104 protein-coding genes, 1 tRNA gene and 2 pseudogenes (1 of these 107 cut by a window edge) are annotated in these 113170 nt (G+C 70.5%); 67 read left to right on the top strand and 40 right to left on the bottom strand.

Translation table 11 applies throughout. From position 1 onward, the window contains the following. Together ABIA32_RS09920 and ABIA32_RS09915 are read right to left on the bottom strand one after the other, a co-directional pair. A protein-coding gene (locus ABIA32_RS09920) for a Z1 domain-containing protein (RefSeq protein ID WP_370093624.1) crosses the window boundary here: on the bottom strand, positions 1-614 show its beginning. It extends 1945 nt beyond the left edge of the window; the window shows 614 of its 2559 coding nt (coding positions 1-614); it begins with the start codon at positions 612-614; the stop codon falls past the left edge of the window. 242 nt (positions 615-856) lie between these two features. After that, positions 857-1297 carry a very short patch repair endonuclease gene (locus ABIA32_RS09915; RefSeq protein WP_370093801.1) on the bottom strand — a complete coding sequence of 147 codons (441 nt, stop codon included), beginning with the start codon at positions 1295-1297 and terminating at the stop codon, positions 857-859. Between the two features lie 129 nt (positions 1298-1426). Here ABIA32_RS09915 and ABIA32_RS09910 point away from each other — a divergent pair, with 129 nt between their 5' ends. The 4 genes from ABIA32_RS09910 to ABIA32_RS09895 all read left to right on the top strand — a co-directional run bounded on the left by ABIA32_RS09910 (position 1427) and on the right by ABIA32_RS09895 (position 3040). Continuing rightward, the gene (locus tag ABIA32_RS09910; RefSeq protein ID WP_370093623.1) at positions 1427-1561 is read left to right on the top strand and encodes a hypothetical protein; all 135 of its coding nucleotides are present in this window, start codon (positions 1427-1429) and stop codon (positions 1559-1561) included. A 241-nt stretch (positions 1562-1802) separates the two neighbouring features. Then, a complete protein-coding gene (locus ABIA32_RS09905; protein WP_370093622.1) occupies positions 1803-2090 on the top strand; it encodes a hypothetical protein in 288 nt (95 codons plus the stop codon). Continuing rightward, the gene (locus ABIA32_RS09900; protein ID WP_370093621.1) at positions 2087-2503 is read left to right on the top strand and encodes a type II toxin-antitoxin system VapC family toxin; all 417 of its coding nucleotides are present in this window, start codon (positions 2087-2089) and stop codon (positions 2501-2503) included. Before ABIA32_RS09905 ends, ABIA32_RS09900 begins: the two co-directional genes overlap by 4 nt. Positions 2504-2806: 303 nt before the next feature. Then, a complete protein-coding gene (locus ABIA32_RS09895) occupies positions 2807-3040 on the top strand; it encodes a hypothetical protein (RefSeq protein WP_370093620.1) in 234 nt (77 codons plus the stop codon). A 168-nt stretch (positions 3041-3208) separates the two neighbouring features. On the opposite strand, the gene ABIA32_RS09890 is transcribed toward ABIA32_RS09895, so the two are convergent. Next, positions 3209-3358: a hypothetical protein gene (locus tag ABIA32_RS09890; RefSeq protein WP_370093619.1), complete on the bottom strand. Its 150-nt coding sequence runs from the start codon at positions 3356-3358 to the stop codon at positions 3209-3211. A gap of 172 nt (positions 3359-3530) precedes the next feature. On the opposite strand from ABIA32_RS09890, the pseudogene ABIA32_RS09885 reads away from it, so the two are divergent. Then, a pseudogene (locus ABIA32_RS09885) lies at positions 3531-3851 on the top strand (site-specific integrase); the annotation flags it as partial. A 3-nt stretch (positions 3852-3854) separates the two neighbouring features. After that, positions 3855-4475, top strand: coding sequence for a site-specific integrase (locus ABIA32_RS09880; protein ID WP_370093618.1), 621 nt, complete (start codon positions 3855-3857; stop codon positions 4473-4475). 14 nt (positions 4476-4489) lie between these two features. Here the strand turns inward: ABIA32_RS09880 and ABIA32_RS09875 are convergent. After that, positions 4490-4561 (bottom strand) — tRNA-Arg (locus ABIA32_RS09875). A 114-nt stretch (positions 4562-4675) separates the two neighbouring features. Here ABIA32_RS09875 and ABIA32_RS09870 point away from each other — a divergent pair. From ABIA32_RS09870 to ABIA32_RS09740, 27 genes are all read left to right on the top strand, one after another. Further along, positions 4676-5182, top strand: coding sequence for a PleD family two-component system response regulator (locus ABIA32_RS09870; RefSeq protein ID WP_370093617.1), 507 nt, complete (start codon positions 4676-4678; stop codon positions 5180-5182). A 90-nt stretch (positions 5183-5272) separates the two neighbouring features. Then, positions 5273-6934 carry an arginine--tRNA ligase gene (argS, locus tag ABIA32_RS09865; protein ID WP_370093616.1) on the top strand — a complete coding sequence of 554 codons (1662 nt, stop codon included), beginning with the start codon at positions 5273-5275 and terminating at the stop codon, positions 6932-6934. A gap of 82 nt (positions 6935-7016) precedes the next feature. Continuing rightward, a complete protein-coding gene (gene lysA, locus ABIA32_RS09860) occupies positions 7017-8414 on the top strand; it encodes a diaminopimelate decarboxylase (RefSeq protein WP_370093615.1) in 1398 nt (465 codons plus the stop codon). A gap of 165 nt (positions 8415-8579) precedes the next feature. Continuing rightward, positions 8580-9875 carry a homoserine dehydrogenase gene (locus ABIA32_RS09855; RefSeq protein WP_370093614.1) on the top strand — a complete coding sequence of 432 codons (1296 nt, stop codon included), beginning with the start codon at positions 8580-8582 and terminating at the stop codon, positions 9873-9875. Positions 9876-9881: 6 nt separating this feature from the next. Beyond that, positions 9882-10958, top strand: a complete 1077-nt coding sequence (thrC, locus tag ABIA32_RS09850; protein ID WP_370093613.1) for a threonine synthase — start codon at positions 9882-9884, stop codon at positions 10956-10958. 338 nt (positions 10959-11296) lie between these two features. After that, on the top strand, positions 11297-12241 hold the full coding sequence (gene thrB, locus ABIA32_RS09845; protein ID WP_370093612.1) for a homoserine kinase: 945 nt from the start codon (positions 11297-11299) through the stop codon (positions 12239-12241). A gap of 432 nt (positions 12242-12673) precedes the next feature. Next, complete coding sequence (gene rho / locus ABIA32_RS09840; RefSeq protein WP_370093611.1) at positions 12674-14791, top strand: transcription termination factor Rho; 2118 nt, start codon at positions 12674-12676, stop codon at positions 14789-14791. Positions 14792-14905: 114 nt separating this feature from the next. Continuing rightward, on the top strand, positions 14906-15967 hold the full coding sequence (locus ABIA32_RS09835; RefSeq protein WP_370093610.1) for an LCP family protein: 1062 nt from the start codon (positions 14906-14908) through the stop codon (positions 15965-15967). A gap of 268 nt (positions 15968-16235) precedes the next feature. Next, positions 16236-16460, top strand: a complete 225-nt coding sequence (rpmE, locus tag ABIA32_RS09830) for a 50S ribosomal protein L31 (protein WP_370093609.1) — start codon at positions 16236-16238, stop codon at positions 16458-16460. A 130-nt stretch (positions 16461-16590) separates the two neighbouring features. Continuing rightward, positions 16591-17667 (top strand): peptide chain release factor 1, encoded by a 1077-nt coding sequence (prfA, locus tag ABIA32_RS09825; protein WP_370093608.1) that lies wholly within the window; start codon positions 16591-16593, stop codon positions 17665-17667. A gap of 63 nt (positions 17668-17730) precedes the next feature. Beyond that, positions 17731-18597, top strand: coding sequence for a peptide chain release factor N(5)-glutamine methyltransferase (gene prmC / locus ABIA32_RS09820; protein ID WP_370093607.1), 867 nt, complete (start codon positions 17731-17733; stop codon positions 18595-18597). A gap of 17 nt (positions 18598-18614) precedes the next feature. Next, the gene (locus tag ABIA32_RS09815; RefSeq protein ID WP_370093606.1) at positions 18615-19262 is read left to right on the top strand and encodes an L-threonylcarbamoyladenylate synthase; all 648 of its coding nucleotides are present in this window, start codon (positions 18615-18617) and stop codon (positions 19260-19262) included. A gap of 17 nt (positions 19263-19279) precedes the next feature. Beyond that, positions 19280-19939 carry a protein-tyrosine-phosphatase gene (locus ABIA32_RS09810; protein WP_370093800.1) on the top strand — a complete coding sequence of 220 codons (660 nt, stop codon included), beginning with the start codon at positions 19280-19282 and terminating at the stop codon, positions 19937-19939. A gap of 216 nt (positions 19940-20155) precedes the next feature. Continuing rightward, entirely contained in the window at positions 20156-21436 is a 1281-nt protein-coding gene (glyA, locus tag ABIA32_RS09805; protein ID WP_370093605.1) for a serine hydroxymethyltransferase, read from the top strand. Between the two features lie 119 nt (positions 21437-21555). Further along, a complete protein-coding gene (locus tag ABIA32_RS09800) occupies positions 21556-22956 on the top strand; it encodes an MraY family glycosyltransferase (protein WP_370093604.1) in 1401 nt (466 codons plus the stop codon). 135 nt (positions 22957-23091) lie between these two features. After that, entirely contained in the window at positions 23092-23535 is a 444-nt protein-coding gene (locus tag ABIA32_RS09795; RefSeq protein ID WP_370093603.1) for a hypothetical protein, read from the top strand. A 185-nt stretch (positions 23536-23720) separates the two neighbouring features. Next, positions 23721-24533: a F0F1 ATP synthase subunit A gene (gene atpB, locus ABIA32_RS09790; RefSeq protein WP_370093602.1), complete on the top strand. Its 813-nt coding sequence runs from the start codon at positions 23721-23723 to the stop codon at positions 24531-24533. A gap of 80 nt (positions 24534-24613) precedes the next feature. Then, complete coding sequence (gene atpE / locus ABIA32_RS09785) at positions 24614-24865, top strand: ATP synthase F0 subunit C (protein WP_370093601.1); 252 nt, start codon at positions 24614-24616, stop codon at positions 24863-24865. A 38-nt stretch (positions 24866-24903) separates the two neighbouring features. Further along, entirely contained in the window at positions 24904-25452 is a 549-nt protein-coding gene (locus ABIA32_RS09780; protein WP_370093600.1) for a F0F1 ATP synthase subunit B, read from the top strand. Further along, complete coding sequence (locus ABIA32_RS09775) at positions 25449-26264, top strand: F0F1 ATP synthase subunit delta (protein ID WP_370093599.1); 816 nt, start codon at positions 25449-25451, stop codon at positions 26262-26264. Before ABIA32_RS09780 ends, ABIA32_RS09775 begins: the two co-directional genes overlap by 4 nt. A gap of 156 nt (positions 26265-26420) precedes the next feature. After that, positions 26421-27995 carry a F0F1 ATP synthase subunit alpha gene (atpA, locus tag ABIA32_RS09770; protein WP_370093598.1) on the top strand — a complete coding sequence of 525 codons (1575 nt, stop codon included), beginning with the start codon at positions 26421-26423 and terminating at the stop codon, positions 27993-27995. Between the two features lie 25 nt (positions 27996-28020). Further along, complete coding sequence (locus tag ABIA32_RS09765; protein WP_370093597.1) at positions 28021-28932, top strand: F0F1 ATP synthase subunit gamma; 912 nt, start codon at positions 28021-28023, stop codon at positions 28930-28932. Between the two features lie 2 nt (positions 28933-28934). Next, entirely contained in the window at positions 28935-30380 is a 1446-nt protein-coding gene (gene atpD, locus ABIA32_RS09760) for a F0F1 ATP synthase subunit beta (protein ID WP_370093596.1), read from the top strand. 107 nt (positions 30381-30487) lie between these two features. Further along, on the top strand, positions 30488-30859 hold the full coding sequence (locus ABIA32_RS09755; protein ID WP_037607743.1) for a F0F1 ATP synthase subunit epsilon: 372 nt from the start codon (positions 30488-30490) through the stop codon (positions 30857-30859). Positions 30860-31003: 144 nt separating this feature from the next. Further along, complete coding sequence (locus tag ABIA32_RS09750) at positions 31004-31453, top strand: DUF2550 domain-containing protein (protein ID WP_370093595.1); 450 nt, start codon at positions 31004-31006, stop codon at positions 31451-31453. Positions 31454-31576: 123 nt separating this feature from the next. Next, on the top strand, positions 31577-32023 hold the full coding sequence (locus tag ABIA32_RS09745; RefSeq protein ID WP_370093594.1) for a MarR family winged helix-turn-helix transcriptional regulator: 447 nt from the start codon (positions 31577-31579) through the stop codon (positions 32021-32023). 9 nt (positions 32024-32032) lie between these two features. Beyond that, on the top strand, positions 32033-32605 hold the full coding sequence (locus ABIA32_RS09740) for a cob(I)yrinic acid a,c-diamide adenosyltransferase (RefSeq protein ID WP_370093593.1): 573 nt from the start codon (positions 32033-32035) through the stop codon (positions 32603-32605). Between the two features lie 6 nt (positions 32606-32611). Here the strand turns inward: ABIA32_RS09740 and ABIA32_RS09735 are convergent, their stop codons facing one another. Continuing rightward, positions 32612-33049 carry a MarR family winged helix-turn-helix transcriptional regulator gene (locus ABIA32_RS09735; protein WP_370093799.1) on the bottom strand — a complete coding sequence of 146 codons (438 nt, stop codon included), beginning with the start codon at positions 33047-33049 and terminating at the stop codon, positions 32612-32614. Positions 33050-33163: 114 nt separating this feature from the next. Between ABIA32_RS09735 and ABIA32_RS09730 the strand changes: the two genes are divergently transcribed. Next, positions 33164-33988, top strand: coding sequence for an alpha/beta fold hydrolase (locus ABIA32_RS09730; protein ID WP_370093592.1), 825 nt, complete (start codon positions 33164-33166; stop codon positions 33986-33988). On the opposite strand, the pseudogene ABIA32_RS09725 reads toward ABIA32_RS09730, so the two are convergent. Further along, a pseudogene (locus ABIA32_RS09725) lies at positions 33976-34470 on the bottom strand (Uma2 family endonuclease); the annotation flags it as partial. The gene ABIA32_RS09730 and the pseudogene ABIA32_RS09725 sit on opposite strands and share 13 nt — an antisense overlap. Positions 34471-34578: 108 nt before the next feature. Here ABIA32_RS09725 and murA point away from each other — a divergent pair. Continuing rightward, a complete protein-coding gene (gene murA / locus ABIA32_RS09720) occupies positions 34579-35859 on the top strand; it encodes a UDP-N-acetylglucosamine 1-carboxyvinyltransferase (protein ID WP_370093591.1) in 1281 nt (426 codons plus the stop codon). On the opposite strand, the gene ABIA32_RS09715 is transcribed toward murA, so the two are convergent. Beyond that, a complete protein-coding gene (locus ABIA32_RS09715) occupies positions 35856-36755 on the bottom strand; it encodes an SDR family oxidoreductase (RefSeq protein ID WP_370093590.1) in 900 nt (299 codons plus the stop codon). The two genes, murA and ABIA32_RS09715, sit on opposite strands and share 4 nt — an antisense overlap. A gap of 88 nt (positions 36756-36843) precedes the next feature. On the opposite strand from ABIA32_RS09715, the gene ABIA32_RS09710 reads away from it, so the two are divergent. Next, positions 36844-37401, top strand: a complete 558-nt coding sequence (locus ABIA32_RS09710) for a TetR/AcrR family transcriptional regulator (RefSeq protein ID WP_370093589.1) — start codon at positions 36844-36846, stop codon at positions 37399-37401. 156 nt (positions 37402-37557) lie between these two features. Here ABIA32_RS09710 and ABIA32_RS09705 read toward each other — a convergent pair whose 3' ends face one another. Beyond that, positions 37558-37863 carry a hypothetical protein gene (locus tag ABIA32_RS09705; RefSeq protein ID WP_370093588.1) on the bottom strand — a complete coding sequence of 102 codons (306 nt, stop codon included), beginning with the start codon at positions 37861-37863 and terminating at the stop codon, positions 37558-37560. A gap of 109 nt (positions 37864-37972) precedes the next feature. Between ABIA32_RS09705 and ABIA32_RS09700 the strand changes: the two genes are divergently transcribed. The 3 genes from ABIA32_RS09700 to ABIA32_RS09690 all read left to right on the top strand — a co-directional run bounded on the left by ABIA32_RS09700 (position 37973) and on the right by ABIA32_RS09690 (position 41816). After that, positions 37973-38830 (top strand): 3-hydroxyacyl-CoA dehydrogenase family protein, encoded by an 858-nt coding sequence (locus ABIA32_RS09700; RefSeq protein WP_370093587.1) that lies wholly within the window; start codon positions 37973-37975, stop codon positions 38828-38830. 216 nt (positions 38831-39046) lie between these two features. Next, entirely contained in the window at positions 39047-39379 is a 333-nt protein-coding gene (locus ABIA32_RS09695; protein ID WP_370093586.1) for an STAS domain-containing protein, read from the top strand. A gap of 97 nt (positions 39380-39476) precedes the next feature. After that, entirely contained in the window at positions 39477-41816 is a 2340-nt protein-coding gene (locus ABIA32_RS09690; RefSeq protein WP_370093585.1) for an ATP-binding protein, read from the top strand. Between the two features lie 23 nt (positions 41817-41839). Here the strand turns inward: ABIA32_RS09690 and nucS are convergent, their stop codons facing one another. After that, positions 41840-42499: an endonuclease NucS gene (gene nucS, locus ABIA32_RS09685; RefSeq protein WP_370093584.1), complete on the bottom strand. Its 660-nt coding sequence runs from the start codon at positions 42497-42499 to the stop codon at positions 41840-41842. A gap of 382 nt (positions 42500-42881) precedes the next feature. Here nucS and ABIA32_RS09680 point away from each other — a divergent pair, with 382 nt between their 5' ends. Then, on the top strand, positions 42882-43274 hold the full coding sequence (locus tag ABIA32_RS09680; protein ID WP_370093583.1) for an SCO5389 family protein: 393 nt from the start codon (positions 42882-42884) through the stop codon (positions 43272-43274). Between the two features lie 56 nt (positions 43275-43330). On the opposite strand, the gene ABIA32_RS09675 is transcribed toward ABIA32_RS09680, so the two are convergent. Then, positions 43331-44533, bottom strand: coding sequence for an LLM class flavin-dependent oxidoreductase (locus ABIA32_RS09675; RefSeq protein ID WP_370093582.1), 1203 nt, complete (start codon positions 44531-44533; stop codon positions 43331-43333). Between the two features lie 230 nt (positions 44534-44763). Here ABIA32_RS09675 and ABIA32_RS09670 point away from each other — a divergent pair, with 230 nt between their 5' ends. Continuing rightward, positions 44764-45093: an ATP/GTP-binding protein gene (locus tag ABIA32_RS09670; RefSeq protein ID WP_370093581.1), complete on the top strand. Its 330-nt coding sequence runs from the start codon at positions 44764-44766 to the stop codon at positions 45091-45093. A gap of 4 nt (positions 45094-45097) precedes the next feature. Here ABIA32_RS09670 and ABIA32_RS09665 read toward each other — a convergent pair whose 3' ends face one another. After that, the gene (locus tag ABIA32_RS09665) at positions 45098-45862 is read right to left on the bottom strand and encodes an ABC transporter permease (protein WP_370093798.1); all 765 of its coding nucleotides are present in this window, start codon (positions 45860-45862) and stop codon (positions 45098-45100) included. After that, positions 45859-46818: an ABC transporter ATP-binding protein gene (locus ABIA32_RS09660; RefSeq protein ID WP_370093580.1), complete on the bottom strand. Its 960-nt coding sequence runs from the start codon at positions 46816-46818 to the stop codon at positions 45859-45861. The genes ABIA32_RS09665 and ABIA32_RS09660 overlap by 4 nt, the downstream gene beginning before the upstream one ends. 69 nt (positions 46819-46887) lie before the next feature. On the opposite strand from ABIA32_RS09660, the gene ABIA32_RS09655 reads away from it, so the two are divergent. Then, the gene (locus ABIA32_RS09655) at positions 46888-47682 is read left to right on the top strand and encodes an alpha/beta fold hydrolase (RefSeq protein ID WP_370093579.1); all 795 of its coding nucleotides are present in this window, start codon (positions 46888-46890) and stop codon (positions 47680-47682) included. A 144-nt stretch (positions 47683-47826) separates the two neighbouring features. Here ABIA32_RS09655 and ABIA32_RS09650 read toward each other — a convergent pair whose 3' ends face one another. The 3 genes from ABIA32_RS09650 to mce all read right to left on the bottom strand — a co-directional run bounded on the left by ABIA32_RS09650 (position 47827) and on the right by mce (position 54272). Further along, the gene (locus tag ABIA32_RS09650; RefSeq protein ID WP_370093577.1) at positions 47827-48762 is read right to left on the bottom strand and encodes a cellulose-binding protein; all 936 of its coding nucleotides are present in this window, start codon (positions 48760-48762) and stop codon (positions 47827-47829) included. 123 nt (positions 48763-48885) lie between these two features. Then, positions 48886-53517, bottom strand: coding sequence for a hypothetical protein (locus tag ABIA32_RS09645; RefSeq protein WP_370093575.1), 4632 nt, complete (start codon positions 53515-53517; stop codon positions 48886-48888). A gap of 317 nt (positions 53518-53834) precedes the next feature. Further along, positions 53835-54272: a methylmalonyl-CoA epimerase gene (gene mce, locus ABIA32_RS09640; protein WP_370093574.1), complete on the bottom strand. Its 438-nt coding sequence runs from the start codon at positions 54270-54272 to the stop codon at positions 53835-53837. A 224-nt stretch (positions 54273-54496) separates the two neighbouring features. On the opposite strand from mce, the gene ABIA32_RS09635 reads away from it, so the two are divergent. Together ABIA32_RS09635 and meaB are read left to right on the top strand one after the other, a co-directional pair. Further along, positions 54497-55705 carry an acetyl-CoA C-acetyltransferase gene (locus ABIA32_RS09635; protein ID WP_370093573.1) on the top strand — a complete coding sequence of 403 codons (1209 nt, stop codon included), beginning with the start codon at positions 54497-54499 and terminating at the stop codon, positions 55703-55705. A gap of 156 nt (positions 55706-55861) precedes the next feature. Then, positions 55862-56815: a methylmalonyl Co-A mutase-associated GTPase MeaB gene (gene meaB, locus ABIA32_RS09630; protein ID WP_370093797.1), complete on the top strand. Its 954-nt coding sequence runs from the start codon at positions 55862-55864 to the stop codon at positions 56813-56815. On the opposite strand, the gene ABIA32_RS09625 is transcribed toward meaB, so the two are convergent. Continuing rightward, positions 56805-57080, bottom strand: a complete 276-nt coding sequence (locus ABIA32_RS09625) for a hypothetical protein (protein ID WP_370093572.1) — start codon at positions 57078-57080, stop codon at positions 56805-56807. The two genes, meaB and ABIA32_RS09625, sit on opposite strands and share 11 nt — an antisense overlap. Positions 57081-57127: 47 nt before the next feature. Beyond that, positions 57128-57262, bottom strand: a complete 135-nt coding sequence (locus ABIA32_RS09620; protein WP_370093570.1) for a hypothetical protein — start codon at positions 57260-57262, stop codon at positions 57128-57130. A gap of 121 nt (positions 57263-57383) precedes the next feature. Here ABIA32_RS09620 and ABIA32_RS09615 point away from each other — a divergent pair, with 121 nt between their 5' ends. Further along, positions 57384-57986, top strand: a complete 603-nt coding sequence (locus ABIA32_RS09615; protein ID WP_370093568.1) for a helix-turn-helix domain-containing protein — start codon at positions 57384-57386, stop codon at positions 57984-57986. Continuing rightward, positions 57983-58939, top strand: coding sequence for an MBL fold metallo-hydrolase (locus ABIA32_RS09610; protein ID WP_370093567.1), 957 nt, complete (start codon positions 57983-57985; stop codon positions 58937-58939). Before ABIA32_RS09615 ends, ABIA32_RS09610 begins: the two co-directional genes overlap by 4 nt. A 77-nt stretch (positions 58940-59016) precedes the next feature. Here ABIA32_RS09610 and ABIA32_RS09605 read toward each other — a convergent pair whose 3' ends face one another. Further along, entirely contained in the window at positions 59017-59538 is a 522-nt protein-coding gene (locus ABIA32_RS09605; protein ID WP_370093566.1) for a MarR family winged helix-turn-helix transcriptional regulator, read from the bottom strand. A 35-nt stretch (positions 59539-59573) separates the two neighbouring features. Beyond that, positions 59574-60437: a DUF2127 domain-containing protein gene (locus ABIA32_RS09600; RefSeq protein WP_370093565.1), complete on the bottom strand. Its 864-nt coding sequence runs from the start codon at positions 60435-60437 to the stop codon at positions 59574-59576. Between the two features lie 104 nt (positions 60438-60541). On the opposite strand from ABIA32_RS09600, the gene ABIA32_RS09595 reads away from it, so the two are divergent. The 4 genes from ABIA32_RS09595 (at position 60542) to ABIA32_RS09580 (ending at position 63669) form a co-directional block, all read left to right on the top strand. Next, positions 60542-60850, top strand: coding sequence for a DUF3817 domain-containing protein (locus ABIA32_RS09595; RefSeq protein WP_370093564.1), 309 nt, complete (start codon positions 60542-60544; stop codon positions 60848-60850). Between the two features lie 43 nt (positions 60851-60893). Beyond that, entirely contained in the window at positions 60894-61454 is a 561-nt protein-coding gene (locus ABIA32_RS09590; protein WP_370093563.1) for a MarR family winged helix-turn-helix transcriptional regulator, read from the top strand. 34 nt (positions 61455-61488) lie between these two features. After that, positions 61489-61830, top strand: a complete 342-nt coding sequence (locus ABIA32_RS09585; RefSeq protein WP_370093562.1) for a DUF3817 domain-containing protein — start codon at positions 61489-61491, stop codon at positions 61828-61830. Between the two features lie 144 nt (positions 61831-61974). Next, complete coding sequence (locus ABIA32_RS09580; protein ID WP_370093561.1) at positions 61975-63669, top strand: methylmalonyl-CoA mutase; 1695 nt, start codon at positions 61975-61977, stop codon at positions 63667-63669. A 343-nt stretch (positions 63670-64012) separates the two neighbouring features. Here ABIA32_RS09580 and ABIA32_RS09575 read toward each other — a convergent pair whose 3' ends face one another. Continuing rightward, entirely contained in the window at positions 64013-64651 is a 639-nt protein-coding gene (locus ABIA32_RS09575; RefSeq protein WP_370093560.1) for a TetR/AcrR family transcriptional regulator, read from the bottom strand. 304 nt (positions 64652-64955) lie between these two features. On the opposite strand from ABIA32_RS09575, the gene ABIA32_RS09570 reads away from it, so the two are divergent. The 5 genes from ABIA32_RS09570 to ABIA32_RS09550 all read left to right on the top strand — a co-directional run bounded on the left by ABIA32_RS09570 (position 64956) and on the right by ABIA32_RS09550 (position 69983). Beyond that, positions 64956-65936: a tetratricopeptide repeat protein gene (locus ABIA32_RS09570; protein WP_370093558.1), complete on the top strand. Its 981-nt coding sequence runs from the start codon at positions 64956-64958 to the stop codon at positions 65934-65936. 550 nt (positions 65937-66486) lie between these two features. Then, the gene (locus tag ABIA32_RS09565; RefSeq protein ID WP_370093557.1) at positions 66487-67119 is read left to right on the top strand and encodes a DUF6230 family protein; all 633 of its coding nucleotides are present in this window, start codon (positions 66487-66489) and stop codon (positions 67117-67119) included. Between the two features lie 116 nt (positions 67120-67235). Next, positions 67236-67844: a DUF6114 domain-containing protein gene (locus ABIA32_RS09560; protein ID WP_370093556.1), complete on the top strand. Its 609-nt coding sequence runs from the start codon at positions 67236-67238 to the stop codon at positions 67842-67844. Continuing rightward, positions 67834-69261 carry a hypothetical protein gene (locus ABIA32_RS09555; RefSeq protein ID WP_370093555.1) on the top strand — a complete coding sequence of 476 codons (1428 nt, stop codon included), beginning with the start codon at positions 67834-67836 and terminating at the stop codon, positions 69259-69261. The genes ABIA32_RS09560 and ABIA32_RS09555 overlap by 11 nt, the downstream gene beginning before the upstream one ends. An 80-nt stretch (positions 69262-69341) precedes the next feature. Further along, on the top strand, positions 69342-69983 hold the full coding sequence (locus ABIA32_RS09550) for a spherulation-specific family 4 protein (protein ID WP_370093554.1): 642 nt from the start codon (positions 69342-69344) through the stop codon (positions 69981-69983). Between the two features lie 10 nt (positions 69984-69993). Here ABIA32_RS09550 and pyk read toward each other — a convergent pair whose 3' ends face one another. The 5 genes from pyk to ABIA32_RS09525 form a co-directional block, all read right to left on the bottom strand. After that, the gene (gene pyk / locus ABIA32_RS09545; RefSeq protein ID WP_370093553.1) at positions 69994-71418 is read right to left on the bottom strand and encodes a pyruvate kinase; all 1425 of its coding nucleotides are present in this window, start codon (positions 71416-71418) and stop codon (positions 69994-69996) included. A gap of 63 nt (positions 71419-71481) precedes the next feature. Next, the gene (locus ABIA32_RS09540) at positions 71482-72693 is read right to left on the bottom strand and encodes an acetate kinase (protein ID WP_370093552.1); all 1212 of its coding nucleotides are present in this window, start codon (positions 72691-72693) and stop codon (positions 71482-71484) included. Further along, positions 72690-74840 (bottom strand): phosphate acetyltransferase, encoded by a 2151-nt coding sequence (pta, locus tag ABIA32_RS09535; protein WP_370093551.1) that lies wholly within the window; start codon positions 74838-74840, stop codon positions 72690-72692. The genes ABIA32_RS09540 and pta overlap by 4 nt, the downstream gene beginning before the upstream one ends. A gap of 249 nt (positions 74841-75089) precedes the next feature. Beyond that, the gene (locus ABIA32_RS09530) at positions 75090-76064 is read right to left on the bottom strand and encodes a hypothetical protein (protein ID WP_370093550.1); all 975 of its coding nucleotides are present in this window, start codon (positions 76062-76064) and stop codon (positions 75090-75092) included. Positions 76065-76188: 124 nt separating this feature from the next. Next, positions 76189-77682, bottom strand: coding sequence for an APC family permease (locus ABIA32_RS09525; RefSeq protein ID WP_370093549.1), 1494 nt, complete (start codon positions 77680-77682; stop codon positions 76189-76191). A 381-nt stretch (positions 77683-78063) separates the two neighbouring features. On the opposite strand from ABIA32_RS09525, the gene ABIA32_RS09520 reads away from it, so the two are divergent. Further along, positions 78064-78672 carry a pyridoxamine 5'-phosphate oxidase family protein gene (locus tag ABIA32_RS09520; RefSeq protein ID WP_370093547.1) on the top strand — a complete coding sequence of 203 codons (609 nt, stop codon included), beginning with the start codon at positions 78064-78066 and terminating at the stop codon, positions 78670-78672. Between the two features lie 108 nt (positions 78673-78780). Here the strand turns inward: ABIA32_RS09520 and aroA are convergent, their stop codons facing one another. From aroA to ABIA32_RS09495, 5 genes are all read right to left on the bottom strand, one after another. Beyond that, positions 78781-80019: a 3-phosphoshikimate 1-carboxyvinyltransferase gene (aroA, locus tag ABIA32_RS09515; protein ID WP_370093545.1), complete on the bottom strand. Its 1239-nt coding sequence runs from the start codon at positions 80017-80019 to the stop codon at positions 78781-78783. A gap of 29 nt (positions 80020-80048) precedes the next feature. Further along, positions 80049-82292: a 1,4-alpha-glucan branching enzyme gene (gene glgB, locus ABIA32_RS09510; protein ID WP_370093796.1), complete on the bottom strand. Its 2244-nt coding sequence runs from the start codon at positions 82290-82292 to the stop codon at positions 80049-80051. Positions 82293-82355: 63 nt separating this feature from the next. Then, the gene (locus tag ABIA32_RS09505) at positions 82356-83936 is read right to left on the bottom strand and encodes a maltokinase (protein WP_370093544.1); all 1581 of its coding nucleotides are present in this window, start codon (positions 83934-83936) and stop codon (positions 82356-82358) included. 143 nt (positions 83937-84079) lie between these two features. Further along, the gene (gene treS, locus ABIA32_RS09500; RefSeq protein ID WP_370093543.1) at positions 84080-85891 is read right to left on the bottom strand and encodes a maltose alpha-D-glucosyltransferase; all 1812 of its coding nucleotides are present in this window, start codon (positions 85889-85891) and stop codon (positions 84080-84082) included. Further along, positions 85888-87876, bottom strand: a complete 1989-nt coding sequence (locus ABIA32_RS09495; protein WP_370093795.1) for an alpha-1,4-glucan--maltose-1-phosphate maltosyltransferase — start codon at positions 87874-87876, stop codon at positions 85888-85890. The genes treS and ABIA32_RS09495 overlap by 4 nt, the downstream gene beginning before the upstream one ends. Before the next feature lie 697 nt (positions 87877-88573). Here ABIA32_RS09495 and glgP point away from each other — a divergent pair. The 3 genes from glgP (at position 88574) to ABIA32_RS09480 (ending at position 94301) form a co-directional block, all read left to right on the top strand. Further along, the gene (glgP, locus tag ABIA32_RS09490) at positions 88574-91291 is read left to right on the top strand and encodes an alpha-glucan family phosphorylase (RefSeq protein ID WP_370093542.1); all 2718 of its coding nucleotides are present in this window, start codon (positions 88574-88576) and stop codon (positions 91289-91291) included. 90 nt (positions 91292-91381) lie between these two features. Continuing rightward, complete coding sequence (locus ABIA32_RS09485) at positions 91382-92359, top strand: NAD-dependent epimerase/dehydratase family protein (RefSeq protein ID WP_370093541.1); 978 nt, start codon at positions 91382-91384, stop codon at positions 92357-92359. Positions 92360-92480: 121 nt separating this feature from the next. Beyond that, positions 92481-94301 (top strand): bifunctional UDP-sugar hydrolase/5'-nucleotidase, encoded by a 1821-nt coding sequence (locus ABIA32_RS09480; RefSeq protein ID WP_370093540.1) that lies wholly within the window; start codon positions 92481-92483, stop codon positions 94299-94301. Positions 94302-94424: 123 nt separating this feature from the next. On the opposite strand, the gene ABIA32_RS09475 is transcribed toward ABIA32_RS09480, so the two are convergent. The 4 genes from ABIA32_RS09475 to ABIA32_RS09460 form a co-directional block, all read right to left on the bottom strand. After that, positions 94425-96335, bottom strand: a complete 1911-nt coding sequence (locus ABIA32_RS09475; protein WP_370093538.1) for an ABC transporter ATP-binding protein — start codon at positions 96333-96335, stop codon at positions 94425-94427. Further along, on the bottom strand, positions 96332-98167 hold the full coding sequence (locus tag ABIA32_RS09470) for an ABC transporter ATP-binding protein (RefSeq protein ID WP_370093537.1): 1836 nt from the start codon (positions 98165-98167) through the stop codon (positions 96332-96334). Before ABIA32_RS09470 ends, ABIA32_RS09475 begins: the two co-directional genes overlap by 4 nt. A gap of 110 nt (positions 98168-98277) precedes the next feature. Then, entirely contained in the window at positions 98278-98955 is a 678-nt protein-coding gene (locus ABIA32_RS09465) for an anti-sigma factor (protein WP_370093536.1), read from the bottom strand. Next, positions 98952-99485, bottom strand: a complete 534-nt coding sequence (locus ABIA32_RS09460; RefSeq protein ID WP_370093534.1) for a sigma-70 family RNA polymerase sigma factor — start codon at positions 99483-99485, stop codon at positions 98952-98954. The genes ABIA32_RS09465 and ABIA32_RS09460 overlap by 4 nt, the downstream gene beginning before the upstream one ends. Before the next feature lie 136 nt (positions 99486-99621). Between ABIA32_RS09460 and ABIA32_RS09455 the strand changes: the two genes are divergently transcribed. After that, complete coding sequence (locus ABIA32_RS09455; RefSeq protein ID WP_370093533.1) at positions 99622-100305, top strand: hypothetical protein; 684 nt, start codon at positions 99622-99624, stop codon at positions 100303-100305. A 25-nt stretch (positions 100306-100330) separates the two neighbouring features. On the opposite strand, the gene glgX is transcribed toward ABIA32_RS09455, so the two are convergent. Beyond that, a complete protein-coding gene (gene glgX / locus ABIA32_RS09450) occupies positions 100331-102565 on the bottom strand; it encodes a glycogen debranching protein GlgX (protein ID WP_370093532.1) in 2235 nt (744 codons plus the stop codon). Positions 102566-102863: 298 nt separating this feature from the next. On the opposite strand from glgX, the gene ABIA32_RS09445 reads away from it, so the two are divergent. From ABIA32_RS09445 to ABIA32_RS09425, 5 genes are all read left to right on the top strand, one after another. After that, on the top strand, positions 102864-104084 hold the full coding sequence (locus ABIA32_RS09445; RefSeq protein ID WP_370093531.1) for an Ig-like domain-containing protein: 1221 nt from the start codon (positions 102864-102866) through the stop codon (positions 104082-104084). A gap of 143 nt (positions 104085-104227) precedes the next feature. Continuing rightward, entirely contained in the window at positions 104228-105457 is a 1230-nt protein-coding gene (locus ABIA32_RS09440; protein WP_370093530.1) for an Ig-like domain-containing protein, read from the top strand. An 85-nt stretch (positions 105458-105542) separates the two neighbouring features. Continuing rightward, complete coding sequence (locus ABIA32_RS09435) at positions 105543-106319, top strand: enoyl-CoA hydratase/isomerase family protein (protein WP_370093529.1); 777 nt, start codon at positions 105543-105545, stop codon at positions 106317-106319. 181 nt (positions 106320-106500) lie between these two features. Further along, on the top strand, positions 106501-106989 hold the full coding sequence (locus ABIA32_RS09430) for an ATP-binding protein (RefSeq protein ID WP_370093528.1): 489 nt from the start codon (positions 106501-106503) through the stop codon (positions 106987-106989). 307 nt (positions 106990-107296) lie between these two features. Next, positions 107297-108217 (top strand): oxygenase MpaB family protein, encoded by a 921-nt coding sequence (locus tag ABIA32_RS09425; RefSeq protein WP_370093527.1) that lies wholly within the window; start codon positions 107297-107299, stop codon positions 108215-108217. On the opposite strand, the gene ABIA32_RS09420 is transcribed toward ABIA32_RS09425, so the two are convergent. Beyond that, the gene (locus ABIA32_RS09420; RefSeq protein WP_370093526.1) at positions 108141-108482 is read right to left on the bottom strand and encodes a MazG-like family protein; all 342 of its coding nucleotides are present in this window, start codon (positions 108480-108482) and stop codon (positions 108141-108143) included. The genes ABIA32_RS09425 and ABIA32_RS09420 overlap by 77 nt on opposite strands. A 267-nt stretch (positions 108483-108749) precedes the next feature. Between ABIA32_RS09420 and rho (ABIA32_RS09415) the strand changes: the two genes are divergently transcribed. Then, positions 108750-109880 (top strand): transcription termination factor Rho, encoded by a 1131-nt coding sequence (gene rho, locus ABIA32_RS09415; RefSeq protein WP_370093525.1) that lies wholly within the window; start codon positions 108750-108752, stop codon positions 109878-109880. A gap of 25 nt (positions 109881-109905) precedes the next feature. Here rho (ABIA32_RS09415) and ABIA32_RS09410 read toward each other — a convergent pair whose 3' ends face one another. Continuing rightward, positions 109906-110160, bottom strand: coding sequence for a hypothetical protein (locus ABIA32_RS09410; RefSeq protein ID WP_370093524.1), 255 nt, complete (start codon positions 110158-110160; stop codon positions 109906-109908). 188 nt (positions 110161-110348) lie between these two features. Here ABIA32_RS09410 and ABIA32_RS09405 point away from each other — a divergent pair, with 188 nt between their 5' ends. Next, a complete protein-coding gene (locus ABIA32_RS09405) occupies positions 110349-110687 on the top strand; it encodes a hypothetical protein (protein ID WP_370093523.1) in 339 nt (112 codons plus the stop codon). 108 nt (positions 110688-110795) lie between these two features. Here the strand turns inward: ABIA32_RS09405 and ABIA32_RS09400 are convergent, their stop codons facing one another. The 3 genes from ABIA32_RS09400 to ABIA32_RS09390 form a co-directional block, all read right to left on the bottom strand. Beyond that, a complete protein-coding gene (locus tag ABIA32_RS09400) occupies positions 110796-111008 on the bottom strand; it encodes a hypothetical protein (protein ID WP_370093522.1) in 213 nt (70 codons plus the stop codon). Positions 111009-111170: 162 nt separating this feature from the next. Next, positions 111171-111770, bottom strand: coding sequence for a hypothetical protein (locus ABIA32_RS09395; RefSeq protein ID WP_370093521.1), 600 nt, complete (start codon positions 111768-111770; stop codon positions 111171-111173). A gap of 351 nt (positions 111771-112121) precedes the next feature. Next, positions 112122-112469, bottom strand: coding sequence for a hypothetical protein (locus tag ABIA32_RS09390; RefSeq protein ID WP_370093520.1), 348 nt, complete (start codon positions 112467-112469; stop codon positions 112122-112124). Positions 112470-113170: the final 701 nt, after the last annotated feature.

Here is a 113170-nt window from a genome sequence, read left to right as displayed (position 1 = left end):
CGCCCGAAGTATGAAGCCGGGTTCTCTTGCGGGGTGAAGTCCTTGTCGAGTCCTGTCAGCTGAGACCACATCGATGGGTTCGGCTCGACGAGTTGCTGCACCAGCCGGGCCTGCGTCTGGCGCCGGAGCCCGTTGTGAATGCCCGCGAGGACGATGAACAGCTTGTAGCCGCGATCCGCTGCCTTGGCCACCACCGAGGTGAAGTTGGTCGTTTTGCCTGACTGCACATATCCGACGACGAGCCCCCGAGTGGAGAACGTCTTCTCCTTCGGGTGGTTCAGCAGCGAGACGACACGAGTGGAGGAGTCGTCGAGGCTCCGGATCGCGGGCTCTTCGGGCCAGCCGTCCTTGCGGAGGAGATCCGTGATCGCCGGCCAGCACTTGTCCTTGGCCTGCGGGCCGGTGTACCACGTGTCGCGGTTATCGAGCACCACCGCATGCGGCTCCTCGAGCTCCCTCACGCGGATGGTCTGTTCCTCGTGCCGCTCGCGGATCCGGTCCACGATGTCAGGACTGATGCCGAACTGTTCCAGGCGTTTCACGGCCTCCGACGGCGGAAATGCGTCCAGGAGCGCCTTGAATGTGTCGTACATTGCATCGAGCTCATCCGCCATGGGAGTTGACCGCTTCCCGTTCTCACTTGGTGCGACAGCCGGGCAAAGTAGGACGCGTCGGCCTCCAGGCCCGTCCCACGGTGGGCGAGGGCGTTGAGCGTGTCATATGCCGTCTCGCACAACTCCTACACACTAGTGACCCGAACGCCTGCCAACCATGGGCTTGGACCTGAAACCCCGACACTGGCTCACGGGGTGCCTCCTGCCCTCGAAGCCTGAACATCAAAGGCAGTTGACTTCGCTCATACGCCGGCGCCCTCCTCTCGCTCGCCCAACTGTCGTTCGTGCGGGAGATGACCCCGCTTCTGGGGGCGAGAAGCGGCCACGGCATGGGCAACTGCGGTTGCGACGGCTTCAGGCGTCTCGTGCTCCCAGAAGCGCAGTACCGTCCACCCGGCGGCGGTCATGTGTTCGGTGGTCTCACGATCTCTCGCTACGTTCCGGTCGAGCTTGGTCCGCCACCACTCGGCGTTGGCCCTCGGTTGGGTCGCGTGGTCGGGACAGCCATGCCAGAAGCAGCCATCGAGAAAGACCGCGACCCTCGACGGACCGAAGGCGATGTCTATCGTGCGCCGTCTCATTCCGGGTACGGGGACGTTCACTCGGTAGCGCAGTCCAGTTCGATGCAGGATTCGGCGCACGGCCAGCTCCTGCGCGGTATTACGGGATGCCTGACGGCTCATGCGAGCGGCAACCGCGGGGGAGGATGGATCAATACTGGCCACAGCTCCAGTGTGCAGTGTTGGGCTGAGGGCTTGTTTCCCCAGTCCATCTGGCACGGATGTGGCATGGATAGACACAGCGCTGGGGTAGTGCTAATCCTCACCGAGGCGGCTGTCGGCTTCGTTCGACGCCTGGGCGAGGCAATCCTCGACCTGGTCCGGGCGAGCCTGCGCGACGGACGGGAACACGCAGTCGACTTCGACACCTTCACCCTTGGAGCGTGAGCTCGTCGGCAGCGTGGCCTCGGTCGCGGAGGCAGCGCCCGGCGTCCGGGAGCTCGTAGAAGCCTGGAAACGAGCTGGACAGCCGTTACCCGTCCGCTGCCGTGCTTCCTGGCCTCATCACCGCGGCAGAGAGGGCCGGCCGAGCGTCCTCGCGCGGTGCCGAATCCGGTGCGGAGCTCAGCATGCCCTACGAGGGTGGCTTCCCGTACCACGGCGTGGTACGGAGGGCTACTCTGGTCTCATGGCTCTTCCGCATCGTCACCCCACAGACGTCAGCGTGCGCCAGTTCGTCGCTGACTCCGGCAGCGTCACCCGAGGCCTGCGCCAGGGGCACCCCTACATATTGACGCTCAACGGCGAACCCCTCGCTCAGATGATCCCCATCCGCCGCCGTCGCTCAGTCCCCAGGGACGAGGCGCTGGCGATCTTCGCCACTGCCCCCGTGCTCGACCCTGATGAGCTGCGCGAAGACCTCGCGCGCGCAGTCGACCAGGACCTGCGCGACCCGTTCGAGGGAACTGACCTGTGACGCATCAGGAGGGAGTGCTCGACACCAACATCATCGCGGCGCTGTCGGCGTACGACCCCGCAGAGCTCCCGGATGAACTCCTCATTACGTCCGTGACGCTCGGCGAGCTGTCGCACGGGCCACATGCGACGGATGACCCCGTCAAGCGGGCCCGGCGTATGGCGGTCCTCCAGCATGTCGAGGGTGCCTTCGATCCGCTCCCGTACGACCGTGACGCGGCGAGGATCTACGGTCAGATGTGCGCGGCCGTGATTGCCATTGGGCGTCAGCCTCGGGGGCGTTCGTCCGACCTGATGATCGCGGCGACGGCGGCAAGCAACGGGCTCCCGCTGTACACCTCGAACCCCAAGGACTTTCAGGGGCTGGAGGATCTGGTGGAGATCGTCGCCATCACACGTCCAAGCGGAGCCTGACTGTGCCCCGGATATGACGAAGGCCCAGTTCCGCGGGAGATCCCGCTGACCTGGGCCTTAGTCGCGTTCGTTGCGAAGTGCCCTTGGTTCCCCGATCCCCCCGGTCGAATGGGCACCCTCGGGGCACGCTCACCTCACGCGTCGGTGCCCCTAGAGTGACGGTCGTGAAGACCGATCGTCGGCTGCGGCGTCTCGTCGTGGGCGATACCACCTGGCTGTGGTCCGTGCGTCAGAAGGTCGACCGTTCGGGTCCCGGTAACTACCAGCTAGCGCTCTCTGCGCAGGCAGGACTTGCCTGCTCGGTTGGCAATCGTGTTCAAGCCGCAGGCCGACCGGATCGTCTCCAAGGACTATTTTGAGGCCGGCACAGTGGTAGCCCTCCCAAGCCGTGACTGGTTGAACCTGTACGAGCCCAGGACGGTTCGGCGTCTCCTTGATGCGGTCGCGGAGCGCGGCGGGCTCCCGACCAAGGACTGCACAAAAGAGGTTGACGGCTGGCCACTGTTCTTCGCTGTGGTTGGCGCCGATTCCGCTTAGGCCTCTCTTGCCAGGGGCAGCTTCCCAGGCCAAGACGAGCGGCTTCACAGGCGGCTACACAATCTCAGGTACGCCACTTGACCTGCGCTGCAGCAAGCCGCACGCGCTCCAGCATGACGCTTGGTTCGTGGCTGGTCCGGATCTTGGTCGCCGCTCGACCCGACCGCTTCAGTAGTACGTCCCCCAGGTCACCGCGAGCAGGCCGAGCACGAGGATGAACGCCAGAGTGATGGCCACAATGGCTCCTACGACGAGACAGAAGATCCGTGCTCGTTCGCGGCAGAGCTCCTGCTGAATGTCCTGACCATGTTCCGGCATCTCGTACCCCCTCGGCGGAGAGTAGCGCACGCGCTCACTACCAGTTCTGTGAGGAGGGACCGCCCCACGGCCCACCCCCTTACTCCCACCCTCCCGCACCTTCTCCCCTTCACCGCGCTCCTCCGGCTCGTGGGTCGACCTCCGTGCGGGCAAGGTCAACTTCGGTGCCTACGCGGACTACTGGTTGCGCGATCGGGAGCTGGCTGACCGGACCCGTGAGCGCTACGAGGGAGTGATCCGGATGCACATCCGGCCGACCTTCCGGGTGCTGCCGGTGACTGCGGTCACTCCGGCCCGCGCCCGGGCTTGGCGCTCCGGACTGATGGCCGGGGGAGTGGGTGAGGCGACCGTGGCCAAGGCGTACCGAGCGCTGCGGGCGATCCTGAACACGGCCTTGGACGACGGGCCGATCCAGCGGAACCCGTGCCGGATCAAGGGCGGAGGGGAGGAGAACTCGCCGGAACGGCCGGTGCTGATGGTCGATGAGGTCTAGGCCGTGGCCGACGCGATCCAGCCCCGGTACCGGGCCCTGGTGCTGCTGGCGGCCTTCGCCAGTCTGCGGTTCGGGGAGCTGGCCGGGCTGCGTCGCGCGGATATCGACCTGGAGCAGCGGATCATCCGGGTCCGCCAGGCCCAGGCGGAGCTGGCGACCGGAACGCTGCGGCTGAAGCTGCCCAAGAGCGCGGCGGGCGTCCGGCCGGTGGCCTTCCCGGAGCCAATCGCCCGTGACCTGGAGACGCATCTGCGCTGGTTCGCGGAGGACGGTCCCGATGGCAGGGTCTTCGTTGGCCCGCGCAGCGGCCTGCTGCGACGGAGCAACTTCCACCACCTGTGGACAGGCGCGCTGACGAAGGCCAAGGTCCGGCGGGTGCGGTTCCACGACCTGCGGCACTTCGGCAACGCCATGGCGGCCGACGCCGGAGCGAGCACCCGCGAGCTGATGCACCGAATGGGGCACTCGACCATGGGCCAAGGCGCTGGCTCCGAAGCGCCGCAAGCCGGGCCAGAAAGGCACTCCGCCCGAGGGTTGGGCACGCAAGGGCACGGGCTTGATCCGGCCTCAGAAACGACAATGGCCCAGGCTGGCCGGATATCCCGGTTGACCTGGGCCTTGTGATGCTTGCTGCGAAGTGCCCCCGGTAGGATTCGAACCTACGCACCCGCCTCCGGAGGGCGGTGCTCTATCCCCTGAGCTACGGGGGCGCACTGTCTTGCGACGTGCAGAACACTACCAGTCCCCACCCCCTCCTCGTGCACAGGGTTTTCGGAAGGTCGCGTAACCGGTTCCGGCGGAAGTGCCGAAAACGGAGACGGAGGGTGGTGCAGCCGCATACCCTCAGTGATGTGTCAGGCGAGTCGGGGCGGGTGCTCGTTGTCGATGACAGCGCGGTGATCCGCCAGCTGATCAGGGTCAATCTGGAGCTCGAGGGCTTCCAGGTGGTGACCGCCGCGGACGGGGCCGAGTGTTTGGACGTGGTGCATGCGGTGCGGCCGGATGTGATCACGTTGGACGTGGTGATGCCCCGCCTGGACGGTCTGCGGACGGCGGCGCGGTTGCGGGCCGATCCGCGGACGAGTCATCTGCGGATAGCGATCGTCAGCGCCTGTACGCAGCTGGATCTGGAGCGCGGGGAGTCCGTCGGGGTGGACGGGTATCTCGCGAAGCCGTTCGAGCCGATGGATCTGGTCGCGCTGGTGCGGCGGCTCGCGGACGGGCGGGTGCCCACTGAGGAGGGGGCATCCGCGCTGTTCGGTCAGGGGCCGGCGGGCCGGGCGTCGGTGGCTGAGGGGCGGCATGGCGTTCGCTCTCGGCGAACGCAGTGAGGGGTCCACGGCCCCAGCAGGCGTGGACGCCGCGTCTCACCCGGCAGAACTGATGCCAGGGATTTCGCCCCTCTCGCCTAGGCTTGCCCCGTGACACCCGCAGAGCTTTCCCAGGCAGTCCAGGCCGCCGTTCGCGCCGCCATCGAGGCGGGCGAGCTGACCGTCGCCGTCCCCGAGACCGTGAACGTCGAGCGGCCCAAGAACCGCGACCACGGCGACTACGCCGTCAACGTCGCGCTCCAGTTGGCCAAGGCCGCCGGCAAGCCGCCGCGACAGGTGGCCGAGTCGGTCGCGGCCCGACTGCGAGAGCTGCCCGGGATCGCGAAGATCGACATCGCCGGGCCGGGCTTCCTCAACATCACCCTCGACGCCGCGACGCAGGGCGAGCTCGCCCGGACGATCGTCAGCGAGGGCGCGCAGTACGGCCATGGCGACGCCTTCTCCGGGCTGAAGATCAACCTGGAGTTCGTCTCCGCCAACCCGACCGGCCCGATCCACATCGGCGGCGTCCGCTGGGCCGCCGTCGGCGACTCGCTCGCCCGGATCCTGCGGGCCTGCGGCGCCGACGTCACCACCGAGTACTACATCAACGACGCCGGAGTGCAGATCTCCAAGTTCGGCACCTCCCTCCGGGCAGCCGCCAACGGCCGGCCCGTCCCCGAGGACGGCTACGTCGGCGAGTACATCAACGACATCGCCGCGGAGATCGTCAAGCAGAACCCCGGCATTCTGGAGCTCGACGACGAGACCCAGCTGGAGAAGTTCCGCGCCGAGGGTCTGCGCCTCATGGTCGCCGAGATCCAGCGCTCGATGGCCGAGTTCGGCGCGCACTTCGACGTCTGGTTCTCCGAGAAGTCGCTGCACGACTCCGGCGCCGTCGAGAAGGCCGTCGAGCGGCTGCGCGAGCAGGGCCACGTCTTCGAGCAGGACGGCGCGGTCTGGCTGCGGACCACCGACTTCGGCGACGACAAGGACCGCGTCCTGATCAAGGCCGACGGTGACACCACCTACTTCGCCTCGGACGCCGCGTACTACCTGAACAAGCGCGACCGCGGCAACGACGTCAACGTCTACATGCTGGGCGCCGACCACCACGGCTACGTCGGCCGCCTCAAGGCGATCGCCGCCTGCGCCGGTGACGACCCGACGCACAACATCGAGGTGCTGATCGGGCAGTTCGTGAAGATGCTCAAGGACGGCGAAGAGGTTCGCATGTCCAAGCGCGCCGGCAACATCATCACGATCGACGACGTCGTCGACTGGGTCGGCGTCGACGCCGCCCGTTACTCTCTGGCCCGCGTCCCCACCGACTCGACGCTGACCCTCGACATCGACGTGCTCACCAGCCAGTCGAATGAGAACCCGGTCTTCTACGTCCAGTACGCGCACGCCCGTATGTCCTCCGTCGCGCGCAACGCCGCCGAGCTGGGCATCGACAAGGGCACGGCCGAGGCGTTCAAACCCGAGCTCCTCTCCACCGAGTGGGAGAACCAGCTCCTCGGCCGTCTCGGTGAGTTCCCCGGCGCGCTGGCCGAGGCCGGCGAGTTCCGCGCGCCGCACCGGCTTGCCCGGTACGTGGAGGAGCTGGCCCGGGACTACCACCGGTTCTACGACAACTGCCGGATCCTGCCGCGGGGTGACGAGGAGGTCACCGACCTGACGCGCGCCAGGCTCCGGCTGGCAGAGGCCACCCGAACGGTGATCGCCAACGGGCTCGACCTGTTGGGTGTGTCCGCCCCCGAACGCATGTAGTCGGCGTGAGGGGCCCGGAACCGTCAACGAGTCGACGGTTTCGGGCCCCTCGTGCAAGCACTGACAGACGAAAGAGTCAGACATGAGCCGCTCCGCCCACCCCGCCGGGCCGCGCCACGGTGACGTGCTGCCCGAGGGGCACTACGCCGCCCCGCCGGCCGATCTCAACCTGCTCGACCCGAAGGTGTGGTCCCAGACCGTCGCCCGCGACGAGGCGACCGGTGCGGTGACCGTCGCTGGGCTGGACGTCCGCGCGCTGGCGCAGCAGTTCGGCACCCCTGCCTACATCCTCGACGAGGACGACTTCCGCGCCCGGTGCCGCGCCTGGCAGCAGGCCTTCTCGCACCTGGACGCGGACGTCTACTACGCCGGCAAGGCGTTCCTCTCCCGCGCGATCGTGCGCTGGCTGCATGAGGAGGGGCTCAACGTCGACGTCTGCAGCGGCGGCGAGCTGACCGTCGCGCTCAGCGCGGGCATGCCGCCCGAGCGGATCGCCTTCCACGGCAACAACAAGACCGTCGCCGAGCTCGAGTACGCGGTGAAGTCCGGTCTCGGGCACGTCGTCGTGGACTCCTTCGAGGAACTGGTCCGGCTCGCCTGGGCCGCCGACCAGCAGGGCACGCGGCAGAAGATCCTGCTCCGCGTCACCGTCGGCGTCGAGGCGCACACCCACGAGTTCATCGCCACCGCCCACGAGGACCAGAAGTTCGGCTTCTCGCTGACGGGCGGTCAGGCCGCTGAGGCGGTACGCCGGGCGCTCACCCTCGACGGCGTCGAGTTGGTCGGCATCCACTCGCACATCGGTTCGCAGATCTTCGACATGGCCGGCTTCGAGGTCGCCGCGCGCCGTGTCGTCGGGCTGCTGGCCGAGATCAAGGCCGAGCACGGGGTCGAGCTGCCCGAGATCGACCTCGGCGGCGGCCTCGGCATCGCCTACACCAGCGAGGACGACCCGCGCGAGCCGCAGGAGATCGCCGCCGCGCTGACCGAGATCGTCCGCCGCGAGTGCGCGGCGGAGGGCCTGTCCATTCCCCGCCTCTCGGTCGAGCCCGGACGCGCGATCGTCGGCCCGACCGCGTTCACGCTCTACGAGGTCGGCACGATCAAGCCGCTCGACGGCCTGCGCACCTACGTCAGCGTCGACGGCGGCATGTCGGACAACATCCGCACCGCCCTCTACGACGCCGAGTACAGCGTCGCGCTGGTCTCCCGGGCCTCGGATGCCGAGCCGATGCTGAGCCGCGTCGTCGGCAAGCACTGCGAGTCCGGCGACATCGTCGTCCGCGACGCCTTCCTCCCTGCGGACCTGGCCCCGGGCGACCTGCTCGCGGTCCCGGCCACCGGCGCCTACTGCCGCTCGATGGCCAGCAACTACAACCACGCGCTCAAGCCCCCGGTCGTCGCCGTGCGCGACGGTCAGGCGCGAGTCATCGTCCGCCGTGAGACGGAGGAGGACCTGCTCCGCCTCGACGTGGGGTGAGCGGACACCGGGCGGGAGCAGGATTTGCGGCCGCCCGGTATCGACCAGCGGAATTTACGTCTCAATCCGTGGAACGGCCGCAGATTTGACGGCCGAGTCGCGGAGACTTGGGACAGCAGTAGGACCAGCAAGACTCACATTGATCCCCGTGCAGGACGGAGTCGGATGATGCGTACGCTCAAGGTGGCGCTCCTCGGTTGTGGAGTAGTGGGCTCCGAGGTGGCGCGCATCATGACGACGCACGCCGCCGATCTGGAGGCGCGGATCGGCGCGCCGGTGGAGCTCGCGGGTGTGGCCGTGCGCCGGGCCGGGCGGCCGCGTCCGGGCGTGCCTGAGCATCTGATCACCACCGACGCCGAAGCGCTCGCGAAGCGCGAGGACATCGATGTCGTGATCGAGGTGATCGGCGGGATCGAACCCGCTCGTTCGCTCATCCTCTCCGCCTTCGAGAACGGCGCCTCCGTCGTCTCCGCCAACAAGGCGCTGCTCGCCGCCGACGGCGCGGCCCTCCACGCCGCCGCGACCAAGGCCGGGGCCGACCTCTACTACGAGGCCGCCGTGGCCGGCGCGATCCCGCTGATCCGCCCGCTGCGCGAGTCGCTGGCCGGAGACAAGGTCAACCGGGTGCTCGGCATCGTCAACGGCACGACCAACTTCATCCTCGACAAGATGGACTCCACCGGCGCGGGCTACTCCGAGGCGCTGGAGGAGGCCACCGCCCTTGGCTACGCCGAGGCCGACCCGACCGCCGACGTCGAGGGCTTCGACGCCGCCGCCAAGGCCGCGATCCTGGCCGGCATCGCCTTCCACACCCGGGTCACCGCCGACGACGTCTTCCGCGAGGGCATCACCGAGGTCACCGCGGCCGACATCGCCTCCGCGAAAGCCATGGGCTGCGTGGTGAAACTCCTCGCGATCTGCGAGCGCAGCAAGGACGAGAACGGCGAGGAGTCGGTCACCGCCCGCGTCCACCCCGCGATGATCCCGCTGAGCCACCCGCTGGCGAGCGTCCGTGGCGCCTACAATGCGGTCTTCGTCGAGGCCGACGCGGCTGGTCAGCTGATGTTCTACGGCCCCGGCGCCGGCGGCAGCCCGACCGCCTCGGCGGTCCTCGGCGACCTGGTCGCGGTGTGCCGCAACAAGGTGGCCGGTGCGACGGGTCCGGGCGAGAGCGCGTACGCTCAGCTCACCGTCAACCCCATGGACGACGTGGTCACCCGCTACCACGTGAGTCTGGACGTGGCCGACAAGGCCGGTGTCCTCGCCCAGGTCGCCACGGTCTTCGCCGAGCACGGGGTGTCCATCGACACCGTCCGCCAGCAGGGCCGGGACGGCGACGCCTCGCTTGTCGTCGTGACGCACCGCGCCACCGACGCCGCGCTGTCCGCCACCGTCGCCGAACTGCGCACCCTGGACCACGTCCGTGGCGTGGCCAGCATCATGCGTGTCGAAGGGGAGTAACCCACTATGAGCACCACCCTCCAGCACACCCACCAGTGGCGCGGCCTCATCGAGGAGTACCGCGACCGGCTTCCGGTCACCACCGACACGCCCGTGGTGACCCTGCTCGAGGGCGGCACGCCGCTGGTACCGGCCCAGCTGCTCTCCGAGCGCACCGGGTGTGACGTCTACCTGAAGGTCGAGGGCGCGAACCCGACCGGGTCCTTCAAGGACCGCGGCATGACGATGGCCATCTCCAAGGCCAAGGAGGCGGGCGCGCAGGCGGTCATCTGCGCGTCCACCGGCAACACCTCCGCCTCGGCGGCGGCGTACGCGGTGCGGGCCGGGATGGTCTGCGCGGTGCTGGTGCCGCAGGGCAAGATCGCGCTGGGCAAGATGGGCCAGGCGCTGATCCACGGCGCGAAGATCCTCCAGGTGGACGGCAACTTCGACGACTGCCTGACGCTGGCGCGAGACCTGTCGGACAAGTTCCCCGTGGCGCTGGTGAACTCGGTGAACCCGGTCCGCATCGAGGGCCAGAAGACGGCTGCGTTCGAGATCGTCGACGCGCTGGGCGACGCGCCCGACATCCACGTCCTCCCGGTGGGCAACGCGGGCAACATCACCGCTTACTGGAAGGGCTACCGCGAGTACGCGGCGGACGGCTTGGCGACGAAGACGCCGCGCATGTTCGGCTTCCAGGCGTCCGGCTCGGCGCCGATCGTGGACGGCGCGCCGGTGCTGAAGCCGCAGACGATCGCTACCGCGATCCGGATCGGCAACCCGGCCTCCTGGGACTTCGCGCTTGCCGCGCGGGACGAGTCGGGCGGGCTCATCGACAAGGTGACGGACCGTCAGATCCTCTCCGCCTACCGCCTGCTGGCCTCCCGCGAGGGCGTCTTCGTGGAACCGGCCTCGGCGGCGTCGGTGGCCGGTCTGCTGCAGGCGCACGAGCAGGGCCTGATCGACCCGGGCCAGCGCATCGTCTGCACGGTCACCGGCAACGGCCTGAAGGACCCGGACTGGGCGGTGGCCGGCGCGCCGCAGCCCACGATCGTGCCGATCGACGCGACGGCAGCCGCAGAACGTCTCGGTCTCGCCTAAGAGGTAGTTGCACTCTCCAGGGGCGCGGGGAACTGTGCGACAAGCCACCCTGTGTGGTGAGTCGCCGAACGTCCAGGGCCATCCGCTCCGGGTGGTTTCTCGCGCAGTTCCCCGCGCCCCTGGGTGATTGCAACTCACCCATCTGCGAATCTCTCGCACCCACGCGGCGGAGCCGCACATCAGCAGAGCCCCGCGCCCCTGAGGCCCCTACGGGGCCTCTACGACACCTCGTGTCGGGGTGTACCGCTGAGCAGCCCCTTTTCGCTACTCTGGCGTCATACCCCAGGCGCATGTTCCCCTTTGCATGCTCAGCCCATCCCCGCAGGAGAGTCCACGCAATGGCAGGTCCCGCCTTCCGCGCCGCCGCCGTACGGGTGCGGGTTCCCGCGACCAGCGCCAACCTCGGGCCCGGCTTCGACTCCTTCGGCCTCGCGCTCGGCCTCTACGACGACCTCGTCGTCCGCGTCGCCGAAGGCGGTCTGCATGTCGACATCGCCGGTGAGGGCGCCGACACCCTCGCCCGCGACGAGCGGCACCTCGTCGTGCGCGCCATGCGCGCCACCTTCGAGCGCCTCGGCGGTCAGCCGCGCGGCCTCGAAGTCGTCTGCGCGAACCGGATTCCGCACGGTCGCGGCCTCGGCTCCTCCTCCGCCGCCATCTGCGCCGGCATCATGGCCGCCCGCGCCGTCACCGTCGGCGGAACCGAGCAGCTGGACCAGGCCGCCACCCTCGCGCTGGCCTCCGAGATCGAGGGCCACCCCGACAACGTCGCCGCCTGCCTGCTCGGCGGCTTCACCATCGCCTGGACCGACGGACTCGACGGTGAGGGCGTGGCGCCGGGCGCCGGGGCCCACGCGGTCACGCTCGCGCCGAACCCCGACGTCGTCCCGGTCGTCTTCGTCCCCGCTGACCCGGTGCTCACCGAGGTCGCCCGCGGCCTACTGCCCGCGACCGTCCCGCACGCCGACGCCGCCGCCAACGTCGGCCGGGCCGCGCTGCTGGTGGAGGCGCTGACCAGGCGCCCCGAGCTGCTGCTGCCGGCGACCGAGGACCGGCTGCACCAGGACTACCGCACCCCGGCGATGCCGCAGAGCGCCGCGCTGGTCGGCGCGCTGCGCGCGGAGGGCGTCGCCGCCGTGATCTCCGGCGCCGGACCGACGGTGCTGGCACTGACCGACGAGAGCACCGCCGACAAGGTGCTCGGTTTCGCCGGGGAGGGCTGGGCCGCGCACCGGCTGGCGTTGGACACCGAAGGAGCCGTGGTTCTGCCTCTGGCGCAGTAGGCCGGGGAGAATCCCGGGCAACTTCTGCAAGAAGTGGGAACACGATTGACACTCGCAGAGTGGGGGAATGTTTGTTGGGTCCAGTAGTGTTAATCTCATGGCTGCACCAGGCGCCCTTCGGGGTCCGGTGCGCAGCGTCCCCACCATTGGGACAGCAATTCTCCGGGAGCCCGCCACATCGCGTACGCAGCCTGCCTGCGCCATTGTGACCGCATCCCGACGCCGTGTCGGCGAAGACCGCCTCCGAGCCGTTGCCGTACACGTGCAGGGGGCCCGGACGCGTTCGTGCGCAGCGCCATCGGACACATCGCACGTCCGCACTGGGTTTCAACGTTTCATCGCAGCCACGCCCTGCCAAAAGACCACAGGGCGGACAGCACGACCGGTCGCCGAGCCAGAAAGGCCGACGTCCGCTCCAGGGAAGGACCCTTCGTGAGCGACACCACCGATCTGATGGGCGCGCGCCCGGACGCTGACGCGTCGGACGCGACGGCTACCGCGCCGAAGCGCCGTCGGACCACGGGCACCGGGCTTAACGGCATGGTGCTCGCCGAGCTGCAGCAGCTCGCCTCCGGCCTTGGCATCAGCGGCACGGGCCGGATGCGCAAGAGCCAGCTCATCGATGCCATCAAGGAGAAGAACGGCGGAGACCCGCTGCTCGCCGCCTCCGCTCCGGCCCCGGCCGCCAAGCGCGCGCCGCGTGCCGCCGCAGCGTCCGCCGCTGCCGCTGTCGAGACCGCGTCGGCTGCCCCCGCCGCTGCTGCCGCCGAGAGCGCGCCCGCCGCGTCCGAGGCGCCGGCCCGCCGTACCGCGCGTTCCCGCGCCGCCGCTGCCGCCCCGGCCGAGCAGCAGATCGAGATCCCCGTGCAGACCAGCGGCGACAGCGCTGCCGCCCCCGCCGCCGAGCGCCCCGCGCGCCGCAGCCGCCGGGCCACCGCCCCGGCCGGTGCTCCGGACGGCGCCGCCCCGGCGGTCGTCGCCGACGCCGCGCAGACGTCCGCCCAGGCCGCTCCGGCCCAGGCGCAGGGTGTCGAGCAGCAGGCCACCGCCGGTGTCGCCACCGAGACCCGCGAGCGCACGGAGCGCGGCGAGGGCCGCGAGGGCCGTCGCGAGCGCCGCAACCGTCGTGACCGTCGCGAGCAGGGCACCGACGGTCAGGCCGGCGGCCAGCCGCAGCAGGGCCAGGGCGGTCGCCAGCAGGGCGACGGCGGTCGTCAGGACGGGGGCCGCCAGGACGGCGGCCGCCAGGGTGGTCGGCAGAACCAGAGCCAGAGTCAGAGCCAGGGCAACCAGGGTCCCGACTTCGACGACGACGAGTTCGGCGGCCGTCGCCGCGGCCGTTACCGCGACCGCAACCGTCGCGGTGGCCGTGGCGAGCGCTTCGAGGGCCCGGCCGAGCCGCAGGTCAGCGACGACGACGTGCTGATCCCCGTCGCGGGCATCCTGGACATCCTCGACAACTACGCCTTCGTGCGGACCTCCGGCTACCTGGCCGGCCCGAACGACGTCTACGTGTCGCTGGCCCAGGTCCGCAAGAACGGCCTGCGCAAGGGTGACGCGATCACCGGTGCCGTGCGCCAGCCCAAGGACGGCGAGCGCCGCGAGAAGTTCAACGCGCTGGTCCGCCTCGACTCGGTCAACGGCATGGACCCGGAGCCCGGCCGCAGCCGCCCCGAGTTCAACAAGCTGACCCCGCTCTACCCGCAGGACCGGCTCCGCCTGGAGACCGACCCGGGTGTGCTGACCACGCGCATCATCGACCTGGTCGCCCCCATCGGCAAGGGCCAGCGTGGCCTGATCGTCGCCCCGCCGAAGACCGGCAAGACGATGATCATGCAGGCGATCGCCAACGCGATCACCCACAACAACCCCGAGACCCACCTGATGGTCGTCCTCGTCGACGAGCGTCCGGAGGAGGTCACGGACATGCAGCGCTCGGTCAAGGGCGAGGTCATCTCCTCGACCTTCGACCGCCCCGCCGAGGACCACACCACCGTCGCCGAGCTGGCCATCGAGCGAGCGAAGCGCCTGGTGGAGCTGGGCCACGACGTGGTCGTGCTGCTGGACTCGATCACCCGCCTGGGCCGCGCCTACAACCTGGCCGCGCCCGCCTCCGGCCGCATCCTCTCCGGTGGTGTCGACTCGACCGCGCTCTACCCGCCGAAGAAGTTCTTCGGCGCCGCACGCAACATCGAGAACGGCGGCTCGCTGACCATCCTGGCCACCGCGCTGGTCGAGACCGGCTCGCGGATGGACGAGGTGATCTTCGAGGAGTTCAAGGGCACCGGCAACATGGAGCTCAAGCTCGACCGTAAGCTCGCCGACAAGCGCATCTTCCCCGCGGTGGACGTCGACCCGTCCGGCACGCGTAAGGAAGAGATCCTCATGTCGCCGGACGAGCTGCGGATCGTGTGGAAGCTGCGTCGCGTGCTGCACGCGCTCGACTCGCAGCAGGCGATCGAGCTGCTGCTGGACAAGATGAAGCAGACCAAGAGCAATGCCGAATTCCTGATGCAGATCGCGAAGACGACTCCGGGTCAGGATGACTGATCTCACAGTCGGGATCGGCTGAGGCCTGATTCACCGCGCAGCCCCGGGCATTCCGCCCGGGGCTGTCGCATTTCTGAGAATGGTTCTTAAGACGCATCAAGTACGTTCGAAGGCATGTCCTCCGACAAGCAGACGAAACACCGCAGAGCCGTACACAAGCGAATACCGACGCGCCGCCGACGCGTGCTGCGGGTGGTCGCTCTGTGCGCGGGCGCGGCGGTGCTGATCGGCGGCGCGGGCGCGAGCTGGGCCTACTGGAAGCTGAATGCGAACATCAGGACAGTCGACGTCAGCGCCGAGCTGAGCAAGCCGAGCGCGTATGCCAAGGGCGCGATGAACATCCTGGTCCTCGGCTCGGACTCCCGCTCCGGGGCTAACGGCAAGCTGGCCGGCGGCGCCACCGACGGCACGGCCCGTTCGGACACGGCGATGGTGGTCCACGTCAACGAGGCGCACACGGCGGCGACGGTGGTCAGCATCCCGCGCGACACGCTGGTCGACCGCCCGGCCTGCGGGAGCACGGGCGCGGCGCGCGGGGTCATGTTCAACTCCGCGTTCGAGGTCGGCGGGGCGAGCTGTGCGATCAAGACGGTCGAATCGATGACCGGCTTGGACATGAACCACTATGTGGAGATCGATTTTTCGGGTTTCGCCAAGTTGATCGACGCGCTGGGCGGAGCCGACGTGACGACGACGGTGGACATCAACGACACCCAGAGCGGCCTGCACCTGAAGGCGGGTACGCATCACCTGGGCGGCGACCAGGCACTGGCGTTCGTGCGCACGCGGCACGGGGTCGGCGACGGGAGCGACCTGGGGCGGATCGAACTGCAGCAGGAGATGGTGAAGTCCATCCTCAAGCAGGTCGAGAACCTGAACCTGTTCGGCGACCCGACGAAGCTGTATTCGATCGCGGACGCGGCGACGGGCGCGATCACGACGGACTCCAGCTTGGGCTCGGTGAACTCGCTGCTGTCGTTCGCGCAGGGCCTGAAGGGGATCAAGTCCACCGACATCACGGCGGTCACCATGCCGAACGCGGCGGCGCCGAGCGACCCGAACAGGCTCGTTGCGCTGGAACCGCAGGCGACGGAGCTGTGGGCTGCGCTCAAGGCGGACAAGCCCGTCCCGGGCTCGGTGGTCAAGCTCCAGCAGAAGAATCCAGCTGACAGTTAGACCCGCAGGGGCGCGAGGAACTGCGCGACAAGCCACCCACCCAGGGACTGATCCGAACGTGCAGGGCTATCCGCACAGGGTGGTTGTTCGCGCAGTTCCCCGCGCCCCCAGATAGTGCAACCGCACCCTAGGTCCGAGAGGAATACCGCGGAGCGGCTCTCGGTTTGGGTGAATGACGCCGGTCCTGGCAGACTGGTACGTCGGTCCCGGTTCACGAACGGCAGCCCGCCGTGCGACCCGGTGCCCTCCCAGAACATAGGAGCATCCCTTGAAGCCCGAGATCCACCCCACGTACGTCGTCACCCAGGTCACCTGCACCTGTGGCAACGAGTTCACCACCCGCAGCACCGAGCAGTCCGGCGAGATCCGCGCCGAGGTCTGCTCCAACTGCCACCCCTTCTACACCGGCAAGCAGAAGCTCATGGACACCGGTGGCCGCGTGGCCCGCTTCGAGGCTCGCTTCGGCAAGAAGCACGCTGCCAAGGTGCAGTAGCGCGCTGTCGGCGCCGGCCGGGCGTACCCGTGGGTTTTCCCGGGTGCTGCCTGGTCGGCGCCGTTCGCGTTGACCGGCATCACGAACTCTGCGCACCATCACGATCTCTCCGGAAGAAGGCCCAGCTCCCATGTTCGAGGCAGTCGAAGAGCTCCTCAACGAGCACGCGATGCTGGAGGAGCGTCTGGCCGATCCGGCCGTGCACGCCGACCCGTCGGCCGCACGCCAGCTGTCCAAGCGCTACGCCGAGCTGACGCCGATCACCGCCGCCTACCGCACCTGGCGCCAGATCGGCGAGGACATCGAGACGGCCCGCGAGCTCGCCGACGACGACCCGGACTTCTACGCCGAGATCAAGCAGCTCGAAGCCCAGCGCGAGGAGTACACCGAGCGCCTGCGCCTGCTGCTCGTGCCGCGCGACCCGAGCGACGACAAGGACGTGCTGCTGGAGGTCAAGGCGGGGGAGGGCGGCGAGGAGTCCGCGCTCTTCGCCGGCGACCTGCTGCGCATGTACCTGCGCTACGCCGAGAAGATGGGCTGGAAGACCGAGATCATCGACGCCAACGAGTCGGACCTCGGTGGCTACAAGGACGTCCAGGTCTCCGTGAAGCTACGAGGCTCTGCGCCCGCCGAGCCCGGCCAGGGCGTCTGGGCACGCCTCAAGTACGAGGGCGGCGTGCACCGCGTGCAGCGCGTGCCGGCTACCGAGTCGCAGGGCCGCATCCACACCTCCGCCGCGGGCGTGCTGGTCACGCCGGAGGCCGAGGAGGTCGAGGTCGAGGTCAACGCGAACGACCTGCGCATCGACGTCTACCGCTCGTCGGGTCCCGGCGGTCAGTCGGTCAACACCACCGACTCCGCGGTCCGGATCACGCACCTGCCGACCGGCATCGTCGCCTCCTGCCAGAACGAGAAGAGCCAGCTCCAGAACAAGGAGCAGGCCATGCGCATCCTCCGCTCCCGCCTGCTGGCGGCCGCCCAGGAGGCCGCCGACCAGGAGGCCAGCGACGCGCGCCGCAGCCAGGTGCGCTCGGTGGACCGCTCGGAGCGGATCCGCACCTACAACTTCCCGGAGAACCGGATTTCCGACCACCGCACCGGTTACAAGGCGTACAACCTTGACCAGGTGCTCGGTGGCGAGCTCGACCCGGTGATTCAGTCGGCCGTCGACGCGGACGCCGCCTCCCGGCTCGCCGAAGCGACCTGAGCCGAGCAGCGCAGCGCCCTTAGGGCGACCGACCCTCCCAGGCCCGTTCAGAGAGGCACGCACGTGAACCTCCTCCTCGCCGAGGTGGCCCAGGCCACCCAGCGGCTGGCTGCCGCAGGCGTGCCCTCGCCGCGCTTCGACGCGGAGGAGCTCGCGGCCTACGTCCACGACGTCAAGCGTGGCGAGCTCCACACCGTCGCCGACGCCGACTTCGACGCCCGCTACTGGGAGGCCGTCTCCCGCCGCGAGGCGCGCGAGCCGCTCCAGCACATCACCGGCCGGGCCTTCTTCCGCTACCTGGAGCTCCAGGTCGGCCCCGGCGTCTTCGTGCCGCGTCCGGAGACCGAGTCGGTGGTCGGCTGGGCGATAGACGCCCTGCGGGACATGGACGTGGCCGAGCCGCTCGTCGTCGACCTGTGCACGGGGTCCGGCGCGATCGCGCTGGCGCTCGCGCAGGAGGTGCCGCGCAGTCGCGTGCACGCCGTGGAGCTCTCCGACGACGCCTACGCCTGGGCCCGCCGCAACGTGGACGCGAGCCCGGACGCCTCCCGGATCGACCTGATCCAGGGCGACGCGACCCGCGCCTTCGTCGACCGCCCGGAGCTGACCGGCCAGTTCGACCTGGTCATCAGCAACCCGCCGTACATCCCGCTGACCGAATGGGAGTACGTCGCGCCAGAGGCTCGCGACCACGACCCGGAGCTGGCACTCTTCTCGGGCGAGGACGGCCTCGACACCATCCGCGGCATCGAGCGCGTCGCCGCGCGCCTGCTGCGCCCCGGCGGCGTGGTCGTCGTCGAGCACGCGGACACCCAGGGCGGCCTGGTCCCGTGGATCTTCCGCGAGGAGGCGGGCTGGACCGATGCCGCCGACCACCGCGACCTGAACAACCGCCCTCGTTTCGCCACCGCGCGCCGCGCCGTCCTGTAGGGAAGGGAACACCACCGATGAGTCGTCGCTACGACTGCGCCGATGCGACCGAGCGTGCCGCCGGTCTGCGCGAGTCCGCCTCCGCGATCCGCCGGGGCGAGCTGGTGGTCATCCCCACCGACACCGTCTACGGCCTGGCCGCTGACGCCTTCTCCGCGGAGGCGGTAGCCGGCCTGCTCGCGGCGAAGGGCCGCGGCCGCAGCATGCCGACGCCCGTCCTGGTGGGCTCCCCGACGACGCTGCACGGCCTGGTGACGGACTTCTCCGAGTCCGCGTGGGAGCTCGTCGACGCCTTCTGGCCGGGTGGGCTGACGTTGGTGACCCGTCACCAGCCGTCGCTGCGTTGGGACCTGGGCGACACCCGCGGCACCGTCGCGGTCCGGATGCCGCTGCACCCGGTCGCCATCGAGCTCCTCAACACGACCGGCCCGCTGGCCGTCTCCAGCGCGAACCTGACCGGCGGCCCGTCCCCTGCCACGTGCGACGAGGCCGAGGAGCAGCTCGGCCAGAGCGTCTCGGTCTACCTCGACGGCGGACGCGCCGACCACGCGGTCCCCTCGTCCATCGTCGACGTCACCGGCAAGATCCCGGTCCTGCTGCGCGAGGGCGCGGTGTCCCTGGCCCAGCTGAGGGAGGTCGTACCCGACCTGGAGGCCGGCAGTTGACCGGTCGTGTCCGGCCGATACGCCCGGTTCCCCGCCCGTACTCCTACGGCGCGGAGCGGCGCGTCGGAACGTTCCGGATCCTCTACGTCTGCACCGGCGGAGTCTGCCGCTCGCCCATCGCCGAGCGGCTGACCCGGCATGAGCTGACGCTGCGTCTGGGGCTGCGCGCGGGCGTGGAGATATCGGTCGAGAGCGCGGGCACGTGGGGGCACGAGGGTGCCCCGATGGAGACGAACGCGGCGGAGATCCTGGGGGAGTTCGGCGCGGACCCGTCCGGTTTCGTGGGCCGCGAGCTGCTGGATGACCATGTCATCGACGCGGACCTGGTGCTGACCGCTACCCGAGACCACCGGGCCCAGGTCATCTCCATGGGCCACGACGCGGGCCTGCGGACCTTCACCCTGAAGGAGTTCACCCGCCTGGTCCGGGCGATCGACCCGACGACGCTGCCGGAGGACTCCGACGAGCCGGGAGCTCTCGCCGAGCGGGCGCGGGTTCTGGTGCGGGCGGCGGCGGCGCTGCGCGGCTGGCTGCTTGCGGCTTCGCCGGAGGCGGACGAGGTGGACGACCCGTACGGCGCGCCGCTGGGGATGTTCCGCAACTGCGGCGAGGAGATCTTCGATGCGCTGGACCCGATCGTGACGGCGTTGACCGGGATCAGCCGAGTACGAGTCTGAGCCGGGCAACACCTGGGGGCGCGGGGAACTGCGCGAGAAACCACCCCGTGCGGATGGCCCTGCTCGTTCGGGGACCCACCTCTCGGGGTGGCTTGTCGCGCAGTTCCCCGCGCCCCTGGTAGTGCAACCGGGTCGTCTGCCCAACCTCCTTCCGTGTTCCTGGCGTGCCGCCGCGAGGAGCGCGGCGTAGCGTGGCCAGCGGAGGTGGACGGGGCCATGGCGACGGTGGTGACGAGTGATGATTCCGCGCGGGTAGCCATGACCGACGAGCCCGATCCCGCGCTGGACGCCCTTCTCGACCAGGAGAGCTCGCGCAGGCGCAGCCAGATCCATCTCCTCGCGGGGGAGAACTTCGCCTCGCCGCAGGTGCGCGCGCTGCTGGCCAGCGACTTCGCGGACAAGTACGCCGAGGGCTACCCCGCGCACAGGCATCACACCGGCTGCGGCCCCGCGGACGCGGTCGAAGCGCTCGCCGTCGCCCGCGCCAAAGCGCTCTTCGGGGCGGCGCACGCCAACGTCCAGCCGTACTCCGGATCCATCGCCGTCCTCGCCGCGGCGGCAGCGCTTCTCCGGCCGGGGGATTCCGTGCTGGCCATGTCGCTCGCGCACGGCGGCCACCTCACCCACGGCAGCTCCGCGAACTTCTCCGGCCGGTGGTTCTCCGTCTCCGGCTACGGGGTCCGGCAGAGCGACGGGCTGATCGATCTCGACCAGGTGCGCGACCGGGCCCGCGCCGTCCGGCCGAAAGTGATCGTCGCCGGGACCATCTCCTACCCCCGCGCGATCGACTGGGAAGCCTTCCGGACCATCGCCGACGAGGTCGGGGCGTACTTCGTCGCCGACGCATCGCAGACCCTCGGGCTCGCCGCAGCCGGGACGGTCACGTCCCCCGTGCCCTACGCCGACGTCGTCTGCGGGGCCACCCACAAGGTGCTCGGCGGGCCGCGCGGTGGGCTGATCCTCTGTGTGGAGGAGCTGGCCGAGCGCGTCGACCGGGCCGTCTTCCCGTTCATCCAGGGCGGGCCGATGGTGAATCAGCTCGCGGCGAAGGCCTACGCCCTCGGCCGCGCCGCGACGCCCGCCTTCGCCGCGTACACCCGCCGCTGCGTCGCGAACGCCCAGGCGCTCGCCGGCGCCCTCGACGGCCACGGGCTGCGCCCGCTGACCGGTGGCACCGACACCCACCTCGTCACCGCTGACGCCCGCCGCCTCGGTCTCACCGGACGCGAGATCGAGCAGCGCTGCGAGAGCGCGGGGATGCTCCTCGGGCACTGCGCCGTCCCCTTCGAGGAGGTGCCTCCCGCCGCCGCGTCCGGGGTGCGGCTGGGGACACTCTGCGTGACCACCCAGGGCATGGCCGAGCCGGAGATGGCCGAGATCGCCGGGTTGATCCACGCGGCCGCCACCGAGCCGGAGAACGCCACCGTCACCGAGCGCGTCCGTTCGCTTGCGGAGAGATTCCCCAGCCTGTCGACAAAACCGCAATGCGGGGACTGAGCGTCTCCCTGAATAGGGTGTGCCTGTGACGCACCTCCATTACCGCATCGACCCCGTGGCGCGGCGGCTATGCTCTGCCGGTACCACGGGGGTGTCCAGCGCAGCACAGGAGGACTCTGGTGCGTGAGTTCCTGCTGACGCTCTGCGTGACCGCAGCGGTGACCTACCTGCTGACCGGTCCGGCACGGAAGTTCGCCATCATCGCGGGCGCCATGCCGGCGGTCAGGGACCGCGACGTGCACAAGGAGCCGACGCCACGACTCGGCGGCATCGCCATGTTCGGCGGCCTCTGTGCCGGTCTGCTGACCGCGGATCACCTGGACACGCTCAAGCATGTCTTCCAGGGCACCGGCGACGTGCCGGCCCTGCTCTCCGGCGCCACCATCATGTGGGTGCTCGGCGTGCTGGACGACAAATGGGGCGTGGACGCCCTGGTCAAGCTGGGCGGCCAGATGGTCGCCGCGGGCGTGATGGTCTACCAGGGGCTCACCGTCCTCTGGCTGCCGATCCCCGGCGTGGGCACGGTCGCGCTGCCGGAGATGTGGGGCACCTTCATCACCGTGGCGCTGGTCGTCATAAGCGTGAACGCGGTGAACTTCATCGACGGCCTGGACGGCCTGGCGGCCGGCATGGTCTGTATCGCGGCCCTGGCCTTCTTCGTCTACGCCTACCGGCTCTGGTACGGGTTCTCGGTGCCCGACGCGGCGCCGGCCGCGCTGTTCAGCGTGATCCTGGTGGGGATGGTGCTCGGCTTCCTGCCGCACAACTTCCATCCCGCGCGGATCTTCATGGGCGACTCCGGCGCGCTGCTGATCGGCTTGGTGCTCTCGGTCTGCATGATCTCCATCACCGGCCGTGTCGACCCCGACGTGCTCGCCACCCAGATCGCCAGCACCTCCGGATCCGGCCACGCGATCAACCAGACCGGCGCGGTCCACGCGATGGTGCCCGTCTACGTCGTCCTGCTGCTGCCGCTGACCGTGATCGCGATTCCGCTCGCCGACCTCATTCTCGCGGTGGTTCGTCGCACCTGGGCAGGAAAATCCCCCTTCGCGGCGGACAAGCAGCATCTGCACCACCGCCTGCTGCAGCTCGGCCATTCCCACAGCCGCGCGGTTCTGATCATGTACTTCTGGGCCGCGCTGCTCGCCTTCGGCACGGTCGCCTTCTCGGTCAACCGCACCGAGCTGCTCGCGGTCAAGGTCGCCATGGCGCTCTGCGTGGTCGGCATCCTGATGCTGCTCTTCCCGCGGTTCCGGCCGCACGCCCCGCGGGTGGTGGAGCGCTTCGTTCCGCCCCGATATCGGCGTACGGCAAAGGTAAGGGATGTTCTTACCGATGAGTTGGTAAAGGAGATCGCGGAGCAGCCGATTTCCGCAGCGTCTGAGCCTGCCATCGCAGATGGGGCGCTCTTGGACAAGATCGGGACAGGGGCTCACGCGATGGGTCGCCATTCGGGCACTTCGGGACGATCCGGTAGTGGCGCAGCCCGTGTGTCAAGGAGCACACCAAGAAAGTAAAGACTGCACCAAATAGCTTGTGATACCGTTCACGACATCAGGAGAGCTGCCGAAGGACCTTATGGGAGACGGTCGTTCAGCCCCTCGCTCTCCTTGAAAATGTCTGCTCGACCCTCACCGCCCGGAGTCTCGACAATGCTGTCCAACGACGCCCGGATCCTGCGCGGCTGCGCCCTCTGGGCAGCGCCGGTAGGAGTCCTCGCCGTAGTGCTCAGCACTGTCTTCGCCGGCTCCAAGGGCCTGGTCGGCGCGTTGGTCGCGCTGGCCGTGGTCGTGGTGGTGTTCGGTCTCGGATTCTGGGCGCTGATGCGGCTCACCCGGGACCGGCCTCAGCTGGTCCTGATGGCCGGGCTCCTGGTCTACGCGGTGCAGATGCTGATGGCCGGCATCTTCATCGTGGTGTTCAAGAACACGACGGTCTTCAACGGCAAGGCCTTCGGCTTCTCCCTGCTGACCACCCTGCTTGCCTGGGTCGGCGGTCAGGTGTTCTTCACGCTCAAGAGCAAGACCCTCTATGTGGATCCCACGCTCGGCGACGCGTCCGACGGCACGTCCGACGGACCGCGCGACGGGAAGTAAGGCCCGCGTAAAGGTATGACCAAGACATCTGCTATCGTCCGGAATCCGGAGCCCCCTGCTCGACCGCGTGCGTCGAGTGGACCGTGTGGCCCCGGACAACCCGATCACGGTGCCGAACTGCGGCGTACTCGCCGCGCCGACACACAAGGTTGCAGTTCTGATGCTTCACGACGAAGGAGTCAAGGGTGAGTAGCCCCTCCACAGCGCTCTTTGCGAGCGGGTGTCACATCACCCCCTCTGGTTGCGGTTTCCCGGCCCCCGGTCTCAACTCCTTCATCTTCAAGCCGATCTTCAGTATCGGCAGCTTCGACTTCACCAAGCCGATGCTGCTGGCGATCATCTGCATGCTCCTGGTGATCGGCTTCTTCTGGTCCGCCTTCGCCAAGCCGAAGCTGGTCCCCGGCAAGCTGCAGCTGGTCGGCGAGATCGGCTACACCTTCATCGCCCGCGGCATCGCCCGAGAGGTGATCGGCAAGAAGGGCGACAAGTACGTCCCCTTCCTCACGTCGATCTTCTTCTTCGTGTGGATCATGAACATCATGTCCATCATCCCGCTGGCCCAGTTCCCGGTGGCGTCGCGCTTCGCGTACCCGGTGGCCCTGGCCCTGCTGGTGTGGATCACGTACATGTACCTCACCTTCAAGACGCACGGCTTCCTCGGCGGCTGGAAGCACCTGACGTACATGTCCGGTCTGCCCAAGCCCCTGGTGCCGCTGATCGTCTTCCTGGAGTTCCTCCAGAACGTGATCACGCGTCCGTTCACTCTCGCGGTGCGACTGTGGGCCAACATGTTCGCCGGCCACATGCTGATCGTCATGTTCAGCGCCGCGACCTGGTACCTGCTGACGCCCTCGATCATGTCGCTCTTCTCCGGCGCGTCCTTCGTGCTCGCGGTCGGCATGACGGCCTTCGAGGTTCTGATCCAGTTCCTGCAGGCCTACATCTTCACGCTGCTCGCCTCGCTCTACATCAGCGGAGCGCTCGAAGAGGGTCACTGACCCACCCCGCCTGCCACGAACCCATCCAGACTTCCGCCGGGAAGCCCCCCAGCGGATCGCATCACAAGAAGGAAGACAACATGTCTGCCGCTGCAAACTTCCTGGCTGCCGGTGGCGCCACTGTCGCCGGCCGCATGGGCGCCATCGCCTACGGTCTCGCCGCCATCGGCCCGGGTGTCGGTATCGGTCTGGTCTTCGGCCACTCGATCGAGGCCATGGCGCGTCAGCCCGAGGCCATGCCGATCATCCGCCAGAACATGTTCCTGGGCTTCGCCCTCTGTGAGGTTCTGGCCCTCCTCGGCCTGGTCGTCCCCTTCATCTTCTCTTCCTGAGTCGACACCAGTAGCCACGCTCGACGAAAGGTTCAGACATGCTGACGTACCTGGCTGCGGAGGGGCCTCAGAATCCTCTGATCCCCGCCACGTCGGAACTCATCATCGGCCTGCTTGCCTTCTTCATCGTCTTCGGCGTCCTCGGCAAGAAGCTCCTGCCCAACATCCAGAAGACTCTGGACGAGCGGCGCGATGCGATCGAGGGTGGCCTGGAGCGGGCGGCTGAGGCGCAGGCCGAGGCCACCCGGACGCTGGAGGAGTACAAGGCCCAGCTGGCGGAGGCCCGTCACGAGGCCGCTCGGATCACCGAGCACGCCCGTGAGCAGGGCTCCATGATCGTCGCCGAGGCCCGCGAGGAGGCGCAGCGTCAGGCTGCGATCACCGTCGCGCACGCCCAGGCGGAGATCGAGCGCACCCGTGGTCAGGTGACCACCGCGCTCCGCCACGACATCGGTCGTATCTCGCTCGACCTGGCCGGCAAGGTCGTCGGCGAGTCCCTCGAGGACTCCGCCCGCCAGAGCCGCACCATCGACCGCTTCCTTGACGAGCTTGAGGCCAAGGCTGCGGAGTCGGCGGGTGCCAAGTGAGCAGCGCCACTCGGCAGTCCACCGCGGCCGCCCGCGAGCGTCTTGAGGCGCTGACGGACCACGCGTCCGTCGACCTCACCGCGCTCAGCGGCGACCTGCTGGACGTCACCCGGGTGCTGGACCGCGAGGTCTCGCTGCGCCGGATCCTGACGGACCCGGCCGCTCCCGGGCAGGCCAAGGCCGACCTGGTCGGCAACCTGCTGCAGGGCAAGGTCGGCGCGGACGCGCAGGACCTGGTCTCCGGCATGGTCCGCTCCCGCTGGGCTCGCGGTCGCGACCTCGCGGACGCGACCGAGCAGCTGGCCGCGCTGTCGCTGATCATCAGCGCGGACAAGGCCGGCGAACTGGACGAGGTCGAGGACGAGCTGTTCCGCTTCGGCCGCGTGGTCGCGGGCAACGTCGAGCTGCGCTCCGCGCTGACCGACCAGGCCGCGACCGGCAGCGCCAAGGCGGAGCTGGTCTCGAACCTGCTCGGCGGCAAGGCCAAGGCCGCGACCGTCGCGCTGGTCACCGCACTGGTGACGCAGCCGCGTGGACGTAGCCTGGAGAGCGGGCTGGAGGAGTACTCCCGGCTCGCGGCCGGCCGTCGTGGCCGGGTGGTCGCCCTGGTGACCACCGCGGTGCCGATGTCCGACGCGCAGAAGGACCGACTCGCCGTCTCGCTGGCCTCCCTCGTGGGGCGCCAGGTGCACCTGAACCTCGACGTGGACCCCGCGGTCCTCGGCGGAGTCCGGGTCGAGGTCGGCGACGAGATCATCGAGGGCACCATCGCGGGTCGTCTCGACTCCGCGCAGCGTGGCCTGGCGGGCTGACGCCCATCCCCGTCAAGGGGAGCAGCATCCGACCCTCGGTCGGTACACAACAGAGGACGGTCAGAGCCTCTCCTTGTAGGAGCTGACCGAGAGTCGAATACTTGCGGCCCTCCACGGGCGGGCCGAGGATCGCAACTAGGAGAGCAGGGAACCCAGATGGCGGAGCTCACGATCCGGCCGGAGGAGATCCGGAACGCTCTGGACAATTTCGTCCAGTCGTACCAGCCGGACGCCGCCTCGCGTGAAGAGGTCGGCACCGTCACCTACACGGCTGACGGCATCGCCAAGGTCGAGGGTCTTCCCTCGGTCATGGCCAACGAGCTGCTGAAGTTCGAAGACGGAACTCTCGGCCTCGCGCTGAACCTCGACACCCGCGAGATCGGTGTCGTCGTCCTCGGTGAGTTCGGTGCGATCGAGGAGGGCCAGACGGTCCGCCGCACCGGCGAGGTTCTGTCCGTGCCGGTCGGCGAGGGTTACCTCGGCCGCGTGGTGGACCCCCTCGGCCAGCCGATCGACGGCCTGGGCGACATCGAGTCCAGCGGCCGCCGCGCCCTGGAGCTGCAGGCCCCCGGCGTCATGGTCCGCAAGTCGGTGCACGAGCCGATGCAGACCGGCATCAAGGCCATCGACGCGATGACCCCGATCGGCCGTGGCCAGCGTCAGCTGATCATCGGCGACCGCCAGACCGGCAAGACCGCGGTGGCGATCGACACGATCATCAACCAGCGCGACAACTGGCGCTCGGGCGACCCGAAGAAGCAGGTTCGCTGCATCTACGTCGCCATCGGCCAGAAGGGCTCCACCATCGCCTCCGTCCGCGGAGCGCTGGAGGAGGCCGGTGCGCTGGAGTACACGACCATCGTCGCCGCCCCGGCGTCGGACCCGGCGGGCTTCAAGTACCTGGCCCCCTACACCGGCTCCGCCATCGGCCAGGAGTGGATGTACGACGGCAAGCACGTCCTGATCATCTTCGACGACCTGTCGAAGCAGGCCGAGGCCTACCGCGCCGTTTCCCTGCTGCTGCGCCGTCCGCCGGGCCGTGAGGCCTACCCGGGTGACGTCTTCTACCTGCACTCCCGTCTGCTGGAGCGTTGCGCCAAGCTCTCCGACGAGCTGGGCGCGGGTTCGATGACCGGTCTGCCGATCATCGAGACCAAGGCCAACGACGTCTCGGCGTACATCCCGACCAACGTCATCTCGATCACCGACGGCCAGTGCTTCCTGGAGTCCGACCTGTTCAACGCCGGCGTCCGCCCGGCCGTGAACGTCGGTATCTCGGTCTCCCGCGTCGGTGGCTCCGCCCAGATCAAGGCGATGAAGTCGGTCGCCGGTCGTCTGCGTCTGGACCTGGCCCAGTACCGCGAGCTGGAGGCGTTCGCCGCCTTCTCCTCCGACCTGGACTCGGCCTCCAAGGCCCAGCTGGAGCGCGGCGCCCGTCTGGTCGAGCTGCTGAAGCAGGGCCAGTACCAGCCCTTCCCGGTCGAGGAGCAGGTGGTCTCGATCTGGGCCGGCACCACCGGTCAGCTGGACGAGGTCCCGGTCGCGGACATCCGCAAGTTCGAGCGCGAGTTCCTGGACTACCTGCGCCGCGAGCACAAGGGCGTCCTGACCACGATCGTCGAGACCAGCAAGCTGGAAGACGGCACGATCGAGTCGCTCGTCGAAGCGATCACCGCCTTCAAGCGCGAGTTCACCACGCACACCGGTGCGCTTCTCGGCGAAAACGCCTGACGAGACGGAAAGGACGTAACGACCCATGGGAGCACAGCTTCGGGTCTACAAGCGCCGGATCCGCTCTGTCACCGCGACGAAGAAGATCACTAAGGCGATGGAGATGATCTCCGCGTCGCGCATCATGAAGGCGCAGCGCGCGGTGAAGGCCTCCAGCCCTTACGCGGACGAGCTCACCCGCGCGGTGACCGCGGTCGCGACGCGGTCGAACGCCAAGCACCCGCTGACCCAGGAGCCGGTCGACGCCACGCGCGCCGCCGTGCTCGTGGTGACCGCGGACCGCGGCCTGGCCGGCGGTTACTCCAGCAACGCCATCAAGGCGGCGCTGGAGCTGACCAAGCGGCTGGAGTCCGAGGGCAAGGCCGTCGACACCTACATCATCGGCCGCAAGGGCGTCAGCTACTTCGGGTTCCGCAACCTCCCGGTCGCGGGCTCGTGGGTCGGGTTCTCCGACAAGCCGACGTACCAGGACGCCAAGGAGGCGTCCGCGGCGCTGATCGACGCCTTCGTCACGGAGACGTCGGCCGGCGGTGTGGACGAGCTGCACATCGTCTCCACGGAGTTCGTCTCGATGCTCACCCAGAACCCGGTGGAGGCCCGCCTCCTGCCGCTGTCCCTGGCTGAGACCGAGAAGAACGCCGAGGAGCAGGGACCGTTCCCGCTCTACGACTTCGAGCCGTCGGCCGAGGGCGTCCTGGACGCCCTGCTGCCGCGGTACGTCGAGAGCAGGATCTACAACGCGCTGCTGCAGTCGGCTGCTTCCGAGCACGCCGCCCGCCGCCGCGCGATGAAGAGCGCCACGGACAACGCCGGCGACCTCATCAAGTCGCTGTCGCGACTTGCCAACTCGGCCCGTCAGGCCGAGATCACCCAGGAAATCAGCGAGATCGTCGGTGGCGCGAGCGCACTGGCCGATGCGAACGCGGGGAGTGACTGAGAATGACTGCCACTGTAGAGACGGCCACGGCGACGGGCCGCGTCGCGCGGGTCATCGGCCCGGTCGTCGACGTGGAGTTCCCCGTCGACGCCATGCCGGACATGTTCAACGCGCTGCACGTCGACGTGGATGCGCCCGACGGCACCGGCAAGAAGACGCTGACCCTCGAGGTCTCCCAGCACCTGGGTGACGGCGTGGTCCGCGCGATCTCCATGCAGCCCACCGACGGCCTGACCCGTGGCGCGGGTGTCACCGACACCGGCTCCGCGATCTCCGTCCCGGTCGGCGACATCACCAAGGGCAAGGTCTTCAACGCCCTCGGCGAGGTCCTGAACGTGGACAAGGCCGAGTTCGAGGCCCAGGTCACCACGCGCTGGCCGATCCACCGCAAGGCCCCCAACTTCGACCAGCTCGAGTCCAAGACCGAGATGTTCGAGACGGGTATCAAGGTCATCGACCTGCTCACCCCGTACGTCCAGGGTGGCAAGATCGGTCTGTTCGGTGGCGCCGGTGTCGGCAAGACCGTTCTGATCCAGGAGATGATCTACCGCGTCGCCGAGAACTTCGGTGGTGTGTCCGTGTTCGCCGGTGTCGGCGAGCGCACCCGTGAGGGCAACGACCTGATCCACGAGATGGTGGACTCGGGCGTTCTGGACAAGACCGCGCTGGTCTTCGGCCAGATGGACGAGCCGCCGGGCACGCGTCTCCGCGTCGCCCTGTCCGCGCTGACCATGGCGGAGTACTTCCGCGATGTGCAGGGCCAGGACGTGCTGCTCTTCATCGACAACATCTTCCGGTTCACCCAGGCCGGTTCCGAGGTGTCGACCCTGCTCGGCCGGATGCCCTCCGCGGTGGGTTACCAGCCGAACCTGGCCGACGAGATGGGCCAGCTCCAGGAGCGCATCACCTCGACCCGCGGTCACTCGATCACCTCGATGCAGGCGATCTACGTCCCTGCGGACGACCTGACCGACCCGGCCCCGGCCACCACCTTCGCCCACCTCGACGCGACGACGGTTCTCTCCCGTCCGATCTCCGAGAAGGGCATCTACCCGGCCGTGGACCCGCTGGACTCCTCGTCCCGCATCCTCGACCCGCGGTACATCTCGGCCAACCACTACGAGACCGCTGTGCGCGTCAAGGGGATCCTCCAGAAGTACAAGGACCTCCAGGACATCATCGCGATCCTCGGTATGGACGAGCTGTCCGAAGAGGACAAGGTCACCGTCAACCGGGCGCGCCGCATCGAGCGCTTCCTGTCGCAGAACACCTACGTCGCCAAGCAGTTCACCGGCGTCGAGGGCTCCACCGTGCCGCTGTCCGAGACGATCGACGCGTTCAACGCGATCGCCGACGGCAAGTACGACGGCGTCCCGGAGCAGGCGTTCTTCATGTGCGGTGGCATCGAGGACCTCGAGCGCAACGCTGCAGAGCTGGCGAAGAAGTAGTTCGCTGAGGGAGGGGCGGGCCCTTTTGGTGGGACCGCCCCTTTCGCACCCGTTATTCTTTCCCCACCCCCGTCTTCCGGCGGGGGGCAGAGACCGAGGAGCCCACGGTGGCTGAGCTGCACGTCGAGCTGGTCGCGGCCGACCGAAAGGTCTGGTCGGGCGAGGCCACGATCGTCCTTGCCCGTACCAAGTCCGGTGACATCGGCATCCAGCCGGGGCACACCCCGGTCCTGGGCGCTATGGACACCCAGCCGGTGACCATCCGCCAGGCGGACGGCACCACGGTGATCGCCGCGGTGCACGGCGGCTTCCTGTCCTTCGCGGACAACAAGCTGTCGATCCTTGCCGAGGTCGCGGAGCTGGCCGACGAGATCGACGTCGACCGCGCCGAGCGCGCCCTGGCCGGCGCGAAGGCCGAGAGCGAGGCCGCGGCCCAGCGCCGCGCCGAGGTCCGGCTCGTCGCGGCGACCGGTCGCTGAGCCGAGGCACGTAGCTTCACCGCAGTCCCGGGGCGCCCAGTGGGTGACCCCGGGACTGCTGTATCAGTTGTGCAGGTGCTGCGACATTCGTAAGACGTGGCGTCACGTCGGCTTCAGGGGCGGCCGACGAGGAGGGAGCCGGGCATGGTGCTCGCGGTGGTCGTAGTGATCGCGGTGCTGCTGGTCTGCCTGCTCGGGCTGGGGGCCTTCGCAGTACGCCGGCGGCTGATCCAGCGTCCGGGGGGGACGTTCGACTGTTCGGCGCGCCTGAGCGTGCCGGAGTCCGCCGTCGAGGCGGAGGGCAAGGGGTGGATCTTCGGGATCGCCCGCTACAACCACGACGCGGTGGAGTGGTTCCGCGTCTTCAGCTACGCGCCGCGCCCGCGCCGGGTGCTGCAGCGCTCGCTGATCGAGGTGCTGAGTCGTCGCACCCCGGAGGGCCAGGAGGAGCTGGCGCTGCTCTCCGGCGCCGTCGTCCTCCACTGCAGCCACGCGGGTGAGCCGCTGGAGCTCGCGATGAGCGAGGACGCCCTGACCGGCTTCCTGGCCTGGCTGGAGGCGGCGCCTCCCGGCCAGCGCGTCAACGTGGCGTGATGGATCAGTTGCACCATCCAGGGGCGCGAGAAACCACCCTGTGCGGATGGCCCTGCGCGTTCGGTTCAGTACGTCCAAGGTTGGCTTGTCGCGCAGTTCCCCGCGCCCCTGCGGAGGTGCCGGGTGGAGCTGGGTGAGCATGCGGGCGTGGTGCTGTGGGGGCTGTTCGGGAATGTCTATCGGCTGATCAATGACGGTCTGCGGGCGGACATCGCCGGGGCCACAGGGCTGGACGGGTCCGAGTTCGAGTTCCTGCTGCGGTTGTCCCGGTTTCTCGACGCGCGGGCGATGCCCACGCGAGTGGGCGAGCTGATGGGCTTCACCTCGGCCGGGACCACGAAACTGGTCGCACGGCTGGAGCGCAAAGCACTGATCGACCGGACGCCCGATCCGGAAGACGGACGTGCCTCGCTGGTGGGTCTCACAGCCGAGGGCTCGCGGCTGCTGCAGCTCGGCCTGGAGGCGCACATCCCGCGGTTGGACGAGGAAGTACTCGGGCATCTCACGCCCGCCCAGCAGCGGCAGTTGGTGGGGCTGCTCACACGGCTGGATCCGACCCTCAGGGGCTAGGCTCCGGGCATGGTCAACCTCACCCGCATCTACACCCGTACCGGCGACGACGGCACCACCGCGCTGGGCGACATGAGCCGCACCCACAAGACGGATTCCCGGCTCGCCGCCTACGCGGACGCCAACGAGGCCAACGCCGCCATCGGCGTCGCCCTCGCCTGCGGTGGCCTCGACGCGGAGATCGCGGCGGTGCTGACCCGCGTCCAGAACGACCTCTTCGACGTCGGCGCCGACCTGGCCACGCCCGTCGTCGAGGACCCGAAGTACCCGCCGCTGCGGGTGCTGGAGACGTACGTCGACCGCCTGGAGGCGGACTGCGACCGCTTCAACGCCGAGCTGGAGAAGCTGCGCAGCTTCATCCTGCCCGGTGGCACGCCCGGCGCTGCCTACCTGCACGTGGCGTGCACGGTCGTCCGTCGCGCGGAGCGCAGCACCTGGGCGGCGATCGAGGAGTACGGCGACGGCATCAACCCGCTGACCGCGAAGTACCTCAACCGGCTCTCCGACCTGCTGTTCATCCTGGCCCGCTCGGCCAACAAAGCGGTCGGCGACGTGCTCTGGGTGCCGGGAGAGAACCGCTAGCAGGGCTCAGCAGGGCGGCTCGGCGGCGGTCAGGTCGACGTCGTCGAAGAGCTCCAGCATCCGGCCCAGCACGCGGACGCAGGTCGCCACGTCCGCGTCCGTGAGGTCGCCGCGCGCCTGGCGCAGCAGCGCGGCCTCGCGGTCGGCCACGGCCGTGATCGTGGTGCGGCCCTCGTCGGTGAGCCGGATCAGGCTGGAGCGCTGGTGCGCCGGGTTCGGGATGCTCTCGACGAGGCCGCGCGCGGCGGCGTCGTTGACCATTCGCTGCACGAACTGCCGGCTCAGTGACTGCGCCCGGCCCATCTGCGGCACCGTCATCGGCCCGTGCTCGCGCAGCAGGTCCAGTACGGCGCGGACGCCGACGGAGATCCCCTGCGCGGCGTCGAGCTCGATCTTCCGTTGGACCCGCCGGTAGAGCGGGCCGACGAGGGCGAAGACCTCCATCAGCCGCTGCGGCAGCTCGTCGGGGGAGAGCGGGCGGTCGTTCGGGTTCTCGGTCACAACTGAATGATGACACCTTGGTTGCCATATCTACAAGAACATGGCACCTTGGTTGTCATGACTGAGATCGCGTACTTCGAATCCCAGGACGGCCCCCTCGCCTACATCGACGCCGGGCCGCGCGACGGCCGGGCGTTGGTGCTGTTGCACAGCGTCTTCGTGGACGGCACCCAGTTCGACAACTTGATCCCCGGGCTGGTCGCAGCCGGCTACCGGGTCATCGCTCCCGACGCCCGCGGTCATGGCCGCTCGGCCAACGCGAGCCGGCCGTTCCGACAGGCCGACGACCTCGCGGACCTGCTCCGACACCTCGGGCTGGATCAGGTCGTCCTGGTCGGCGTCTCGATGGGCGCGCTGATCGGCGTCGACGCGGCCGTCGAGTACCCCGAACTGGTGCGCGCCCTCGTCGTCAGCGGCCGGGGCCTGTGCGAGCCGGACCTGAGCGACGCCTGGTCCGCCCGGGTCGCCGCGCGACAGGGGGCGGCGATGGCGTCCGGCGACCTGGCCGGCTACCTCGACGGCTTCCTGGAGTGGATCGCAGGGCCGGAGCGCGGCCTCGACGAGGTCGATCCGGCGATCGTGGCACAGGTGCGCGAGATGGCCCTGCGCACGCTGATGAAGCACACCCCGGACGAGCCGGACCACCGCGTCCCGGTCGAGGAACTGGCCACCCGCGCCAAGGAGATCGCCGTGCCGGTCCTGGCCGTCAACGGCGCCCTCGACGCCCCCGGACTCCTGGCCACGGCGGATGACCTGATCCGCACCGTACCGAACGGCCGCACCGTGCTCCTGGAGGGCGTCGGCCACTACACCACGATGGAGGCCCCGGCCGAGTTCGCCCGCGTTCTGGAGGGCTTCCTCGGCGAGGTCTACTCCGCCTGAGCTGCGGGATAGCGGTGGAAGGCGACCGTGGGGATGGTCAGGTCGACGGGTGCCGGGAAGTGGATCGGGTCGCCGAACAGGCCCCCGTCGGCCTGGCGGTACCGCCCCTCGTCGCCGAGCTGGAACAGCTGCCACTTGCCGATGTTGGGATCGATGATCACGTACACCGGGATGCCGGACTGCTCGTAGCGCAGGTACTTGTCCTGGTAATCGCGCCGAATCCCCGCGCGGCCGGTGGAGACCACCTCGACGACGGCCAGGAGCAGCGAGGCCGGCAGGTCCCGCATCTCGACGGACCAGTCGCCGGCTCGGATGATCACCGCATCGGGCCTGGGCCTGTCCTCGGGCCCGAGCTCGATCCCGCGCTCCGACCACGCCTCGAAAGGCTCGGACACTTCACGAACCAGTGTCCGGCCCGGGACGTCATGGATGATGCTCCGGTTGGGCTCGACGACGATCTCGCCCTCGAAGTACTCCATGCGAACTCCTTCAGGGAAGTTCCTGCCGTCCGCACGGTCAACGAGCCGGGGTCGCGTCGGGTCACACGGCCGGCGTAGCCCGCTGGGGCGCGCATCGTACGATTCGGGACCATGGAACGGTTCCGGGTGGTCGGTGGCGCGAGGCTTGCGGGGCGGGTGCGCGTGCCTGGCGCGAAGAACAGCGCGCTCAAGCTGATGGCGGCGACGTTGCTCGCCGAGGGCGAGTTCAGGATCGGCAATCTGCCGAGAATCCTCGACGTCGAGATCATGGCCGAACTGCTCCGCCGGATGGGCTGCGAGGTGCGGCTGGAGTGGGAGGACCAGTTCGTCGGCGCGGCGGTCGTCGCCGTGCCGGGGGAGATCGGTCACGAGGCCGACTACGACCTGGTGCGCCGCTTCCGCGCCTCCATCGCCGTGCTCGGGCCGCTGCTCGCGCGCTGCGGACGGGTGCGGGTCGCTCGGCCGGGCGGGGACGCGATCGGCTCGCGCGGGCTGGACATGCACATCGACGGGCTGACCCGCCTCGGCGCGCGGATCACCACCGAACACGGCTTCCTCGTCGCCGAGGCGCTGTCGGGCAGGCTGGTCGGCGCGGCGGTCGAGCTGGACTTCCCGAGTGTGGGCGCGACCGAGAACATCCTGATGGCCGCGGTCCTGGCCAAGGGCGACACCGTCATCGACAACGCGGCGCGCGAGCCGGAGATCGTCGACCTCTGCGAGATGCTGCAGGCGATGGGCGCCAAGATCGGCGGCGCGGGCTCCTCCACGATCGAGGTCCAGGGCGTCGACCGGCTCTACCCGGTCGCCTTCGACACGCTGCCCGACCGCATCGTCGCCGGCACGTTCGGCGTGGCGGCGGCGATGACGATGGGTGACGTCCGCGTGGACCGGGCCCGTCCGGAACATCTGCGCATCGCGCTGGACAAGATCGCGGCGGCGGGCGCCGAGGTCAGCGCGGACCCGGACGGCTTCCGGGTGGTGATGGATCGTCGGCCGCGCTCGGTCGACGTGGTCACCCTGCCGTACCCCGGCTTCGCGACGGACCTGCAACCTCAGTTCGCCGCGATGAACGCGGTGGCGGAGGGAACCTCGATGATCACGGAGAACATCTTCGAGGCCCGCTTCGTCTTCCTCCAGGAGCTCGCCCGCCTGGGCGCGGACGTCCGCACCGACGGCCACCACGCGGTGCTGCGCGGCGTGCCGCGGCTCTCCGGCGCGCCCGTGGTGGCCTCCGACGTCCGCGCGGGCGCGGGCCTGGTCCTGGCCGGCCTGGTGGCGGACGGCGACACGCTGGTCTCGGAGATCCACCACATCGACCGCGGCTACGCGGGCTTCGCCGAACAGCTGAGCTCGCTGGGCGCGCAGATCTCCCGCGAGCAGGAACTGCCTTAGACCGGCAGCGCGTAGGCGCCGGCCGCGATGTCCTCGAAGAGCGTCGGGCCGGTCGGCGTCCAGTCGAGAAGCTCACGGGTTCGGGCGCTGGACGCGGTGACGTCCATGCCGAAGAAGCGGCCGATCCAGCCGAAGTGGGCCTCGGCGTCCTCCGGCGCGACCGACGCCGTCGGCAGGCCGAGCGAGTCGCCGATGGCGGTGGCGATGTCCCTTGAGGGCAGGCCGCCCTCGTCCACGGCGTGCATCCGCGAGCCCGCAGGTGCTTTCTCCAGCGCGAGCCTGACCATCAGTGCGGCGTCGGAGCGGTGGACAGCCGCCCATCGGGTCGAGCCGTCGCCGATGTAGCCCGCCGCTCCGTGCTCCTTCGCGATCTTCGTCAGCGTCGCGGTGAAGCCGTGGTCGCCCATGCCGTGCACGGTCGGCGCGAAGCGCAGCGCCACCGGGCGGACGCCGCGTCCGGCGTAGGAGAGGGCGAGGTTCTCGCTGCCGCCGCGCATGGACTCGGCGCCGTGGAACGGCGAGGCGTCGTCCTCGGTCAGGGGCCGACCGACGACCCCCGAGGCCAGTCCAGAGGCGAGCAGGAACGGCCGGTCGCTGCTCTCGAGGGTGTCGAGCATCCGCTGGACGGCGGCGTGCTCGCTGCGCCCGGCGCCGACGTAGTCGGAGAAGTCGTGCTTGAAGGCCAGGTGGATGACGCCGTCGGCGGCCGCGGCGGCCGACGCGAGGCTGTCGAGGTCGTCGAGGCTGCCGCGGTGGGCGGTGGCGCCCTTCGCGTCGAGCGCGGCGGCGGCCTCGTCGGAGCGGGCAAGGCCGACGACCTTGTGGCCGTGGGCGAGGAGTTCGTCGGTGACGGCCGAGCCGATCCAGCCGGAGGCACCGGTGACGAAGACGCGCATGGCGGGTTTCCTTCCACGGTATGTCAGTGACTGACATCATCAACGGTAACACGTCATGTCAGTGACTGTCATCGCTAGACTGCTCCGCATGGGTCGCTGGAAACCGGACGCGCGGGGGCGGATGCTCGGCGCGGCCATGGAGCTGTTCGCCGAGCGCGGCTACGAGCAGACAACCGCGGGCGACATCGCCGAGCGCGCGGGCGTCACCGAGCGCACCTTCTTCCGGCACTTCGCCGACAAGCGCGAGGTCCTCTTCGACAGCTCGGGAACCATGCAGCGGATGGCGCACGACGCGATCCTGGCTGCGCCGGACGACCTGTCACCCCTGGACGCGGCGCTGGTCGGCATGGTCGCGGGCGGCGGCCTGCTGGAAGACATTCACGACCACGCCGTCCACCGCTCCCGGATCATCGCGGCCAACCAGCCCCTTCAGGAACGCGAGCTGCTGAAGCTCGCGTCGATGGTCGACGCCACGGCCGAGGCGCTGCGCACGCGCGGCGTGCCGGAACCCACCGCGAGCCTGGCCGCGCACAGCGCGGTGACGGTCTTCCACGTCGCTTTCGCCCACTGGGTCTCGGCCCCGACCCCGCCCCCCTTCGCCACCTGCATCACCGAAACGGCGGCGGCCCTCCGCGCCCTGAGGTAGTTGCACCTCCAGGGGCGCGAGGCTCTGCTCGATAGAACCGCGTGCGCGAGTAACCACCCTGTGCGGATGGCCCTGCTCGTTCGGGGACTCACCACACAGGGTGGCTTGTCGCGCACGCTGTACATCGAGCAGAGCCTCGCGCCCCTGACAGTGCAACTACCTCAGCAGCGCACGCGCCCGGTCGGCGTCGTCCTCCCACACCATCAGGCGGGGGCCCGACTTCGTGTCCACGACGGTGTAGCGGATGCCCGCCTCGTCCAGCCGGGCGCCCTGCGCCAACGCCTCCGCCGAGTCGGTCGGCGCCGCGACCGGGACGAGGAGGCCGTACTCGCCGGGGTCGCCCCTTCTCGTCGTCCGTTGGGCGACGTTGTGGCGGCCCCGGCTGAACGTCCAGCGGAGCAACAGGACCAGGGCCCCGACGACCAGGAACGGGGCCAGCACCCGCAGGGTGAGCGCGATCACGCTCCCATTCTGCTTCCACGGGCCCCGAAGTGTGTAGATTCCTGCCAGGCACGACGCCGTGCGCGGGCGATCCTCGTCGTGCGGTTCCCTACGTACGGAGGACACCACCGTGACCAGCAGCATCGCCGTCGTCGGAGCCGGGCTCATGGGCTCCGGAATCGCTCAGGTCTCGGCCGCCGGCGGCCACGACGTGGTGCTGCGCGATGTGACCGACGCTGCCATCACCCGCGGCCTGGACGGGATTCGCGACAGTTACGCCCGTTTCGTCGCCAAGGGGAAGATGACCCAGGACGCGATGGACGCCGCGCTCGCGCGGATCACCACGACCACCGACCTCGGCGCCGTCGGCTCCGCCGACATCGTCGTGGAGGCGGTGTTCGAGCAGCTGGAGGTCAAGGAGGGCGTCTTCCGCGAGCTCGACAAGATCGCGAAGCCGGGCGCCGTGCTGGCGACCAACACCTCCGCCATCCCGATCACCCGCATCGCCGCCGTGACGGAGCGTCCGGAGGACGTCGTCGGCGTCCACTTCTTCTCGCCCGTGCCGATGATGCAGCTGGTCGAGCTGGTACGCGGCTACAAGACCAGCGACGCCGCGCTCGCCACCGCCCGCGCCTTCGCCGAGAGCGTCGGCAAGACCTGCGTCGTCGTCAACCGGGACGTCGCGGGCTTTGTGACGACCCGCCTGATCACCGCGCTCGTCGTCGAGGCCGTCAAGCTCTACGAGTCGGGCGTGGCCACCGCCGAGGACATCGACACCGCCTGCAGGCTGGGCTTCGGCCACGCCATGGGCCCGCTGGCCACCGCGGACCTGACCGGCGTCGACATCCTGCTGCACGCCGCGCACAACATCTACGAAGAGACCCAGGACACCAAGTTCGCCGCGCCGGAGATCATGGCCCGGATGGTGACCGCGGGGGACCTGGGCCGCAAGAGCGGGCAGGGCTTCTACTCCTACGGCGACCGGTAGCACGAATGTGACGTGGGCCCCAGGTGAGCTCGCTCACCTGGGGCCCACGTCACCGTGGGATTCCCCGATAATCAAACGACCATCCGAGCGCCAGGGCCGGGGGCGAATTTCCCGCACCCGAACGAGTGATTTCCATTCAGATCTCGCCGTGGCCAGCAACTTGCTCGCCCGTCGTTGCGTCAGATGAGAGAAGTAACGAGAGCGAGGGGAGCCCGCATGTTCATCCGCGGTGACCACCGTCACCTCGCCATCGAGGGCGAGCTCGACGTCCGGTCGGCGGCGGACGCGCGCACCGCGCTGCACCGCGCCGTGGACGACGGCGTCGGCGACCTCGTGCTCGATCTGAGCGGGCTGGCCACCTGGGATGCCACCGGGCTGGGCGTGATCATGGGCACCCACCGCCGCGCCGGCCGCAGCGGTCGCCGCCTCGTGCTGCGCGGTGTCCCCCTGCAACTGCAGCGCCTGCTGGTGGCCACCAAACTGCACCGGATCCTCGCCATCGAGAGCTACTACCCCGAGGCAAACCCGCTGCCGGTGTCCATCCCATAACGGTCTGCCCCGAGCTCTCCCCACCGTTCACTTCCGTACCGCAGAATGACCCCCGCACCGCGCCCTGCGGCGGCGCGGACGGGGCCGGAAGAGGATCATGAGCGAAGCAGCAGGCCACCACCCCGCACGCATATCCGGCGGCAGCGAGCTGGTGCTCCGAAACCCTGGCGGCGGCGTCGTCGCGGGCAGCACACCCGAGCAGCACGTCCCCGGCGAGCCCCGCCCGGACGGCCGCTCCCGCACCGGCGAGGTCGTCGTCGGCGACCTGCTGCTGACCGTCAACGCCCCCGAGGGCTCGACCCTGCGGCCGCTGCCTGAGCAGCGCCGCCCGCAGCCGCCCACGCCCCGCCCGACCCCGCCAGGACCCGCCCGCTACGCCCTCGCCGGGCTGCTGGAGCGCGAGGAGCAGTGCGCGCGGCTCCGCGAGCTGCTGAGCCAGGGCCGCTCGGTCAGGCTCACCGGACCGCACGGCTCCGGCCGCAGCGCCGTGTTGGAGGCCGTCGCCACCTCCTGCTCCGGTCTGCTGCCCGGCGGCGTCGTCCGGCTGAGCGCCCACCGCCGCCCGCTCGGCGACCTGCTCCAGGACCTCTACAGCGCCCTCGGCGGTGCTCCCCGGCACCGGCCGGACCGGCACGAGCTGCCGGGCCTGCTGGCCGGCATCCGGGCCATCGTGCTGGTCGACGACGTCGACTTCGGCGGCGAGGCGCTCGACGACCTGCTGGCCGCCGCGCCCGACTGCGCCTTCCTGATCGCCGCCACCCCCGACGCACCCACGCCCGCCTCCGGAGCCCGGACCGAGGAGTCCCGGATCGCGGGCCTCACCCGGGCCGGCAGCCTCGCCCTGCTGGGCAAGCTGGCCGGACGCTCGCTCGACGAGAGCGAACGCGCCTGGGCCGTGGACCTCTGGTTCGAGTCGGAGGGTCTGCCGCTGCGCTTCGTCCAGGCGGCCGCGCTGCTGCGCCACCGCGAGCTCGCGATCGACGCACTCGCCGGCGGGCTGGTCGAGCCGGAGGAGGACCCGGTCCCGCTCCCCTCGGTGGCCGAGAGCGCCGCGCCCGCCGAGCGGATCGCACGCGGGCTGGCCGCTCCGGCTCACGCCACGCTGAAGCTGGCCACGGCGCTCGGCGGCGCGATACCGACCCCGCCGCACCTGCCCGCGCTGATCGACGTCGGCCACGGCGAGGCGGCGCTGGAGGAACTGGTCGAGTGCGGCCTCGCCGAGTCCATGCCCGGGGGCACGCACCGACTGGTGGAGGGCACGGCCGAGCTGCTCGCGGCGGAGTGGCCGACGGCGGGCCTTCCCGACGCGGCCCAGCACTTCGCCTGGTGGACCGGCCACGCGTCGGTGGGCGAGGCCCAGATCGTGGCCGAGTCGGACGTCCTGCTGGCCGTCATGAGCACCGATCAGAAGGCCGGACGGCACGCCCAGGTCGTCCTGCTGGCACGCGCCTGTGCGCCGTCCTTCGCCCTCGCGCTGCGTTGGGGCGCGTGGGAGCGGACGCTGCGCTTCGGCCTGGAGTCCGCGCGGGCGACCGGCGCGGTCGCCGAGGAGGCATGGTTCCACCACGAGCTGGGCGTGCTGACCTTCTGCGCCGGTGCGTTCGACCGGTCCCGCGCCGAGCTGGAGGCCTCCGTCGCGCTGCGCGGCGCGCTGGCCGACTCCCGCGGCACGGCCAACGGCCGTCAGGTGCTGGAACTGCTCGACCAGGCCGTGGTCCTGGCCGGCGCGACGGCCGTGGGCGGCGGCCGCTCCCGCGAGGAGGGCCTGCGCAGGTTCGCCCCCTTCGCGGTGCGCCGCGTCGTCGGCCGCCACGCGTCGACGGACGGCGAGCCGGGTGCGACGCGTCGTCAGGTCCTGCTGGCCGCTGCGACCGTGGTCCTGATGGGCGTGCTCGGCGCGGGCGTCGCCTTCGGCGTGAACGTGTGGAACGACGGCGGCGCGAAGACGCCCAAGTCCGTCACGGTCGTCCCGCCCGGCGCCTCGACGGACACGTCCTACCCGACCCCGGCCGACTCGACCTCAGCGTCGGGCTTGCCCTCGGCGTCCGCTTCCTCGTCGGCCAGGCCCTCGGCCTCCGCCTCTTCGAGTCCTTCCGGGGCCTCGACGCCCTCAACGCCGGGCAGTTCGACGACCCCGGCAGGCGGGCCGCCGGCCACCGCCAGTCCCAGCATGACGCCGAGCAACCCGTCCACTGGCTCGGCCACGCCCAGCAGTAGCGCCAGTTCTAAGCCGCCGACAGGGTCGCCCGACCCGAGCGCTTCGGGCAGCACCAGCCCGTCGACCACGCCGAAATCCACGCCGACGACAACGGGAGCGACCCCGGCTACCACGCCCGCAACGACCGGCAGCAAATCCGCCGCCGGCCCGGCCACACCCGTGCCCAGCAGTTCGCCGAGCACTTCACCCACCAGTTCACCCGCCAGTTCGCCCAGCTGAGTACCCCGGGAGGGGCCGCAGCCTCAGAACAGCTTGAGCTTGTCGTCCTCGATGCCGCGCAGCCCGTCGTAGTCCAGCACCACGCAGTCGATGCCCCGGTCGGCGGCGAGCACCCGCGCCTGCGGCTTGATCTGCTGGGCCGCGAAGATGCCGCGGACGGGAGCCAACAGCGGGTCGCGGTTGAGCAGTTCCAGATAGCGGGTCAGCTGCTCGACGCCGTCGATCTCGCCGCGGCGCTTGATCTCCACGGCGACCGTCGCGCCGCCGGCGTCGCGGCCGAGGATGTCGACCGGCCCGATGGCCGTCATGTACTCGCGACGGATCAGGGTCCAGCCCTCGCCGAGGACCTCCATCCGGTCCGCCAGCAGCTCCTGGAGGTGTGCTTCGACACCGTCCTTGATCAGGCCGGGATCGACGCCCAGTTCGTGCGAGGAGTCCAGCATCACCTCTTCCAAGGTGATGATCAGCTTTTCGCCGGCCTTGTTCTCCACCGTCCAGCGCCCCTCCTCCTCCTTCAGGGAGCACGGTGGTGACATCCAGTTGAGCGGCTTGTAGGCGCGGTCGTCGGAGTGCACGGCCACGCTCCCGTCGGACTTGACCAGGATGAGCCGAGGGGCGGACGGCAGGTGGGCGGTGAGCCGGCCTGCGTAGTCGACGGAGCAGCGGGCAATGACGAGACGCACGGCCGACCACGCTAGCCCACGGAGGCCATTCGAAGCGATTCCACGCGAAATCCCCTTCCCTGAAACCGACAGCGTGCGCGGGCGCGTTGTCACTCGTACGTAGCGCCGACTACGGAGAGCACGCGCCGTGTGACGCACGGGTCACCACAAGTCTGGCTTGATCCGTTCGCCGCACTCTGGTGTCTCTGCGTACGGGGGCTTACCGTGAGTCACGGCCACTCAGGGTAGGGGGATTGCCACATTCCGCTGCCTGTGCGGCCGTTCCCTGAGACGCTGGTGTGTACGCCTTCCCATCGGATTGCGGGATCGCGGGTGCCACCGTCCGCTCTGCACCACACCCCCGCGGGAGTCCGCCCGCGGAGGCCCTGCGAGAGGAGAACTCATGTCGCTCGACGTCTCACCGGCCCTGCTCGAAAAGGCCGAGCGAGGCGAGGTCGACGAGAGGGAATTCGTCGACTGCGTCCGTACCTCCCTGCCCTACGCCTGGGAACTGATCAGCTCGCTGGTCGTTCAGCAGCAGGTCGACGGCAGCGAGTTCGCTGACAATCAGGTTCCCCCGCCGTCCGAGCAGGCCCGTGGCCAGCTGCTGCGTGCCCTGGCGAGCGACGCGATCAGGGGATCGCTGGAGCGGCACTTCGGTGTCCGTCTCGCATTCCAGAACTGCCACCGCGTCGCCGTCTTCCCGCCGGGCCCCGCGTCCGACGCCCGCTACGCCAGGTTCACCTCGATCCGGGCGCAGCTGCTCAACCAGTCCGAGGAGCTGCGCGACTGCTGATCGTCGGTTGAACTTCCGATGATCTGATCCACTGACGATCTGGGGTTGATCTTCGGTCAATCCTGCGGAAGCTGGGGGAGGACCTCCGCGCCCAGGCGGGCGATGTTGCCCACCGTCCCGGCCCGGTCCCCGGAGCCCTCCACCAGCAGGGCGAAGCGTCGAATTCCCGTGCGCTCCGCCGTGGCCGTCAGGCGGTCGACGCAGTGCCGCGGCGTGCCCACCGCATGCAGGTCGCACAGCAGCTCGGTGTACTCCTCCGGGTCGCGCATGCGCCGCTCGCGGCCGTCGACCGTGCGGTGGGCGCCCAGGCCGTACTGGAAGAACCCCGGCATGCTCCGCAGCAGCTCCGCCCGTGCCTCGGCCACGGTGTCGCCGATCTGGGCCACGCCGGCGGCGACGTGTTCGGCCTCGACCCGTGCCACCTGCTCCGGGGTGCGGCCGGCCTCCAGGGCGGCCTTTCGGTACGCGGTGACCATCTCGGCCTTGTCCTCGTCCCCCGAGTGCATGCCGAGAAGCATCGGCAGGCCGCGCTGCGCCGCCAGCCTGACCGTGCCCGGAGAGGTGCAGGCGACCACCACGGGCGGCCCCCCGGCCGTCCGTGATCCTGGCCCGGCGGGGACGGGCGTGGGAGCGTCCGCGTACGCGTGCTGACGGCCCGTCCGCTGCTGTCGCAGGGGCTGCTCCGTCGCCCGGGGGACGACGGCGACCTCGGGGAAGGAGTAGCGCGGGCCTGACGCCCCGACCCGGGACGAGCGCAGCCAGCGCAGCAGCAGATCGAGCGACTCGGGGAAACCCTGCTCGTACGCCTCCGCCCCGCCGCCGAAGACCGCGAGATCCACCCACGGCCCGCCCCGGCCTACCCCGAGCGTGAACCGCCCGCCCGAGGTGAGATGCAGCAGCGCGGCCTGCTCGCCCAGCCGCACCGGGTGATGCGTCGGCAGCACGCTGACCGCCGTACCGATCCGCACCCGCCGGGTGCGTCCCAGCAGCAGCGCGGCCAGCGTCGCGGCGTCCGGGCAGACGCCGTAGGGGACGAAGTGGTGCTCGGCGAGCCAGACGCTGTCCAGCCCTGCCTGCTCGGCCGCGATGGCGGCGGAGACGGTGCGCTCCAGCGCCTCCGCGTGACCCTGACCTGGGAACTGCGCCGACAGCAGGAACACCCCGGTGCTGAGCCCACCCGGCGCGCTCCACGCCGACCGCTGCCTCGGCAGCCGGTACGGCGCGAGTGTCGGAGCGGCGCTGGCGTGGACGGCGGACATGGAATCAACTCCTTGACCCCGCGGGGAACTTCGACCCCGCGTCTACCACTGGAGTAACTCATGTCATGTGCCATGGGCACAGCGGAACCGGCCACTCACCCTGATAACGGGTGGATTTACCCTCGCTCCCTGGCGGGATCCGGGCCCCTGTGGTAGAAGCCGCCGTCGTGCTCGCGGCCACCGGTCCACTACCCTGGTGGGACCAGAATGCCGCCCAGCAAGGGGGAACCGTGTCTCCTCGCCGAAGTCGTCCCCGTGGGGACGAACCCAGGAACGCACGTCCGGTTTCCGGCGCGAACTGGATCGAGCAGACCGAGTCCTTCGGGGGCGAGGACTGGCAGGTCCGCTCGGTGGCCGGCAACAGCGGCAAGCGCTATCGCTGCCCCGGCTGCGACCAGGAGATCCCGCCCGGCGTGGGCCACGTCGTCGCCTGGCCGGCGTCGTCGATCGGCGCGGCCGGAAGTGTCGACGACCGCCGCCACTGGCACCGCGCCTGCTGGTCCGCGCGCGAGCGCCGCGCCGCGAACCTGCTCCGCGGGCGCGGCGCGCCGAAGTACTGACGGCTCAGGCGTCGCGGCGCTTGAGCAGCACCAGACCGATGCCGAGCGCGGCCACGACCCAGACCAGGCAGATGAAGAAGCCGGCCAGCGGGCCGTAGGAGATGGTCGTGCTCTCGTGCACGGCGGCGAGCCGGCTGCCCGCCTGGTCCGGGAAGTAGTGCGCGATGTTCTTGACCTTCGGCACGGCGCTCAGGATCGGCGAGATCAGGAAGAAGAACGGCATCAGCAGCCCGAGCGACAGCACCGGCTTGCGCAGCATGAAGCCGACGCCGAGGGAGAACAGCGCGATCAGCGTCATGTAGATCGCCATGCCGAAGACTGCCCGCAGCACGCCGGGGTCTCCCAGGTGGGCTTCGTGGCTGCCCAGCAGCGCCTGACCGAGGAAGAAGGAGACGAAGGCGGTCACGAGTGCGACGGGCGCGACCAGGGCGAGGACCGTCACGGCCTTGGCCAGCAGCAGCGTCGCCCGCTGCGGCACGGCGGCCAGCGTCGCCCGGATCATGCCGGTGCTGTACTCGTTGCCGACCACCAGCACCGCGAAGACGATGATCGCCAGCTGACCCAGGAAGACCCCGGAGAAGCTGAGCGAGGTCGGGTCGAAGTTGGCCCGCTCCGAGGCGTTCAGGTTCTTGAAGTTGTTGTTCGTGAAGAAGCTGATCAGCGCGCCGAGCCCCACCGTCACCACGAAGGCGGCGATCAGCGTGATGAAGGTGGAGCGGACGGTCTTCACCTTGGTCCACTCGGAGAGCAGCACCGGAACCATCGTCAGCTCTCCTTCTTCCAGTCCGAGCCCCACGCCGTGGTGGGAGCCTGCTGCGGCACGGACTCCGTGTGGTACTCGACCGAGTCCGCCGTCATCCGCATGAACGCCTCCTCCAGCGAGGCGCGCTGCGGGCTGAGCTCGTGCAGGGTGACCCCGTGCGCGGCCGCCAGGTCGCCGATCCGGGCCGGGTCGGCGTCGACCACCTCCCAGGCGCCCTCGCCGTCCATGGAGGCGGTCATGCCGTTCCGCGTGAGCATGTCGAGCAACTGCTCGGGCTGCGGCGTGCGGAGCCGCACGAAGCTGTGCGAGTTCTGGTCGATGAACTCGTTCATCGACAGATCGGCGAGCAGCTTGCCCTGGCCGATGACGATCAGGTGATCGGCGGTCAGGGCCATCTCGCTCATCAGGTGCGAGCTGACGAAAACCGTCCGGCCCTCGTTCGCGAGCGCCTTCATCAGGTTGCGGACCCAGAGAATGCCTTCCGGGTCCAGCCCGTTGACCGGCTCGTCGAACATCAGGATCTGCGGGTCGCCGAGCAGCGCGGCAGCGATGCCGAGGCGCTGGCCCATACCCAGCGAGAAGCCGCCGGACCGTTTCTTCGCGACCCCGTGCAGGCCGACCAGGTTCAGTACCTCGTCGACCCGGCGGGTCGGGATGCGGTTGCTCTGGGCCATCCAGAGGAGATGGTTGTAGGCGGTGCGCCCCGGATGGACGGCCTTGGCCTCCAGCAGCGCGCCGATGTACTTGAGCGGCTCGTTCAGCTGGCCGTAGTGCTTGCCGTCGATCCTGACCGTGCCGGAGGTCGGGCGGTCGAGATCGAGCAACATCCGCATGGTGGTGGACTTGCCGGCGCCGTTCGGGCCCAGAAAGCCCGTCACCACCCCCGTGGGGATGGCGAAGGTGAGGTGGTCGACGGCGAGTTTGTCGCCGTAGCGCTTCGTCAGATCCTGAACCTCGATCATAGATTCACACTAGGTCAGATCACCCCCGCCTGCCCCGTGGCAGCGCCGATCGGCGCATAGGCTGGTCGCATGACCGAACGACTCTCCGTCCGCGAGGCCGGCTCGGGAACGCCGCTGGTGCTGCTGCACGCGTTCCCGCTGTCGTCCCGGATGTGGCAGGCCCAGCTCGACGAGCTTCCCGGGTCGGACGGCGGGGACGCCCGCGTCCTCGCGGTGGACCTGCGCGGGTTCGGCGGTACGGAGCTGGGCTCCGACGAGCCGTCACTGGATCTGCTGGCGGACGACATCGCGCTGCTGCTCGACCGCGCGGGCATCGAGCAGGCGGTGATCGGCGGCCTCTCCATGGGCGGCTACGTCGCGATGGCCTTCGCCCGCAGGCACGCTGCGCGGCTCAGCGGGCTCCTCCTGGCCGACACCAAGGGCACCGCCGACACGGACGCCGCCCGCGCCAACCGCGAACGCGTGGCGACAGCGGTACTCGCCCGCGACAGCGTCCGCCTCCTGGTGGACGAACAGCTGCCGACCCCACTCCTGGGCGCGACGACCGCGACCCGCGACCCGAAGCTCGCGGACCACGTCGCCCAGATCATCCTCGAATCCCCGCCGGCGTCGGTCGCCTGGGCGCAAAGGGCCATGGCGGCCCGCGTCGACTCTCTGCAGGCGCTCCGGGAGGTACAGGTCCCCGCACTGGTTCTCGTCGGCGCGGAAGACACCCTCACCCCACCCTCCGACGCGGAGGCGCTGGCCGCGGCGCTCCCTCAGGCGGAACTCACTGTCCTCCCCGGCGCCGGTCACCTCTCCGCGCTGGAGGTCCCGGAGGCGTTCAACACCGCCGTCCGCGGATTGCTCTCACGCATTGACTAGCCACAACCAGGGGCGCGGGGAACTGCGCGAGCAACCACCCTGTGCGGATGGCCCTGCTCGCTGAGCGACCCACCACACGGGGTGGCTTGTCGCGCAGTTCCCCGCGCCCCTGGACAGTGCAACTGACCCTTTGGGCGAAAGGTGTTACCGGCTCTGCTGCGCGGGCACGCCGCGGCCCATGACGTCGTCCTCCGGGGCCGCCGCGGCCGCGACCGCCGCGCCCGTGAGGGTGGCCAGCATTTCGCGCACGTTCGTCAGCTGCGCGTTGATGCTGTCCCGACGGTTCGTCAGCGCCGCGAGCTCGCGCTCGCTCTCACTGCGGACGCGGTCCGCCTTCGCGTTCGCGTCGGCGACGATGTCCTCGGCCTGGCGCTGCGCGGTCTCCACCGTCTGGCGGGCGCGGCGCTCGGCGTCCGTGCGAAGCTTCTCCGCCTCCAGGCGGAGCTGCTCGGCGCGGTGCTCGATCTCGGCCAGGCGCTTCTCAGCCTTCGCCTGACGCGCGGCCAGGTCGCGCTCCGACTGCTCGCGGCGCTTGGCCAGGTTCGTCTCGAAGTCCGCAGCCGCCTGCGCGGCCTTGGCCCGCGTCTCCTCGAAGAGGGCGTCGGCCTCCTCGCGCTTGTTCTGCGCGTCCTTCGTCGCCTCGGCGCGCAGCTGCGTGGAGTCGCTCTTCGCCTTGTCGACGATGCGAGCGCCCTCCTCCTCGCTCTTCGCCTTGCGGTCCTTCGCGTAGCCCTCGGCCTCGCTGCGCACCTGCTGCGCGGCCGCCTCGGCCAGCTCGCGGTGCTGCTCGGCGGCGCGACGCGCCTCGTCTCGCAGGTCCTTGGCCTCCTCCTCCGCGAGGCGGAGGATCTTCTCGACCCGGGCGCCCAGGCCCGCGTAGGACGGCTCGGCGTCAGTGATCTGCGCCTGCGCGCTCTGGGTCTCGAGGTGCAGCTCCTCGATGCGCTTCTCCAGCGCGCCGATCCGGTTGAGGGCGCCGTCCCGGTCCGAGACCAGCTTGCTGATGCGCTCGTCGACCTGAGCCTTCTCGTACCCGCGGCGCACAACGTCGAAGCCGTGCGGAGAGTGTGTATCGCTCATGGGGGTGGAGTTCCTGTCGTATGCCCGGAGAGTCGGTTGGTTGAGGTGAGGTGATAGGGCGAATCCTGACACGGATTCGGAGTGTCATCGGCGGAAAGCCGATGAAGAGTGGAGAATGACCGCTCAATCGGGTGGTTGCGTGCCACCACGTTTGCCACCCGGACGGGTTGCACCCGCGCCGACGCCTGCCGTGGCACCGCCGCGACCGCCGCCCGATCTGCTGTTGCTGTCCCCGTTCGCCCTGCTCGCCCCGTTGGCGGAGCCGCTGCCGGCACCCGCCGTCCCCCCGTTGGGCGTGCCCGCGGCCGGAGCCTGGAAGGACTCCAGCGCCTGCAGGACATCCTGCACGCGGGCGATCTCGGTGTTGATGTCCTTGCGCCGGCTGACCAGTTCGTCGAGTTCCCTGCGGCCCTCGTCGGTGATCCGCTTGGCTTCGCCGCGCGCCTCCTCGATGGTCTGCTCCGCTTCGGCCCTGGCCCGCGCCAGCTCCGACTCGCCTGCCTCGACGGCGTCCTGACGGGTCTTCTCCGCCGCGGTCGCCGCCGCCGCACGCAGCTGCTCGGACTCGATGCGGGCGGCCTCGGCCGCCTCGTCGGAGTCCGCCTTGCGCGCCTCCGCCTCCTTGAGCAGCGCCTCCGCCTTGCGGACGGCGGCGATGCGCACCTTGCTGGCCTCGGCGGACGCCTCGGCCTGGAGCTCGGCGGCCTTCTCCTGCGCGTCGGCGAGGGCCTGGTCGGCCTCCGCCTTCGAGGCGTCGAGCTGCTCGGTGGTGTCCGAGATCAGCTTGTCGACGCGCTCGCCCGCAGCGCGCAGCGCCTCCGCGGACTCCTTGCGTGACCGCTCGTGCAGCGCCTCGACCTCCGCGTGGGTGCGGTCGCGCAGCTCCTCCGCGCGCTCGCGGATCTGCGCGGCGTCGCCGCGGGCCTCGACCAGGATCTGGTCGGAGTCCCGACGGGCCTGCTCCACCAGGGTGCTGCCTTCAGCAGCGCCCTCGGCGGCGATCCGCTCGGCCTCCTTGCGGGCGGCCGAGACCATCGCGTCGGCCTGCTCCTCCGCGGCGGCCGTGGTGGCCAGCGCGGCGGTCTCGGCGTCGGTGGTGACCGCCTCGGCCAGCTCCTGCGCCTCGGCCAGCGCGCGGGTGCTCTCCTCGGCGGCGCGGGCGCGCAGCTCCTCGGCCTCGGCGCGCAGCCGCTGCGCGTCCTGTTCGGCCTGCTCGCGGGTCTGCTCGGCGTCGGCGCGGACCCTGGCCGCCTCGGCGGTGGCCAGTTCGCGGATCTGCGCGGCCTCGCGCTCGGCGTCGGCGCGCAGCTGCGTGGTCTGCGCCTCCGCCGCCTCGTACATGCCGGCCACGCCCTGACGGATCTCCGCCGCCTCGTCCTCGGCGGCCGCGATCTTCGCGGCGGCCTCGCGCTCGCCCTCGGCACGCTCGGCCTCGATCTTGGACCGCTCCTCGGCGAAGGCCTCCGAAGCCTCCGCGCGCAGCGCGGCCAGCTCTGCGGTGACCCGCTCGCGGTCGGACGCGGCCTCGGCGCGGACCCTGGCGGCCTCGGTGGTGGCCAGCTGGCGCACCTGACCGGCCTCGCGCTCGGCGGCGTCGCGGGTCTCGGCCGCGGCGAGGTCGACCTCGGTGCGCAGCTGCGTCAGCTCGGCGTGGAGTGCCTCTCGGTCGTCGGCGGCCTGCTGCTCGGCGTCGGCCAGGACCTTGGTGGCTTCGTCGCGCAGTTCGGCGACAGCGGTCTCGGTCTCGGTCAGCGCCTTGGCGGCGGCCTCGCGCGAGGCCTTGGCGTCGTCCAGGTCCACCGACGCGGCCTGCCGCGCCTCGGCGCGGACCTGGTCGGCCTCGGCGTGCGCCTCGGCCAGCACGGCATCGCGCCGGTCGGCCAGCTCGCGCTCGGTCTCCGCGCGCAGCGCGGCCAGGTCGGTCGCGTGCTCGGCGGCGGACTGCTCGGCGAGGGCGACGACCTCGGCGGCGCGGGCGTCCGCCTGGGTGCGCTGCTGGATCATCGCGTCGTGCTCGGCGGCCATCGCCGCGTCGGCCTCGGCGCGGACCCTGGCCAGCTCGGCGGCGGCCTCCTCCTGCTCGCGTCGGGCCTGGGCGCGGATCTCGTCGGCCTGGGCCTCGGCGGCCTCGTGGGTCTCCTCGGCGGCGGCCTGGGCCTCGATGAGGGTCTGCGCGGTCGCCTCGCGGGAGCTCTTGGCCTCCGCGAGATCCTGCGCGGCGGCCTCGCGGGCCTCGGCGCGGACCTGGTCGGCCTCGGCGTGCGCCTGGGCCAGCACCGTCTGTCGGCTCTCGGCGTGCTCCCGCTCGGCTTCCGCGCGCAGCGCCGCCAGCTCCTCGGCGTGCTGGGCCGCGGCCTGCTCCGCCTGCTCGGCGGCAAGCGCGGCCTGCTCGCGCAGTTGCTCCGCCTCGGCCTGGGCGGCGGCCAGCAGGGTCTCGCGCTGCTCGGCGTCCTCGCCCGCCTGCCGGGCCCGTTCCTGCTCGGCCTGCTCGGCGGACTCCCGCGCCTGGGTGCGGACCGCGTCGGCCTCGGCCTGGGCCGTGGCCAGCTGCACGATGCGGCGCTCCGCCAGCTCGGTCTCCTGCGCGGCGGCTGCGGCGCGGACCCGCTCGGCCTCCGCCTCGGCGTCCCCTATGGCCGCTTCGGCGCGCTCGCGGGCGGCCTTGGCCTCGGCCAGGTCGACCTCGGCGCGCTCGCCTGCCTCGGCGCGGATGCGTTCGGCGTCGGCACCGGCCGCCTCGCGCTGGGCCTGCGCCTCGGCGAGGTCCACCGCGGCGGCCTCGCGGGCCTGGGCCCGGATCTGCTCGGCGTCCGCCTCGGCGGACTCGTGCCTGGCCTTCGCCTCGGCGATGTCGACAGCGGCGGCCTCACGGGCTTCGCCGCGCAGGCGCTCGATCTCGCTGTCCAGGTCGGCCCGCATCAGGGCCAGCTCGGACTCGGCCTGGGCGCGGGCCTCCGCGACCTCGACGGCGGTGCGTTCGCGCAGCTCGGCCGCTGCCTGCGCGTCGGCGACGGCGTGCTCACCGGCGGCGCGGGCCTCCTCGGCGCGCTCGGCGGCGAACTGCTCGGCGGCGGCCAGGATCTGGTCGCGCTCCTGCCGCGCCTCGGCCTGGATCCGCTCGGCCTCGGTGGCGGCGTTCGCGCGCAGTTCGTCGGCGGCGTTGATCGCGGTCTGGTGCTGCTCCTCGGCGGCGGCGACGGCCGCGGCGCGCACCTCGTCGGCGCGAGCGACGCCCTTGGCGGCCTCGGCGTCGCGGACGCCCTCGGCCTCGCCGCGGATCCGCTCGGCCTCGGCCCGGGCCCGGGCCAGTACGGCCTCGGCGCGGGTCTGGACCTCGCGGGCCTCCTCGGCGGCGCGCGCCTTGGCGGCGGCGACCTCCTCGGCGGCACCGCCGCGCAGCTCGTCGGCGTCGGCCTTGGCCTTGACCAGCAGGTCCTCGGCGGTGTGGGCGGACTCCTCGATCTGCGCTATGGCCTGGCGGCGCGCCTCGCCGCGGATCCGCTCGTACTCGACGGCGGTGTCCGCGCGCAGCTGCTCGGCCTCGGCGCGCAGCTGGGCGGCGGCGTCCTGGTGGGCGGCGATCTCGTCCAGGGCCATGCCCTGGGCCTGGTTGGTGGCGGCCCTGGCCTGCTCGCGCAGCAGGGTGACCTCGGCCCTGGCCTCGGCGCGGACGCGCTCGGCCTCCTCGGCGGCGGCGCCGCGCACGCTGTCGGCCTCGGCGGTGGCGCGGCTGACGACCTCCTCGGCGGTTCGCGCGGCCTTGGCCAGGTGAACGGTCGCGGTGGCGGCGCCCTCGGTGCGGGCGGACTCCAGCGCCTCGGAGCGGAGCCGCTCGATCTCCTCGCGGGCCTCCTCCAGCAGCCGCTGGGCCTCGGCCTTGAGCTCGTCGGCCTCCTTGGTCGCGGCGGCGACCATGCGGGCGACCTCGGCCTTGGCGGTAGTGGCCCGCTGCTCGCCGGTGGCCTCGGCGCTGGCGAGGCGCTGCTCGGCCTCGACCCGCAGCTGCTCCGCCTCCGCGCGCAGGCCCTCGGCCTCGCCGCGCAGTCGGTGGATCTCCGCCTGGGCGGCGGTCAGCTGTTCGTCGGCCTCGCTCGTGGCGTCCAGCCGGACGCGCTCGGCGCGCTCGGTGGCGTCCTGGGCCTGGGCGGCGGCGGCGTTCAGCAGCCGCTCGGCCTCGGTGCGGGCACGCTTCAGTACCGAGTCGGCCTCGGCGCGGGTGGACTCGACGTCGGCGGCGACCTGCGAGGTCGCGGACTCGGAGACGGCCATGGCCTCGGCGCGGGCGCCGGCCAGCATCTGCTCGGCCTCGGCGCGGGCCTGGTCCAGCACCTGGCGCGCCTGCGCCTCGGTGCCGGCGCGGGTCTGCTCGGCCCAGTTGACGTTCTCGTTGACCCGCATCTCGGCGCTGCGGCGCAGCTCGGCGAGCTCGTTCTCCAGATGGCGGCGGCGCGCCTCGGCCTCGGCCTGCCATTCGGCCTGCATCCGGGCGCTGCGGTCGGCCGCCTCCTGCATCAGCCGGGCGGTGGCGTTCTGCGCCTCCATCCGGGTGCGCTCGGCCTCCTGGCGCAGCTGCTCGGCCTGGGCCTCGGCGTTGCGCAGGATCTGCTCGGCCTGGCCGGCCACGGAGTCGAAAGCGCGCGGCTGCGCCAGCTGCCGACGCGATTCGTGCAGCTTGGCTCGGAGGACCTCGACCTGGTAGGCGAGGTCCTCGGCATGTGTGACGGCCTTCTCGCGCTCCTTGCGAGTCCGATCCATCTCGGCCTCGAATTTGGCGAGGTGATCGTCAACCTCGTAGCCGTCGTTGCCCCGCACTCCGCGGTCCCATCCGTCTCCTGATCACGTCGCCACCGGTCGGCGGTTCGGGTGTATCCCGCTCCGCCGTCCGGGTGAGCTCCTTGATGAACCCTATGCCTTACGGAGAATGGTGGCAGATCGTGGGGAAGAGTGGGCCACGCGGTACCCCGCGCACCCCACCCGCACCCCCGGCTACCGGGCCGCGGCACCGGCGCATTTTCTCACGTCATCGCGGGTGCGTGCAGGGGGGTCGGCCGGTTTTTCTCGGCTTTCCGCCGTTACTCGTGAGTTGGCTGAGCTGCGGAGGTCACCAGCTCGGTCAGCACGCCGTGGCAGTCCTTCGGGTGCAGGAAGGTGATCCGGGAGCCCATCGAGCCGATACGCGGCTCGTCGTAGAGGACCCGCACACCCTTGCCGCGGATGTCCGCCGAGTCCGCGTCGACGTCGGCGGTGCCGAAGGCGATGTGGTGGACGCCCTCGCCGTTCTTGGCCAGCCACTTGCCGACGGCCGAGTCCTCGCGGGTCGGCTCCAGCAGTTGGAGGTAGCTGGCGCCGCCGTCGTCGGTCTCGTTGATCTTGAGCATGGCCTCGCGGACGCCCTGCTCCTCGTTGACCTCGCTGTGGAAGACCTCGAAACCGTAGGTCGCGCGGTAGAACTCGACCGTCTTGTCCAGGTCGAAGCAGGCGATGCCGATGTGGTCGATGCGCGTCAGCACGGGGAGGTCCTCCGGAGGGAATGAGGTCGGCGGGTTCTGCGCTCCAATAGAGCGCAAGTCTCGCGGAGGCGAAACCCGCGCCGACAGTGCCCGTGATCACACTCTTCGCCGGATGACGCCCTGTCGACCGGTCGATACATTGAGCGGAAAACTCCCAACTGGCACTCGGTGCCGTGGCACACCGGGCCCGCCAGTTCCTGTCGCAGCAAAGGGGCTCGACCACCATGAGCAACACGGCAAGCAGCGCCACCACGTCCGTGATCGTCGCGGGCGCCCGCACCCCGATGGGCCGCCTGCTCGGCTCGCTCAAGGGATTCTCCGGCGCCGACCTCGGCGGCCTCGCGATCAAGGCCGCGCTGGAGCGGGCCGGGGTCACCGGCGACCAGGTCCAGTACGTGATCATGGGCCAGGTGCTCCAGGCCGGTGCCGGCCAGATCCCCGCCCGCCAGGCGGCCGTCAAGGGCGGCATCCCGCTGAGCGTCCCGGCGCTCACCATCAACAAGGTCTGCCTGTCCGGCCTGGACGCGATCGCGCTGGCCGACCAGCTGATCCGCGCGGGCGAGTTCGACATCGTCGTGGCCGGCGGCCAGGAGTCGATGACCAACGCCCCGCACCTGCTGCCCAAGTCCCGCGAGGGCTTCAAGTACGGCGCGGTCGAGATGCTGGACGCGATGGCGTACGACGGCTTGACCGACGCGTTCGACAACATCCCCATGGGCGAGTCGACGGAGACCCACAACACCCGCCTCGGCATCGGCCGCGAGGAGCAGGACGCGATCGCCGCGCGCTCGCACCAGCTGGCCGCCGCCGCACAGAAGAACGGCGTCTACGAGGCCGAGATCGTCCCGGTGGAGATCCCGCAGCGCAAGGGTGAGCCGGTGGTGTTCAGCGTGGACGAAGGCGTCCGCGCGGACACGACGGTCGAGTCGCTGGCGAAGCTGCGCCCGGCGTTCAAGAAGGACGGCACGATCACGGCCGGCACCTCGTCGCAGATCTCCGACGGCGCGGCTGCGGTGGTCGTGATGAGCAAGGCCAAGGCCGAGGAGCTGGGTCTGACCTGGCTGGCCGAGATCGGCGCGCACGGCAACGTCGCGGGCCCGGACAACTCGCTGCAGTCGCAGCCGTCGAACGCGATCAAGCACGCGCTCGGCAAGGAGGGCATCGGCGTCGAGGAGCTCGACCTGGTCGAGATCAACGAGGCGTTCGCGGCGGTCGCCGTGCAGTCGGTGAAGGACCTGGGGATTTCGCTCGACAAGGTGAACGTCAACGGCGGCGCGATCGCCCTGGGTCACCCGATCGGGATGTCCGGCGCCCGCGTGGTGCTGACCCTGGCGCTGGAGCTGCGGCGTCGCGGCGGCGGGGTCGGCGCGGCCGCGCTCTGCGGTGGCGGCGGCCAGGGCGACGCGCTGATCGTCCGCGTGCCGAAGGCGTAAGCCTTTTAGGGGCGCGGGGAACTGCGCGAGAAACCACCCTGTGCGGATGGCCCTGCTCGTTGAGGACCATCTGCATGTCAGTGGCTTGTCGCGCAGTTCCCCGCGCCCCTGGATAGTGCAACTGACCCGTCCGATCCAGAGTTGGAGCTCCGCACGATGATCGACGTCCCCGCCCTGGTGGCTCAGGCACGCGAGGGGCGACCGCGTGCGGTCGCTCGGCTGATCTCCCTGGTGGAGGGCGCGTCTCCGCAGCTGCGCGAGGTGATGGCGACCCTGGCCCCGCTGACCGGCCGCGCCTACGTCGTCGGCCTCACCGGCTCGCCCGGTGTCGGCAAGTCGACCTCGACCTCGGCGCTGGTCGCCGCGTACCGGCGGCAGGGCAAGCGGGTCGGCGTGCTGGCGGTGGACCCCTCGTCCCCGTTCTCGGGTGGCGCGCTGCTCGGGGACCGGGTGCGGATGCAGGAGCACGCGACGGACCCGGAGGTCTTCATTCGCTCCATGGCCACCCGTGGTCACCTCGGCGGTCTGGCCTGGTCCGCGCCGCAGGCGATCCGGGTACTGGATGCGGCCGGGTGTGACGTGGTGCTGGTCGAGACGGTCGGCGTCGGCCAGTCCGAGGTGGAGATCGCGGCCCAGGCGGACACCACGATCGTGCTGCTCGCCCCCGGCATGGGCGACGGCATCCAGGCCGCGAAGGCGGGCATCCTGGAGATCGGCGACCTCTACGTGGTCAACAAGGCCGACCGCGACGGGGCCGACGCGACGGCCCGCGAGCTCAATCACATGCTCGGCCTCGGCGAGGCCCGCGCTGCGGGGGACTGGCGTCCCCCGATCGTGAAGACGGTGGCCGCGAAGCAGGAGGGCGTCGACGAGGTCGTCGACGCCCTGGCCAAGCACTACGCCTGGATGCAGGAGAGCGGCGAACTCGCCGCTCGGCGCGTCCGCCGCGCCGCCGCCGAGGTCGAGACGATCGCGGTCACCGCGCTCCGTGAACGCTTCGGCAACCTCCACGGCGACAAGCACCTCGACGCCCTGGCACGACGCGTCGCCGAGGGCGAGCTGGACTCCTACACCGCCGCCGACGATCTGATCTCCTCGATCACGGCATGACCACGAGCTCGGCGGCGCGCAGCTCGTCGACGAGCTCAACCGGTGCCCTGGCCGGAGAACCGGCGTCGTAGGGCGGGCTGGGGTCGTACTCGACCACCAGTTGGATCTTCTGCGCCACCCGCTTGCCCGCTACCTGTCCGGCCAGGGTCAGCGCCAGGTCGATCCCGGCGGCCGCCAGCAGCAGCGAGCCCGAACAGACCGAGGTGGTCCACTGCGTCGTGGCGTCCACCCGGCGGAGCCACTCCAGGGTCGCCGCGTCGCCCATCGCCTCACGCGTGCCGGGGCTGCCGGGGACCAGCAGCCCGGCGGTCGTCAGTCGGTACGCGCCCGGTCGGCCCCGGCGGCGGCGATCCGTCCGGCGGCGTGGAACACCTCCAGAGGGCCCGTCAGATCAAGGCTCTGGATGCCGTCGTAGAGGACGACCAGGACGTCGCGGGTCTGAAGCACCCGTTCAGCCTGACCGCTCCGACGCGTGGCAGCCATGACGAACTTCCCGCCTCTTCTGCCATTCCGCCGAGATGCCAAAGAAAGCGTTGACATCTCGAAATGCCAACGTATGCTTTGGGGTATGGAGATCAACGACCCCAAGGCGATCAGGGCGCTGGCGCATCCGCTCCGGCTCGACCTGCTCGACCTGCTGACCACCGGCGGGCCGGCCACGGCCGCCCAGTGCGGGCGGGCGCTAGGGGCCTCCCAGGCCAGCTGCTCGTTCCACCTGCGGCAGCTGGGCAAGTACGGCTTCGTCGAGGAGGCCGCTCCCGGTCCTGACCGGCGCGAACGGGTGTGGCAGATCCCGCGCTCGCAGCCGGAGCTGCGGATCACCGAGGGCGGTCCGGCCGGCGAGGTGGTGCGTGGCGAGCTCGAACGGCTCGTCGCGCAGCGTGGACTGCGGGAGGTCCTCGACTGGATCGACCGCCGCGAGAACGAGAGCGCCGAGTGGCGTGAGCAGTCCGACCTGGTGAGCGCGATCGCGGTGCTCACCGCCGAGCAGGCCGCCGAGCTCAAGGCGCGCATGTGGGAGCTGATCCAGCCGCACCTGCTGCCCGCCGGGGCCGAGGTCCGCGAGCTGGGACCGGGGGAGCGGGCCGTCCGCTACTTCATGGCGGCCACGCCGCTGCCGCCGTCGGGCGTAGTCAGGGATTCCGAGAAGACCGGGGGAGCCGGAGCATGAACAGCACCGAGAGCGTCAACGAGATCGACTTCGTCACCGCCGCGCCCGTGGCCGGCTCGCTGGAGGTCGCGTGGATCCACGGCGCGCCCAAGCGTCTGCGGGCCGAGCAGCCGAAGATCCAGGTGCACCGCTACGACGAGCACACGGTGATCCTGCGGCAGAGCAAGGCCGTCAACTACGAGGCCCCGTTCATGTATCTGCTCTTCGGCAACGACCGCGCGCTGCTGCTCGACACCGGCGCGACCGCCGACCCGGAGCTCTTCCCGCTCCGCGCCACGGTGGACGGGCTGATCGCCGAGTGGCTGGAGCGGCACCCGCGTGAGGACTACCGGCTGGTCGTCGCGCACACCCACGGCCACGGCGACCACGTGGCCGGCGACGCCCAGTTCGCCGACCGGCCGGACACCGAGGTGGTGGCGCGCGAGGCGGAGGCGGTGCGGGAGTTCTTCGGCTTCGGCGAGGACTGGCCGACCGGAACGGTCCGCTTCGACCTGGGCGGACGGGTGCTGACGCTGATCGGCTCTCCCGGCCACCACCGCGCCTCGGTCACCGCCTACGACCCGTGGACCGGCTTCCTGCTCACCGGCGACACGGTCCTGCCGGGCCGCCTCTACGCCGAGGACTACCCGGCCTTCCTGGCCACCCTGGACCGCCTGGTCGACTTCGCCGCGGCCCACCGGGTCACCCACGTCCTCGGCTGTCACGTCGAGATGGGGCACGCCCCCGGCCACGAGTACCCGATCGGGACGCTGTACCAGCCGGACGAGCGCGCCCTGCCGTTCACGCCCGGCGAGCTGACCGTCATCCGCGACGCCGCCCGCGCCGTCGCCGACCGCCGCGGCGTGCACCGCTTCGACGACTTCGTCATCTACAACGAGCCGCGCAAGCGCGACATGATCCGCCTGCTCGTCCGCGGCAACCTCGACCAACTGCGCTACCGGCTGATCGGCTAGGGACCGCCCAGGGAGCCCGCCGCTCCGCCCCTGGGGCCAGCGACGCCGGGGGCGGGGCGGTTGCGGCGGAGCTGCGGTCAGCCCCGGCCGCGCAGTTCGCGCAGGTGCTCGGCGACGGGGGCCAGGGCCTCGTACATCGCGGCGAGCTGGTCCGCGTCGAAGCGGTCGATGAAGTGCTCGCGCACACTGCGCACATGCTGCGGGGCGATGCGGCGCATCGTCTGCCAGCCCTGCTCGGTCAGCACCGCGTAGAGGCCGCGGCGGTCGCCCGGACAGCTGTCGCGGGAGACGAGGCCGGCGGCCTCCATGCGGGTGATCTGGTGGGAGAGGCGGCTTTTCGACTGGAGGGTGGCCACCGCCAGGTCCGTCATCCGCATCCGTCGCTGCGGGGCCTCCGAAAGTTCGACCAGAATCGTATAGTCGTTGTTCGAAAGGCCGTGCGGCTGGAGCTCGCGCTCCAGCTGGTACATGAGCAGCCGGCTCACCTCGAGGTGGGCTCGCCACAGGCGCTGCTCCTCGGCGGTGAGCCATGGGGCGTCGTCCTCGTGAGCATCCTTGTGGGACTCGGCGAGGGCGGTCGGGGCGGCAGTGGTCTCCATGGGGGCGATGATACGCCGGTTAGTTGAAGATTGTACTATTCAACGATCGCCGAAGGCCCAGTCTCGGCCGCGTTCCCCTGGGGTGCCACCCGATCGAGTGGCACGGTCTGGTGGACGTTCGCCGGAGCCGACTTGAGCGAGGCCGCATGCGCCGCGGTCTCCACCTCCAGCAGCGAGGCGCCGTGCCGCTCCGCCTCGAAGGCCTTCGCCCCGCCGCGCAGGCCGAAGAGGCGCTTGGCCAGCAGGATGTAGAGGACGGCCAGCACGTTCAGCGTCAGCGTCGCGATCTTGAAGCCGCTGACCTTGTGGGTCAGCTCGTAGACCTCCAGCGGCAGGAACGCAGCTGTCGCGACCACCGTGAGGTACTCCGCCCAGCGCTTGGCCGCCCACAGGCCGAAGGCCTCGACGATCTCGATCAGCGCGTAGGCCAGCAGCGCGACCGCCGTGATCACCAGCGTGTTGTGCTTGTAGGCGAAGGTCTTCTGGATGGTGTCCACGACGGACGAGTGGTTCAGGTCGTAGTGGAAGTGGTCGGCGATCGGCTTGAACAGCGTCAGGTTGTCGTTGAAGAGCTGCTGCACCGAGGTCTGGCTGTTGCTGAACTTCCACACCGCCCAGGCCACCAGCACGATGAACACCCCGCGCACCAGCCGCTCCACCGCGAGAAAGCGCAGGATGAACAGGTCGCGCAGCGCCTTGCCGCGCGGGACGTAGGGGGCGTCCTCCGCCTTGCCGCTGCCGGACGGCTCGCCGAGAGCGAAGTCGCCGCAGCGCAGGCAGCGCCAGGCCTCGCCGACGGCGGTCCCGACGTGGAGCCGCGCGCGCAGCTCCGGCTCGGTCGGCGCGTAGGTGATGTGGCCCTTGCGGGCGCAGTGGCGGCGGTCCCAGTCCCTCTTCATGGCCCGGAGAATAGCCAAGTGCGGGGGCGAACAGGCGGTCGGTCATACTGATGCGACGAGTCGTCGCGAGATTGCGACGCTTGAGACCTTTCCGTGAGGTAGCCGTGAAGACCACCGCCGTCCACCGCCTGCGCCTGGTGTCCATGCCGGAGGGCGTCTCCTTCCTGCTGCTGCTCACCTGCTCGGTGCTGAAGCGGACGACCACGTTCAATGCCGTGATGCCGATGGGCATGCTGCACGGCATCCTCTTCATCCTCTACGCCGTCTTCGCGCTGATCGCCTGGCGCGAGCAGCGGTGGACCTTCAAGCGGTTCGCCTGGATCATGGTTCTCTCGGTGCTGCCGACCGGCGGTTTCTTCGCCGAGCGGATCCTTGGCCGCGAGGAGCGGGAGACCGCCCCCGCGATGGCGTGAGACGCCCGGTGATCAGTGGCTTAGCAAGGGGTACCGTGTCCCCGTGTCAAAGCCGCTGAGCCTCTCCTTCGATCCGATCGCCCGCGCCGACGAGCTGTGGGCGCGTCGCTGGGGCGCGGTCCCTTCGATGGCGGCGATCACCTCGGTGATGCGGGCCCACCAGATCCTGCTCGCGCAGGTCGACGCGGTCGTCAAGCCGTACAAGCTGACCTTCGCCCGCTACGAGGCCCTGGTGCTGCTCACCTTCAGCCAGGCCGGCGAGCTGCCGCTGTCCAAGATCGGCCAGCGGCTGATGGTCCACCCCACCAGCGTGACCAACACCGTCGACCGCCTGGAGGCGGCCGGCCTGGTCACCCGTCGCCCCAATCCGCTGGACGGCCGCGGCGTCCTGGCGGCGATCACCCCCAAGGGCCGTGACGTCGTCGAGCGGGCGACGCGGGACCTCATGGCGATGGACTTCGGCCTGGTCGGCTACGACGCCGAGGGCTGCAAGGAGATGTTCGAGATGCTGCGCCCGCTGCGGATAGCGGCCGGGGACTTCGAAGAGCCCGAGCCGAAGCCCGAGCAGAAGCCCGAGCCCGGAGCCGAGGCCGGGGCGGTGTGAGAGATCCACTTTTGTGGGTCTACGCTCGGTGGCTATGAACAAGTCCAACCCCCTGCTCACGGCCTACCGTGCACTGGCGTACGTGACCGGCGTGGGCCTGGTCCTGCTCTGCGTCGCCTGCGTCGCCACCTACGGCTTCGGCGCCTCCAAGACGCCGGTGATGATCATCGGCACCCTCCACGGCTGGCTCTACATGGCCTACGTCGTGGTCGCCTTCACCCTCGGCAACAAGCTCAACTGGCCGATGGGCAAGATCGCCTGGACGGTTCTGTCCGGCACGATCCCGACCGCCGTCTTCTTCGTCGAGCGCCGCGTGGTCCGCGAGATCCAGGCCGAACTCGCCGCCAAGGAGTCTGCGCCGCTCGTCAGCGCCTGAGCTGAGCTCGTTCGAGCGACTTCCGAGCGCGCCCTGGCCGAATCGACCGGGGCGCGTCTGCTTGTCGACAGATACTCGGACGTCCTAGTAAATTGAAGTAGTAGGACGTCCGAATATTTCTGCCGAGGGCGAGGGCCACCACCGATGGACGCACAGCAGACCGCAGCCGCCAGGGACCGCTGGCAGCAGCGCTACGACCGCGCCCACAAGCGCGACGCGGACTTCACCACGCTCTCCGGCGACGAGGTCGCCCCGGCCTACGGGCCCAGCGACGACCACGGCGACTATCCGGGCTTCGAGCGGATCGGCTGGCCGGGGGAGTTCCCCTACACCCGCGGCCTCTACGCCACCGGCTACCGCGGCCGCGCGTGGACGATCCGACAGTTCGCCGGCTTCGGAAACGCCGAGCAGACCAACGAGCGCTACCGGATGATCCTCGACGCCGGCGGCGGCGGGCTCTCGGTCGCCTTCGACATGCCGACGCTGATGGGTCGCGACTCCGACGACCCGCGCTCGCTGGGCGAGGTCGGCCACTGCGGCGTGGCGATCGACTCCGCCGCCGACATGGAGGTGCTGTTCCGCGGGCTGCCGCTCGCCGACGTCACCACCTCGATGACGATCTCCGGACCGGCCGTCCCGGTCTTCTGCATGTACCTCGTCGCCGCCGAGCGCCAGGGCGTCGACCCCGGCGTGCTCAACGGCACGCTGCAGACGGACATCTTCAAGGAGTACATCGCGCAGAAGGAGTGGCTCTTCTCGCCCGAGCCGCACCTGCGCCTGATCGGCGACCTGATGGAGTACTGCGCCGCCAACATCCCGGCGTACAAGCCGCTCTCGGTCTCCGGCTACCACATCCGCGAGGCCGGCTCGACGGCCGCGCAGGAGCTGGCGTTCACGCTGGCCGACGGTTTCGCCTACGTCGAGCTCGGCCTCTCGCGCGGGCTGGACGTGGACGTCTTCGCGCCCGGTCTCTCCTTCTTCTTCGACGCGCACCTCGACTTCTTCGAGGAGATCGCCAAGTTCCGCGCCGCCCGCCGGATCTGGGCCAAGCGGCTGCGCGACGTCTACGGAGCCAAGACCGAGAAGGCGCAGTGGCTGCGCTTCCACACCCAGACGGCCGGTGTCTCGCTGACCGCGCAGCAGCCGTACAACAACGTCGTCCGCACCGCGGTCGAGGCGCTCTCGGCCGTCCTGGGCGGCACCAACTCCCTGCACACCAACGCGCTGGACGAGACCCTCGCGCTGCCGAGCGAGCAGGCGGCGGAGATCGCGCTGCGGACGCAGCAGGTGCTGATGGAGGAGACCGGCGTCGCCAACGTCGCCGACCCGCTGGGCGGTTCCTGGTACGTCGAGGCGCTGACGGACCGGATCGAGGCGCAGGCGGAGGAGATCTTCCAGAAGATCCTCGACATGGGTTCGGCTGCCAAGGAGCACCCCATCGGGCCGATGACCTCCGGCATCCTGCGCGGCATCGAGAACGGCTGGTTCACCGGCGAGATCGCCGAGGCGGCCTTCCAGTACCAGGTGGCGCTGGAGAAGGGCGAGAAGCGCGTCGTCGGCGTCAACTGCCACACCGGCAGCGTCACCCCGCCGCTGGAGATTCTCCGGGTCAGCCACGAGGTCGAGCGCGAGCAGGTGCGCGAGCTCGCCGCCCGCAAGGCCGACCGCGACGAGGCGGCGGTCCAGGCCGGCCTCACCGCGATGCTGGACGCTGCGCGCACCGGCGCGAACATGGTGCCGCCGATGCTGGACGCGGTCCGCGCGGAGGCCACCCTGGGTGAGATCTGCGACGCGCTGCGCGCGGAGTGGGGCGTCTACGTGGAGCCCGCCGGCTTCTGAGCCGCCGTTCTCCTCACCGCGAACCGGGCCACGGCAGCGGGGCCGGTGCCCGGTGCCGCCACCAGCCGCGGAGCGCCAGATCGCGCGGGACAGTCCGAGTGCTTCGGCCAGGGCTGTCCCGCCGTCCTCGGTCGCCGCGTTGCGGAAGACCTCGTCCACATGCTCGAGGGTCTCGGAGAGGCGGGCCGACCGCGAACTGCCCCGCCAGGGCGCCGCGCCGGGCGTCCGGGTCGAGCGGGCCGGTGAGGAGCAGGTTGTACATCACGAGAACATCCGTTGGTCCGACGTTCCAGTCGCGTCAGGAACAGTACCAACCGGACGTGCGGCGGGGCTTGAGCGGCCGTCAGACCGTGGCGGCGCCGAGCGCGGTCAGCGGGTGGAGGAGCAGGGTGGTGAAGCGGCTGATCCATTCGGGGGTGGCCGGTTCGCCGCTGACCAGCATGCGGTGGACGACCGTGCCGGCCACCGTGTCGAAGATGATGTCGACGTCCGCCTGGGCCGCGGCCTCGCACGCGTCGGGAGGGAGTTCGCCGCGGGCCTGCGCGGCGGCGCGGCCGGCCAGGACGAGACGTTTCTGCGGATCGATGATCGCCTCGCGCACGCGCTGCCGCAGCAGCGGGTCGCGGGTCGCCTCCGCGAAGAGCGCGAGCAGCGCCGCCTGCGTCTCCGGCGCGGACAGCAGCGCGGCGAACTGGGCCACCGCGTCCTCGATGTCGGCGCGCAGGCTGCCCAGGTCCGCCATCTCCAGGCAGTCCAACTGCTCTGCCACGGCCGCGACGACGAGCTCGTTCTTCGAGGGCCAGCGCCGGTAGAGCGTCGTCTTGGCGACGCCCGCGCGAACCGCCACGTCGCCCATGGTGAGCCCGCCCCAGCCCAGTTCCGCCAGCGCCTCGCGGGTCGCCGCGAGTATCGCGCCGTCCGCGTCCGCGTTGCGTGGGCGGCCCTTGCGCGGGGCGACGCCCGCGGCTGCTGCTGCGTTCACGGCGGGCTCCTCACAGATACGGACGGCAATATGAAGACTGGGTTAACGCAGGTTACTCGCGGGTACCCGGCCTGGCAGAGAGTGCTGCGCGGAAGAGTGGCGCAGCTCACGCCTCCCTTGCTGCGCGGTCGCCCCCGCTCGATATACGCTACGACTCGTAGCGAAAGAGCGACAACCACGCTGCCGCACGGATGGGGATCCGTGCACGCTGACTTGAACGCACCCCACCCTCGCCGTCCAGCAAACCAGCCGGACTGTGAGGGTCTTGGTGCGAAGCGCCTCGCGGACGGGGGAGGATGGACCCATGCAGCCACGGAACAACATGTCCCTGCGCGGCGCGGTCGACCTCGCCGCGGTCAAGGCGGCCGCCGACGCCGCCGCCAAGGCGGAGCAGATGCGCGCCGAGCGCGCCAGAAAGGCCGAGTCGGGCGAGACGGACGCCGCGGCCGAGCCGCTGATCTTCCCCGTCACCGAGGCCGACTTCGAGGCCCAGGTCGTCCCGCTCTCCGCCGAGGTCCCGGTGCTGCTGCTGTTCTGGGCCGAGGGCTACGGCCCGGCCGAGCAGCAGGTCCCGATCATGGAGGCGCTGGCCGAGGAGTACGACGGCCGCTTCGTGCTCGCCGAGGTCGACGTCCGCACCAACCAGCGCCTCGCGCAGCAGTTGCAGCTGCGCGACCTGCCCACCGTGCTGGTCGTGGTCGCGGGCCAGCTGATCCCGCTCTTCGAGGGCCCGGCGCTGGCGGAGGAGATCCGCCCGCTGCTCGACCAGCTGATCAAGGAGGCAGCCGAGCGCTTCGGCATCGCCGGACAGCCCGGCCTGCGCAGCGGCCGCGGCGAGGCGGGCGCGTTCGACGCCGCCGTCGAGGCCCCGCAGGACCCGGCGCTCGCTCTCGCCCACGAGGCGCTGGACCGGGGCGACCTGGGCGGCGCCGTCCAGGCCTACCGCAACGTGCTCGCCGACCAGCCGGCCAACGAGGAGGCCAGGCTCGGCCTCGCCCAGGCGGAGCTGCTGCAGCGGATCGAGGGCGCCGACCCGGCCGCCGTCCGTGCCGCCGCGGCCGAACGTCCCGGCGACGCTGATGCGCAGATCGCCGCCGCGGACCTGGATCTGGTGGGCGGTCATGTCGACGACGCCTTCGGGCGCCTGGTCGACACGGTCGGCCGCACGGCGGGCGAGGAGCGCGACAAGGCGCGCACGCATCTGCTGAGCCTCTTCGAGGTCATCGGGGCAGAGGACCCGCGTGTGGTGAAGGCCCGCGGGGCGCTGGCACGCAAACTCTTCTGAAGGGTGTCATCTTTGTGAGTGTGTTGCGCCGATGTGTCGACACACCGATTGGCTTTATCAAATCTTGACATTTCGGCGAGGCGGTCACCCTGGGTGGCCGCCTTCGTCTGTTACATCCACGTTTCCTGCAGCTTGGCCCTAGCAGTCCTGTGAAGCCGGTCACGCTGAGTCAAGTGACCCCCGTTTGCGAGTCGGTTTCAGTTCATCCGCTCCTTACTCATCGGTAATGAAGTACTTGTGCAGCGGCTCCGCATGGACCACGATCAGCACGCTCGGTCCATTACCCATACCCCCGGCAGCCGGTCGGGAGCGGTCGATGGAATCCCCACCGAGCGGGGTGTCGGTCCGCCGACATCCGGAGGGCAGGGGGGTCTTCGTCCACCCAGGCGGAGCCTGTTCTCACCGCAGTCGTGCCTGCCGGCGCGACCGAGTGGTTGTCGCTCGGGGGTGCACCTGCCTCCCGAGGACGTAGTTCTTCTCCCCATCTCCGGTCGGGGGCCCCAGCGGGGCAGGCCGGGAGGTGTACGTCCGAGAAGGAGGATCTCGACCCATGTCCCAGACCTTCGGTAAGACCCGCTGGAAGCGGTTCGCCGTCGTCATGGTTCCGACTCTGGCCGCCACGGCCGCCGTCGGCATCAGCATCGCCCAGGGCGCGCTCGCCGCGTCCTTCGCCGTCTCCGGCGCGTCCTTCAAGGTCAGCGCGGGTTCGCTCGACGGCAACGGCTTCACCCAGTACGGCACCGTGGACGCGGTCGTGGACGCCAAGGGCGCCAAGACCAACCTGCCCGTCGCGGTGTCCGGCTTCACCACCGCGAACATCACCAACCTGTGCCAGTCCGTGGACGTCCCGCTCCCCTGGGGCAGCTACACCCTCCGCATCACCGCCGGTGACGCGGGTACGCCGGTCGCAGCGTCGAAGCTCTTCATCGACATGACCGACCTGAAGGCCGACTCCGCCACCTTCACCAACATCAACATCGGTGTTGCCGGCGGCGCCATCAGCAAGGGCCCGGTGGACTCCACCTCGGCCGGTCAGCCCGGCTTCGCGGGCAGCTTCGGCCAGGAGGCCGACCACGCTGTGCTGAGCAACGTCAAGCAGACGGCGTGGGCCACCTCGGCCGGCACCTTCGCGCTGTCGAACATGCACCTCAACCTCTCGTCCGGAAGCAACCCCTGCTTCTGACGCACTGAGGTTCCGGCGGGGAGGGAGCACTCTCCCTCCCCGCTCCGGGGTTTGTGCCGCGTCTCCGGCAACAACCCTCGTCTCCACCCGTCCCGTTACACCCTGGGAGCTGCCACGTGACCAGCGCGACTACGCAGGCGCAGCCCGATCCGGTCGGCGCCGCCACCAAGGCCCGCCGTTCGTTCCGCACCTGGCGCCGGACGCGCCCGTTCTGGGGCGGCCTGCTGGTCCTCCTCGCCGCGGGGCCGATCCTCTACTTCCCTTACGCCACCCTGAATGTGGGCGCGCTGCGGATCCAGATGGCGACCACGGCGGGCGCAGGCTCGGCCGTGATCGGCCTGCTGCTGATCGCCCTCGGCATCTCGTGCTGGTTCCAGCCGCTGATCCGGGTGTTCGCGGGCATCGCGTCGATCGTGCTGAGCCTGGTCTCGCTGCCGGTGTCCAACTTCGGCGGCTTCGGCATGGGCCTGTTCCTCGGCATCATCGGCGGCGCGCTGGTCTGCTCCTGGGCACCGCTCAAGGAGGAGCCGCTGGAGACGGAGGAGCAGTTCGAAGCCGCCGCCGCGCAGGTGGCCCAGTCGGTCGCCACCCGACCGGCGCACGTTCCGCCCGCGGAAGCGGACACCGAAGTGGTTCTTCCGTCACAGCAGGCCGCCGAGGCCGAGACGGCGCCGCATCCCACGGCAGCGCCGGAGCCGCAGGAGGAGAGCAAGAGTGTCGAGTGAGAACGAGCAGCCGCCGCGCCGCACCGTCGGTCGCCACGCTGCTCCCCGCGTCACCGTACGCGGTCGCATCAAGCGGCCGGTCGGTCGCGCCATCGCGCTGACGGCCATGCCGACTGCCCTGCTGATGGGCACGCTCGCGCCGAAGCTGGCCTTCGCCGCGGACGCCAAGGCGAAGGTCGCGCCGAACTCGGTTCCGGCCACGTCGGCATCGACCGGCGGCGCCTGCTCCAAGGGTGCCCCCGGTACCGGGACCGGCGCCGTCACGGCCACGCCGACGACCGGCAAGACCGGCACGGCGGGCAAGACCGGAACGGCCGGCCAGTCTGCCTCCTCCGGCTCGGGCGCGGCCGCGTCCACCTCGAACGGGTCCGGAACGCCGCTGAGCACCACGACGGTGCCGAAGCAGCGCGTCTCGGCCCCCACGACGGGCAGCGGCAGTGGCAGTGGTTCCGGTACGGGCTCGGGTTCCGGCGGTTCGGCGAGCACGCCCGCGCCGGCCCCCTCGTCCAGCCCGACCACGTCGGCTCCGACGGACCCGGTCACCGGGATCCTGAACGGCCTCGGCGGCCTGCTGGGCATCGGCAACCACGCCGTCCCCGCGGGCAAGGGCACGGTTGCCACGCCGTCCGCGTCCGCTTCCCCGTCGGCCTCCTCGACGTCGAAGTCGCACGCGACGGCTCAGCGGGTCGCCGCGGCCGCGACGCCCTCGGTCCAGCCGACCGCGACCCCGGCCCCGTCGAAGGCCGCGACCACCCCCACGGCCACCGCCACGCCGACCCCCAAGTCGACGGGCTCGGCACCGACCGGCGGGGCGGGAACGGGCAGCGGTACGGGCTCGGGCACCGGCGCGACCAACACGAACCCGAGCAAGCTCTGCGACATCAGCCACCTCGCCGCGCCGCTGGACACCTCGATCACCTCGCAGCTCGCGGCCGGCACGATGCCGGTCGAGCCGTGGACGCTCAAGTCCAGCGACCTGAAGCTGATCAACAGCGTGTTCCACGGTGTCGTCACCATCCAGATGGCGGACGGCAGCACCGAGCGGGTGCTGAAGTTCACCGCTGAGGCGGTCAACATCGGCGACCTGGACATGTCCGCCAACCAGCGCGGCCAGGAGGTCCACGTCAAGGGCGGCCCCGGCACCACGTCGACGATGCGCGGCGGCACGGTGACGATGTACGTCAAGGAGCTCAAGGGCACGCTGCTGGCCGCCGAGGGCATCCCGCTGAGCCTGCTCAACGTCAACCTGGACCTGACGCCCGACACGCTGCCGCAGTGGCTCTACAACCTCATCGGCGCGATCCCGATCCCGCTGACGCTGGAGCTGGGCAATGTGACGGCGATTCAGCAGGGCCAGTTCGGCGGAAACCTGACGATCCCGGGCATGCACCTGTACTACACCCCGCTCGGGCAGTAGCACCCGTTTCGGAGACCCTCCCTCGCGCCCCTCGGGGCGGGGGAGGGTTTCCTGCGTCCGGGCCGCTCGTTGGACCCGTCGTGAGCCACGCGATATCCCGCCTCCTCGTGCCCGCGTACTTCCACCCCGACGTCGAGCCCGCGTCCTGGGACGCGCTGCTGGACGCCGCGCCCGCGCTCGCCGCCGTCGTGATCAACCCCGACAGCGGCGTCGGCCCCACACCCGACGCGGCCTACGCCGCCGTCGCGGCGCGCCTGCAGGCCGCAGGCGCACGGGTGCTGGGCTACGTCGACACGGACTACGCCCGCCGCCCGCACCACGAGGTCGTCGCCGAGCTGGAGACCTACCGCGCCTGGTACGGCGTGGACGGCGTCTTCTTCGACCAGACCCCGGCTTCCTCCGACGCCCTGCCCCACTACTGTCGCCTGGTCGTCGCCGCCCGCTCCCTCGACGCTTGCTGGGTGGTGCTCAATCCGGGCTGTCGGCCCCACCCGGCCTACCTCGACCTCGCCGACCTCGTGGTCACCTTCGAGGGCGACTGGTCCACCTATCAGGGGCAGGGCCACTCTCCCGACGCGGGCTGCCACCTCGTCTACTCCGCCCCGCCCGGCGCCACCGCCCACGGCTATGCGACCCCCGGCGAACTGCCCAATCCCTGGGCTGTCCTGGGAACGCTGACGGCCCCCCGGCGCGAGGAGCGCCGAGGGGCCGTCAAGAGCTGAACCGCGGGCGTCAGTCGCCGGCGCCCAGGTGGTGGACGCGGACCATGTTGGTGGTGCCGACGATGCCGGGCGGGGAGCCGGCGGTGACGATGATGGTCTCGCCCTTGCCGTACTTGCCCTGGGCCAGGATGGCGGTGTCGACCTGCTCGACCATGGCGTCGGTGTTCTCCGCCTGCGGGAGGACGAAGGTCTCCACGCCCCAGCTGAGGGTGAGCTGGTTGCGGGTGGACATGTCCGGGGTGAAGGCGAGGACCGGGATGGGCGAGCGGTAGCGGGACAGGCGGCGGGCGGTGTCACCGGACTTGGTGAACGCCACCAGCGCCTTGGCGTTGAGGAAGTCGCCCAGCTCGCAGGCCGCACGGGCGATCGAACCGCCCTGGGTGCGGGGCTTGCGGCCCGGGTTCAGCGGCTGCAGGCCCTGCGAGAGCAGCTCCTGCTCGGCCGCCTCGACGATCCGCGACATGGTCTGCACGGTCTCGATCGGATACTTGCCGACCGAGGACTCCGCCGACAGCATGACCGCGTCCGCGCCGTCCAGGATCGCGTTGGCGACGTCGGACGCCTCGGCGCGGGTCGGGCGGGAGGCCGTGATCATCGACTCCATCATCTGGGTGGCCACGATGACCGGCTTCGCGTTCCGGCGGCAGAGGGTGACCAGGCGCTTCTGCACCAGCGGCACCCGCTCCAGCGGATATTCGACGGCCAGGTCGCCACGGGCGACCATGACCGCGTCGAAGGCCATGACGATCTCTTCCATGGCGTCGACGGCCTGCGGCTTCTCGATCTTGGCGATGACCGGGACGCGGCGCCCGACCTCGTCCATGACCTTGTGCACGTCCTCGATGTCGGCGGCGTTCCGCACGAAGGAGAGGGCGACCATGTCGACGCCCATCGCCAGCGAGAAGCGCAGGTCGTCCTTGTCCTTCTCGGAGAGCGCGGGGACGTTGACGGCCGTACCGGGCAGGTTGATGCCCTTGTTGTTGGAGAGCACACCGCCCTCGACGACGCGGGTCACCACGCGGGGGCCGTCGACGCTGACGACCTCCAGGGCGACGACGCCGTCGTTGATGAGGACCGGGTCGCCCGGCTTCACATCGCCCGGCAGACCCTTGTAGGTCGTGCCGCAGATGTGCTGGTCACCGGGGACGTCCTCGGTGGTGATGGTGAAGGTGTCGCCGTTCTCGACGGTGACCGGACCGTTGGCGAAGGTGGCCAGACGGATCTTGGGCCCCTGCAGGTCGGCGAGGACACCCACGGCGCGGCCGGCGGCGTCGGCGGCCGCGCGGACATTGGCGTAACGCTGCTCGTGTTCGGCGTGGGTGCCGTGGCTCATATTAAGACGGGCGACGTTCATGCCGGCTTCGATCAGCGATTTCAGCTGTTCGAATCCGTCCGTCGCGGGACCCAGGGTACAAACGATCTTGGCTCGGCGCATATGGCTCATCTTATCGGCTCACCTTTCGAGCGCATTCCGCGCATTCCGCGCTATTCGTGCAAATCAGCCCGCGGTCCGACGCACCACGGCGAAGGTCTGCTGAGCGATTTCCAGTTCTTCGTCCGTGGGCACCACCGCGACGGCGACGCGGGAGGAGTCCGCGGAGATCAGCCGCGGCGTACTGCCGCGCACCGCGTTGCGCACCGAGTCCAGCTCGATGCCCAGGGCTTCCAGGCCCGTCAGCGCGGCCTCCCGGACCGCCGCCGAGTTCTCGCCCACCCCGGCGGTGAACGCGATGGCGTCCACGCGGCCCAGTACCGCGTAGTAGGCGCCGACGTATTTCCGCAGCCGGTGGATGTAGATGTCGAAGGCCAGTCGCGCCTCCGCGTCGCCCTCGCCCATCCGGCGGCCGATTTCGCGCATGTCGTTGTCGCCGCAGAGCCCGATCAGGCCGCTGCGGCGATTGAGCAGCGTGTCGATCTCGTCGACGCTCATTCCGCCGACCCGGTGCAGGTGCAGCAGGATCGCCGGGTCCAGATCGCCCGAGCGGGTGCCCATGACCAGGCCCTCCAACGGGGTCAGGCCCATGGAGGTGTCCACGCAGCGGCCGCCCGCGACGGCGGAGGCGCTGGCGCCGTTGCCCAGGTGCAGCACGATCACGTTGACCGCCTCGGGCGACTTGCCGAGCAGCTCGGCGGTGCGCCGCGAGACGTACTGGTGGGACGTGCCGTGGAAGCCGTAACGGCGCACCTGGTGCGCGTCGGCGGTCGCCTTGTCGATGGCGTAGCGGGCGGCGAACTCCGGCATGGTCGCGTGGAACGCGGTGTCGAAGACGGCCACCTGGGGGAGGTCGGGACGCAGCTTGCGGGCGACCTCGATGCCGGTGATGTTGGCCGGGTTGTGCAGCGGCGCGAGCGGGATCAGCTCGCGCAGGCCGTCGACGACCTCGTCCGTCAGCAGCGTCGGCTCGGTGAAGCGGGTGCCGCCGTGGACGGCGCGGTGGCCGATCGCGGCGAGCTGGTGCGAGTCCAGGCCCATGCCGTCGGCGGCCAGCTGGTCGGCGACCGCGCCGAGGGCGGCGCCGTGGTCGGGGAAGGGCTCGTAGCGGTCGCGTTCGGGGCCGCGGCCGGGCTCGTGCTTGATCCGGCCCTGGCTCTCGCCGATCCGCTCGACCAGTCCCGAGGCCAGGCGGGCGCCGTCGGCCATGTCGATGAGCTGGTACTTCACCGACGAGGAGCCGGAGTTGAGCACCAGGACCCGGGTCGCCTCGCTCACTGGGCCGTCTCCTTCTGCTGCTGGGCCGCCTGAGCTGCCTGGGCGGCGGCCTGTTGGGCCTGGATGGCGGTGATGGCCACGGTGTTCACGATGTCCTGTACCAGCGCGCCGCGCGACAGGTCGTTCACCGGCTTGCGCAGCCCCTGCAGCACGGGGCCGACGGCCACGGCCCCGGCCGAGCGCTGGACCGCTTTGTAGGTGTTGTTGCCGGTGTTCAGGTCCGGGAAGATCAGCACCGTCGCCTGGCCGGCCACCTCGGAGTTCGGCAGCTTGGTCGCCGCGACGGAGGGCTCGACGGCCGCGTCGTACTGGATCGGGCCCTCGACCAGCAGGTCCGGGCGCAGCTCGCGGACCAGCTCGGTGGCCTTGCGGACCTTGTCCACGTCCACGCCGCTGCCGGAGGTGCCGGTCGAGTAGGAGAGCAGCGCGATACGCGGCGTGACGCCGAAGCGGGCGGCGGTCTCGGCCGACTGGATGGCGATGTCGGCCAGCTGCTCGGCGTCCGGGTCCGGGTTGACCGCGCAGTCGCCGTAGACGAGCACCCGGTCGGCCAGGCACATGAAGAAGACCGAGGAGACGATCTTCGCGTCCGGGGAGGTCTTGATGACCTCGAACGCGGGCCGGATCGTCGCGGCGGTGGAGTGCACCGCGCCGCTGACCATGCCGTCGGCGAGGCCCTCCTGGACCATCAGAGTGCCGAAGTAGGAGACGTCGGTGACCACGTCGGCGGCCAGCTCGACGGTCATGCCCTTGTGCTTGCGGAACTCGGCGTAGACCTCGGAGAAGCGGTCGCGCAGCGGGGAGCTGACCGGGTCGATGATCCGCGCCTGGGCTCGGCCCTCGGCGGGCTCGGCGTCGAAGGAAATGTTCAGGCCCAGCTCGGCGACCTTGCGGCGGACCGCGTCCTCGCTGCCGAGCAGCGTCAGGTGGCAGACGTTCCGGCGCAGTAGCACCTCCGCCGCGCGCAGCACCCGCTCCTCCGCGCCCTCGGGCAGCACGATCTCCCTCAGGGCGGCGCCCCGGGCGCGCTCCAGCAGCTCGTGCTCGAACATCATCGGGGTCACCCGCTCGGACCGGCTCAGTTCGATCCGGTCGGTCAACTCGGCGGAGTCGACGTGCAGTTCGAACAGGCCAAGGGCGGTCTCCGCCTTACGCGGGCTCGCGGCGGTGAGCCGGCCCTCCAGCGTGGAGAGGTCCATGGCCGTCGGGTAGCTGCCCTCGTGCACGGAGAGCACGGGCGTGCCGGGGGCGAGCCTGGCGGCCAGGTTCATCACGTTGGCGCCGGGGGTCTCGCCCAGCGTCATCAGCACCCCGGAGATCGGCGGCGCGCCGGCCGCGTGCGCGGCGAGCGCACCGATCAGCAGGTCGGCGCGGTCGCCGGGGGTGATCACCAGGCAGCCGTCGGAGAGCGCGTTGAGGAAGTTCGGCAGCATGGCGCCGCCGAAGACGAACCTCCGCACGTCGCGGGCGAGGCCCGCGGCGTCGCCGAGCAGCACCTCGGCGTGGGTCGCTTCGACCACCTGGGTGACGGTGGGCGCGGAGAGCGCGGGATCGTCGGGTATCACGTAGCAGGGCACGTCGGGTTTGCTCGCGAGCCGCCGGGCGACGGTCTGTTTGTCGCTCCCCGCGACCCGGTTGGCGATCATCGCGAGGACGCTGCAGCCGAGGTCGGTGTAGGAGCGGTGGGCGTTGCGGACCTCGTTGACGACGGTGTCCGCGCTCTCGCGGTGCCCGCCGACGACGGCGAGCACCCCGGCGCCGAACTCGTTCGCGAGGCGCGCGTTGAGCGCGAGCTCGTCGGGGATGTTGGTGGCGGCGTAGTCGGTGCCGAGAACGAGCACGGCCTCGCAGTCGCGCTCGACCGCGCGGAAGCGGTCCACGAGGAGACTGACGAGCTCGTCCTGGCCCCGCTCGGCCTGCAGCGCGGCGGCCTCGTCGTAGCTCAGCCCGTATGTGGCCTCCGGCGGGAGCTCGATCCGGTAGCGCCCGCGCAGCAGTTCGACGACGTGGTCGGTGGGCGGGTGGAGCAGCGGCCGGAAGATGCCGACGCGGTCGACGTGCCGGGTGAGCAGCTCCATGACACCCAGTTCGACGGCCTGCCGACCGTCTCCTCTGCCGATCCCGGTCACGTAGACACTGCGGGCCACCGAGGCACTCCGTTCGAGTCACTGATTGAAGGTTCGAGCGGCTTCGAGACTACCTTCGCATTTCGGACAGCGTCGCGCCCGGGTGACAACTGGTGACGAAGGTCCCGCGGACCTCAGGGGCGCGGGGAACTGCGCGACAAGCCACTGAGGTGGTGTGTCCCCGAACGTGCAGGGCCATCCGCTCGTCAGTGGTTGTTCGGGCAGTTCCCCGCGCCCCTGGATAGTGCAACCGCGCCGTGTGTCGAAGGTTCACCCGCCGAGCTGGGCTCGCCAGTGCTGGAAGAGCGCCATCGGGTCGCCGCAGTAGACCCAGGGGACCCGCGCCGGGCGGTCGCCCAGTTGGACGAAGATCTCTTTGGCCTCGGTCAGCAGGCCGGCGAAGACCAGGCCGTGCAGCAGGAGGTTGAGGTCCGCGACGTCCTGCGCGTACTCGATGCCTGAGCGGTGGCCGATCCACTGCCGCATCGTCGTGCCCAGCGCCTGCACCGCCACCTCGTGTGTCCAGTGGTACGTCAGCCCCACCGCCGTCTCGCCCTCCGCCTGCGTCCGCTGGCGAAAGTGCTCCGCGCGAGCGGCCTGCGTCAGCGCGGCGAGCGGCGAGCCGGGAGGGGCGAAGGCCGCGCTGTCGCGGGCGAAGTTGTACATCTCGCCGTGGCTGCCGTGCCAGCGCGCGGACAGGTGTCGGAGCACCTGGTGGTGGCCCTCGCGGTTGAACTGGTCACGGGCCTGGAGCTCGCGCCACCAGTGCCAGACATGGGGATGACCCTGGCCGTAGAGGCGGGCCAGGGTCATCAGTGACACCCACGGAACCGGGTCGGCCGGGTGCCGTTCGGACGCCTGTAGGCAGATCCGGGCGACGCGGTCCAACTCGCGGCGGTCGAGGGCGTCCTGCGTCGGCGGCGGGGTCCCGTTCTGGTTGTTCGACTCGGCGACGGCGGAGAAGACCCGCTGCACCTCCGTCTCGGCGCGCAGGACCAGCGCGTCGGGGTTGTTGGGCTCGGCCATCTGCCAGGTCTCGACGGTGCGTGCGGAGGCCGCCGTGTCCGCGAGCAGACGCATCCGGTGCGTGCGACGGTCCCAGTCGCGGCCGGTGTCGCGCAGCAGATCGCGCGCGCCCTGCCAGCGGCCCACGATCAGGTCCTGCCGTGCCGTGGCGAGCTCGCGGTCGCCGTAGGTCGGGTCGAACTGCGGTGCGGTCGTGCGACGACGTGATGGTCTGGCCATGGCGGAGGCCCCCCTGGGCTCGGCTGGGCTGTGCTCGGACGGGGTGGAGGCGGAACGCCGACAACCGGCAGTCGGGTGACTGCCGGTCGTCGTGCTCATTGAATTGTTGAGCGTAGTGCGGGAGTTACAGATCGGTGGCCATACCGCCGCCGCTGCCGCTGGTGGTCTTCGCCAGGGCCGATCCGCCGAACTCGGCGTCGACGGCCTGCGCGAGGGCCGCGTCCAGGCGAGCCGGCGGGTTGGTGTAGAACTCGCTGCCCTTGATCCAGTAGATCGCCAGCGGGATGATCCCGAGCGCCAGCGCGCCCAGTCCGATGAGCAGCACCTTCGTGTCCAGGCTCTTGCAGTTCTCGACGAACAGGAAGGCCATGAACAGCGCGCCCGCGCCCGGCCAGAGGCCGACGAAGATCGCGTTGGACACCGACTTGAAGACGACCTTGCGGTAGGCGACCACGACGGCGATGCCCGCCAGCGCGTAGTACACGCAGATCTGCAGACCGATCGCGAGCACCGCGTCCTGCAGGATGGTGTTGACCGAGCCGATCTGGCTGGAGGCCAGGAACAGGCCGAGCGAGATGGCGACGATGACGCCGATCGCGACGTACGGCGTCTGCCACTTCGGGTGGGTGCGACCGAAGGCGGCGGGGAGAGTCTTGTCGCGGCCCATGGCGAAGAGCGAGCGGCTGATCTGGATCAGCGTGGTCTCGAGCGTGGCGATGGTGGAGAGCACCACGGCCAGCACCATGATCTTGCCGCCCGCGCCGGGCATGATGATCTCGCCGAGGTCGCTCAGGAAGGTGCCGCCGCTGATCTGCTTGTCCGTCACGTTCATGTTGAGCGCGATGGTGAAGACCTCGAAGATCGCGAAGACCACGGCCACGCCGAGCAGGCCGCCGAGGCCGGAGTTCCGCTTGGAGTCGGTGGTCTCCTCGCTCAGGTTGGCGGTGACGTCCCAGCCCCAGAAGTAGAAGCCGGCGACCAGGGCCGAGGTGGCGAAGCCGGCGACGCCGCCGAAGTGGCCGAAGCCCCACAGGTAGGAGAGGTGGAAGCTGACGCCGGGGCGGTGGTGGAACAGCGCCAGGATGCCGAAGACCGCGAGGATCGCGATCTCGATACCCGTCATGATCCACTGCGCGTGCGCGGTGATCCTCGCGCCCAGCAGCACCAGCAGCGCCATCACCAGGAAGACGAAGGCGCCGACGCCGATCGCGGCCCAGGTGTTGGCGGCCAGGCTGTCGGAGAAGAGCGAGAGCGTGTACTGCCCGGCAGGCAGCGAGCCGGCGACCATGAAGATCAGGGCGGAGACCACGAGCGACCAGCCGGCCGCGAAACCGAGCGACGGGTGCAGCGCCCGACCGACCCAGGAGTAGCTGGCCCCGGCGTTGACGTCGAGACGTCCGAGATAGTTGAACGCCCAGGCGATGCCGAGCATCGGTATCGCACACCACAGCAGCGCGGCCGGGCTGAACAGGCCGGCGGCCGCGATCAGCGCGGCGGAACTCGCGGCGAGCGAGTATGCCGGAGCGCTGCCGGCGATGGCCATCACAATGGTGTCGAAGGTGCCGAGGACGTTGGCCTTGAGGCCGCCTCTTGTCTCGGCCGGGGTGTAGTCGCTCAAGGGGGAGACCTCTCCTCCGCGAGCCGAGGGGGCGTGGGGGGCAGGACCTCGGATCACGGTGCGTGGGAACGGCGGTGCGGTGCGGCGCGCGCGGGGGGAACGTGGACCGCACTCAAGCAGGTGGGATCGCAAGCTGGGCAACAGTCATGTGTCGCATGTGTTTCCGGAGGCGGGATCGCCGCTCGGACACCCCTGGTGCCAGTGCGTGCCACATGGTGCCGTTTGGCGCATGGGGCTGGCAATGCTTTGGCGGATTTCGTTTATGTTGCTTCCAGAATTGCGGATTCAGTGGCATGATCGCCGAATCGGAACGAATATCGTTGTGTATGGAAGTGGAACATGACTGAACTCGTGGTTACGGAACGGACTCGCCACCGTCGGATGCGCGAAAACGCAAGCATCAGCCGGGCGGATCTGGACGCGGTACTGGCGGCAGGGTTCATCTGCCACCTGGGCGTCGTGGTCGATGGCACGCCGATGGTCGTGCCGACGGTCTACGGCGCGACGGCGGACACGCTCTACTTCCACGGCTCGGTCGCGAGCCGCAGCCTGAGCCAGGATCCGGCGGCGGAGGTGTGCGTGACGGTCACTCACGTGGACGGGCTGGTGCTGGCCCGCTCGGTCTTCGAGCACGGCGTGAACTACCGCTGCGCGATGATCTACGGCGTGCCGGAGGTCCTGACGGACGAGGAGAAGCTCGAAGGCTTGCGCGTGCTGTCGGAGCAGTCCGCGCCGGGCCAGTGGGGGTACGCGCGCAAGCCCAACCGCAAAGAGCTGGCCGCGACGGCGCTGTTGGCTCTCCGCCTGGACGAGACCTCCGTCAAGATCTCGTCCGGCCCGCCGGAGGACGGCGACGGGCCGGACGGCGAGCTGGGGCTGTGGGCTGGCAACGTCCCGATGCGGGTGGTCTACGACGCGCCGGTCCCGGCGCCGGACCTGGCGCCTGGGATTGGGATGCCTACTCACATTGGAGCACTTGCATCCACCTGAGGGGCGCGAGGAACTGCGCGACAAGCCACTGAGGTGGTGGGTCCCCGATCGCGCAGGGCCATCCGCTCGTCAGTGGTTACTCGCGCAGTTCCTCGCGCCCCTGCCGAGCTACAGGCCCCAGTTCGTCTTGAGGTTCGCGAGGGCTTCGTGGAATGCCGGGAAGGTCTTCTTCACGCAGCCCGGGTCGTCCAGGGTGATCCCCGCCGCCCGCAGACCCGTGACGCTGAACGACATGGCGATCCGGTGATCGCCGTGGCAGGCGATCTCGACCGGGCCGGTCGGCTGCGCGGGGTGGATCTCGATCCAGTCGCGGCCCGTCGTCACCGGGACGCCCAGCGCGGCGAGGCTCTGCTCGCACGCCGCCAGGCGGTCGCACTCCTTGATGCGGGTGTTGTAGACGTCCTCGACGCGGACCGGGCCGTCCGCGAAGGGGGCGATCGCCGCCAGCGTGGGGACGGTGTCGGAGATGTCGCGCATGTTCACGGTGATCCCGCGCAGGCGGCCCGTGCCGGTGACGGTCGTGGCCTCCGGGGTGATCGAGACGTCCGCGCCCATCGCGCCGAGCACCTCGGCGAAGCGGAGGTCGCCCTGGAGGGAGTCGCTGCCCAGGCCGGGAACGGTGACCGTGTTGCCGGTCAGGGCCGCCGCCGCGAAGACGTAGCTGGCCGTCGAGGCGTCCGGCTCGATCAGGTAGTCCACCGCGCGGTACGGCACGGGCGGGACGACGAAGGTGTCGCCCTCGCGGTGGGCCGGGTTGCCGAAGCGGTTCATCATCGCGAGCGTGATCTCGACGTACGGGACCGAGACCAGGTCGGTGACCGTGATCCGCAGGCCCTCCTGCGTCAGCGGGCCGGTCAGCAGCAGTGCGGTGAGGAACTGCGAGGAGAGCCCCGCGTCCAGGGTGATCGCGCCGCCCTTGATGCCGGCGGCCTCGATCCGCAGCGGGTGGTGGCCCTCCTGGTCCTCGTGGACGAGGTCCACGCCCAGCTCGCGCAGCGCCTGCGTCAGCGGGCCGAGCGGGCGGCGTCGCATCTGCGCGGAGGCGTCGAAGCGGAAGCTGCCGTGGCCGGCCGCGGCCAGCGCGGGCAGGAAGCGGGCGGTGGTCGCGCCGTCGCGGCAGAAGACGTCCGCCGAGGCGACGCCCGGACCGGCCGGGCGGCCCTCGATGGTCCAGGCCCCCGGTTGCCGGTCGACCGCGTAGCCAAGGCTGATCAGTCCCTCGGCGAAGCCCTCGGAGTCGTCCGAGAGCAGCGGTTGCCGCAGCGTGGTGACGCCTTCGGCGGCCGCCGCGAGGAAGAGCGCGCGGGCGGTGATCGACTTGGAACCGGGGATCTGGACGACCGTCATGCTGGCGAGGATACGGGCTCGGCCAGGGCCTACGCCGGGCTCAACCAGATGGTGGAAAGCGGCGGCAGCACCAGCTCGGCGCTGGTGTCCCGGCCGTTCCACGGCACCGGCTCGGCCTTGACCGGATCCGGGTTGCCGACGCCGCCGCCGCCGTAGACGAGAGTGTCGGTGTTGAGGATCTCCAGCCAGCGCGCGTCGCGGACGTCCGCCCGGACCGTCGGCAGTCCGACCCGGTAGTCGTGCCGGACCACCGGCGACAGGTTGCTGACGCAGACCATCGGACGGCCCTGGCGGTCGAAGCGGATGAAGGAGAAGACGTTGTCCTCCGCCGCGCCGCCGTCCAGCCAGGCGAAGCCGGCCGGAGCGGAGTCCTGCTGCCACAGCGCCGGGGTGTCGAGGTAGAGCCGGTTCAGATCGCGGACCAGGTCACGGACGCCCGCGTGCTCGGCGTGCGCGGGCCAGCCCTCGTCCAGCACCCACCACTGCGGGCCGCTCTCGTGGTCCCACTCCGCGCCCTGGGCGAACTCCTGGCCCATGAACAGCAGCTGCTTGCCCGGATGGGCCCACATGAAGCCGAGGTAGGCGCGCTCGTTGGCGCGCTGCTGCCACCAGTCGCCGGGCATCTTGCTGACCAGCGAGCGCTTGCCGTGCACGACCTCGTCGTGGGAGATCGGCAGCACGTAGTTCTCGCTGTACGCGTAGACCATCGAGAAGGTCATCTCGTTGTGGTGGTACTTGCGGTGCACCGGCTCGTGGCTCATGTAGACGAGCGAGTCGTGCATCCAGCCCATGTTCCACTTCAGTCCGAAGCCCAGACCGCCGTGGTCAGTGGGCGCGGTGACGCCGGTCCAGGCGGTGGACTCCTCGGCGATGGTCACGATGCCGGGGCAGCGCCGGTAGACGGTCGCGTTCATCTCCTGGAGGAACCGGACGGCGTCCCAGTTCTCGCGCCCGCCGTGCTCGTTGGGCGTCCAGTCGCCGTGCTCACGCGAGTAGTCCAGGTACAGCATCGAGGCGACCGCGTCCACACGCAGCCCGTCGACGTGGAACTCCTCGCCCCAGAAGACCGCGTTGGCGACCAGGAAGTTGCGCACCTCGGTGCGGCCGTAGTCGAACTCCAGCGTGCCCCAGTCCGGGTGCTCGGCGCGGCGCGGGTCCGCCGGTTCGTAGAGCGGCTCGCCGTCGAAGCGGGCCAGGCCGAAGTCGTCCTTGGGGAAGTGCGCGGGCACCCAGTCCACGATCACGCCGAGCCCGGCCTGGTGCAGCGCGTCCACCAGGAAGCGGAAGTCGTCGGGGGAGCCGAGCCGGGAGGTCGGCGCGTAGAAGCCCGTGACCTGGTAGCCCCAGGAGCCGCCGAAGGGGTGCTCCATCACCGGCATCAACTCGACGTGGGTGAAGCCGAGGTCGCGGACGTAGGCCGGCAGCTCCTCCGCAAGCTCCCGGTACGTCAGGCCGGGCCGCCACGACGCCAGATGCACCTCGTAGATGCTGAGCGGCGCCTCGTGGTGCGGGAGCCGGCCGCGCGAGGCCATCCACTCGGCGTCGTTCCAGCGGTAGTGGGAGGCGTGCACGACGGACGCGGTGGCCGGCGGGATCTCGGTCGCGCGGGCCAGCGGGTCGGCCTTCTGCACCATCCGGCCGTCGCGGGTGGCGATCTCGTACTTGTAGCGGGTGCCCTCGCTGATGCCGGGCACGAACAGCTCCCACACGCCGCTCGCGCCGAGCGAGCGCATCGGATGCGCCGCGCCGTTCCAGCCGTTGAAGTCCCCGACCAGCCGGACGCCCGACGCGTTCGGAGCCCAGAGCGCGAACGAGGTGCCGACCGTGCCCTGGACCACGCACGGGTGCGAGCCGAGCGCCTGCCACAGCTGCTCGTGCCGCCCCTCGCCGATCAGGTGCAGGTCGGTCTCGCCGAGTGTGGGCAGGAAGCGGTAGCCGTCCTCCTGCTCGTACACCGTGCCGGCGTAGGTCACCTGGAGCAGGTAGCCCTCGGTGACCGAGCCTTTGGGCAGCAGGCCGGTGAAGAGTCCGTCCTGCTGGTGGGTCAGCTCGTGGCGGGTCACCCCCGTGTCCACGACCACCCGTTCGGCCAGCGGCCGTAGCACGCGGACCGCGGTGCCGTCCACCGTGTCATGGGCTCCCAGCAGTCCGTGCGGATCGTGATGCCAGCCGCCGACCAGGCGCTCCACCTCCCCGGGCGCGAGCGGGGCCTCCGGCGTGCGCGGGGACGCGTCCGCGAGCTCGGGCTCCTGGGCGCCGGTGGGCTCGGCCAGGGCCGGGCCCGGGCCGGAGGTCGGGGCGAGAAAGGTGTCGGGTACGTCGAACGTGGTCACGATCTATGCCTCCCGTGGGGTCGTGGGTGCCGCGGGCTGGGGTGCTGCGGACAGGGGTGCCACGTATGGGGGTGTCGTCGCCGTGAGCGGTGTCAGCGGTGACGGCGGCGTCGCGGCGAGGCGGGCGCAGGCGGCGAGCGGGATGCCGACCCAGTCCGGACGGTGACGGGCCTCGTAGACCACCTCGTAGACCGCCTTGTCGGTCTCGAAGGCGCGCAGCAGCACCGGGTCCAGCGTCGGGTCCGGTGCGCCGGTCGCCGCGTAGCCGGCGCAGAAGGCCTCGCGGTTGCGGGCCGCCCAGGCGGCGGTGGTGGCCGGGTCGGCGAGGCGGGCGTGTGCGGCGGCGTAGTCGAAGGAGCGAAGCATCGCCGCCACGTCGCGGACGGCGGGCTGCGGGCGGCGGCGTTCCTCCAGTGACTTGGCCGGCTCGCCCTCGAAGTCGAGCAGCACCCAGCCCCTGGCGCTGCGCATGACCTGGCCCAGGTGCAGGTCCCCGTGGACCCGTTGGGCCCGCAGCCGCAGCCCGGTCCGCGCGGAGCCGGCGAGGTCGCGGAAGATCTGCCGCAGCGCCGCCCGGTGCTGCCCGAGCGCGGGGACGGCGAGGCAGGCGGCGTCCAGGCGCAGTGCCATCTGCTCGGCCATGGCCTCGATCTCGCCGCGCCGCAGCACCGAGACCGGCAGGCTGCGGGCGAGCGCGAGGTGGACGTCGGCGGTGGCCCGGCCGAGGAGAAACGACTCTGCGGCGAAGTTGCCGACCCGGGAGGGGTCGGCGTCCAGCAGGTGGATCTGACGCAGGGCCAGCTCCCAGCCGTCCTCGGCGTCACGCAGGAAGTGCTGCAGCATGCCGAGGGTGGCCGGGGCCTGGTCGGGGAGGTCCGGCAGCTCGGCCTCGAACCAGGCGAGCGGGGCCGGGATCCGGCTGCTGCCGGCCCGGCCGAGGGCCAGCGAGAGCTCCAGATCCGGGTTGAGCCCTGGGCTGACCCGCCGGAACAGCTTGAGGATGGCGGCCTCGGCCGGGCTGCCGCCGTCGTAGATGATCGAGGTGTTGCTCTGCTCGGCCGTGCCGACCCGGCCGGCGGCGGAGGCGGGCACGCGTTCGCCGAGCGCTCCGAAGCGCAGCGGACCGAGCCGCTGCGGGGAGCTGAGCAGTGCGAGCAGCCGACGTGTCAGTGCCGGGTCGTAGGCTGCGTCGTAGGTGACCAGGCCGTCGTGCGGCCCGCTGGTGATCCGGCCGATCACCGCGTCCTTGCTGCGCAGGCCGGGCAGCCCGTCGGGGTGGGCCCCGAGCAGCAGCTGGTAGATGTCGCTGGTGGGCGCGCCGCCGCTGGAGTTGCGCTGGTCCACGCGGAGCAGTAGGTGCAGCAGCGTGCCGGTGGCGCGGGCCAGCCCGGTCGGACCGGGCAGCGGGGTGACGGTCACCGGCGTGATCGCCGCGATGGGGTGGCCCTTGCCGGCGAACCAGCGCTGGCGCGGCAGCCAGTCGCGCAGCAGCGGCAGGGTGGCGTCGACGAGCGGGCGGTAACCGGCCGCTGTGGTGGGTGGGACCGGCGTGGTGACGGCACGCGGGCGGGAGGTGTCGGACATTTCTCCCTTTCCCCGGAAAGGCCGGTGCGACCGGCGACCAGGGTGGGTGGTCGCCGGTTGAACCATTTTTCCGGAATGTGAGGGCGTGACATCGTCGGCACGCCCGTCGGAGGACGTCGTTGCGCAGGACGGGGGACGGAGCGTCAGTCGACCGAGCGCGGCTCGGACTGGTGTGCGGTCGGCTGTGCGGACTGGCGTGCGGACGGGCGTGCGGACTGGCGTGCGGACGGCGGCACGGAGCCGGCGGTCGGGGCGGCCGCGTCGCCGGGGCGCAGCCGGAACCAGTAGAAGCCGTGCCCGCCCAGCGTCAGCAGATACGGCAGTTGGCCGATCGCGGGGAAGCGGACCCCGCCGATCAGCTCGACCGGGTGCATGCCCTCGAACTCGCGCAGGTCCAGCTCGGTCGGCTGGGCGAAGCGGGAGAAGTTGTTGACGCACATGACGAGGTCGTCGCCGAGCTCGCGCAGGTAGGCGAGGACGGCCGGGTTGCTGGACGGCAGCTCCGCGTAGGAGCCGAGACCGAAGGCCGGGTTGAGCTTCCGGATCTCGATCATCCGTCGGGTCCAGTGCAGCAGCGAGCTGGGGTTGGCCATCTGGGCCTCGACGTTGGTCACCTGGTAGCCGTAGACCGGGTCCATGATGGTCGGCAGGTTGAGCCGGCCGGGGTCGGCGGCGGAGAAGCCGGCGTTGCGGTCCGGCGTCCACTGCATCGGCGTGCGGACGCCGTCGCGGTCGCCGAGCCAGATGTTGTCGCCCATGCCGATCTCGTCGCCGTAGTAGAGCACCGGCGAGCCGGGCAGGGAGAGCAGCAGCGCGGTGAAGAGCTCGATCTGGTTGCTGTCGTTGTCGAGCAGCGGGGCCAGCCGCCGACGGATGCCGACATTGGCGCGCATCCGCGGTTCCTTGGCGTACTCCGCGTACATGTAGTCGCGTTCCTCGTCGGTGACCATTTCCAGGGTCAGCTCGTCGTGGTTGCGCAGGAAGATGCCCCACTGGCAGCCGGAGGGGATGGCCGGGGTCTTCGCCAGGATCTCGGAGACGGGGTAGCGGGACTCGCGGCGCACGGACATGAAGATCCGCGGCATCACCGGGAAGTGGAAGGCCATGTGGCACTCGTCGCCCCCGGCCGAGAAGTCGCCGAAGTAGTCGACCACGTCCTCGGGCCACTGGTTGGCCTCGGCCAGCAACACGGTGTCCGGGTACTCGCGGTCGATCTCGGCGCGCACCCGCTTGAGGAACTCGTGCGTGGCGGGGAGGTTCTCGCAGTTGGTCCCCTCCTCGGCGTAGAGGTAGGGCACCGCGTCCAGCCGGAAGCCGTCGACGCCCAGGTCCAGCCAGAACCGCAGCGCTGCCAGCATCTCCTCCTGGACCCGGGGATTCTCGTAGTTGAGGTCGGGTTGGTGGGAGAAGAAGCGGTGCCAGTAGTACTGCTTGCGGATCGGGTCGTAGGTCCAGTTGGAGACCTCGGTGTCGATGAAGATGATCCGCGCGTCCTGGTACTGCTTGTCGTTCTCGGCCCACATGTAGTAGTCCCCGTACGGCCCCTCGGGGTCGGTGCGGGATGCCTGGAACCACGGGTGCTGGTCACTGGTGTGGTTCATGACGACGTCGATGATCACGCGCATGCCGCGCTGGTGGGCGGCGTCGACGAACTCGACGAAGTCGGCCAGGTCGCCGAACTCGGGCAGCACGGCGGTGTAGTCGGCGACGTCGTAGCCGCCGTCGCGCAGCGGCGAGGCGAAGAAGGGCGGCAGCCAGAGGCAGTCCACGCCCAGCCACTGGAGGTAGTCGAGCTTGCTGGTGAGGCCCTTGAGGTCGCCGATCCCGTCGCCGTTGCTGTCCTGGAAGCTGCGCACCAGGACCTCGTAGAAGACGGCACGCTTGAACCACTCCGGGTCGCGATCGCGCTGTGGAGTGTCGGCGAAGGTGTCGGGGACAGGTTCGTTGACGATCACGTGGCGGCCCTCCGGACCGTGAAGAGGTGGGCCGGCGTGGTGTGGGGGTCCAGCCGGACGTAGTTGTGGCGTCCCCACGGGTAGACGGCGCCGGTCAGCTCGTCGTGGACCTCGTACGCGCCGTTGCCGTCGCTGTCGCCGGCGGCGTTGCCGTCGTCGCCGGGGAGCCAGTCCGCGTCGAGGGTGACGGTGCCCGCGTGTGGGTGGTGCGGGTCGAGGTTCACCACAGTGAGCACGGTGTCCTCGCCGCGGGTCTTGCTGTAGGCGAGGAGCTGGTCGTTGTCGGTGGGGTGGAACCGCAGGTTGCGGAGCTCCTGCAGGGCGGGGTGTTCGCGGCGCAGCCGGTTCAGGGTGGTCAGCAGCGGCGCGAGGCTGTCCTTGCGCGACCAGTCGCGCGGACGGAGCTGGTACTTCTCCGAGTCGAGGTACTCCTCCGAGCCCGGGTGGGCTGGGGCGTTCTCGTAGAGCTCGAAGCCGGCGTAGACGCCCCAGCTCGGGGCGAGCGTGGCGGCCAGCACCGCGCGGATCGCGAACGCGGCCCGGCCGCCCTGCTGCAGGTAGGCATGCAGGATGTCCGGGGTGTTGGTGAAGAAGTTGGGCCGCATGTAGGCGGCGGAGTCGCCGGAGAGCTCGGTCAGGTACTCCGTCAGCTCCTGCTTGCCGTTACGCCAGGTGAAGTAGGTGTAGGACTGGTGGAAGCCGACCTTGGCCAGGGTGTGCATCATCGCCGGACGGGTGAACGCCTCGGCCAGGAAGAGCACGTCGGGGTCGGTGCGGGCGATCTCGCCGAGCACCTTCTCCCAGAAGACGACCGGCTTGGTGTGCGGGTTGTCGACGCGGAAGATGCGCACCCCGTGCGACATCCAGTGCCGCAGCAGCCGGACGGTCTCGGCCACGATGCCGTCGAAGTCCTGGTCGAAGTTGACGGGGTAGATGTCCTGGTACTTCTTGGGCGGGTTCTCCGCGTAGGCGATGGTGCCGTCCGCGCGGGCGGTGAACCACTCCGGGTGCTTCTCGACCCACGGGTGGTCGGGGGAGCACTGCAGCGCGAAGTCCAGTGCCACCTCCAGGCCCAGCTCGGCGGCGCGGGCGGTGAAGGCGTCGAAGTCCTCCAGGGTGCCGAGGTCCGGGTGGACCGCCTCGTGGCCGCCCTCGGGAGAGCCGATCGCCCACGGCGAGCCGACGTCGTCCGGGCCCGCCTCCAGCGTGTTGTTCGGCCCCTTGCGGAAGGCTCGGCCGATGGGGTGAACGGGCGGCAGGTAGACCACGTCGAAGCCCATCCCGGCGATGGCCGGAAGCCGCTCCGCCGCAGTGCGCAGCGTGCCCGTGACGGGCTTGCGGCGCCGCTCCGGATCCACCACGGCTCCCTCGGAGCGCGGGAAGAACTCGTACCAGGAGCCGAACAGCGCCCGCGGCCGGTCCACCTGGAGCGGCTGCGGCCGCGACGCGGAGACCAGCTCGCGCAGCGGGTGCCGGGCCAGGGCGGCGGCCAGCGCGGGCGTCAGCGCCGCCTCCAGGCGGGCGAGCGGCGGCTGCTCGGCGTCGCGCAGGGCCTCGGCGGCGGCCAGCACATGGGCCTTGCCGTCCTTCTTGGTCACTCCGGCGGCCGCGCGGTCCAGCAGCAGCGCGCCCTCCTCCAGCACCAGGCCGACGTCCATGCCGGCCGGGATCTTGATCCGGGCGGCGTGCTCCCAGGTCGCGACCGGGTCGGCCCAGGCCTCGACGGCGTAGGTCCAGCGCCCCGGCGCGGTGGCCACGATGTCCGCGCCCCAGCGGTCAGTGCCCGGTGCGAGCTCCCGCATCGGCGTCCACGGCCCGCTGCGGCCGCGCGGATCGCGCAGCACGACGTTGGCTCCGATCAGGTCATGACCCTCGCGGAAAAGGGTCGCGCTGACCTCGAAGACCTCCCCGACGACGGACTTGGCCGGACGTCGTCCGCAGTCCACCGAGGGGCTGACATCCAGTACGGGAATTCGGCCGATCATCTGGGGCTGGTCGTCCTTTCGTGCGGTCTCACGCATCGACGCTCCTGGCGGGGGCAAGGGCGGGGCAGGGCGGCAGGCGGGGGTGAAGCGGGTGGGGCGGGGTGGGCCGTCAACGGCGCAGGCGAGCCGTCAACGGCACAACTGGCAAAGACGGGGCAAAAGGGGTGCCAATGCCCGGACTTCGGTGACGCGGAGTGAGATATGACGCGGAGTGAGGTGTGACGCACGGTGATGAGCTGCGCGGATGCCCGACAGTCAGGCTGAGAGGGAGGACCCAGAGAGCCTTCCCCCGCCTTCCCGTCCGGCAACCTGCCGTCGGTCGAACGCCGTCGTGTTGACAACGATCGCGCGCGACTGGTGGACACGCAGAAGCGGGCCCTCCGCATCAGCGTTCCGCTGGTCGCCACGTCCGTTCCGACCTGCTTCGATCCTCGCACCGAACGGAAGTGCTACGCGCTGGTAAGCACTCATTTCGGCCAAGGATCAAGGCAGTTCGTAGCACTCGGGTGGACAGCCGTGTGACGGCGTTGTGAATTCCTACGATCGCGCGCCCCCCTGCCCCGGCGTGCGCCCGCGCGCGCCGTACCCCCGGAAGAGTGAAGCCTGACGCCGCCGATCGCACCAATGCGCCGAACGGCGGTCAGTGCGCCCCAGAGCGGCTACGCAGCCGAGCTGCCGCGCGGCTATCTTCGCTTGGGTGAAGGCAATCCGACGTTTCACGGTCCGCACCGTCCTGCCCGAACCCCTCCAGGCCCTCGGTGAGTTGGCACTCAACCTACGCTGGTCCTGGCACCACGAGACGCGCGAGCTGTTCCGCTCCGTCGATCCCGAGGTGTGGGAGGCCACCGGTTGCGACCCGGTGCGCCTACTGGGCGCCGTTTCCGGCCAGCGACTCTCCGCCCTGGCCGCCGACAGACGCTTCCTGCGCCGCCTGCACGACGCCGAGGAGGACCTGCGCGACTACTTGGCCGGACCGCGCTGGTACCAGCAGCAGCGCGGCCGCGAGCTGCCGACAGCCATCGCCTACTTCTCGCCCGAGTTCGGCATCACCGCGGCGCTCCCGCAGTACTCCGGCGGCCTCGGCATCCTGGCCGGCGACCACCTCAAGGCCGCCAGCGACCTCGGTGTCCCCATCATCGGCGTCGGGCTGCTCTACCGCCACGGCTACTTCCGCCAGTCCCTCTCCCGCGACGGCTGGCAGCAGGAGCGCTACCCGCTGCTCGACCCGAACGAACTGGCCGTCAGCCTGCTGCGCGAGCCCGACGGCAGCCCGAGCACCGTCGTCCTCGCCCTGCCGGGCGGGCGGCAGCTGCACGCGCAGATCTGGAAGGCCCAGGTCGGCCGGGTGCCGCTGCTGATGCTCGACTCCGACATCGAGGAGAACGACGCGCGGGCGCGCGACGTGACCGACCGCCTCTACGGCGGCGGCAGCGAGCACCGGCTGCTCCAGGAGATGCTGCTCGGCATCGGCGGCGTGCGTGCGGTGCGCACCTTCTGCCGGCTCACCGGCCACGCCGAGCCCGAGGTCTTCCACACGAACGAGGGACACGCAGGCTTCCTCGGCGTCGAGCGCATCCGCGAACTCACCCGTCCGGCGGAAGCGGGCGGCGCCGGGCTCGACTTCGACGCCGCGCTGGAGGCGGTGCGGGCCGGCACGCTCTTCACCACGCACACCCCGGTCCCGGCCGGGATCGACCGCTTCGACCGGCAGATCGTGCACCGGCACTTCGCGGCTGACGGCCCGTCGAGCGCGGCCGGGCCGGTCGGCGCAGGCGCCCGCGGCGTGGGTGAGCCGCTCGGCGGCGTGCCGGTGGACCGGGTGCTCGCGCTCGGCGCGGAGACCTGGACCGGTGGCGACCCCGCCCTGTTCAACATGGCCGCGATGGGACTGCGCCTCGCCCAGCGCGCCAACGGCGTGAGCCTGCTGCACGGCCAGGTCAGCCGAGGCATGTTCAGCGGCCTCTGGCCGGGCTTCGACGCCGCCGAGGTGCCGATCACCTCGATCACCAACGGCGTCCACGCGCCGACCTGGATCGACCCCGAGGTCGTCCGGCTGGCCGCGCGCGAGCTCGGCACCGAGCGGATCGACGACGCGATGGTGCTGGGGGAGTCCCGCCGCTGGGACGGTATCGACGCCATCGCCGACGGGGAGATCTGGGAGCTGCGCCGCCGGCTGCGCGCCCAGCTCGTGGACGAGGCACGCGCCCGCGTGCGCGCCTCCTGGCGTCAGCGCGGCGCGGGCAACGCCGAGCTGGGCTGGACGGGGGCGGTACTGGACCCGGACGTGCTGACCATCGGCTTCGCCCGGCGCGTCCCCTCGTACAAGCGGCTCACCCTGATGCTGCGTGACCAGGAGCGGCTGCGCGGCCTGTTGCTGCACCCGACCCGGCCGATCCAGATCGTCGTCGCAGGCAAGGCCCACCCGGCGGACGACGGCGGCAAGGCGCTGATCCAGAAGCTGGTCGCCTTCGCGGACGACCCCGCGGTGCGCCACCGGATCGTCTTCCTGCCCGACTACGACATGGACATGGCCGCCAAGCTCTACCCCGGCTGCGACGTCTGGCTGAACAACCCGCTGCGCCCGCTGGAAGCCTGTGGCACCAGCGGCATGAAGGCGGCGCTCAACGGCGCACTCAACCTCTCCGTGCTGGACGGCTGGTGGGACGAGTGGTTCGACGGCGGCAACGGCTGGGCGATCCCGACCGCGGACGGCGAGCCCGACGAGGACCGGCGTGACGAGATCGAGTCGGCCGCCCTCTACGACCTGATCGAGCACCAGGTCGCGCCGCGCTACTACGACCGCGACGGGCAGGGCCTGCCCCGTCGGTGGATCCAGATGGTCCGCCACACGCTGGTCACCCTCGGCCCGAAGGTGCTGGCCGGACGCATGGTCAGGGAGTACGTCGAGCGCCTGTACGCCCCGGCGGCGGAGGCGCAGCGCGCACTCGCCGCGCCCGATTCGACCCCGGGCAGCGCGACGACGTACGCGGGAGCGCGGGAGCTGGCCGCCTGGAAGGGCCGGATCCGCGCGCGCTGGGCGCAGGTCAGGGTCGAACACGTCGAGGCGGCGGGTGGCGCGGACGCGCCGGAGCTGGGCAGCACGCTGACGCTCCGGGTCCAGGTGCAGCTCGACGGTCTCGACCCGTCGGATGTGGACGTCCAGGTCGTCTCCGGGCGAGTGGACGACGCGGACGTGATCACGGACGTGGCGACGGTCTCGCTGAAGCCGTCCGACCGCGCCGACGTGGACGGCCGCTGGCGCTACGAGGGCCCGCTGGAGCTGAGCCGGACGGGGCCGTTCGGCTACACGGTCCGGATCCTGCCGAGCCACCGCTTGCTGGCGACGGAGTCGGAGCTGGGTCTGGTCGCCGTCCCGGCGGAGGCGACAGGGTTCAGCGACGGCGTGCTGCGCTAGCGGTTACTGGGCGCAGGTCGTAGGCGGCGGGTGCGGGCAGCGGGACAATTCCGGTGCCGGCGCCCGCCGCTGTCAGTAGGGTCGGGCGTCATGCGCATTCTTGTTCTTGGCGGCACCGCCTTCGTGGGCCGCGCCATCGTCGCGGAGGCTCTCGACGGCGGCGCCGAGGTGACCCTCTTCGGCCGGGGGAAGACGGGAGCGGAACTCTTCCCCGAGGCGTCACGCCTTGTCGGTGACCGCGACACCGGCGACTACACGGCGCTGCGCGGCGGCAGCTGGGACGCCGTCGTCGATGTGAGCGGCTACCTTCCCCGGCAGGTCGGGCAGGCGATGGACGCGCTGGGCGACAGGGTCGGCCGCTACGTCTTCATCTCCAGCACCGCCGTCTACCAGGAGGAGGGCGTCGGCCCTGGCGCGGACGAGGACACGCCGCGTCGGCCGCCCGTGCGGACGGTCGAGCAGGTCGAGGACCTGGACAACGCCACCTACGGACCGTCCAAGGTGGCCTGCGAGGACGACGTCCTGGCCCGTTACGGCGAACGGGCGACGATCGTGCGCCCCGGGCAGCTGGTGGGGCCGCACGATCACTCGGACCTCTTCACCTACTGGGTGCGCCGCGCCGCACGCGGCGGACGGGTCGCCCTGCCCGGCGATCCGGAGCAGCCGGTGCAGGTCCTGGACGTGCGCGACCTGGCCGGGTTGGTGCGTCGGCTGGTCGAGGATGAGCGCCCCGGCGTCTTCAACGCGGTGGGACCGGCCGAACCGACGACCCTCGGTGGTCTCGTGCGGAGCTGCGCCCGCGCGGCGGGCACGGAGGTGGATCTCGTGCGGATCCCGGCCGAACTCGCCCCGCGCTTCCCGCTGGTGCGCGCGGCCTGGGCGACCCAGCAGCGTGACGCCGCCCGCGCTCGCGCGGCCGGCCTGCCCGCGACTCCGCTCTCGCAGACGGCGGCCGACGTCCTCGCCTGGGACCGCGACCGCGGCGAGCCGCCGCTGACGTGCGGCTTCTCGCCGGAGCAGGAAGCGGCCGTACTGGCGGACCCGCGGCCTGGGGGCGCGCGTATCTGATCCGCCACCGGTTGTTTCCTTCGACGAAACGTCAGGGGGCTTCCGTCGCAACGGATCACCCGGCAAACTTCTACGCGCGTTGCTCACCGCGCGTAGATGCCATCCGTGAACTGGAGCCCCTATGTCCCTGAAGCGCAGAGAGTTCGTCGCCGGAACGGCCGCAGTCGCGGCCGGGGTCGCCGTCGCCGGAACCGCCGCTGCCACGCCGGCCTCGGCGGCGCAGCCGCAGTCGGCGTCCGGCAAGCAGCCGAAGATCTGGTCCTTCACCGTCCTCGGGACCACCGACGTCCACGGACACGCGCTCAACTGGGACTACTTCACCGACGCCGAGTACGAGGACAAGGCCCAGAACGACGTCGGCCTCGCGAAGATATCGACGCTGGTCCAGCAGGTCCGCGACGAGGTCGGCCACGACCGGGTGCTGCTGATCGACGCGGGCGACATCATCCAGGGCACCCAGCTCAGCTACTACTACGCCCGCGTCGACCCGATCACCGCCGAGCCCGAGTACAAGGCCCCGCGGCACCCCATGGCGCTGGCCATGAACGCCATGCGCTACGACGCCGCGGCGCTCGGGAACCACGAGTTCAACTACGGCATCGACACCGTCCGCGCGTTCGAGCGGCAGTGCCACTTCCCGCTGCTCGCCGCCAACGCGATCGACGCGAAGACCAACCGTCCGGCCTTCCCGCCCTACATCATCAAGAAGCTCCGCGTCCCGCACGGCCCGCACATCAAGGTCGGCATCCTCGGGCTGACCAACCCCGGCATCGCGATCTGGGACAAGGACAACGTCGCCGGGAAGATGACCTTCAACGGCATCCCCGAGCAGGCCGCGATCCACGTCCCGCGCGTGCGCAGCGCGGGCGCGGACGTGGTGGTCGTCTCCGCGCACTCCGGCATCGACGAGCCCAGCTCCTGGGGCGACCAGCTCCCCTACGCGGAGGACGCGTCCGCCGCGATGGCGGCGACCGTCCCCGGCATCGACGCGGTGCTCGTCGGCCACACCCACAAGGAGGTGCCGCAGCGGCTGGTCACCAACACCGCGACCGGCAAGACGGTCGTCCTCTCCGAGCCCTACTGCTGGGGTTTCCGGCTCTCCCGCTTCGACTTCGTGGTCGAGCTGGTCGACCACCAGTGGCAGGTCACCTCTTGCACCGCGAGCGTCCTCAACAGCAACACCGTGGACGAGGACCCGAAGATCGCCGCGCTGGTCCAGCAGGAGCACGCGGCCGTGCGGGCCTACGTCAACCAGACCATCGGCACCTGCACCCAGGACCTGTCGATCGCTCGGGCGCCGTTCCAGTGCGTGCCGATCGTGGACCTGATCGGCAAGGTCCAGGCCGACACGGTGAAGGCGGCCCTGGCCTCGACCTCCTACGCCAACCTGCCGGTGCTGGCCCAGGCGGCCCCGTTCAACCGGACGGCGGACATCCCCTCCGGAACGGTGCGTCTGCGCGACGCGGCCGGGCTCTACATCTACGAGAACACGCTCGAAGCGAAGCTGATGACGGGTGCTCAGCTGCGGGACTACCTGGAGTACACGGCGGAGTACTTCAACACGCTGGCGGTGGGTGCGCCGATCGTGGAGTCGGCGCTGACCAACGCCAACAACCGGCCGGACTACAACTTCGACGAGATCTACGGCCTGAGCTACGACATCGATGTGTCCCAGCCGGTCGGCTCCCGGATCACCAACCTGAAGTACGCGGGCGCGCCGCTGGCCGACACGGCGCAGTTCGTCCTCGCGGTGAACAACTACCGCGGCAACGGCGGCGGCAACTTCCCGCATGTTGCCACGGCGCAGATGGTCTGGAGCGCGTCGGACGAGATCCGCAACACGATCATCGCGTGGGTGAAGGCGAAGGGCCAGATCAACCCGGCAGACTTCTACCTCAACGGCTGGCGGCTCGTTCGCGGGGGCGTCCCGCTCTATTCCTGACGGACAGTTGCAACACGTAGGGGCGCGAGGAACTGCGCGAGCAACCACCCTGTGCGGATGGCCCTGCTCGTTCGGCGACACACCACATCGGTGGCTTGTCGCGCAGTTCCCCGCGCCCCTTGGTTACACCAGGCTGTCGCGCCAAGCTTGGTGCAGAGCGCTGAAGCGGCCCGTGCCCGCGATGAGCTCCGCAGGGGTGCCGTCCTCGACGATGTGGCCCTGCTCCATGACCAGGACGCGGTCCGCGATCTCCACCGTCGAGAGGCGGTGGGCGATGATCACAGCAGTCCGTCCGGCCAGGACGGTGTGCATGGCGCGCTGGACCGCCTGCTCGCCCGGGACGTCCAGGGAGGACGTCGCCTCGTCAAGGATGAGCACCGCGGGGTCCGCCAGCAGAGCCCGCGCGAAGGCGACCAACTGACGCTGGCCGGCCGAGATCCGGCCGCCGCGCTTGCGGACGTCGGTGTCGAAGCCCTCCGGCAGCGCCGCGATGAACTCGTACGCCCCGATCGCCTTCGCCGCCGCCTCGACCTCCTCCCGGCTCGCGTCCGGCCTGCCGATCGCGATGTTCTCCGCGACCGTGCCGGAGAAGAGGAAGGACTCCTGCGTCACCATGACCACGCCGCGCCGCAGCTCCGGCGTGGTGAGGTCGCGCAGGTCGACGCCGTCGAGGGTGACCTGACCCTGGGTCGGGTCGTAGAACCGGGCCAGCAACTTGGCCAGCGTCGACTTGCCCGCGCCTGTCGCGCCGACCACGGCCACGCTCTGACCGGCCGGGATGCGCAGGTCGAACGCGGGGAGCACCTGCTTGCCCGTGCGGTAGGAGAAGGCGACGTCCTCGAAGTCGACCTCGCGGCCCGGGATCGCGCCCTCGGTCTTCTCGGGCAGTGGCGTGGGCTCGGCCGGCTCCGGCACGGAGGGCTCGTGGGCCAGCAGGCCCGCGATCTTCTCCAGTGCCGCCGAGGCCGACTGATAGCTGTTCAGGAACATCGCCACGTGGTCGATCGGGTCGAACAGCCGGCGCAGGTAGAGCACGAACGCGGCCAGCACACCCAGCTGCAGGCTGCCCTGGGCGACCAGGAACGCGCCCCAGATGACGATGCCGGTGATCCACACGTTCGCGGTCGCCCGCGAGGACGCGACGAAGCGGGCCATCGACAGCAGGCCGAGCGCGTTGGAGTCGGCGTAGTCGTTGTTGGAGACCGCGAAGGCCTTCTCGTTCGCCGCCTCGCGGCGGAACGCCTGCACCGGGCGGATGCCGTTCATCGTCTCGGTGAAGCGCACGATCACGCTGGCCACGGCCGTGCGCGAGCGCCGGTAGATGACCTGCGAGCGCCGCCGGTAACCGCGGGTGAACAGGTAGATCGGCAGCACCGAGGCGAGCGAGGCGAGGCCCAGCCTCCAGTCCATCACCAGCAGCAGCAGGCTGATGTAGACGAGCGAGAGCACGACCGAAAGCAGTTCCTGGAGGCCCTCGTTCAACAGCTCGCGCACGGTGTCCACGTCGCTGGTGGCGCGGGAGATGACCCGTCCCGAGGTGTAGCGCTCATGGAAGTCCAGGCTCAGCGCCTGGGCATGGCGGAAGATCCGGCGGCGCATCTCCAGCAGGATGGCCTGGTTGACCACGCCGGAGAGCCGGATGAAGGCGCGCTGGAGCAGCGTGGCCAGGGCCGCGCAGCCGAGGTATCCGGCCGTCACCGCGATCAGCGGCCCCCAGTCGTGGTCGCGCAGGGCGGGGATGCCGCGGTCGATCGCGTAGGAGACCAGCAGCGGGCCGACCTGCAGTGCCGCCTGCTGGATCATGATCATGACCATCGCCAGCGCGATCCGCGCCTTGTGCGGGCCGAGCAGCGAGCGCAGCAGCGCGCGCGGAGCGCCCGGCGGGACGGGGATGTCCTCGCCGTCAGCGGTGGCGTCCGCGGCGGGCCGGCCGGCGGCGGGGGAGCCCGCCTCCGGCTCGGACTCCGCCGCGCGCGTCGCGGACTGCGGATCCTCTTCCGCTCGTTCTGTCTGTTCCGTCTCGGTCACGCTCATCGCGTGAGGCTCCCGTCCTCGACTCGTTCGCCCGACATCAGCTCCCGGTAGTCCGGGTTCGATTCCAGTAGTTCGTGATGCGTGCCCACCGCCGTGATCCGGCCGTCCGCCAGCAGGGCGACGCGGTCGGCCAGCATCACCGTGCTCGGCCGGTGGGCGACGACCAGGGCCGTCGTCTCGGCCAGGACCTGACGCAGGGCCTGCTCGACGAGGGCCTCGGTGTGCACGTCCAGGGCCGAGAGCGGGTCGTCCAGTACCAGGAAGTCCGGCGCGCCGACGACCGCGCGAGCCAGCGCGAGGCGCTGGCGCTGGCCGCCGGAGAGGCTCAGGCCCTGCTCGCCGACCTGGGTGTCCGCGCCCTCCGGCAGGCCGCGGGCGAACTGCGCCTGCGCGACGTCCAGGGCCCGCTCGAAGGACTCGTCCGGTGCCTCCGGCGCGCCCATCAGCACGTTCTCGCGCACCGAGGCGGAGAAGAGCGTCGGCTCCTCGAAGGCCATCGACACCAGCTCGCGCAGCCGGGCCCGGGACAGCTCGCGGATGTCCGTGCCGTCGAGGGTGATCCGGCCGTCGTTGGTCTCGTACAGGCGGGGGAGGAGTGCCGTCAGCGTGGTCTTGCCGCTGCCGGTGAGGCCGACCAGCGCCATCGTCTCGCCGGAGCGGATGTGCAGGTCGACGCCGGACAGCAGGTCGGGGGAGTCGGCGGGCGCGTCCGGGTAGCGGAAGCGCACGCCCTCCAGCCGGATGCCGTCGCGCTCGCCCGCCCGTGAGGCGCGGGGGGAACCCGCCGCAGCGTCCTCCGCGTCGGCGGGGCGGGCGTCCATGACCTCGAAGAACCGGTCCGTCGCCGTCGCCGCCTCGTTGCTGTAGGCCAGCAGCCAGCCCAGCGACTCCACCGGCCAGCGCAGCGACAGCGCCGTGGACAGGAAGCCGACCAGCGTGCCCGCCGTGGTGCTGCCGTGTGCGACCTGGACCACGCCGACCGCCAGCGAGATGCCGAGGGCGAGCTCGGGCAGGCCGACGATGACCGCCCAGAGGTCGGCCAGCAGCCGCGCCTTTCGCAACTCCGTGCTGCGCAGCAGCTCGGCCTGGGCGCGGTAGCGGGCGGCCATGGTGCGGTGGCGGCCGAAGGACTTGAGGATTCGGATGCCGAGCACGGACTCCTCCAGGACCGTGGCGAGGTCGCCGTTCTGGTCCTGGGAGAGGCGCGCGGCCGCCGAGTAGCGGCGCTCGAAGTAGGAGCAGAGCACGATCAGCGGCACCGCGGGGAGCACCGTGATCAGCGCGAGCTGCCAGTCGAGGCTGAACATGATGCCGATGCCGGTGAGGAAGACCATCGAGTTGACGATCAGGAAGATCAGCGGGAAGGCGAGGAAGAGCCGGATGGTGTACATGTCCGACGTCGCCCGCGAGAGCAGCTGTCCCGAGGCCCAGCGGTCGTGGAAGGAGACCGGCAGCCGCTGCAGCTTCGCGTACAGCTCGGCGCGCATCTGCCGCTCGACGGTGGCCAGCGGGCGTGCGACCAACCAGCGGCGCATGCCGAAAAGCCCTGCCTCCAGCAGGCCCAGGACGAGCAGCAGCACGCCCTGGAGCCAGAGCCCGGAGGTGTCGCGGTGCGCGACCGGGCCGTCGACGATGTTCTTCAGCACCAGCGGGATCACCAGCGCCGAGAGCGAGGCGAGCAGCGCGGCGGTGGTCGATCCGACCAGGAACCAGCGGATCGGGCGGGCATAGGGCCACAGCCGGAGCAGGGACCGGATCGCGGAGTGCTTGGCGGGCTGGGCGGGAGGGGGTGTCAGGGGGGACGTCTGCGGCTGGGTGGACAGCTCAGTCATCAGCTCGGCATCCAGGGTGTGGGACGTTTTCGGGGCATCGTCCGGGAGCCTAGACCGGACCACTGACAGCCCTCATCCCAATTTCCACCCCTTACATGTCCCGCGCCGGATCACCCCTGCACGTGGACCAGGACTTTTCCGTCCGAGGCGACGATGTCCAGGCTGGAGATGTCGGACGGACTGATGGAGGTCGACGCCGGGATGTCGGCCTTGGCGCCGTAGCCCGAACCCCAGGTTCCGGCGGTCTCCGCGCGTCCGTCCCTGGCGTGCACGACCAGATGGCAGGTGATGCCGGTCGGGAGATTGCCCAGCTCGAGGTCCATCTGGGTGCCCCAGTTCTCCGGCGTCAGCGCGGCGGCGGCGCTCACGTGCGTCGTCGGGTCCTGGGCGGTCCAGGTGACCGCGGCGGCGGGGGGCGCAGGCGGCGAGGAACGGAAGCCCCCCGCGTACACCCATGCGCCCGCCACCGCCGCGGCTCCGGCCAGCGCCAGGCCCGCCGCGACCAGCACCCGCCGACGCGGACGCCGGTGCCGCTGCGGCGGGACGCTCGCCCCGCTGGTGGGCTCCTGCCGACGGGACGGCGTCAGCGACTCGGCGGCCGAGGCCGTCTCCTCCAGCTCCTCGAACGGCGTGTGCCGGAGCAGGCCCGGCAGCGGTGCCATGCCCACGAGCTCGGCCTTGCACCGGTCACAGGTGGCGATGTGACGCTCCAGCGCGGACCGCTCCTCGGGATCGAGGGCCCCGAGCAGGTAGGCGCCGAGCTGCACGCTCTCCTCGCATGGCGTCATCGGGATGTCACTCCTCTCTCCTCCAGAACGTTCCGTAGTGCCCTCAGCCCGTAGTAACAACGGGACTTGACCGTGCCGACCGGGATGCCCAGGTGCTCCGCCGTCTCCGCGACGCTGCGGCGCAGGTAGTACACCTCGATCAGCACTTCGCGGTGCTCGACCCTGAGGCCGCGCATCGCCTCCAGCAGCTGCCAGCGTTCGAGCATCCGGTCCAGCTCGGCCTCGCCGCCGGCGTCCTCGAAACCGCCCCGTTCGTCGTCCGGTAAGGGCGCCTCGGCGGGCCGGGCCTTCGCCTTGCGGTAGGCCGAGACGACCAGGTTGTGCGCGACGGTGTGCAGCCACGGCCCGGCCCGGTCCAGGTCGAGCGAGTCGCGGTGCTGCCAGGCGCGCAGGAAGGTCTCCTGGGTGAGGTCCTCCGCGCGCTGGTAGTCGCCGTGCACCAGCCGCAGGACGTGCCCGAGCACCGACCGTCCGTAGCGCGCGTAGAGCGCGGACACGAAGGCCGCGTCCGGGGTCGGTGCGTGGTCCACACCTCAAGTACGCGCGCCAGGGGCGGAGGGTTCAACAGGCAACGGCCGTTTCTTCGACTGAACCACTCACTCGGGCGGGGCGTATGGGCAGGCAGGACTCCCAGCCCCAAGGACTCCCGGCTCCAAGGATATGATCATGAAACCTCGACTTCTGGTGCTCGCCGCGCTCTTCACCGGCGCCGTCGCGGCGGGATGCTCCGCCACGGCTTCGACCTCCAACTCGGTCAAGCCGCCGAGCTCGACCCCGGCTCCTGCGGCCCCCTCGACCCCGGCCGCGCCCGCGAAGCCCGTCACCCTCAGCACGCACACACTCGGCAGCGTCGGTACGGTCATCGACGCCAACGGAAAGACGGTCTACTTCGACGACCAGGACAGCACGGCCAAGATCCTCTGCACCCACGACTGCGCGATGGTCTGGGTCCCCGTCACGGTGTCCGCCACCCCCAAGGCGGTCGGCGGCGTCACCTTTTCGACGACCACCCGGCCGGACGGGAGCAAGCAGCTCACTGCGGCCGGCCACCCGCTGTACACCTTCGTCAGGGACGGCGATGCCGGTGACGCGTACGGCCAGGGTGCGAAGGACGCCTTCGGCGGCCAGAGCTTCACCTGGCACTCACTCAAGGCCGCTGGCCAGACCAGCATCGCGCCGACGAAGCCGGCCCCCGCGAAGCCCGCGCCCACCATGCCTGCGCCGACGATGCCTGCGCCGACACAGCCCGCGCCGGTGCAGCCGGCGCCTATGCAGCCCGCGCCGACGCAGCCTGCGCCAACGATGCCTGCGCCGACGCAGCCCGCGCCGTCCGGCGGCTACGGCTACTGACCGCCCCTCCTCCTGACGGCTCCCGCTACCGGCCGTCGTCCGCGCACACCCGCAGCAGCAGCACCGACCGGCCCGGCACGGTGATCGCCTCGCCGGCCGGCCAGTGCCGACCGTCCGGCGCCGCCTGCTGTTCGACCGAGGTGTCGACGACCGTCTCGAAGCAGCGCGCCCACGGCAGTCCCGGCAGGGTGAACCGGATCGCCCGGTGGTGCGCGTGCAGGATCAGTAGAAAGCTGTCGTCCGTCAGCGGATCACCGCAGGCGTCCCGCTCGGTCAGGTCGTCGCCGGAGAGCAGCATCGCCAAGGTCGCGCCGGGCGCGTACCAGTCGGCCTCGGTCATCTCCCGGCCGCGCGCGGTGAACCAGGTCAGGTCGGGCAGGCCGCCCGGATGGGCCGGGCGGCCCGAGAAGAAGGCCCGCTGCCGCAGCACCGGGTGCTCGCGGCGCAGCCGGATCAACCGGGTGGTCAGCTCGTGCAGCGGCCGCCACTCGTCCGAGTCGAGCAGCGACCAGTCGATCCAGCCGACCTGGTTGTCCTGGCAGTAGGCGTTGTTGTTGCCACCCTGGGTACGCCCGAACTCGTCTCCGGCCAGCAGCATCGGCACACCGGTCGAGAGCAGGAGCGTCGCCGTCAGGTTGCGCAGCTGGCGGCGGCGGAGCGCCCTGATCGACGGGGAGTCGGTCTCGCCCTCGGCCCCGCAGTTCCAGGAGCGGTTGTCGTTGGTCCCGTCGCGGTTCTCCTCGCCGTTCTCCTCGTTGTGCTTGCCGTTGTAGGAGACCAGGTCGCGCAGGGTGAAGCCGTCGTGGGCGGTGACGTAGTTGACGGAGGCGAAGGGCCGCCGTCCGCCGCGCTGGTACAGGTCGGAGGAGCCGGCCAGCCGGTAGCCGAGCTCGCGCACGTCGGGGCGCGCGCCGCGCCAGAAGTCGCGGACGGTGTCGCGGTAGCGGTCGTTCCACTCGGTCCACAGGGGAGGGAAGTTGCCCACCTGGTAGCCGCCCAGCCCGACGTCCCACGGCTCGGCGATCAGCTTGACCCGGCTGAGCACCGGGTCCTGGAAGACCGTGGAGAGGAAAGGCGCGTGCATGTCGACGTCGAAGCCGGTCCGGGCGAGAGTGGCCGCGAGGTCGAAGCGGAAGCCGTCGACGCCCATCTCGGTGACCCAGTAGCGCAGCGAGTCGGTGATCAGCCGGAGCGCCTGCGGCTGGGTCGCGTCCAGGCTGTTCCCACAGCCGGTGAAGTCCGTGTACGCGCGCCGGTTGTGCGGCTGCAGCCGGTAGTAGCCGGCGTTGTCCAGGCCCCGGAACGACCAGGTCGGGCCGGCCTCGCCGCCCTCGGCGGTGTGGTTGTAGACGACGTCGAGAATCACCTCGATCCCGGCCGCGTGCAGGGCTCTGACCATCCGTTTGAACTCGCCGACCTGCTCGCCCCTGGTCCCGCCCGCCGCGTATGCGCCGTGCGGGGCGAAGTAGCCGATGCTGTTGTAGCCCCAGTAGTTGCCCATCCCGCGCCGCCGCAGATGCTCCTCGTCAGCGAACTGGTGCACCGGCAGCAGCTCGACGGCGGTGACGCCGAGCCGGGTCAGGTACCCGATCGCGGCGGGGTGGCCCAGCCCGGCGTAGGTGCCGCGCAGCTCGGGCGGGACGTCGGGGAGGTTCCGGGTGAAGCCCTTGACGTGCAGCTCGTAGAGGACGGTGTCGGCCCAGGGCGTCTTGGGACGCCGGTCGTCCAGCCAGTCGTCGGTGTCGTGGACGACGACGGCCTTCGGCATGTAGCGGGCGGAGTCGCGGTTGTCCCTGACGGTGTCGGCGACGTCGGCCTCGGGCCAGTTCCTGACGTGGCCGTAGACGGCGTCGTGCAGCACGAACGGGCCGTCGACGGCCCTGGCGTAGGGATCGAGCAGCAGCTTGGCTGGATTCCAGCGCGCACCTGTCCACGGGTCCCAGCGCCCGTGCACCCGGAACCCGTATCGCTGGCCAGGACGGATCTCCGGCACGTGGCCGTGCCAGACCTGGAAGGACTGTTCGCGCAGGGTGTGCCGGCTCTCCTGGCCTTCGTCGTCGAACAGGCACAGCTCGACGCCTTCGGCGCCGCCCGCCCACACGGCGAAGTTGGTCCCCGGCCGCCCGTCCGGGCCCTGGTGGAAGCGCGCGCCCAGCGGCTGCCAACTGCCGGGCAGCACGCGCTCCCGCGCGGCCCGAGCCTCCCCAGCGTCGGGGTCCGGCTCCTCCTGCGGCAGTCGCAGCTCCGCGGGCACCGCCATGACCAGCACCTCCCCGTCCCGGTGGACGTCCCGATCCCCCGGCTTACGGATAAGTTCCCCTCTTGGGTGCAGTTGCACCGCCCAGGCGCGAGGCTTCTGCACGAGGAGCCAGTTGCAATTTCCAGGGGCGCGGGGAACTGCGCGAGAAACCACCCCGTGCGGATGGCCCTGCTCGTTGAGGACCATCCGCATGCTGGTGGCTTGTCGCGCAGTTCCTCGCGCCCCTTTGATAGTGCAACTCGCTCGCTTGCCACACGTGTCCTGCTGGATCCGCGTCTCGTTGATCCTCGCGGAGCGAGTGAGCAAGGAGCGAGAGGCGTTGTACGTGAACCTGTGGGCCGGACCGATCAAGCGGGTAGTGGCAATGGCCCTGCTGCCGGCAACGCTTCTGCTCGCCGGCTGCTCCGGCTCCTCCGGAGGCGGCGCGAACGACGCCGCGCGCGTGTCCGCCGCGCAGGTGACGCTCACGCCCGGGGACGGCGCAGCCGAGGTCCCGGCCGTCGGCGGCGTCCTCGCCGCCGTGCGTGGGGGCCGGTTCACCGACGTGCGGCTGAAGGACGCCGACGGCCAGGCCGTCGCCGGCACGGTCACCCCCGACGGCACCGGCTGGCGTCCGACCGGCAAGCTGCTGCCCGAAACCCGCTACACCCTCGACGCGGTCGCCACGGACAAGGACGGCCTTCAGGCCGCCAAGCACGCGAGCTTCACCACCTTCGTGCCGAAGGACACCTTCATCGCCTTCTACAACCCCGAAGACCACAGCACCGTCGGCGTCGGCTTCATCGTGACGCTGCGCTTCAACCGCTCGATCGCCGACCGCGCCGCCGTCCAGCGCGCGATCAGCGTGACCGCCAGCCCCGCCGTGCCGGTCGTGCCGCACTGGTTCGACTCGCAGCGCGTCGACTTCCGCCCCGAGCACTACTGGGCCCCCGGCACCACCGTCACGCTCGCGCTGCACCTGCGGCACGTCGAGGGCGCCCCCGGCGTCTACGGCACGCAGGAGAAGCGGATCGTCTTCACCATCGGCCGCAGCCAGGTCAGCACCGCCGACACCGACGCCGACACGCTCACCGTGGTCCGCGACGGCAGCACCCTGCGCACGCTCTACATCTCCGCCGGGGGGCCAGGGCACAGCACCTACGACGGAGTCATGGTGATCTCCGAGCAGGATCAGGTCACCCGGATGGACTCGCACACCGTCGGGCTCGGCAGCGAGTACGACATCCCCGCGGTCCCGCACGCCATGCGGCTCACGGACTCGGGCACCTTCGTGCACGGCGTCTACTGGCGTCCGGCCTCCGTGTTCGGCCGGGTGAACACCAGTCACGGCTGCATCGGCATGTACGACGCCCCGGGCGGCCGCAGCGGCTCCACCCCGGCCGGCTGGTTCTTCGACCACTCGATGATCGGGGACGTCGTCCAGGTCGTCGGCTCGTCCGGCGACCAGGTCTCTCCGGACAACGGGATGAGCGGCTGGAACATGTCCTGGAAGGACTGGATCGCGAACCCGGCCAAGTAGGCAGCAACCTCTCGCTCCCTGGCGGCGTCAATACATTCGGGGAGTACCCAGCCTGCCGGGATATGCTCGCGGCGGTGCGGCGCCACCATGGTCCATTGCGACCTGGTCCATGGCGCCATCCGGGAGGGGAGAGACGGTTGTTCGTGCACAGCAGCGTCCGGCGGGGTCTGGTCGCGATAGGCACCGGGGCCGCGATACTCGCGGCCGCGGCCTGCGGGGGGACCAGCAGCGCCCACAGCCAGTCGGCGGGAGCGGGGGCATCCGGGAGTTCGAGCCCGAGCGCGTCCGCCGAGGCCAACTCCTCTGCCGTGGTGACGATCCTGCCGAAGAACGGTGCGACCGGCGTCGACACCAACGGCACCCTCAAGGTCAGCGCGGCCTCCGGGAAGCTCACCCAGATTGCCGTCACCGGCGACGACGGCAGCAAGATCGACGGCTCCATAGCAGGTGACGGCAGCAGCTGGACGCCGAGTGGCGCGCTGCACACCGGCACGAAGTACAGCGTCGTCGCCACGGCGACGGACGCGCAGGGCAAGGCCGTCACGGACCGCTCCGCCTTCACCACGCTGACGCCCTCGGCGACTGACATCGCGAACTTCAACGTGAATCCGGGCGACACCTACGGCGTCGGCATGGAGGTCTCGCTCAACTTCACCTCCTCCGTGTCCGACTCGTACAAAGCCGCGGTGCTCAAGGGCGTCACCGTCACCGCCGATCCGGCGGTGGACGTGCAGGGGCACTGGTTCGGCAACGACCGGGTGGACTTCCGTCCGCAGAGCTACTGGGCGCCCGGCACCAAGGTCACCCTGCACCTGCACCTGAACGGCGTGCGCACCAGCCAGGACACGTATGGCCAGCAGAACAAGGACGTCAGCTTCAGCATCGGCCGCTACCAGGTCAGCGTCGCCGACAACAACGCGCACACGCTCACCGTCTACTCCGCGCCCGGGGTGGTGCGGAAGCAGCTGCCGGCCAGCCTCGGCGACCCGCAGCACACCACCTACAACGGCAAGATGGTGATCACCGAGAAGGACCCGACCGTCGACATGAACTCGCAGACCGTCGGCCTCGGCAACGCGTACCGGATCAAGGACGTCCCGCACGGGATGCGGCTCACCACCTCCGGCACCTTCGTGCACGGCAACTACTGGCGTCCGGCCTCGGTCTTCGGCAGTGAGAACACCAGCCACGGCTGCGTCGGCCTCCGGGACGTGCAGGGCGGCGGGGACCCCAACACGCCGGCCGCCTGGTTCTACGGCAGCTCGATCATCGGCGACGTGGTCCAGGTGCAGAACTCGCCGGACAGGATCGTCTCCGCGGACAACGGCCTGAACGGCTGGAACCTGAGCTGGTCGGCCTGGACGTCCAACTGACCGCGACGTCCGACTGACCGCGCTCGCGCGTTAACATCGGTTCACTCTGCGCCGCTTCTCTCATCCCGCCCGGGGAGGCACTTAGATGGACCGTTTCGTGAAGCTCGAGGTCGATGAGCACGCTGTCGGCGTCATCCGGCTGGACCGGCCGAAGATGAACGCGCTCGACATCGCGATGCAGGACCAGCTCAAGGAGGTCGCGGACGAGGCCGCCGCGCGCGCCGACGTGCGCGCGGTGGTCCTCTGGGGCGGCGAGCGGGTCTTCGCGGCCGGGGCCGATATCAAGGAAATGCAGCGCATGAGCTACACCGACATGGTGGAGCGGGGCGGCGCGCTGCAGGGGGCCTTCGACGCGGTGGCCCGGATCCCCAAGCCGGTCGTGGCCGCGGTCACCGGCTACGCGCTCGGAGGCGGCTGCGAGTTGACGCTCTGCGCGGACATCCGCGTCGCCGCCGACAACGCGAAGTTCGGCCAGCCGGAGATCCTGCTCGGTCTCATCCCCGGCGCAGGCGGCACCCAGCGGCTCTCGCGCCTGGTCGGTCCGGCCAAGGCCAAGGACCTGATCTTCACCGGTCGCATGATCGACGCCGCGGAGGCCTACCGGATCGGCCTGGCCGACCAGGTCGTCCCGGCCGAGGAGGTCTTCGCCACCGCCCACGCCTGGGCCGCCAAGCTGGCCGCCGGCCCTGCGTACGCGCTGCGCGCCGCGAAGGAGGCGGTGGACCGGGGAATCGAGACCGACCTCGACACCGGTCTCACCATCGAGCGGAACCTCTTCGCGGGCCTGTTCGCGACCGAGGACCGCGAGATCGGGATGCGCAGCTTCGTCGAAGAGGGCCCGGGCAAGGCGAAGTTCAACTGACCGCCCCCGGTCCGCCGCTGAACCTGTTGATCCTTCCGCTGATCCCGCGCCGGATTGTTTGACGAGGCCTGCCACGCCTGAGCTGCGCGTATGCAAACCGATTTGGCATATGCCTCAAGCAATAGATGATTTTTTGCCGATTGCGCTCCCCGAGGCGGCTCGGAGACGCCATCATGGGCTCATGGCAGTACAGGGTGAAGTGGCGCGGGAGCAGACAGTGATCATTGAGGCTGTGGAGACCGCGCCGACCGCCGAGCTCGACGAGCTGGCCCGGCTGCTGTCGCCGGAGGGCGACGGGGCCTGTTTAGTCGCGGCTCCCGGCGTCACTGCGCGCGCCCGCCGGCTCACCCTGTCCGCCCTGGAGTCCTGGGGACTGGGCGGCCTCGGTGAGGTGGCGGAGCAGCTGGTGGCCGAACTGGTGGCCAACGCGGTGCGGCACACAGGCGGACGGAGTTTTGTGCTGCGCGTGCTGCGCGGTTCGGGCAGGGTTCGGGTCGAGCTCCGGGATCCCTCGCGGGCGCTGCCGTGTCTGATCAAAGGCGACGCGGACGACGACGCCGGGCGCGGGCTGCGGCTGGTGGATCTGCTGGCCGACCGCTGGGGCGTGGACCTGCTGTCGCGGGGCAAGTCGGTGTGGTTCGAGCTCAAGGTGCGCACAGCGGCGGTCTAGCGCCGCCCGCGGGTGGGGGTCCAATGCAATGCGGGGCCCCGGGATCGTTTTGTCGATCAGGGGCCCCTGCATTGGGCCGCGCGGCCAAGGGGGTGTTGCCGCTGCGGCGTCCGGACGCGCTCGGGTCGGAGGCGTTCCGTTCCCCGACTATGGCACGCGTCTCGGCATACGGGCAAAGGACAAAACGGACGAATGGCGTTATTTCGCCATAGTGAGCCGTGGATCACAAGGCCCATCTACTTATTTGCTTAGATTTCCCTTGCCTGTCGCCTGGCAAACCTTGGATCCAGGGAGTACAACTGGAACTGTGTGGCTCCGTGAGCGGATCAGGCGACAGGTCTACGCGACAGTCCACGGCCAGGGCCTGGATCTGACGCGCTACGACCGCCCGTCCGGCGATCCGGGTCTCTTCGGTCCGGACAGTGTCGTCTGGCTGGTGCACGGCGACCTGCCCGGCATGTTCACCGGCGGCATCGCCGCCCTGCTGCTGCAGTCGCTCCACCCGCTGGCCATGGCCGGCGTCGACCAGCACTCCCTCTACCGCGAGGACCCGATCGACCGGCTCAACCGCACCGCCGGCTTCGTCACGGTCACCAGCTACGGCTCGACCACCGAGGCCGAGGCCGCCATCGCCCGGGTGCGTCGCATCCACGAGTACGTGCGCGGCACCGCTGCCGACGGCCGCCGCTACGACGCGGGCGACCCCGACCTGCTGCGCTGGGTCCACGTCGCCGAGACCACCTGCTTCCTGGCCGGCTACCAGCGCTACGCCCGCCAGCCGCTGACCCGGGCCCAGCAGGACCGCTACTTCGACGAGGTCGCCCTCACCGCAGAGCGTCTGGGCGCGACGGACGTGCCCCGCTCACTCGCCGAGGTCCACGCCTACCTGCGCGAGGTCCGCCCCCAACTGGCCGCCACGGAGGCGGCCTTGGCCGCAGTCACCTTCCTGCGCACGCCCGGCGCCCTGATCTCCGCTCCCGGCGGCGCGGCGGCGCTGCGGATCCTGGTCGACGGCGCGGTCGACCTGCTGCCCCGCTGGGCGGTCGCCGAACTGGGTCTGCCCCGCCCGTCCGCGCTGCGGACCTCCGCGGACCGGGCCTCGGTCCGCGCGCTGGCCGCCGTCCTGCGCTACGGCTGCGAACCCTCCGTCGTCATCGAGACGGCCCGAGCGCGCGCTCGGCGACCCGCTCAAGATGCCGCGCGAACACGGTCCCCGCATCGGGGTTGAGCCTGGTCAGCGCCACCATCGAGGTGATGATCACGTCGCAGAGCTCGTTCTGCACGTCCTCCCAGCTGTGCGAGAAGCCCTTGCGCGGGTTCTGACCCATCGCCCCGATCACGGCCTCGGCGACCTCGCCGGCCTCCTCGGAGATCTTGAGAATCTGCAGGATCAGCCCGGTCTGCCTGGCCTGATGGGTCTGCTCGGGCACCGGGCTGCTCTCGGTCAGCCACCGCTCAAGGTCGGCGATGGTGGCCCAGGGGGAATCGGTCATGGACCCGAGAGTAGACCGCATGCTTGCGGAGCCTGCTATGGTGGCAAGCAGCATGTGAGATCGCCCCGTACTTTCGGCGCCCGTGCTGATTCGTTCCACCGACACTCCTGATGCAGCCCGTCCTCTCCGTGACCGGCGACCAGGCGTGGTCCTTCTTCTCCACCCGGGCAGCAGCCGTCGGCGTCCATCGCCGCCCTGCTCCCCGATCACCAGGCCGCCACGGCGACTCCGTGGCCCGCCTTCATCACTTCCGCGAAAGGACTTCGCGTGACCACCCTTCTCGAATCCCCGACTCAGACCCAGACCCAGACTCAACTCACTCTCACCACAGGGGTCTTCGACCTCGACGGCAACCGCGGCGTGCTGCGCACCAGCGGTTACCTCCCCGGGCCCGACGACATGACCGTCAGCGCGCAGCAGATCCGACGCTACGGACTGCGCCGCGGCGACCTCGTCGAGGCCGGACCAGGGGGCATCGCCCGCGTCAACGGCCGTGCGCCCGAGGCGCTTTCGGGCCGCCCGAAGTTCGCCGAGCTCACCCCGCTGCACCCGCGGGAGCGGCTGCGCCTGGAGACCGAGCCCGGCCGGCTGACGACCCGGGTCATCGACCTGCTCGCGCCCGTCGGCAAGGGCCAGCGCGGCTTGATCGTCGCCCCGCCCAAGACCGGAAAGACCGTCATCCTGCAGTCGTTGGCGGATGCCGTCGCCCGCAACCACCCCGAGTGCCACCTCATGGTGGTGCTGCTCGACGAGCGCCCGGAGGAGGTCACCGAGATGGCCCGCTCCGTGCGCGGCGAGGTGCTCGCCTCCACCTTCGACCGACCGGCCAAGGAGCACACGATGCTCGCCGCGCTCGCGGTCGAGCGCGCCAAGCGCCTGGTCGAGGCGGGCCAGGACGTGGTGATGCTGGTCGACTCACTCACCCGCCTCTGCCGTGCCCACAACACCATCGCCACGGCGGGCCACGGCCGCACGCTCAGCGGTGGCGTCGACGCGAGCGCCCTGCTGGGACCGAAGCAGTTCTTCGGCGCCGCCCGCAACATCGAGGACGGCGGTTCGCTGACGATCCTGGCCACCGCGCTGGTGGAGACCGGCTCCCGCGCCGACGACTACTTCTTCGAGGAACTCAAGAGCACCGGCAACATGGAGCTCCGCCTCGACCGCGCCCTCGCCGGCAAGCGCGTCTTCCCCGCCATCAGCCCCGCCCCGACCGGCACCCGCCGCGAGGAACTGCTGACCCACCCGGACGAACTCGACGCTCTCCACCGCCTCCGCCGCGCGCTCGCGGCCCAGGCTCCGCAGCAGGCCGTCGAGCTGATGCTGGACCGGCTGAGGAAGACGACGAGCAACGCCGAATTCCTCCGCCAGGTCCAGCTCACCACGCCGAACGGGCAGTGAGCGCCCGAGTCCCTGCTCCCGGTCGTCAGTAGTTGAGGGACAGTCCCTCGAAGTCACCGAGCAGGTCGACGCTGCCCCCGCTGTGGTTCGTGATCACTACCTTGCCGCTCCTGGCCGGTACCAGCACCAGGTTGGAGACGCTCTGCCCCGCGGTCCAGTTGACCTCGATCACCACCGGGGTGTTGTTCTCGTCGAGCCCGAGCGTGTCGATCCGGCCCCGATGCCACGGCCCCGCCGGGTACTCCGACGCCAGGAAGCGGATGCCCAGCATCGACTCCATCCCTGCCTCAGCCCGACGCTGCAGCTCCACCTCCAGCGCCGGCCCCCGCCCGCGATCACTGCCGAGAACCAATCGAAGGCTGGCAGTCGTCTTCCGGATTGCCTGGAGTTGTGTGCCTCTCATCGCCCGTTCTGTGAACCCGCTCCGCCGCCCGCGGATGGCTGAGGGTCTGGGTGGGAGGAGGACTGATGGCCCCCACCGCTCGCCTCGCCACCGACGAACATGCCGCCGAGCCGAATCCCCTCTCAACTGCCAAGGCCAACGGGCCTGGACCGCGCACCGCCCAGCAGACCGCCTCCGACCTTGCGTTCTGCGCCCGCGCGATGAGGTCCCCGGTGCTGCCGGACGCCGCCGAACGCCTGGCCGAGCGGACACGGGCTGAGCCACGGACCCACGCCGAGTACCTGGTCGCTGTCCCGCAGCGCGAGGTCGGCGCGCGTGAGTCCCACGGCGGCGAGGACCGCATCCGCGGTCGTACAGTTCGCGCCCACGGTGGGGCTGTCACGTGGAGAGCTGCCGACTCTTGATTGCCTCGCCGCGCCGCCCTGGGGGCGGCCCGGTCGGGCCAGCAGCATAATCGCGGGCTACCTGGCAACGAAGCCGTCGAAGAACCCACCGGGCTCAGCCTTCGGGTGTCACCCGACTGAAGGGTGTATTTGCTGCCATCCGCGCAGGCTTCTGGTGATGAAGACGAACCGGTAGACGTCACGCGTCCAAATGCTGGCTCCCTCGCCGTATTCGGCCAGTTCGGTGAGGGCTTCGTGTTCCGAGTCGTAGCTGTATTTCCGGCCCTTCGCGTCCTTGATCATCCATTCTCCGCCGGGCAGGCCGGCGAGTCCCATGGACATGGTGTCTCTCCTCTTCGGTGTCCCCAGAAGCCATGTTGTGTTCCCAGCAAGCCGCCGCTTCGTACTCCGGGTTGACGGCAGCGGCTGTTCGGGGCTGACGGTGCGTCGGGGGGTGCCCGCCACGTCGGAGGCCGGGATCGTTTCGGCGGCCCCTGGCCTGGCTCAGGCGGTGGACTGCTTCGGCGGCATCTCGGCGGTGTCCTGGGCGGGCGGAGGTTGGATGTCCCGGGGCGTGCCGAACATGGAGTAGGTGCGGTCGATGACCGTGGTCCCCGCTGAGCTGGGCACGGTCTCCTTGTCGCGGAGCAGCCGGCCACTCTGGTCGAGCCAGATGTCGATGGTGTTGCTGGTGCGGCCCGAGGCGAGCAGGCGCTGGAGCATGCCGGCGCGGACCGCCGCGCTCGCGGGCACGTGGGCGGTTACCTCCTTCGCGGTCACCTGGCCGCGGTAGTGAGTTGCGGGAACGCCGTCGATGGTTTCGGTACCCAGGTCTTGGGTTCCACGGTGATCGGCGAGGACGTTCAGGCTGCTGCCGGGCCAGAGCTCGTGCTGCAGGTCTTCGATGTCGCCCCACATGGTGTGCTCCGGCGCACCGTTCCTGGCTCCGATCGGCGCGCGTAGCCAGTGTTTGCCGTGCTGACCGGTCTGCGCGAAGTGGTCTGCGATGCGCAGGTAGGTGGTGGTCTTGTCCATCAGGATGTTGGTGCCGCTGCTCTGGTCGAGGAAGCTGAAGTTCGGGCCGCCGGAGAGGTCGGCGGACATGCCGGCATCCGCTCCCCAGTCGACTACTCCGTCCAGGCAGCGGGCGGTCTGACCTGGCAGGGTGAGGCAGCCCCTGATGTGCGCCGTGGTCAGAGACGCGACCTGCTTCCACGCCGTTTGGAGGGCGGGGATGGGCTGGCCCGCGAGAGCAGGTGTGATCGTCCCGCGGCTGCTGCCGCCCGATGGGAGTTCGTTGGGAGCGGAGGCAGCCGAACAACCGGCGAACAGCAGGGGAAGCACGGCGGTAGCCGCTGCGCGGGCGAACGAACGGGCTGAGCTGCGGCGGAGCATGGGGATCACCGGTGCAGTGGTCGAACTTGGGCGGTCAGGCTGGTCGATTGTGTCGTCATGTCAGGAGCATTCGAACGAGGTGTTCTTGGCCTGGAAGAAGCTCATCGGGCCGGTGCGGATCTTCCCGGTAGCCGGGTCGATGTCCGTGCCGGCGGTCTGGTGGGTGATGGTGAGGACCCACTCGCCACGGTCCAGAGCGATGGTGCCCGTCGCCGCCGTGGTGTCGACGGCCCAGCCGGCCGCCTTCATGGAGTCCCCGAGTGAGGTGGCGACCTGGTCTGCTTGGGCGGCAGGGACGAGGAGCAGGAAGCTGTTGAGGCAGTATTTGACGCTGGTCAGCGAACCCTTGGGGTGGATGTTCTCCGCGGTAGTGGTGTTCAGGCCAGCGGCGGTCATGGCGTGGGACATCTCAGCCTGGATCTGGGTGAACTGCGTGCTGCGTGCCGCAGTGGCTGGGTCGGCGGTACCGGTTGATGTTGTGTGAGGCGTGATCGTTGCGGCGGGCGCGGTATGGGGGGCGGTTGAGCTGCAGGCTGCGAGCAGGGTGGCGGCAGCCGCTGAGGTGAGGAGGACTGCGGCGCGACGGAGGGCGGGCATGGTTGGGGTCCTTGGGAGAGTGCGGGGCAGGGCCGACAGAGTTCGTCAGCGCCTCGAAGGTCCGGCTGGACGGACCCGAAGGTGCGTAACCCGGGGCTGACGGGGTTTCCGGTGTCGGAGCCCGTCCGTGGGCAGCTACATGACGTAGCCCGGATGAGATTCGTCTCGGAGGCCGGGGCCCGCAGTGGTGGGCTCCCGGCCCCGACCAGCGTGTTAGAGCACGTGAATGGTGATGCCTGCGGTGGTGGCGTTGGTGTTCCAGGCGCTGGTGGTCTGGTAGGCGATGGTCCAGGCGCCGGTGGCGGTGACTTTGGCCCACAGGGCGAAGGCGCCGAGAGTGTCGGTGTGGGCGGTGCTGATCAGGTAGGCGCGGCTGGATCGGGTCTATCAGATTTGTGGTGGCTTGTCGGCTATTAAGCCTATTTGATCCTGCGTCGGATTGGTTCGGCTACTCGGATGCGTCCATTGGCGTGGTGAGACGTCCCTCGAACGCCATGTCGAGTTCGTTGAGG

It is taken from the genome of Streptacidiphilus sp. MAP12-20 (assembly GCF_041262525.1).
Taxonomy (GTDB): domain Bacteria; phylum Actinomycetota; class Actinomycetes; order Streptomycetales; family Streptomycetaceae; genus Streptacidiphilus.
The sequence above is the reverse complement of the archived record's forward strand: the minus strand, read 5'-3'. Positions and strand labels throughout refer to the sequence as shown.

What these genes read in the sequence shown, in the direction of transcription:
- ABIA32_RS09635 (WP_370093573.1), top strand. Translation starts at nt 54,497, where the DNA reads ATGAGCAACACGGCAAGCAGCGCCACCACGTCCGTGATCGTCGCGGGC.
- ABIA32_RS09520 (WP_370093547.1), top strand. Translation starts at nt 78,064, where the DNA reads ATGCGCGAAAACGCAAGCATCAGCCGGGCGGATCTGGACGCGGTACTG.
- ABIA32_RS09625 (WP_370093572.1), bottom strand. Translation starts at nt 57,080, where the DNA reads ATGGGCGACGCGGCGACCCTGGAGTGGCTCCGCCGGGTGGACGCCACG.
- glgX (WP_370093532.1), bottom strand. Translation starts at nt 102,565, where the DNA reads ATGGCGGTGCCCGCGGAGCTGCGACTGCCGCAGGAGGAGCCGGACCCC.
- thrB (WP_370093612.1), top strand. Translation starts at nt 11,297, where the DNA reads ATGGCAGGTCCCGCCTTCCGCGCCGCCGCCGTACGGGTGCGGGTTCCC.
- ABIA32_RS09475 (WP_370093538.1), bottom strand. Translation starts at nt 96,335, where the DNA reads ATGAGCGTGACCGAGACGGAACAGACAGAACGAGCGGAAGAGGATCCG.
- ABIA32_RS09405 (WP_370093523.1), top strand. Translation starts at nt 110,349, where the DNA reads ATGGCCCCCACCGCTCGCCTCGCCACCGACGAACATGCCGCCGAGCCG.
- ABIA32_RS09655 (WP_370093579.1), top strand. Translation starts at nt 46,888, where the DNA reads ATGACCGAACGACTCTCCGTCCGCGAGGCCGGCTCGGGAACGCCGCTG.
- ABIA32_RS09570 (WP_370093558.1), top strand. Translation starts at nt 64,956, where the DNA reads ATGCAGCCACGGAACAACATGTCCCTGCGCGGCGCGGTCGACCTCGCC.
- ABIA32_RS09390 (WP_370093520.1), bottom strand. Translation starts at nt 112,469, where the DNA reads ATGTCCCACGCCATGACCGCCGCTGGCCTGAACACCACTACCGCGGAG.
- ABIA32_RS09410 (WP_370093524.1), bottom strand. Translation starts at nt 110,160, where the DNA reads ATGGAGTCGATGCTGGGCATCCGCTTCCTGGCGTCGGAGTACCCGGCG.
- ABIA32_RS09530 (WP_370093550.1), bottom strand. Translation starts at nt 76,064, where the DNA reads ATGGCCAGACCATCACGTCGTCGCACGACCGCACCGCAGTTCGACCCG.
- ABIA32_RS09455 (WP_370093533.1), top strand. Translation starts at nt 99,622, where the DNA reads ATGAAACCTCGACTTCTGGTGCTCGCCGCGCTCTTCACCGGCGCCGTC.
- ABIA32_RS09750 (WP_370093595.1), top strand. Translation starts at nt 31,004, where the DNA reads ATGGTGCTCGCGGTGGTCGTAGTGATCGCGGTGCTGCTGGTCTGCCTG.
- ABIA32_RS09815 (WP_370093606.1), top strand. Translation starts at nt 18,615, where the DNA reads ATGAGTCGTCGCTACGACTGCGCCGATGCGACCGAGCGTGCCGCCGGT.
- ABIA32_RS09505 (WP_370093544.1), bottom strand. Translation starts at nt 83,936, where the DNA reads ATGTCCGACACCTCCCGCCCGCGTGCCGTCACCACGCCGGTCCCACCC.
- aroA (WP_370093545.1), bottom strand. Translation starts at nt 80,019, where the DNA reads ATGACGGTCGTCCAGATCCCCGGTTCCAAGTCGATCACCGCCCGCGCG.
- ABIA32_RS09780 (WP_370093600.1), top strand. Translation starts at nt 24,904, where the DNA reads ATGCTGACGTACCTGGCTGCGGAGGGGCCTCAGAATCCTCTGATCCCC.
- ABIA32_RS09395 (WP_370093521.1), bottom strand. Translation starts at nt 111,770, where the DNA reads ATGTCCGCCGACCTCTCCGGCGGCCCGAACTTCAGCTTCCTCGACCAG.
- ABIA32_RS09600 (WP_370093565.1), bottom strand. Translation starts at nt 60,437, where the DNA reads ATGAAGAGGGACTGGGACCGCCGCCACTGCGCCCGCAAGGGCCACATC.
- ABIA32_RS09400 (WP_370093522.1), bottom strand. Translation starts at nt 111,008, where the DNA reads ATGTCCATGGGACTCGCCGGCCTGCCCGGCGGAGAATGGATGATCAAG.
- thrC (WP_370093613.1), top strand. Translation starts at nt 9,882, where the DNA reads ATGAGCACCACCCTCCAGCACACCCACCAGTGGCGCGGCCTCATCGAG.
- ABIA32_RS09645 (WP_370093575.1), bottom strand. Translation starts at nt 53,517, where the DNA reads ATGGATCGGACTCGCAAGGAGCGCGAGAAGGCCGTCACACATGCCGAG.
- ABIA32_RS09695 (WP_370093586.1), top strand. Translation starts at nt 39,047, where the DNA reads ATGTTCATCCGCGGTGACCACCGTCACCTCGCCATCGAGGGCGAGCTC.
- ABIA32_RS09905 (WP_370093622.1), top strand. Translation starts at nt 1,803, where the DNA reads ATGGCTCTTCCGCATCGTCACCCCACAGACGTCAGCGTGCGCCAGTTC.
- ABIA32_RS09795 (WP_370093603.1), top strand. Translation starts at nt 23,092, where the DNA reads ATGCTGTCCAACGACGCCCGGATCCTGCGCGGCTGCGCCCTCTGGGCA.
- ABIA32_RS09465 (WP_370093536.1), bottom strand. Translation starts at nt 98,955, where the DNA reads ATGACGCCATGCGAGGAGAGCGTGCAGCTCGGCGCCTACCTGCTCGGG.
- ABIA32_RS09730 (WP_370093592.1), top strand. Translation starts at nt 33,164, where the DNA reads ATGACTGAGATCGCGTACTTCGAATCCCAGGACGGCCCCCTCGCCTAC.
- ABIA32_RS09715 (WP_370093590.1), bottom strand. Translation starts at nt 36,755, where the DNA reads ATGCGCGTCTTCGTCACCGGTGCCTCCGGCTGGATCGGCTCGGCCGTC.
- ABIA32_RS09470 (WP_370093537.1), bottom strand. Translation starts at nt 98,167, where the DNA reads ATGACTGAGCTGTCCACCCAGCCGCAGACGTCCCCCCTGACACCCCCT.
- ABIA32_RS09835 (WP_370093610.1), top strand. Translation starts at nt 14,906, where the DNA reads ATGTCCTCCGACAAGCAGACGAAACACCGCAGAGCCGTACACAAGCGA.
- atpA (WP_370093598.1), top strand. Translation starts at nt 26,421, where the DNA reads ATGGCGGAGCTCACGATCCGGCCGGAGGAGATCCGGAACGCTCTGGAC.
- ABIA32_RS09855 (WP_370093614.1), top strand. Translation starts at nt 8,580, where the DNA reads ATGATGCGTACGCTCAAGGTGGCGCTCCTCGGTTGTGGAGTAGTGGGC.
- ABIA32_RS09495 (WP_370093795.1), bottom strand. Translation starts at nt 87,876, where the DNA reads ATGATCGGCCGAATTCCCGTACTGGATGTCAGCCCCTCGGTGGACTGC.
- prfA (WP_370093608.1), top strand. Translation starts at nt 16,591, where the DNA reads ATGTTCGAGGCAGTCGAAGAGCTCCTCAACGAGCACGCGATGCTGGAG.
- ABIA32_RS09740 (WP_370093593.1), top strand. Translation starts at nt 32,033, where the DNA reads ATGGTCAACCTCACCCGCATCTACACCCGTACCGGCGACGACGGCACC.
- ABIA32_RS09680 (WP_370093583.1), top strand. Translation starts at nt 42,882, where the DNA reads ATGTCGCTCGACGTCTCACCGGCCCTGCTCGAAAAGGCCGAGCGAGGC.
- pyk (WP_370093553.1), bottom strand. Translation starts at nt 71,418, where the DNA reads ATGCGCCGAGCCAAGATCGTTTGTACCCTGGGTCCCGCGACGGACGGA.
- ABIA32_RS09735 (WP_370093799.1), bottom strand. Translation starts at nt 33,049, where the DNA reads ATGGAGGTCTTCGCCCTCGTCGGCCCGCTCTACCGGCGGGTCCAACGG.
- meaB (WP_370093797.1), top strand. Translation starts at nt 55,862, where the DNA reads ATGATCGACGTCCCCGCCCTGGTGGCTCAGGCACGCGAGGGGCGACCG.
- ABIA32_RS09690 (WP_370093585.1), top strand. Translation starts at nt 39,477, where the DNA reads ATGAGCGAAGCAGCAGGCCACCACCCCGCACGCATATCCGGCGGCAGC.
- ABIA32_RS09915 (WP_370093801.1), bottom strand. Translation starts at nt 1,297, where the DNA reads ATGAGCCGTCAGGCATCCCGTAATACCGCGCAGGAGCTGGCCGTGCGC.
- ABIA32_RS09420 (WP_370093526.1), bottom strand. Translation starts at nt 108,482, where the DNA reads ATGACCGATTCCCCCTGGGCCACCATCGCCGACCTTGAGCGGTGGCTG.
- ABIA32_RS09480 (WP_370093540.1), top strand. Translation starts at nt 92,481, where the DNA reads ATGTCCCTGAAGCGCAGAGAGTTCGTCGCCGGAACGGCCGCAGTCGCG.
- atpE (WP_370093601.1), top strand. Translation starts at nt 24,614, where the DNA reads ATGTCTGCCGCTGCAAACTTCCTGGCTGCCGGTGGCGCCACTGTCGCC.
- lysA (WP_370093615.1), top strand. Translation starts at nt 7,017, where the DNA reads ATGAGCCGCTCCGCCCACCCCGCCGGGCCGCGCCACGGTGACGTGCTG.
- ABIA32_RS09605 (WP_370093566.1), bottom strand. Translation starts at nt 59,538, where the DNA reads ATGGAGACCACTGCCGCCCCGACCGCCCTCGCCGAGTCCCACAAGGAT.
- ABIA32_RS09765 (WP_370093597.1), top strand. Translation starts at nt 28,021, where the DNA reads ATGGGAGCACAGCTTCGGGTCTACAAGCGCCGGATCCGCTCTGTCACC.
- ABIA32_RS09565 (WP_370093557.1), top strand. Translation starts at nt 66,487, where the DNA reads ATGTCCCAGACCTTCGGTAAGACCCGCTGGAAGCGGTTCGCCGTCGTC.
- ABIA32_RS09615 (WP_370093568.1), top strand. Translation starts at nt 57,384, where the DNA reads ATGGAGATCAACGACCCCAAGGCGATCAGGGCGCTGGCGCATCCGCTC.
- ABIA32_RS09430 (WP_370093528.1), top strand. Translation starts at nt 106,501, where the DNA reads ATGGCAGTACAGGGTGAAGTGGCGCGGGAGCAGACAGTGATCATTGAG.
- murA (WP_370093591.1), top strand. Translation starts at nt 34,579, where the DNA reads ATGGAACGGTTCCGGGTGGTCGGTGGCGCGAGGCTTGCGGGGCGGGTG.
- ABIA32_RS09585 (WP_370093562.1), top strand. Translation starts at nt 61,489, where the DNA reads ATGAACAAGTCCAACCCCCTGCTCACGGCCTACCGTGCACTGGCGTAC.
- ABIA32_RS09675 (WP_370093582.1), bottom strand. Translation starts at nt 44,533, where the DNA reads ATGTCCGCCGTCCACGCCAGCGCCGCTCCGACACTCGCGCCGTACCGG.
- ABIA32_RS09650 (WP_370093577.1), bottom strand. Translation starts at nt 48,762, where the DNA reads ATGAGCGATACACACTCTCCGCACGGCTTCGACGTTGTGCGCCGCGGG.
- glyA (WP_370093605.1), top strand. Translation starts at nt 20,156, where the DNA reads ATGGCGACGGTGGTGACGAGTGATGATTCCGCGCGGGTAGCCATGACC.
- ABIA32_RS09485 (WP_370093541.1), top strand. Translation starts at nt 91,382, where the DNA reads ATGCGCATTCTTGTTCTTGGCGGCACCGCCTTCGTGGGCCGCGCCATC.
- ABIA32_RS09710 (WP_370093589.1), top strand. Translation starts at nt 36,844, where the DNA reads ATGGGTCGCTGGAAACCGGACGCGCGGGGGCGGATGCTCGGCGCGGCC.
- ABIA32_RS09580 (WP_370093561.1), top strand. Translation starts at nt 61,975, where the DNA reads ATGGACGCACAGCAGACCGCAGCCGCCAGGGACCGCTGGCAGCAGCGC.
- ABIA32_RS09610 (WP_370093567.1), top strand. Translation starts at nt 57,983, where the DNA reads ATGAACAGCACCGAGAGCGTCAACGAGATCGACTTCGTCACCGCCGCG.
- ABIA32_RS09660 (WP_370093580.1), bottom strand. Translation starts at nt 46,818, where the DNA reads ATGATCGAGGTTCAGGATCTGACGAAGCGCTACGGCGACAAACTCGCC.
- ABIA32_RS09890 (WP_370093619.1), bottom strand. Translation starts at nt 3,358, where the DNA reads ATGCCGGAACATGGTCAGGACATTCAGCAGGAGCTCTGCCGCGAACGA.
- ABIA32_RS09435 (WP_370093529.1), top strand. Translation starts at nt 105,543, where the DNA reads ATGGACCGTTTCGTGAAGCTCGAGGTCGATGAGCACGCTGTCGGCGTC.
- atpD (WP_370093596.1), top strand. Translation starts at nt 28,935, where the DNA reads ATGACTGCCACTGTAGAGACGGCCACGGCGACGGGCCGCGTCGCGCGG.